Annotated in this window: 101 protein-coding genes and 9 pseudogenes (2 of these 110 cut by a window edge); 48 read left to right on the forward strand and 62 right to left on the reverse strand. The window is 71.3% G+C overall.

Translation table 11 applies throughout. The features are described from left to right. The 3 genes from PV419_RS25935 to PV419_RS25945 all read left to right on the forward strand — a co-directional run. On the forward strand, window positions 1-3,403 hold the 3' portion of the coding sequence (locus PV419_RS25935; RefSeq protein WP_319692715.1) for an FtsK/SpoIIIE domain-containing protein. It extends 932 nt beyond the left edge of the window; only the last 3,403 of its 4,335 coding nucleotides appear in the window; the start codon falls outside the window, past its left edge; its stop codon occupies window positions 3,401-3,403. A gap of 313 nt (window positions 3,404-3,716) precedes the next feature. Beyond that, window positions 3,717-4,292, forward strand: coding sequence for a hypothetical protein (locus PV419_RS25940; protein ID WP_319692717.1), 576 nt, complete (start codon window positions 3,717-3,719; stop codon window positions 4,290-4,292). Window positions 4,293-4,613: 321 nt separating this feature from the next. Then, complete coding sequence (locus tag PV419_RS25945) at window positions 4,614-6,311, forward strand: protein kinase domain-containing protein (RefSeq protein WP_319692719.1); 1,698 nt, start codon at window positions 4,614-4,616, stop codon at window positions 6,309-6,311. A gap of 86 nt (window positions 6,312-6,397) precedes the next feature. Here the strand turns inward: PV419_RS25945 and PV419_RS25950 are convergent, their stop codons facing one another. Together PV419_RS25950 and PV419_RS25955 are read right to left on the reverse strand one after the other, a co-directional pair. After that, window positions 6,398-7,330 (reverse strand): helix-turn-helix domain-containing protein, encoded by a 933-nt coding sequence (locus PV419_RS25950; protein ID WP_319692721.1) that lies wholly within the window; start codon window positions 7,328-7,330, stop codon window positions 6,398-6,400. 288 nt (window positions 7,331-7,618) lie between these two features. After that, complete coding sequence (locus PV419_RS25955) at window positions 7,619-8,623, reverse strand: helix-turn-helix domain-containing protein (protein ID WP_319692722.1); 1,005 nt, start codon at window positions 8,621-8,623, stop codon at window positions 7,619-7,621. A 252-nt stretch (window positions 8,624-8,875) separates the two neighbouring features. Between PV419_RS25955 and PV419_RS25960 the strand changes: the two genes are divergently transcribed. After that, complete coding sequence (locus PV419_RS25960) at window positions 8,876-13,657, forward strand: putative T7SS-secreted protein (protein ID WP_319692723.1); 4,782 nt, start codon at window positions 8,876-8,878, stop codon at window positions 13,655-13,657. 19 nt (window positions 13,658-13,676) lie between these two features. Next, window positions 13,677-14,099: a hypothetical protein gene (locus PV419_RS25965; protein WP_319692724.1), complete on the forward strand. Its 423-nt coding sequence runs from the start codon at window positions 13,677-13,679 to the stop codon at window positions 14,097-14,099. Window positions 14,100-14,129: 30 nt separating this feature from the next. Here PV419_RS25965 and dacB read toward each other — a convergent pair whose 3' ends face one another. The 4 genes from dacB to PV419_RS25985 all read right to left on the reverse strand — a co-directional run bounded on the left by dacB (window position 14,130) and on the right by PV419_RS25985 (window position 16,738). Then, window positions 14,130-15,719: a D-alanyl-D-alanine carboxypeptidase/D-alanyl-D-alanine-endopeptidase gene (dacB, locus tag PV419_RS25970; protein ID WP_319692725.1), complete on the reverse strand. Its 1,590-nt coding sequence runs from the start codon at window positions 15,717-15,719 to the stop codon at window positions 14,130-14,132. 127 nt (window positions 15,720-15,846) lie between these two features. Continuing rightward, a complete protein-coding gene (locus PV419_RS25975) occupies window positions 15,847-16,230 on the reverse strand; it encodes a SagB family peptide dehydrogenase (protein ID WP_319692727.1) in 384 nt (127 codons plus the stop codon). Next, on the reverse strand, window positions 16,185-16,385 hold the full coding sequence (locus PV419_RS25980; RefSeq protein ID WP_319692728.1) for a hypothetical protein: 201 nt from the start codon (window positions 16,383-16,385) through the stop codon (window positions 16,185-16,187). The genes PV419_RS25975 and PV419_RS25980 overlap by 46 nt, the downstream gene beginning before the upstream one ends. Before the next feature lie 11 nt (window positions 16,386-16,396). Further along, the gene (locus PV419_RS25985; protein ID WP_319692730.1) at window positions 16,397-16,738 is read right to left on the reverse strand and encodes a hypothetical protein; all 342 of its coding nucleotides are present in this window, start codon (window positions 16,736-16,738) and stop codon (window positions 16,397-16,399) included. Between the two features lie 385 nt (window positions 16,739-17,123). Between PV419_RS25985 and PV419_RS25990 the strand changes: the two genes are divergently transcribed. Next, window positions 17,124-17,309: a hypothetical protein gene (locus PV419_RS25990; protein WP_319692732.1), complete on the forward strand. Its 186-nt coding sequence runs from the start codon at window positions 17,124-17,126 to the stop codon at window positions 17,307-17,309. 15 nt (window positions 17,310-17,324) lie between these two features. Here the strand turns inward: PV419_RS25990 and PV419_RS25995 are convergent, their stop codons facing one another. Both PV419_RS25995 and PV419_RS26000 read right to left on the reverse strand, forming a co-directional pair. Beyond that, on the reverse strand, window positions 17,325-18,548 hold the full coding sequence (locus tag PV419_RS25995) for a cytochrome P450 (protein ID WP_319692734.1): 1,224 nt from the start codon (window positions 18,546-18,548) through the stop codon (window positions 17,325-17,327). Between the two features lie 67 nt (window positions 18,549-18,615). Continuing rightward, complete coding sequence (locus PV419_RS26000) at window positions 18,616-19,509, reverse strand: MBL fold metallo-hydrolase (RefSeq protein ID WP_319692736.1); 894 nt, start codon at window positions 19,507-19,509, stop codon at window positions 18,616-18,618. Window positions 19,510-19,611: 102 nt separating this feature from the next. Here PV419_RS26000 and PV419_RS26005 point away from each other — a divergent pair, with 102 nt between their 5' ends. Further along, window positions 19,612-20,475, forward strand: a complete 864-nt coding sequence (locus tag PV419_RS26005; RefSeq protein ID WP_319692738.1) for a LysR family transcriptional regulator — start codon at window positions 19,612-19,614, stop codon at window positions 20,473-20,475. Between the two features lie 21 nt (window positions 20,476-20,496). Here PV419_RS26005 and PV419_RS26010 read toward each other — a convergent pair whose 3' ends face one another. The 5 genes from PV419_RS26010 to PV419_RS26030 all read right to left on the reverse strand — a co-directional run bounded on the left by PV419_RS26010 (window position 20,497) and on the right by PV419_RS26030 (window position 25,462). After that, a complete protein-coding gene (locus PV419_RS26010; protein WP_319692739.1) occupies window positions 20,497-21,225 on the reverse strand; it encodes a GntR family transcriptional regulator in 729 nt (242 codons plus the stop codon). A gap of 49 nt (window positions 21,226-21,274) precedes the next feature. Next, entirely contained in the window at window positions 21,275-22,291 is a 1,017-nt protein-coding gene (locus PV419_RS26015) for a C-terminal binding protein (RefSeq protein ID WP_319692741.1), read from the reverse strand. Window positions 22,292-22,299: 8 nt separating this feature from the next. After that, the gene (locus tag PV419_RS26020) at window positions 22,300-23,160 is read right to left on the reverse strand and encodes an isocitrate lyase/PEP mutase family protein (protein ID WP_319692742.1); all 861 of its coding nucleotides are present in this window, start codon (window positions 23,158-23,160) and stop codon (window positions 22,300-22,302) included. A 34-nt stretch (window positions 23,161-23,194) separates the two neighbouring features. Continuing rightward, entirely contained in the window at window positions 23,195-24,562 is a 1,368-nt protein-coding gene (locus PV419_RS26025; RefSeq protein ID WP_319692743.1) for an MFS transporter, read from the reverse strand. A gap of 90 nt (window positions 24,563-24,652) precedes the next feature. Next, complete coding sequence (locus PV419_RS26030; RefSeq protein WP_319692745.1) at window positions 24,653-25,462, reverse strand: SDR family NAD(P)-dependent oxidoreductase; 810 nt, start codon at window positions 25,460-25,462, stop codon at window positions 24,653-24,655. 297 nt (window positions 25,463-25,759) lie between these two features. On the opposite strand from PV419_RS26030, the gene PV419_RS26035 reads away from it, so the two are divergent. After that, complete coding sequence (locus PV419_RS26035; protein WP_319692747.1) at window positions 25,760-26,137, forward strand: DUF2255 family protein; 378 nt, start codon at window positions 25,760-25,762, stop codon at window positions 26,135-26,137. A gap of 391 nt (window positions 26,138-26,528) precedes the next feature. Here the strand turns inward: PV419_RS26035 and PV419_RS26040 are convergent, their stop codons facing one another. The 3 genes from PV419_RS26040 to PV419_RS26050 all read right to left on the reverse strand — a co-directional run bounded on the left by PV419_RS26040 (window position 26,529) and on the right by PV419_RS26050 (window position 29,915). Further along, window positions 26,529-27,584, reverse strand: a complete 1,056-nt coding sequence (locus tag PV419_RS26040; protein WP_319692748.1) for a LacI family DNA-binding transcriptional regulator — start codon at window positions 27,582-27,584, stop codon at window positions 26,529-26,531. Window positions 27,585-27,643: 59 nt separating this feature from the next. Continuing rightward, window positions 27,644-28,387, reverse strand: coding sequence for an IS3 family transposase (locus PV419_RS26045; protein WP_319692750.1), 744 nt, complete (start codon window positions 28,385-28,387; stop codon window positions 27,644-27,646). 511 nt (window positions 28,388-28,898) lie between these two features. Next, a complete protein-coding gene (locus PV419_RS26050; protein WP_319692751.1) occupies window positions 28,899-29,915 on the reverse strand; it encodes a DNA-directed RNA polymerase subunit alpha in 1,017 nt (338 codons plus the stop codon). Between the two features lie 218 nt (window positions 29,916-30,133). Between PV419_RS26050 and PV419_RS26055 the strand changes: the two genes are divergently transcribed. Together PV419_RS26055 and PV419_RS26060 are read left to right on the forward strand one after the other, a co-directional pair. Beyond that, window positions 30,134-30,355, forward strand: a complete 222-nt coding sequence (locus PV419_RS26055) for a hypothetical protein (protein WP_319692753.1) — start codon at window positions 30,134-30,136, stop codon at window positions 30,353-30,355. Between the two features lie 689 nt (window positions 30,356-31,044). Beyond that, window positions 31,045-31,191 (forward strand): annotated as a pseudogene (locus tag PV419_RS26060) (SAM-dependent methyltransferase); the annotation flags it as partial. 35 nt (window positions 31,192-31,226) lie between these two features. On the opposite strand, the gene PV419_RS26065 reads toward PV419_RS26060, so the two are convergent. The 3 genes from PV419_RS26065 to PV419_RS26075 all read right to left on the reverse strand — a co-directional run bounded on the left by PV419_RS26065 (window position 31,227) and on the right by PV419_RS26075 (window position 34,599). Continuing rightward, window positions 31,227-32,711, reverse strand: coding sequence for a DEAD/DEAH box helicase (locus tag PV419_RS26065; protein ID WP_319692754.1), 1,485 nt, complete (start codon window positions 32,709-32,711; stop codon window positions 31,227-31,229). 170 nt (window positions 32,712-32,881) lie between these two features. After that, window positions 32,882-33,085, reverse strand: coding sequence for a cold-shock protein (locus PV419_RS26070; RefSeq protein ID WP_311699250.1), 204 nt, complete (start codon window positions 33,083-33,085; stop codon window positions 32,882-32,884). A 1,286-nt stretch (window positions 33,086-34,371) separates the two neighbouring features. Beyond that, window positions 34,372-34,599, reverse strand: a complete 228-nt coding sequence (locus tag PV419_RS26075; RefSeq protein WP_319692756.1) for a metal ABC transporter solute-binding protein, Zn/Mn family — start codon at window positions 34,597-34,599, stop codon at window positions 34,372-34,374. A 190-nt stretch (window positions 34,600-34,789) separates the two neighbouring features. On the opposite strand from PV419_RS26075, the gene PV419_RS26080 reads away from it, so the two are divergent. Further along, window positions 34,790-35,779 carry an ATP-binding protein gene (locus tag PV419_RS26080; protein ID WP_319692757.1) on the forward strand — a complete coding sequence of 330 codons (990 nt, stop codon included), beginning with the start codon at window positions 34,790-34,792 and terminating at the stop codon, window positions 35,777-35,779. 49 nt (window positions 35,780-35,828) lie between these two features. After that, on the forward strand, window positions 35,829-36,221 hold the full coding sequence (locus PV419_RS26085) for an SCO5389 family protein (RefSeq protein ID WP_319692759.1): 393 nt from the start codon (window positions 35,829-35,831) through the stop codon (window positions 36,219-36,221). A gap of 77 nt (window positions 36,222-36,298) precedes the next feature. Here the strand turns inward: PV419_RS26085 and PV419_RS26090 are convergent, their stop codons facing one another. Next, window positions 36,299-36,565, reverse strand: a complete 267-nt coding sequence (locus PV419_RS26090; RefSeq protein WP_319692761.1) for a hypothetical protein — start codon at window positions 36,563-36,565, stop codon at window positions 36,299-36,301. A 44-nt stretch (window positions 36,566-36,609) separates the two neighbouring features. On the opposite strand from PV419_RS26090, the gene PV419_RS26095 reads away from it, so the two are divergent. Beyond that, window positions 36,610-36,837 carry a hypothetical protein gene (locus PV419_RS26095; RefSeq protein WP_319692763.1) on the forward strand — a complete coding sequence of 76 codons (228 nt, stop codon included), beginning with the start codon at window positions 36,610-36,612 and terminating at the stop codon, window positions 36,835-36,837. Window positions 36,838-37,171: 334 nt separating this feature from the next. On the opposite strand, the gene PV419_RS26100 is transcribed toward PV419_RS26095, so the two are convergent. Both PV419_RS26100 and PV419_RS26105 read right to left on the reverse strand, forming a co-directional pair. After that, window positions 37,172-37,684 carry a permease gene (locus tag PV419_RS26100; protein WP_415925384.1) on the reverse strand — a complete coding sequence of 171 codons (513 nt, stop codon included), beginning with the start codon at window positions 37,682-37,684 and terminating at the stop codon, window positions 37,172-37,174. A 165-nt stretch (window positions 37,685-37,849) separates the two neighbouring features. Then, a complete protein-coding gene (locus PV419_RS26105) occupies window positions 37,850-38,545 on the reverse strand; it encodes a carbonic anhydrase (protein WP_319692765.1) in 696 nt (231 codons plus the stop codon). Window positions 38,546-38,852: 307 nt separating this feature from the next. On the opposite strand from PV419_RS26105, the pseudogene PV419_RS26110 reads away from it, so the two are divergent. The 4 genes and pseudogenes from PV419_RS26110 to PV419_RS26125 all read left to right on the forward strand — a co-directional run. After that, window positions 38,853-39,202 (forward strand): annotated as a pseudogene (locus PV419_RS26110) (IS701 family transposase); the annotation flags it as partial. 84 nt (window positions 39,203-39,286) lie between these two features. Continuing rightward, the gene (locus tag PV419_RS26115; RefSeq protein ID WP_319692767.1) at window positions 39,287-39,616 is read left to right on the forward strand and encodes an NIPSNAP family protein; all 330 of its coding nucleotides are present in this window, start codon (window positions 39,287-39,289) and stop codon (window positions 39,614-39,616) included. 79 nt (window positions 39,617-39,695) lie between these two features. Beyond that, window positions 39,696-40,193 carry a YbaK/EbsC family protein gene (locus PV419_RS26120; protein WP_319692768.1) on the forward strand — a complete coding sequence of 166 codons (498 nt, stop codon included), beginning with the start codon at window positions 39,696-39,698 and terminating at the stop codon, window positions 40,191-40,193. After that, window positions 40,190-40,621, forward strand: coding sequence for a GNAT family N-acetyltransferase (locus tag PV419_RS26125; protein WP_319692770.1), 432 nt, complete (start codon window positions 40,190-40,192; stop codon window positions 40,619-40,621). The genes PV419_RS26120 and PV419_RS26125 overlap by 4 nt, the downstream gene beginning before the upstream one ends. A gap of 638 nt (window positions 40,622-41,259) precedes the next feature. Here the strand turns inward: PV419_RS26125 and PV419_RS26130 are convergent. After that, the gene (locus tag PV419_RS26130) at window positions 41,260-41,682 is read right to left on the reverse strand and encodes a YjbQ family protein (protein WP_319692772.1); all 423 of its coding nucleotides are present in this window, start codon (window positions 41,680-41,682) and stop codon (window positions 41,260-41,262) included. Window positions 41,683-41,783: 101 nt separating this feature from the next. Between PV419_RS26130 and PV419_RS53370 the strand changes: the two genes are divergently transcribed. From PV419_RS53370 to PV419_RS26145, 4 genes are all read left to right on the forward strand, one after another. Next, complete coding sequence (locus PV419_RS53370; protein ID WP_415925387.1) at window positions 41,784-41,867, forward strand: putative leader peptide; 84 nt, start codon at window positions 41,784-41,786, stop codon at window positions 41,865-41,867. Between the two features lie 155 nt (window positions 41,868-42,022). Then, a complete protein-coding gene (locus PV419_RS26135; protein ID WP_319692774.1) occupies window positions 42,023-42,832 on the forward strand; it encodes an ABC transporter permease in 810 nt (269 codons plus the stop codon). After that, window positions 42,805-43,629, forward strand: coding sequence for an ABC transporter ATP-binding protein (locus PV419_RS26140; RefSeq protein WP_319692775.1), 825 nt, complete (start codon window positions 42,805-42,807; stop codon window positions 43,627-43,629). The genes PV419_RS26135 and PV419_RS26140 overlap by 28 nt, the downstream gene beginning before the upstream one ends. A gap of 68 nt (window positions 43,630-43,697) precedes the next feature. Then, the gene (locus tag PV419_RS26145) at window positions 43,698-44,732 is read left to right on the forward strand and encodes an ABC transporter substrate-binding protein (RefSeq protein ID WP_319692777.1); all 1,035 of its coding nucleotides are present in this window, start codon (window positions 43,698-43,700) and stop codon (window positions 44,730-44,732) included. 69 nt (window positions 44,733-44,801) lie between these two features. Here the strand turns inward: PV419_RS26145 and PV419_RS26150 are convergent, their stop codons facing one another. From PV419_RS26150 to PV419_RS26160, 4 genes and pseudogenes are all read right to left on the reverse strand, one after another. Further along, window positions 44,802-45,440, reverse strand: coding sequence for a hypothetical protein (locus tag PV419_RS26150; RefSeq protein ID WP_319692779.1), 639 nt, complete (start codon window positions 45,438-45,440; stop codon window positions 44,802-44,804). 118 nt (window positions 45,441-45,558) lie between these two features. Next, window positions 45,559-45,636: pseudogene (locus PV419_RS53375) on the reverse strand (DNA-binding response regulator); the annotation flags it as partial. A 7-nt stretch (window positions 45,637-45,643) separates the two neighbouring features. Further along, window positions 45,644-46,219 carry a hypothetical protein gene (locus PV419_RS26155; protein ID WP_319692782.1) on the reverse strand — a complete coding sequence of 192 codons (576 nt, stop codon included), beginning with the start codon at window positions 46,217-46,219 and terminating at the stop codon, window positions 45,644-45,646. An 89-nt stretch (window positions 46,220-46,308) separates the two neighbouring features. Beyond that, the gene (locus PV419_RS26160; RefSeq protein WP_319692784.1) at window positions 46,309-47,247 is read right to left on the reverse strand and encodes a hypothetical protein; all 939 of its coding nucleotides are present in this window, start codon (window positions 47,245-47,247) and stop codon (window positions 46,309-46,311) included. 84 nt (window positions 47,248-47,331) lie between these two features. Here PV419_RS26160 and PV419_RS26165 point away from each other — a divergent pair, with 84 nt between their 5' ends. Next, the gene (locus tag PV419_RS26165; protein WP_319693260.1) at window positions 47,332-48,465 is read left to right on the forward strand and encodes an NAD(P)-binding domain-containing protein; all 1,134 of its coding nucleotides are present in this window, start codon (window positions 47,332-47,334) and stop codon (window positions 48,463-48,465) included. Between the two features lie 22 nt (window positions 48,466-48,487). Here the strand turns inward: PV419_RS26165 and PV419_RS26170 are convergent, their stop codons facing one another. The 8 genes from PV419_RS26170 to PV419_RS26205 all read right to left on the reverse strand — a co-directional run bounded on the left by PV419_RS26170 (window position 48,488) and on the right by PV419_RS26205 (window position 57,368). Beyond that, window positions 48,488-49,519 (reverse strand): LacI family DNA-binding transcriptional regulator, encoded by a 1,032-nt coding sequence (locus PV419_RS26170; RefSeq protein WP_319692790.1) that lies wholly within the window; start codon window positions 49,517-49,519, stop codon window positions 48,488-48,490. 311 nt (window positions 49,520-49,830) lie between these two features. Further along, window positions 49,831-50,853 carry a LacI family DNA-binding transcriptional regulator gene (locus tag PV419_RS26175; RefSeq protein WP_319692794.1) on the reverse strand — a complete coding sequence of 341 codons (1,023 nt, stop codon included), beginning with the start codon at window positions 50,851-50,853 and terminating at the stop codon, window positions 49,831-49,833. Next, window positions 50,853-52,277, reverse strand: a complete 1,425-nt coding sequence (locus tag PV419_RS26180; RefSeq protein ID WP_319692799.1) for an L-fucose/L-arabinose isomerase family protein — start codon at window positions 52,275-52,277, stop codon at window positions 50,853-50,855. Before PV419_RS26180 ends, PV419_RS26175 begins: the two co-directional genes overlap by 1 nt. A gap of 78 nt (window positions 52,278-52,355) precedes the next feature. Then, window positions 52,356-52,676, reverse strand: coding sequence for an L-rhamnose mutarotase (locus PV419_RS26185; protein ID WP_319692805.1), 321 nt, complete (start codon window positions 52,674-52,676; stop codon window positions 52,356-52,358). 12 nt (window positions 52,677-52,688) lie between these two features. After that, window positions 52,689-53,780 carry a rhamnose ABC transporter substrate-binding protein gene (rhaS, locus tag PV419_RS26190; RefSeq protein WP_319692815.1) on the reverse strand — a complete coding sequence of 364 codons (1,092 nt, stop codon included), beginning with the start codon at window positions 53,778-53,780 and terminating at the stop codon, window positions 52,689-52,691. Window positions 53,781-53,821: 41 nt separating this feature from the next. Next, the gene (locus tag PV419_RS26195) at window positions 53,822-54,811 is read right to left on the reverse strand and encodes an ABC transporter permease (protein ID WP_319692822.1); all 990 of its coding nucleotides are present in this window, start codon (window positions 54,809-54,811) and stop codon (window positions 53,822-53,824) included. After that, window positions 54,808-55,842 (reverse strand): ABC transporter permease, encoded by a 1,035-nt coding sequence (locus PV419_RS26200; RefSeq protein ID WP_319692826.1) that lies wholly within the window; start codon window positions 55,840-55,842, stop codon window positions 54,808-54,810. Before PV419_RS26200 ends, PV419_RS26195 begins: the two co-directional genes overlap by 4 nt. Further along, on the reverse strand, window positions 55,839-57,368 hold the full coding sequence (locus tag PV419_RS26205) for a sugar ABC transporter ATP-binding protein (protein ID WP_319692835.1): 1,530 nt from the start codon (window positions 57,366-57,368) through the stop codon (window positions 55,839-55,841). Before PV419_RS26205 ends, PV419_RS26200 begins: the two co-directional genes overlap by 4 nt. A 312-nt stretch (window positions 57,369-57,680) precedes the next feature. Here PV419_RS26205 and rhaI point away from each other — a divergent pair, with 312 nt between their 5' ends. Further along, window positions 57,681-58,841, forward strand: a complete 1,161-nt coding sequence (rhaI, locus tag PV419_RS26210) for an L-rhamnose isomerase (protein WP_319692839.1) — start codon at window positions 57,681-57,683, stop codon at window positions 58,839-58,841. Window positions 58,842-59,368: 527 nt separating this feature from the next. Here rhaI and PV419_RS26215 read toward each other — a convergent pair. Continuing rightward, complete coding sequence (locus PV419_RS26215; RefSeq protein ID WP_319692844.1) at window positions 59,369-60,550, reverse strand: RNA-guided endonuclease TnpB family protein; 1,182 nt, start codon at window positions 60,548-60,550, stop codon at window positions 59,369-59,371. A gap of 98 nt (window positions 60,551-60,648) precedes the next feature. Between PV419_RS26215 and PV419_RS26220 the strand changes: the two genes are divergently transcribed. From PV419_RS26220 to PV419_RS26250, 7 genes are all read left to right on the forward strand, one after another. Beyond that, entirely contained in the window at window positions 60,649-62,694 is a 2,046-nt protein-coding gene (locus tag PV419_RS26220; RefSeq protein ID WP_319692849.1) for a bifunctional aldolase/short-chain dehydrogenase, read from the forward strand. Window positions 62,695-62,778: 84 nt separating this feature from the next. Further along, window positions 62,779-64,308 (forward strand): rhamnulokinase family protein, encoded by a 1,530-nt coding sequence (locus PV419_RS26225; RefSeq protein ID WP_319692858.1) that lies wholly within the window; start codon window positions 62,779-62,781, stop codon window positions 64,306-64,308. Beyond that, window positions 64,299-65,051 carry a (Fe-S)-binding protein gene (locus tag PV419_RS26230; RefSeq protein WP_319692862.1) on the forward strand — a complete coding sequence of 251 codons (753 nt, stop codon included), beginning with the start codon at window positions 64,299-64,301 and terminating at the stop codon, window positions 65,049-65,051. Before PV419_RS26225 ends, PV419_RS26230 begins: the two co-directional genes overlap by 10 nt. After that, window positions 65,048-66,598, forward strand: a complete 1,551-nt coding sequence (locus PV419_RS26235; protein WP_319692867.1) for a lactate utilization protein B — start codon at window positions 65,048-65,050, stop codon at window positions 66,596-66,598. The genes PV419_RS26230 and PV419_RS26235 overlap by 4 nt, the downstream gene beginning before the upstream one ends. Further along, window positions 66,595-67,248: a lactate utilization protein C gene (locus PV419_RS26240; RefSeq protein ID WP_319692872.1), complete on the forward strand. Its 654-nt coding sequence runs from the start codon at window positions 66,595-66,597 to the stop codon at window positions 67,246-67,248. The genes PV419_RS26235 and PV419_RS26240 overlap by 4 nt, the downstream gene beginning before the upstream one ends. A 133-nt stretch (window positions 67,249-67,381) precedes the next feature. Next, window positions 67,382-67,573, forward strand: a complete 192-nt coding sequence (locus PV419_RS26245; protein WP_319692875.1) for a hypothetical protein — start codon at window positions 67,382-67,384, stop codon at window positions 67,571-67,573. Window positions 67,574-67,750: 177 nt separating this feature from the next. Next, the gene (locus tag PV419_RS26250; RefSeq protein ID WP_319692881.1) at window positions 67,751-69,358 is read left to right on the forward strand and encodes a penicillin-binding transpeptidase domain-containing protein; all 1,608 of its coding nucleotides are present in this window, start codon (window positions 67,751-67,753) and stop codon (window positions 69,356-69,358) included. 42 nt (window positions 69,359-69,400) lie between these two features. Here the strand turns inward: PV419_RS26250 and PV419_RS26255 are convergent, their stop codons facing one another. After that, window positions 69,401-69,649, reverse strand: coding sequence for a hypothetical protein (locus tag PV419_RS26255; RefSeq protein ID WP_319692888.1), 249 nt, complete (start codon window positions 69,647-69,649; stop codon window positions 69,401-69,403). Window positions 69,650-69,889: 240 nt separating this feature from the next. Here PV419_RS26255 and PV419_RS26260 point away from each other — a divergent pair, with 240 nt between their 5' ends. Then, complete coding sequence (locus PV419_RS26260) at window positions 69,890-71,128, forward strand: ROK family transcriptional regulator (RefSeq protein WP_319692893.1); 1,239 nt, start codon at window positions 69,890-69,892, stop codon at window positions 71,126-71,128. Window positions 71,129-71,343: 215 nt separating this feature from the next. Further along, window positions 71,344-74,265, forward strand: a complete 2,922-nt coding sequence (locus tag PV419_RS26265) for a glycoside hydrolase family 2 TIM barrel-domain containing protein (protein WP_319692897.1) — start codon at window positions 71,344-71,346, stop codon at window positions 74,263-74,265. Window positions 74,266-74,393: 128 nt separating this feature from the next. Here the strand turns inward: PV419_RS26265 and PV419_RS26270 are convergent, their stop codons facing one another. From PV419_RS26270 to PV419_RS26290, 5 genes are all read right to left on the reverse strand, one after another. Continuing rightward, complete coding sequence (locus tag PV419_RS26270; RefSeq protein ID WP_319692906.1) at window positions 74,394-74,849, reverse strand: peroxiredoxin; 456 nt, start codon at window positions 74,847-74,849, stop codon at window positions 74,394-74,396. 28 nt (window positions 74,850-74,877) lie between these two features. Further along, the gene (locus tag PV419_RS26275; protein ID WP_319692910.1) at window positions 74,878-77,100 is read right to left on the reverse strand and encodes a hypothetical protein; all 2,223 of its coding nucleotides are present in this window, start codon (window positions 77,098-77,100) and stop codon (window positions 74,878-74,880) included. 57 nt (window positions 77,101-77,157) lie between these two features. Then, entirely contained in the window at window positions 77,158-77,988 is an 831-nt protein-coding gene (locus PV419_RS26280; RefSeq protein WP_319692914.1) for a MerR family transcriptional regulator, read from the reverse strand. 148 nt (window positions 77,989-78,136) lie between these two features. After that, entirely contained in the window at window positions 78,137-78,982 is an 846-nt protein-coding gene (locus tag PV419_RS26285) for a glycoside hydrolase family 16 protein (RefSeq protein ID WP_319692917.1), read from the reverse strand. A 214-nt stretch (window positions 78,983-79,196) separates the two neighbouring features. Further along, a complete protein-coding gene (locus PV419_RS26290; protein WP_319692923.1) occupies window positions 79,197-79,613 on the reverse strand; it encodes an ankyrin repeat domain-containing protein in 417 nt (138 codons plus the stop codon). Between the two features lie 223 nt (window positions 79,614-79,836). Here PV419_RS26290 and PV419_RS26295 point away from each other — a divergent pair, with 223 nt between their 5' ends. Both PV419_RS26295 and PV419_RS26300 read left to right on the forward strand, forming a co-directional pair. Continuing rightward, complete coding sequence (locus tag PV419_RS26295; RefSeq protein WP_319692928.1) at window positions 79,837-80,031, forward strand: hypothetical protein; 195 nt, start codon at window positions 79,837-79,839, stop codon at window positions 80,029-80,031. A 1-nt stretch (window position 80,032) separates the two neighbouring features. Continuing rightward, window positions 80,033-81,775, forward strand: coding sequence for a hypothetical protein (locus PV419_RS26300; RefSeq protein WP_319692929.1), 1,743 nt, complete (start codon window positions 80,033-80,035; stop codon window positions 81,773-81,775). Window positions 81,776-82,069: 294 nt separating this feature from the next. On the opposite strand, the gene PV419_RS26305 is transcribed toward PV419_RS26300, so the two are convergent. Then, on the reverse strand, window positions 82,070-83,590 hold the full coding sequence (locus tag PV419_RS26305; RefSeq protein WP_319692933.1) for a PLP-dependent aminotransferase family protein: 1,521 nt from the start codon (window positions 83,588-83,590) through the stop codon (window positions 82,070-82,072). A 249-nt stretch (window positions 83,591-83,839) separates the two neighbouring features. On the opposite strand from PV419_RS26305, the gene PV419_RS26310 reads away from it, so the two are divergent. Both PV419_RS26310 and PV419_RS26315 read left to right on the forward strand, forming a co-directional pair. Next, on the forward strand, window positions 83,840-84,463 hold the full coding sequence (locus PV419_RS26310; RefSeq protein ID WP_319693266.1) for a hypothetical protein: 624 nt from the start codon (window positions 83,840-83,842) through the stop codon (window positions 84,461-84,463). Between the two features lie 316 nt (window positions 84,464-84,779). Next, on the forward strand, window positions 84,780-85,154 hold the full coding sequence (locus tag PV419_RS26315) for an RNA polymerase-binding protein RbpA (RefSeq protein ID WP_065966324.1): 375 nt from the start codon (window positions 84,780-84,782) through the stop codon (window positions 85,152-85,154). 110 nt (window positions 85,155-85,264) lie between these two features. Here PV419_RS26315 and fxsA read toward each other — a convergent pair whose 3' ends face one another. Then, window positions 85,265-85,822: an FxsA family membrane protein gene (gene fxsA, locus PV419_RS26320; RefSeq protein ID WP_319693268.1), complete on the reverse strand. Its 558-nt coding sequence runs from the start codon at window positions 85,820-85,822 to the stop codon at window positions 85,265-85,267. A 188-nt stretch (window positions 85,823-86,010) separates the two neighbouring features. Here fxsA and PV419_RS26325 point away from each other — a divergent pair, with 188 nt between their 5' ends. The 6 genes and pseudogenes from PV419_RS26325 (at window position 86,011) to PV419_RS26350 (ending at window position 89,928) form a co-directional block, all read left to right on the forward strand. Continuing rightward, window positions 86,011-86,175 carry a hypothetical protein gene (locus PV419_RS26325; protein WP_319692942.1) on the forward strand — a complete coding sequence of 55 codons (165 nt, stop codon included), beginning with the start codon at window positions 86,011-86,013 and terminating at the stop codon, window positions 86,173-86,175. Then, on the forward strand, window positions 86,172-86,606 hold the full coding sequence (locus tag PV419_RS26330) for a monovalent cation/H+ antiporter complex subunit F (RefSeq protein ID WP_319692945.1): 435 nt from the start codon (window positions 86,172-86,174) through the stop codon (window positions 86,604-86,606). Before PV419_RS26325 ends, PV419_RS26330 begins: the two co-directional genes overlap by 4 nt. Next, window positions 86,603-86,953: a DUF4040 domain-containing protein gene (locus tag PV419_RS26335; RefSeq protein ID WP_319692949.1), complete on the forward strand. Its 351-nt coding sequence runs from the start codon at window positions 86,603-86,605 to the stop codon at window positions 86,951-86,953. The genes PV419_RS26330 and PV419_RS26335 overlap by 4 nt, the downstream gene beginning before the upstream one ends. After that, entirely contained in the window at window positions 86,950-87,750 is an 801-nt protein-coding gene (locus tag PV419_RS26340) for an MnhB domain-containing protein (RefSeq protein ID WP_319692955.1), read from the forward strand. The genes PV419_RS26335 and PV419_RS26340 overlap by 4 nt, the downstream gene beginning before the upstream one ends. Then, a complete protein-coding gene (locus PV419_RS26345) occupies window positions 87,747-88,091 on the forward strand; it encodes a sodium:proton antiporter (protein ID WP_319692961.1) in 345 nt (114 codons plus the stop codon). Before PV419_RS26340 ends, PV419_RS26345 begins: the two co-directional genes overlap by 4 nt. A gap of 6 nt (window positions 88,092-88,097) precedes the next feature. After that, a pseudogene (locus PV419_RS26350) lies at window positions 88,098-89,928 on the forward strand (complex I subunit 5 family protein). 42 nt (window positions 89,929-89,970) lie between these two features. Here PV419_RS26350 and PV419_RS26355 read toward each other — a convergent pair. The 4 genes from PV419_RS26355 to PV419_RS26370 form a co-directional block, all read right to left on the reverse strand. Continuing rightward, the gene (locus tag PV419_RS26355) at window positions 89,971-90,744 is read right to left on the reverse strand and encodes a polyprenol monophosphomannose synthase (RefSeq protein ID WP_319693269.1); all 774 of its coding nucleotides are present in this window, start codon (window positions 90,742-90,744) and stop codon (window positions 89,971-89,973) included. Window positions 90,745-90,928: 184 nt separating this feature from the next. Then, window positions 90,929-92,773 (reverse strand): apolipoprotein N-acyltransferase, encoded by a 1,845-nt coding sequence (gene lnt, locus PV419_RS26360; RefSeq protein WP_415925385.1) that lies wholly within the window; start codon window positions 92,771-92,773, stop codon window positions 90,929-90,931. Between the two features lie 569 nt (window positions 92,774-93,342). After that, window positions 93,343-94,995, reverse strand: a complete 1,653-nt coding sequence (locus tag PV419_RS26365) for an amidohydrolase (RefSeq protein ID WP_319692965.1) — start codon at window positions 94,993-94,995, stop codon at window positions 93,343-93,345. 152 nt (window positions 94,996-95,147) lie between these two features. Beyond that, window positions 95,148-95,588: an Lrp/AsnC family transcriptional regulator gene (locus PV419_RS26370; protein WP_319692968.1), complete on the reverse strand. Its 441-nt coding sequence runs from the start codon at window positions 95,586-95,588 to the stop codon at window positions 95,148-95,150. 251 nt (window positions 95,589-95,839) lie between these two features. On the opposite strand from PV419_RS26370, the gene PV419_RS26375 reads away from it, so the two are divergent. Continuing rightward, a complete protein-coding gene (locus PV419_RS26375; RefSeq protein ID WP_319692973.1) occupies window positions 95,840-96,217 on the forward strand; it encodes a hypothetical protein in 378 nt (125 codons plus the stop codon). A gap of 96 nt (window positions 96,218-96,313) precedes the next feature. On the opposite strand, the gene PV419_RS26380 is transcribed toward PV419_RS26375, so the two are convergent. Next, on the reverse strand, window positions 96,314-97,486 hold the full coding sequence (locus PV419_RS26380) for an acyl-CoA dehydrogenase family protein (RefSeq protein WP_319692984.1): 1,173 nt from the start codon (window positions 97,484-97,486) through the stop codon (window positions 96,314-96,316). Window positions 97,487-97,843: 357 nt separating this feature from the next. On the opposite strand from PV419_RS26380, the gene PV419_RS26385 reads away from it, so the two are divergent. Then, the gene (locus PV419_RS26385) at window positions 97,844-99,112 is read left to right on the forward strand and encodes a glycoside hydrolase family 18 protein (RefSeq protein WP_319692988.1); all 1,269 of its coding nucleotides are present in this window, start codon (window positions 97,844-97,846) and stop codon (window positions 99,110-99,112) included. Between the two features lie 313 nt (window positions 99,113-99,425). Here the strand turns inward: PV419_RS26385 and PV419_RS26390 are convergent, their stop codons facing one another. Then, entirely contained in the window at window positions 99,426-100,031 is a 606-nt protein-coding gene (locus tag PV419_RS26390) for a sigma-70 family RNA polymerase sigma factor (RefSeq protein WP_319692994.1), read from the reverse strand. Window positions 100,032-100,065: 34 nt separating this feature from the next. On the opposite strand from PV419_RS26390, the gene PV419_RS26395 reads away from it, so the two are divergent. Further along, on the forward strand, window positions 100,066-100,242 hold the full coding sequence (locus PV419_RS26395; RefSeq protein ID WP_319692997.1) for a zf-HC2 domain-containing protein: 177 nt from the start codon (window positions 100,066-100,068) through the stop codon (window positions 100,240-100,242). Window positions 100,243-100,371: 129 nt separating this feature from the next. Here PV419_RS26395 and PV419_RS26400 read toward each other — a convergent pair whose 3' ends face one another. After that, a complete protein-coding gene (locus PV419_RS26400) occupies window positions 100,372-101,055 on the reverse strand; it encodes a hypothetical protein (protein ID WP_319693001.1) in 684 nt (227 codons plus the stop codon). A gap of 217 nt (window positions 101,056-101,272) precedes the next feature. Between PV419_RS26400 and PV419_RS26405 the strand changes: the two genes are divergently transcribed. Then, on the forward strand, window positions 101,273-102,583 hold the full coding sequence (locus PV419_RS26405) for a GAF domain-containing protein (protein ID WP_319693005.1): 1,311 nt from the start codon (window positions 101,273-101,275) through the stop codon (window positions 102,581-102,583). Window positions 102,584-102,649: 66 nt separating this feature from the next. Continuing rightward, entirely contained in the window at window positions 102,650-104,173 is a 1,524-nt protein-coding gene (gene adh, locus PV419_RS26410; protein WP_319693010.1) for an aldehyde dehydrogenase, read from the forward strand. A gap of 196 nt (window positions 104,174-104,369) precedes the next feature. Here the strand turns inward: adh and PV419_RS26415 are convergent. The 8 genes and pseudogenes from PV419_RS26415 to PV419_RS26455 form a co-directional block, all read right to left on the reverse strand. Further along, a pseudogene (locus PV419_RS26415) lies at window positions 104,370-104,748 on the reverse strand (radical SAM protein); the annotation flags it as partial. A 49-nt stretch (window positions 104,749-104,797) separates the two neighbouring features. Further along, a complete protein-coding gene (locus PV419_RS26420; RefSeq protein ID WP_319693022.1) occupies window positions 104,798-106,180 on the reverse strand; it encodes an L-serine ammonia-lyase in 1,383 nt (460 codons plus the stop codon). Window positions 106,181-106,246: 66 nt separating this feature from the next. Then, complete coding sequence (gene glyA / locus PV419_RS26425) at window positions 106,247-107,503, reverse strand: serine hydroxymethyltransferase (protein WP_319693030.1); 1,257 nt, start codon at window positions 107,501-107,503, stop codon at window positions 106,247-106,249. Between the two features lie 89 nt (window positions 107,504-107,592). Continuing rightward, a complete protein-coding gene (locus PV419_RS26430) occupies window positions 107,593-107,937 on the reverse strand; it encodes a glycine cleavage system protein H (protein ID WP_319693035.1) in 345 nt (114 codons plus the stop codon). Beyond that, on the reverse strand, window positions 107,934-109,115 hold the full coding sequence (locus PV419_RS26435; protein WP_319693040.1) for an NAD(P)/FAD-dependent oxidoreductase: 1,182 nt from the start codon (window positions 109,113-109,115) through the stop codon (window positions 107,934-107,936). The genes PV419_RS26430 and PV419_RS26435 overlap by 4 nt, the downstream gene beginning before the upstream one ends. A gap of 194 nt (window positions 109,116-109,309) precedes the next feature. Continuing rightward, window positions 109,310-109,756: pseudogene (locus tag PV419_RS26440) on the reverse strand (SpoIIE family protein phosphatase); the annotation flags it as partial. Between the two features lie 104 nt (window positions 109,757-109,860). Beyond that, a pseudogene (locus tag PV419_RS26450) lies at window positions 109,861-110,387 on the reverse strand (SRPBCC family protein). 108 nt (window positions 110,388-110,495) lie between these two features. After that, a pseudogene (locus tag PV419_RS26455) lies at window positions 110,496-110,663 on the reverse strand (S-(hydroxymethyl)mycothiol dehydrogenase); the annotation flags it as partial. On the opposite strand from PV419_RS26455, the pseudogene PV419_RS26460 reads away from it, so the two are divergent. Continuing rightward, window positions 110,663-110,973 (forward strand): annotated as a pseudogene (locus PV419_RS26460) (IclR family transcriptional regulator C-terminal domain-containing protein); the annotation flags it as partial. The pseudogenes PV419_RS26455 and PV419_RS26460 sit on opposite strands and share 1 nt — an antisense overlap. A gap of 62 nt (window positions 110,974-111,035) precedes the next feature. Here the strand turns inward: PV419_RS26460 and folP are convergent. The 3 genes from folP to PV419_RS26475 form a co-directional block, all read right to left on the reverse strand. After that, window positions 111,036-111,863: a dihydropteroate synthase gene (folP, locus tag PV419_RS26465; protein WP_319693273.1), complete on the reverse strand. Its 828-nt coding sequence runs from the start codon at window positions 111,861-111,863 to the stop codon at window positions 111,036-111,038. A gap of 189 nt (window positions 111,864-112,052) precedes the next feature. Then, window positions 112,053-112,655, reverse strand: coding sequence for a sarcosine oxidase subunit gamma (locus PV419_RS26470; protein WP_319693050.1), 603 nt, complete (start codon window positions 112,653-112,655; stop codon window positions 112,053-112,055). Beyond that, a protein-coding gene (locus tag PV419_RS26475; protein ID WP_319693055.1) for a sarcosine oxidase subunit alpha family protein crosses the window boundary here: on the reverse strand, window positions 112,648-114,459 show its 3' portion. It continues 1,449 nt past the right edge of the window; the window shows 1,812 of its 3,261 coding nt (coding positions 1,450-3,261); its start codon lies off the right edge, out of view; the stop codon is at window positions 112,648-112,650. Before PV419_RS26475 ends, PV419_RS26470 begins: the two co-directional genes overlap by 8 nt.

Genomic DNA, 114,459 nt, shown 5'->3' on the forward strand with positions numbered 1-114,459 from the left:
CGACCCCGCGGAGGTGGTCCACCGGGCGACCGCGCCGGGGGTCGCCCTGTGGGAACGGCGCCCCGGTGCTCCCGACTTCCTCAAGACGGTGGTCGGCACCGCCGACCTGTCCTGGAACGCGCCGCTGGAGACCAGTTCCTCGGGGCCGGCGCCGGAGGTGGCGGACATCGTGGGTGCGCGGTGCGTGCTGCCACAGGTGCCGGTCGTGGTCGGGGTGTCGGCCGGGGAGGCGGTGGGCTTCGAGGGGGACCGGCGGGCGGCCCTCGCCATCGCCCGGTCCCTGCTGTGCCAGGCGCTGGTGGGGAGCGGGCCGGCGGATGTGACGCTGGCGGTGTTCGCCGACCCGGAACGGCTCGCCGACTGGGACTGGACGAAGTGGCTGCCGCACGGCGCGGACCCGCAGTCGGGGACGACGCGGCTGGTGGCGGTCGGACCGGAGCAGTCCGACGCGCTGGCCCGCACCCTGCGCGCCGCCGCGCCCAGGCGTACGGAGGGCGACGCCGGACCGGTGCTGCTGGTGGTCGTGGACGGCGCCACCCTGCTGGAGGGCCGGCCCTGCCCGCTGCGGGACCTGCTCGCCGACCGCGCCCTGCGCTGCGGTGCCCTGGTGCTCACCACCCGGCTGCCCGCCCTGTGCACCTCGGTGGTCACCGCCGCGGCGGACGGCCGCGGGCAGGTGCGCGACGTGGCCTCCGACGAGGTCGTGTCGGACGTGCTGCTGAACGGCATGCCGGTCGACCGGGCGCGCGCCACCGCCAGGGCGCTGGCCCGCTTCGAGGACCCGGAGCTGCGGGTCGAGGGCGCGGGGCTGCCGGACCGTATCTCCCTGCTGCCGCTGCTGGACCTGACCGCCGTCTCCGGGGCCGAGGTCGGCCAGCGGTGGAAGACACGGGCCCCGGCCCTGCGGGTGCGGGCCGTGCTCGGGGTCAGCGAGCGGGACCTGTTCACCGTGGACCTCGACGACGACGGGCCGCACGCACTGATCGCCGGGACCACCGGTTCCGGCAAGAGCGAGCTGCTGCGGACCCTCATCGCGAGCATGGCCACCGACGCCGACCCCGAGCACCTGACCTTCGCGCTGGTGGACTACAAGGGCGGTGGCGCGCTGGACGAGTGCGCCGAACTCCCGCACACCGTCGGCCTGGTCACCGACCTCGACGAGCAGCTCGGCGAGCGCGCCCTGCGCTGTCTGGACGCCGAGCTGCGCCACCGCGAACGGCTGCTGCGCGAGGTGAGTCTGAGCCACATCCGTGACTATCAGCGGCTGCGCGACACCGGGAACCGGGACATGGAGCCGATGCCCCGGCTCGCCGTGGTGATCGACGAGTTCGCCACCCTGGTCAAGGCCCTGCCGGACTTCGTCGACTCGCTGGTGAGCATCGCTCAGCGCGGACGCACCCTCGGTGTCCACCTGATCATGGCCACCCAGCGCCCCGCCGGCTCGGTCAACGACGCCATCAAGAACAACGTCAAACTCCGTATAGCACTGCGTCTGGAGAGCACCGGCGACTCGCAGGACGTCATCGACAGTCCGGCATCGGCCGGGATCGGCACCCGCCAGTGGGGACGCGCCTACTACCGGCTCAGCGCGCGCGAGGTACTGCCGGTGCAGACCGCGCTGTCCACCGGGGTCACCCCACAGGCGGCGGTGACCGCCCCGGTGACGATCGCACCGTTCATCCTGGGCATGCCGGTCCTGACGGCGGCCACCGACAGCACGGAGGGCGAGACCGATCTCCGACGGCTGGTCACGGCCGCGCGCCAGGCCGCCGACCTGTCCGGATTCGCCGCGCCCCGGCGGCCGTGGCCCGATCCGCTGCCCGAAGTCCTGCACCGCGCGGACCTCCCCACGGTCGCCGAACAGGGCCTGCACACCGAGGCCACCGGCCTGCCCTCGTGGGCGCTCGCCGACGACCCAGACCGGCAGCGGCAGTACGCGGTCGGCTGGGACCCGGCCGCCGGAAACATCGTGATCTACGGGGGCGGCGGCGCGGGCACCTCCACCGCCCTGGCCGCACTCGCCCTGGCCGTCGCCGGCTCCTGCCCGCCCGACCGGCACCACCTCTTCGCCCTCGACCTCGGCGCGGGCGACCTGGCCCCGCTGGCCGCGCTCCCGCACACCGGCGCCCACATCGGCTCCGGCGAGCGCGAACGGCAGATCCGGCTGATCAAGCTGTTGCGCCGGGAGCTCGACGAGCGCAAGGCCCGCGGGCCGGCCGGCTTCCCGGACTGGCTGGTGCTGCTGGACAACCTCGGCGCCCTGCTCTCGGACTTCGACAAGGACGTGGCGGGGATGAACCTGATCGACGAACTCGCCCGCGTCTACGCCGACGGCCCCGCGGTCGGCATCAGGTTCGCGATCAGCGCCGACCGCTCCGGCGCCGTGCCGTCGGCCTGGTCCGCCCTGACCCAGACCAAGCTGCTGCTGCGGCTGGCCGACCCCGGCGAGTACGGATACTTCGACGTGCCGCGCAACGCGGTCCCCACGTATGTGCCGGGCCGGGCGATCGTGGCCGCCACCCGGCAGGTGATCCAGATCGGCTGGCCGGGCGAGGACCTGGCAGCGGCCGTCGCGGAGACCGCCGCCCGGTGGACCGGCGCCCAGCGAACCGCCCCGGAGGTCGGGCTGCTGCCCACCGACGTCCCCGCCACCGCCCTCGCCACGCCGCCCCAGACCGCCACGGACCCCTGGTGGCTCCCCGTCGGCCTGGACTCCGACGCCCTCGGCTGCGCCGGACTGCGGCTGTACGAACGCGAACACGCCCTGGTCTCCGGGCCCCAGCGGTCCGGCCGCAGCACGGCCCTGTGCACCATCGCCCGTCTCGTGACGTCCTCCGCCGACGCCCCGACCACGGTCATCGGCTTCGCCCCGCGCCGCTCCCCGCTGCGGGACCTGCCCGGCCTGACCTCCCTGGTCACCACGTACGACGACCTCGAACCCACGCTCACGGCCCTGCCCCTCGACCGGCCCGTGCTGCTCCTGGCCGACGACGCCGACACGGTGGAGGACGAGCGCGGCTTTCTCGAACAGTGGCTGTCCTTCCCCGCCACCGGCCACCACCTGATCGCCGCCGCCCGCGCCGACACCCTGCGCCGCTCCTACGGCCACTGGACCCAACGCGCCCGCGACAGCCGCTGCGGCATCCTCCTGTGCCCCGACCACGACCTCGACGGCGACCTGCTGGGCACCGAACTGCCCCGCCACGACCGGATGGCGCCGCTGCCGGGGCGGGGCTACCTGGTGGTGGACGGCGTGGCGGCGGGGGTGCAGGTTGCCAACGACGCATGGTCATTGGCATATGACGCATCGCGCGGAGTACACATGGACTGTGCGCTCCAGGTCAATGACACGGGGAAGGCCACGGCCGGAGAATTCTCGCGTGAGCCGCACAGGGGGAACTGACTGATGCCACCGAAGTACGATTTCGCCGCCGCCGACCAGCTCAGTCAGCAGCTGTCCCAGCTCGTGCAGAAGATGGACTGGTTCATTTGGCTACGCGAAAGCCAGTCCGAAGCTCTATTGGGTGGTCCGGACAGTGACAACTGGCGAGGAGCGAAGCGAGACCGCTTCGTCACCGACTACATGCGCCAGCAGATTGCGCTCATGGGACTCAGGGACGCGGCATTCAGGCTCCAGTCGCAGGTGAACAACGCGACCGAGGCAGCGCACGCCGCCGAGAAGGCCGAGAAGAACAAGCATTACGTGCAGAAGCGACATGACCAAAGTCTCCGCGGTTCCGGAGTACCTCTTCAGGTATTCCGATGCGTGTACCAAAGGCGCCGAGCAGCTCCAGACCTGGGTGCGCAATGTTCTGGCGCCCGCGCTCACGGCATATCAGAACGGCGGCGGATTCTGCCAGCCCATTGACGGGGACATCGCCAAGCAGGTGGCGGCCGTGTACTACACCGACCGGGACGTGCGGACGGTCGGCCAGGCGTTCCTGCAGGCCGGAGGTGTTCTCGCACGGGGGCAAAACCAGCCGATTTTTTTCAACAACGGGGCCATAGACAAGGTCTTCAAGCAGCTAGCGAAAGAGGCCGCACACCAGGGACAGATCAACGCGGGAGCCGCACTCGCCCACGGTCTGCCGACGGCCATGAACGCCGGCGAACGCCAACGGGGCCGACGTGAACTCGCCAAGCACGCCGACGACGGCAATCCCGAAGTCGACTCGCAGACCCTCGCGAAAGTCCTTGAGAATCCGCTGGAATACTACGCAAGCAAGCCGAATTCCAAGGAACGAACGCTCCCCACCATTGAAGACCTCATGAACGAATTCTCTGGCAGATGACAAGATCTCAGTCGACGGCGCCGCACACGTCTCAAGCACCAAATTCCTCAACGTCATTCACGGCGGCTTCCAGGAGTCCATCACCCACCTCTCCGCCGCTGGGAATGTCCTGAGCGACCCTAGCCACTGGAGCGGCCCGTACGCCTCCCAGTTCCGTTCCGCCTGGAGCAGTGCCCAGACGGATCTGAACAAGATCAGGCAGTCCCTGGACGTTTTCCAGAGGAAGTTCGACACCATCCTGAAGAACATCTCCGAGGCGGGCGGCGGCCACCGCTGACCATAGCCCGGGGCCTCATCGCAGGAACTCCATAAGGAAACCGCATGTCTGAGAGGGACCCGGTCCACCCCTGGACCGGAGAGCTGAGCAGCACCGACCTCGAACGCCTCGGCGCGGAACCGCTGCGGCGGTCGGACCCGGTCGCGATCGGGCCCTACCGGGTACTCGCGCGCCTGGGCGGCGGGGGGATGGGCCGGCTCTACCTCGGGCGGGAAGCCGGCGTGGAGGCGGAGAGCGCGGCCTCGTACGGGGCCGGGGCGCTGGTGGCCGTCAAGGTCATCCGGCCGGAGCACGCCGAGGACGCGAGGTTCCGGCGCCGCTTCGAGCGCGAGGTCGAGGTCGTACGGCGGGTCCACGGGAAGTACACCGCGGGGCTGCTCGCTTCGGGCTTCGACGAGGAGGACCGGCTGTGGATGGCGACCGCGTACGTCCCGGGGCCGAGCCTCGACGACGCGGTGCGCCGCTTCGGCCCGCTCCCCGCACCGGTCGTGTGGCGGCTGGCGGGCGAGATCGGGGAGGCGCTCGCCACGCTCGCCGCCGCCGGGATCGTCCACCGCGATCTCAAGCCGTCCAATGTCCTGCTGGGCGCCGACGGGGCGCGGGTCATCGACTTCGGGGTCGCCCACACCACTGACGCCAGCGTGCTCACCATGACGGGTCAGCATGTGGGCACCCCGGCGTTCATGTCCCCCGAGCAGGCCGACGGCCGGGAGGCGGGCACCGCCTCGGACATCTTCTCGCTCGGCTCGGTGCTGGCACACGCGGCGACCGGCAGAACGCCGTTCGGCGAGGGTTCGACGGCCGATGTCATCCACCGCGTGGTCTACTCGCCGCCGAGTGCGGATGTGCTCGCCAAGGTGACGGAGTCCGATCCGGCCCTGGCGGAGCTGATCGGCCGGTGTCTGGACAAGAGCGCGGAGGCGCGGCCGAGCCCGCAGGAGGTCGTCGATACGGCGCGGCAGCACGCACCGGCCCGGGACTGGCCGGCGCCGCTCGCGGAGCTGATCGGGGCCCGCTCCGGATGGAGCGGGCTCGCCGCCGCGGTGTCACCCATGGATCAGCTGACGATCCTCCGCCGCGGCGCGCCTGAGCGTACGCTCAGGCCGGCACCGCCCAAGAGCCGCCGTCGCCTGGTTCTGGCCGCCGCCGCGGCGGTCGCCGCGGTGGCCGTCGGGGTGGTGGCCTTCGTCGTACCGGGGATGGGCTCGTCGGACGACGGCAAGAAGCAGGTCGCCGCGACGGCCACGAAGTCCGCACACCACCCGCGGGCTTCGAAGTCGCCTACGGCGAAGCACTCGCCGAAGCCGTCGCCGAGCGCGACATCCGCCCCCACGAGCCCTCCGGGCGGTGGCGGCGGCAACGGCGGTGGCGGTGATGGTGGTGGCGGTGGATCCGAACAGACCCAGCCCCCTGCCCATCAGAATGATCCGCCCAAGACCACCCCTGCCACTTCGGCCCCTCCCCAGCAGACGCAGTCTCCGCCCAAGACCTCGGCGCCGAAGCCGTGGAAGTCCTGCAACTATTACTCCGGCACCGCGCTCACCCAGCAGGGCAGCAGGGGAGCTGCCGTACGCCAGGTGCAGTGCATCCTCAAGGCCCGCAAGTACGACATCGGGCCCCACGGCATCGACGGGAAGTTCGGCCCCGACACGAAGGCAGCGGTCATAGCCTTCCAGAAGGATCACAACCTTTATGTCGACGGCCAAGTGGGAGAGGACACCTGGCCGGCGCTCCGCGCCTGAGGGCAAACGCAGCACAGAAGCCGCACACACGCCATGGCCGAGCCGGCGGGCCCCCGCCGGCTCGGCCACAGCACCTCCGGAAACTGCTACCGGAAGCCCACGGGCACACCCGCGCGCCTGCGGTATTCACCGGGTGTGATCCCGTACTCCTTCTTGAAGGCCCGGTTGAACACCGCCGCGTCCTGGAAGCCCCACCGCGCCCGGATCACCGTCATGCTCTGCCCCGCCAGGCCGTGGTTGGCCAGATCGGCCCGGCAGCGCTCCAGCCGCCGCTCCCGGACGAAGCCGCCCACCGTCTGCTCGTCCTGCCGGAACAAGTGGTGCAGATAGCGGACCGAGATGTGGTGCGCCGCCGCGATCGTCGTCGGCGACAGGTCGGGATCGCCGAGGTTGCGGTCGATGTACGTCTTGGTCTCCCCCAGGAGCGCCACCTGCCGCGGCAGTCGCGCCGCATCGTCCTGTACGTCGGTCACGCTGCTGAGAAACGCCACCGCCAGGTCGACCGCGGCGCGCCCCACCCAGGTCGCCTGCGGGATCTCCACCGCCCCGGCAGGACCGGCCAGCCCCTCCAGGAACCGCGCGAGGAGGGCCGCCGGGCCCGCGTCCGAGGGCACCGGCCGCGCCACCATGCCGCGCAGCGCGTGGTGCGGCAGCGACAGCGCGTTTCCCGGCAGATGCAGGACCATCGCCCGGGGCGGTCTCGCCCGGTCGGCCGCCGCCGCGTCGAACGGCTCCCAGGGGTCCCACAGCACCAGTTGACCAGGGTCCAGGCGGGTGGCGCCGGGCCCCCGGCCCAGCATCAGCGGCCCGTCGGCCACCAGGGCCAGCCGCCACGCCCGCGGCGCGCCGCTGCGGGCGGGCCTGCCGGTGTGCGGCGGGCTCGGTGCGGCCGGCGGAGACAGCGCGGGAAAGCGCAGCACGGACATCCGCACCGGCCCCAACTCCAGCTCGGCGCGGTGTCCCGGCCGGTCACGGTCGCTTGTCGAGAAGGCAGTCGCCGTCGGCTGCCGTGAGCGCAAGAGCGATTGCAATGTAATGGTGGTACCTTTCCCCTATTTTGTCCCGCCCACTGCGGCGCACTCGGCAGCCCGCCGAGGCACTCGGTCGAGGGGGCCATAGGCACCGGGCCCCGGTGTGCGCCGGGCGACGTGCCGCAGGGGCGGCAGGCGCGGCATGACCACGGCGCACCGAAGGGGCGCGCCGGCACCCTTGCCTGCCCAACGAGTCTGCCGAGGCGGTGCGGGGCATGTCCTTAGCGCTGGGCGCCAGCCGCTTGGCGCTGGACGCCAATTGGGTCGCTCACCCGGCTACCGCTGGGCGGGGACATCTCCCGGCCGAAGGCCGGAAGGCGCCCCCTGGGCGAGGTGCCGGAAGTCCTTCGGCGGCATGCCGTAGGCGGCACGGAAGGCGCGGGTGAAGTCGGCCGGCCGGGGAAATCCCCAGCGGGCGGCGATGGCGTGGATGGGCCGTGTACGCAGCGCCGGATCGGCCAGCTGGCGGCGGGCCTGCTCCAGCCGCTGGTGGCGGATGTAGGCGGAGACCGTGGCGTTCTGGTGGCGGAAGAGCCGGTGCAGGGAGCGGACGGAGATGTGCTGGGCTGCCGCGATCCGCTCGGGAGTCAACTCGGGGTCGGCCAGGTGCTGGTGGATGTAGCCACGGACGCGCATGGCCAGGGCGTGCTGGAAGGTCTCCGGCGGCCCTTGGGTGCCCCGCTGGTGGGCGAGCAGGGCGGTGGCCAGGTCGAGCGCGATGCCGCCCAGCCGCGCGGAATCCGACGGTCCGTAGGGCGTGGTGTCGGTGAGCAGGCCGGTGAGGAACTGGGCGAGCAGGGCGCCCATCCCTGTTCGCCCCGGCAGCCTCATCACGAACTGCCGGCCGGCGAGGCCGCCCGGCAGCGGCAGCAGCGCCCGCGGAATCACCATCTCCGCGGCCGAGACCGTGCCGTCCGCCGCGTCCAGTCGCCCCCGATAGGGGCGCGAGCTGCTCACCAGCACCAGGTCACCGTGCCCGACCAGGATCTCCTGGTCGTCCTGGACGATCCCCATGCGCCCCGACAGGGGTAACGAGAGGTGGTAGATCTCGGGGTCGGACTGCCGGATCAGGGCCGGGGTCCGTACGGAGTCCAGAGGCGGACAGGAGAACACGGAAACCTGGACGGTGCCGAGGTCCAGCACCCGCAGGGTGCCGTGGAAGTCCGCCGCGTGTTCCGTACGGATGTCATGGGGCGAGTGGCTCTCGAACGCCATTTCGCGCCAACTCTCGAACCGCTCCACCGCGGGCAGTTCATCACCGCGGAATAATGTCTCGATCACTCTCCGTACCTCCCCCGTAGGTCCTGATGACCCTGGCCGTCGCGCACTGACAGCTGACGGCCTGGCCCGACTCGTAGTGAGTCTGGTCGGCGAACGAGTTGTTGCGCAGCCCCGAATCGCCGCGCGCAACAATCGTGACCTGGGACGATCGCGCCCCGCACCCCTGGAACCGGACGGGGCGGCACCCTCTTTGAACAGGACGAGTACGCTCATCCGGAATGCCGTGAGGTCCTGGTACGGGGGTAGGGCTGCGTGGGAATTGGGGATTTCGTTCCGGACGGGTTGGAGGACTGGGTCGATGACCGGGTCGAGGATGTCGGTGGGGCCATCGACGTCGCCGGGGACCGGACGGCGGACCGGCTGGATGACTTCGGCTGGGAGAGCGGTGCGGACTGGGTCCGGGACAAGTCCGATTCGGCGGCGAACGCGCTGGGGGCGGATGTCGAGGAGATGCAGCTGGGGGAGAGCGAGGATGCCAAGAAGCTGATCCACGGCAGTCCGTCCAAGCTGCGCTCGACCGCCGGCCATCTCACCGATTTCAAGACGGCGTTCAACAATGTGGGCAAGGGGCTGCAAGGGCTGGGGTCGCGGTCGTTGAAGGGGAAGGCGGCGGATGCCTTCCGGGAGAAGGTGTCGGTCGAGCCGAAGAAGTGGTTCACGGCGGCGGACGCGTGTGAGAAGGCGTCGGGGGCGCTGGAGCGGTTCGCGGGGACGGTGGAGTGGGCGCAGGGTCAGGCGGAGGAGGCGATCCGGCGCTACAAGAAGGGGAAGAAGGCGTCGGACGATGCCCGCTCCGCGCATAACGACAAGGTGAGCGCGTACAACAAGGCGGCGGACGCGTACAACGCGCTGCCCGCCGACAAGCGTGATCCGTCGAGCCTGCCGGACAAGCCGGGTGCGTTCCATGATCCGGGTGCCGCTGATATCAAGGCCGCGCAGGAGTTGTTGGAGGAGGCGCGGCGGCAGCGGCGTGAGGCGCATGGGGTGGCGAAGGCGGCGGTGGAGGCGGCGCGGGACGCCGCGCCGAAGAAGCCGTCGTACGCGCAGCAGGTGGGGGACGGGCTTTTCCAGGGGATGGCACTGGACACCAGCCACTTCCTCGGTGGTGTGGTGAAGGGGACGGCGGGGCTGCTCAACTTCGTCCGGCAGGTGAATCCGCTGGACCTGTACAACATCACCCACCCCGCCGAGTACGTGACGAACCTCAACAACACCGCTGCCGGTCTGGTGCGGCTGTCCAATGACCCGGGTGCGGCGGTCAAGGGCATGTGGGATGCCTTCAAGAAGGACCCTGCCGAGGGGCTGGGCCGGCTGGTGCCGGAGTTGATCGGCACGAAGGGGCTGGGTGGTGCGAAGGCGGCCGTCACGGCCGCCGAGCGGCTGCCCGCCGCCGTGGCCAAGGCCGAGCGACCCGCTCTGCAGACGCTGAGCGAGGACGGCGCGGCGCCGCACGCCACGCCGGATATGGCGAAAACCGCCGATGGTACGGATCCGGTGGACTTGGCTTCGGGGCGGATGTATCTGCCGCAGCGGGATGTGGTGTTGCCGGGGGCGTTGCCGCTGGTGTTCGTGCGGCGGGCGGAGTCGGGGTATCGGGCGGGGCGGTGGTTCGGGCCGACGTGGTCGAGCACGGCCGATCAGCGGCTGGAGATCGGTGCGCGGGGTGTGGTGTTCGTCGCCGAGGACGGGCTGCTGCTGTCGTATCCGCACCCGGCGCCGGGCGTGCCGACGCTGCCCGAGCTGGGGCCGAGGTGGCCGCTGGAACGCACGCCAGAAGGCGACTACACACTCACCGACCCGGACACCGGCCGCACCTGGCACTTCACCGGCCCGCAGGGCGGGGGCGACGGCGAGGCCCTGCCTGCGGAGATCAGCGACCGCAACGGCCACCGCCTGACCTTCGAATACGACGCGCACGGCACCCCGACCGCCATCGTCCACAGCGGCGGCTACCACCTCAAACTCACCACCAGCGACGGCCGCATCACCGCCCTCCATCTCGCGGGCGCCGCACCCGACGGCAGCGACCAGGAACTCGTCCGCTACGCCTACACCGACGGCAACCTCACCGAGGTCCAAAAGGCCGACGTGTCCGGTCCGCCGCTGCGGTTCGAGTACGACACGGAGCGCCGGATCATCGTGTGGATCGACACCAACGACCGCCGCTACGACTACGTCTACGACCACAGCGACCGGGTCATCGCCGAGGGCGGCACCGAGGGCCACATCTCGGTGCGCATCGACTACGGCCCCACGGACGAGCGGACCGGTCACCGGGTCACCACCGTCACTACGCCCGAGGGCCACTCCACCCGCTACCTGGTCAACGACCGCTGCCAGGTCATCGCCGTCACAGACGCCATCGGCAACACGGTCCGCACCCGACGGAACCGCTACGGCCGCGCCCTGTCCCGCACCGACGCCCTGGGCCGGATCACCAGCTTCGGCTACGACCCGGCCGGCCGGCTGACCTCCGTGGCCACCCCCGACGGACATCAGCGGACCGCCGCCTACAGCGACCTGGGCCTGCCGGTGGAGGTCACCCACCCGGACGGGGCCACCTGGCGTTACGGGTACGACGACCGGGGCAACCGGACCACGGTCACCGACCCGTTGGGCAACACCACCCGCTACGCCTACGACGACCACGGCCATCTGGCCTCGGTCACCAACCCGCTCGGCGACACCACCCGCGTACGCTGCGACCCGGCCGGTCTCCCCGTCGAGATCACCGACCCCCTCGGCAGGGCCACCACCTACCACCGCGACGCCTTCGGCCGCCCCACCACCATCACCGACCCCCTCGGCGCCACCACCCAGATGGAGTGGACCGTCAGCGGCAAGCTGCTTCGGCGCACCGCCCCGGACGGCACCGAGCAGACCTGGACCTACGACGGCGAGGGCAATCTCACCGCTCACAAGGACGCGAGCGGCGGCCTCACTCGTTACGAGTACACCCACTTCGACCTGCTGGCCGCCCAGACCGGCCCCGACGGAACCCGCCATGAGTTCACACACGACACCCAGCTGCGCCTCACCGGAGTCACCAACGCCCAGAAGCTGACCTGGACCTACAGCTACGACCCGGTCGGCCGGCTGCTCGCCGAACGGGACTTCGACGGCCGTACCCTCACCTACGCGTATGACGCGACGGGCCGACTGGTCTTGCGCACCAACCCGCTGGGCCAGACGGTCTCCCTCGAACATGACGTCTGCGGCCGGGTCGTGCGCAAGGACGCCGACGGCCAGGTCACCACCTTCTCCTACGACTCGGCGGGTCGGCTGACGGAGGCCGTCGGCCCCGAGGTGTCGGCGGTGTTCGGCCGGGACCGGATGGGCCGGGTGACGACCGAAATGGTCGACGGCCATGTGCTGACCCATGCCTATGACGCCCTGGGCCGCCCCGTGCGCCGTACCACCCCCTCCGGCGCCAAGTCCACCTTCGCCTACGACGCGGCGGGACGCCGCACCTCGCTGACCACCTGCGGCCACACCCTGGACTTCACGTATGACGCGGTGGGCCGGGAAACAGCTCGCGGACTTGGGCGTACCGCCTCACTCGCGCAGATCTGGGACCCGGCCGGACGGCTGTCCGAGCAGACCCTCACCGGTCCGGAAGGCGACATCGCCCAGCACCGCGCCTACACCTACCGCGCCGACGGTCATCTGATCGGCATCGACGACCAGTTGCGCGGGCCCCGCGCCTTCGATCTGGACGCGGCGGGCCGGGTCACCGCCGTCAGGGCCCAGGGATGGACGGAGACCTATGCCTATGACGAGGCGGGCAACCAGACCCACGCCACCTGGCCGGACAGACACACCGACGCCGACACCACCGGCGCCCGCGCTTATACCGGCACCCGCCTCACCCGCGCCGGACGCGTCCGCTACGAACACGACGCCGCCGGCCGCCTCACGCTCCGCCAGAAGGCTCACCTGTCCAAGAGGCCCGATACCTGGCGTTACACGTGGAACGCCGAAAACCACCTCACCACCCTCACCACCCCCGACGGTACGGTCTGGCGCTACCTCTACGACCCCCTGGGCCGCCGCACCGCCAAACAACGCCTCGCCGACGACGGCGAAACGGTGGTGGAACGAGTCGACTTCACCTGGAGCGGCCACACCCTCGTCGAACAGACCACCAGCGCACCGGACCTCCCTGATCCGGTGACCCTGACCTGGCATCACGACGGTGCGCGGCCGGTGGCACAGACCGAGCGCATCACCGAGGCCACCAGCCAGCGCGAGATCGACCGCCGGTTCTTCGCCATCGTCACCGACGTCGTCGGCACCCCGACCGAACTCGTCGACGAGAGCGGCGGCATCGCTTGGCGGACCCGTACCACCCTCTGGGGCACCACAACGTGGGGCCGCAGCAGCACCACGTACACCCCGCTGCGCTTCCCCGGCCAGTACTACGACCCCGAAAGCGGGCTCCACTACAACCACCACCGCTACTACGACCCCGAAACCGCCCGCTACACCACCCCCGACCCTCTCGGCCTCACCCCCGCCCCCAACCCCGCCGCCTACGTCCCCAACCCCCACCTCTATATCGACCCCCTGGGGCTTTCCCCCTGCACCATCCCCAGAGGCGACGAAACCCGTAGCCCGAATTCCGGCGGCTGGGCCGAACCGAATTCCGCGGATGACGTGGGCGAGTTCGCGCAGGACTTCAACGTGTTCGGCCGCCCGGACAACGAAAGGGTGTTCGCCGGTCATGGCGGTATTCGAGCGGGCGACACCAGCATGGTCACAGTGCCCGAGGGTACGAGTGTCGCCACATACCGCGAGCCCGGGCGCGGCATGGACATCTCCAACGAGCTGGGCAGCATGATCGAGGAAGGCAACCCCACCCCGACCAGGGTCTACAGGCCGGGAGAGCAGATGCCGGACTATTCGCTGTTCCCGCCGGGACGTTGGGGTACCTCCCCCTCGAGCACGGTCGTCAGCGAGGAGACCCGCCTTTCCCAGCTGCTTGAGCCGAACATGGGCCGGGTACACTGGGCCGCTTGCCGCTCGATCATCTGAGAACCAGGAGTCCACTGCGGTGACCCACTACACGGACCTGTCCCCCTACGCATACACAGAAGGATCGATCCCCGATGGAATCGTGGCGGTCAGCGTCGGGTGGCTGGAGCCGGGCGAGGAATTCCCCCGCGGCACGGTTCCGGAGGAATTCGTCCGGTCACTCGCGCTGCTGTGCCGGGACGACCGCCATATGGTGATGCGTGGGTGGCACCGCTGCGGACTTCCGCATCCGGGCGGAGCGGACGAGTACCCGGTGGTCATTCAGGTCGGCGAGGACCGGGTATCCCTCGGCAGTGCCGAGGTGCGGGTGGTGGGCCGTGACGGCAGGTGGCTGGTCGCACCCAATCTCGTTTACCACTACGTCACCGCGCACTCCTACCTCCCGCCGACCGCGTTCATCGAGGCGGTCACGGCCCGGAGGACGGCCGCGCCGCCGGCATGACCCGGCAGCGCGGCCGCGTTCCGGAACGGCTCAGCAGCGCCGGGGCTTGATCCAGGAGCACTCCAGGTCCGCGGCCCCGGCCGCCCGCTTCGGTACGGCACTCGGTCGGACAACCGTCGTCCGATCCGCCCCGGACTTCGCGAGCGTCACCACGATCGCGTCCTCCAGGCTCTTCACGGACGAGGCGAGGTAGTTGTTGAGGACCACGCTGTAGACCAGTTCCCTGCCGTCCGCGTCGGTGACATACCCGGAGAGCGCGGAGGCGCCGGTCAGCGAGCCGGTCTTGCCGCGCGCGTTGCCCGCCGCCGGGGTGCCGCACATCCGGGAGCGCAGGGTGCCGCCCACCAGCCGGTCCGGGGCGCAGGCCACCGGCAGCGAGGCGTACCAGTCGGCGTACCAGGGTTCATCGCGCACCGACAGCAGCAGCTCGCTGAGGCGCCCGGCCGCGATGTTGTCCATCCGGGACAACCCGGAGCCGTCGACCTGGCGCACCGCGCCGGTGTCCACACCCTGCTTCTTCAGCCAGTCGGAGATGGCGGCGAGGCCCGCGCTCCAGGTGCCGCGGCCCGCCGTCTCGTAGCCGATGGTCTTGGTGAGCACCTCGGCGTGGATGTTGTTGGACAGCTTCATGAACGGGACGAGCAGCTGCTTGAGCGGCATCGACTGGTGCGAGGCGAGCCGGCGCGCGTTGGGCGGGGTGGCCCGGCCGAGGCGGGTGGCGCCGGCGACGTGGACGCCTTGGCGGGCCAGCGCGTCGGCGAACACCGAGGTGGCGTAGCCGGTGGGCTCCCAGACGCTGACCCACTCCTTGGCCGGCCCGCTTCCTGCGGGGAGGGCGCCGCTGACGGTGATGGTGTTGGAGCCGTGCTGCCGCTCGACGGAAAGGGTGGAGCCGCTGCCGGTGGCGGCGGTGGTGGCGCGGTTGTCGATCCTGACGTAGCGCGTCTTCGGTGTGAGCGTGACCTTCGGCCTCTCCCCCGGCGCCGCGCCGGGGGCGGCCTCGACGATGACGCTGCCCGCGTCGTAGTCGGTGTCGGGAGCGAGGGTCAAGGGGGAGATCTGGGCCGCGTAGTAGGAGGACTCGTCGTCGGCGGCCCAGGAGCGGCCGACGCGCTGGGTGTCGAACCGGGTGTCGTCGGCGATCAGCCGCCCGGTGACCCGGGTGATCCCCGACTCGGCGAGCCGTGCGGCGAGCCGTTCGTAGTCCGCGGCGAGCATCGTCGGGTCGCCGGTGCCCCGGAGGTACAGATCACCCCGCAGCACCCGCCCCTGGCGGCTGCCGTCGGTGAGCACGTCGGTGCGGTAGGTGTAGTCGGGGCCGAGCAGCCCCATGGCGGCGGCCGATGTGAACAGCTTGGTGTTGGAGGCGGGCATCAGCCGGTCGTCGGGCTTGTGCTGGTAGAGGACAGCGCCGGAGTCGGCGTCGGCGACCACCACCCCCGCCGCGCCGCCCTCCAGCAGCGGGTCGGCGAGGATGGTGTCGAGGGCGTCGCCGAGGCCGGTGCGGGAGGTGTCCGCACCGGCCGGCGAACTCCAGCTGAGGGTGGCGACGAGACCGATGACGAGGGGCCAGATCCAGGCGCGCGTACGGCGGTTCAGGTGATCCGCAGGTCTACTCATGCCACCGGAGGATCCCGTACGGCGGCCCGCCGCGACAGAGCGCGGACGCGGATCCGCCGGGCCGCGGGCCCGCGCACGACCCGGACCTGAGCCCGGCCACCATCGCGGTCGGACACCACATCTCCGTCTAGCCGATCGTGGTCGGCGCGCTGCCGAGCAGAAAGGCGCCCACCGGGATCTCGGTGTGCGCGGCGAGGCCGAAGGCGCGTACCGGGGTCTCGCTGTCTCCGCCGCCCACGGCGCAGCCCGACAGGCCCATCGCGGTGGCGACGAGGGAAAGGGTCTGGAGCAGGACGCCAGTGTTCTTGAGGGTCAGGGCGTAGGAGTGCGCGGCGTACTTCCACGACAGCCGCTTGATGCGTGACACCAGAGTCAGGTGCACATCCGGAAGGGGCGCGCCGCCGGTGGCGGCAAAGGCCTCGCGCAGCAGGCCGTCGGCGGCCCCGGGGGCGCCGGGCAGGGCGGTCAGGGCGTGGCCCAGGGGGTCGTAGTGGTACAGGCCCCGGTCCACCCGTGGCAGCGGTGGACGGCGGCGTACAGCTCCAGTTCGTAGGCGGACCCGGCGCTCGGGTAGGGGCGGCTGGTGACCGCGTAGGGACGGTCGTCTTCGGGGCGGGCGTCCAGCACCTTGCGCACGCGGGCGGCCCGGTACAGCAACTCCCCCAATTCATCTTCAGTCAGCGTTGTTCGCCATATGCGCGCCGGGAGGCCCGCGATTCGAGTACGTCGGTGAAGGTGCGGTCCTCGCGGGCCGCCCGGTCCGGGTCCGGGTGGCGGAGGGGGATCGTACGTCCCGTGGGAGGCGGGGTGGTGGGCTGAGCCGGTGGTTCGGTGTCGCGCCACGGCGCCAGGCCAGCAGCCTCAGGAAGTGTTCGTGGTCTCGTTCGCCGGTCGTGGGCGGGCACGGCCGCGGCCCGGGTGAGCCAGGCGCGGCGGCGCAGCACCACTCGCCCGGCCTCGATCCGGGGCAGGCGCACCACACCCCGGTCCGGCACGTCGTCGGCGAACGGCCCAGGCAACAGGGGTGTCCGGTGCGGAAGAGCGTGTGGGGGTCGCCGAAGAGGCGCAGCAGGGTCGGCAGCGGCGGTGGCAGCAGCAGCGGGCTCATCAGGCCGAGGTGGACGGGGACCAGATCGGCGTCGCACCGTGGTGAGCGGAGTGCGGGCAGCCCGGCGGCCCGGTCGAGGTGCACGGTCACCTCTCCGAGCGGGATGCGCCCGGGGCCGCTGCGGCTGACGCGGGTGAACGGGTGGTCGAAGGCGTGGGGCAGGGTGGGCTGCCGGAGGTTGGTGTTCGAGGCGTACGGGCCCCCGATGGCACGGGGCCACTGGTGGCACGGGCCCGCATCCGGTCCAGACGGCCCTGCCAGTGGCCGTGGCCGACGGTGACGGAGTTGAGCACGGCATGCGGCCGTCCGTCCGGCCCGGGCAGCGGCTGGATGTAGTAGGCCAGGCTGAGTGGCGGGCGGGGCACGGTGAGGTCGGCGGGCGGTTCACCCTCGGACAAGGCGCCAAGGACGGTGGCGCGGTGGCCGGCCAGGCGCTTGAGTGCGGGCAGCGGGCTGTCCCACAGGAGCGTGTCGTGGCCTGAACCCCTCGCTCGGCCTTACCAGGTGACGGGCAGTTCGTGGACGCCGTAGATGAAGCCGTCGTGTTTGAACGGGATGTCGTCCACGGCGGCGGCGAGCCGCAGGGTGGGGATGCGCCGGTAGAGGGTGCCGTAGACGACCTGGAGCTCCATCCGGGCCAGCGGCTGTCCCAGGCAGTGGTGGACCCCGGCGCCGAAGGCCACGTGGCGCCGGGCGTCGCGGCCGATGTCCAGCCGGTCGGGGTCCGGGAAGACGATGGCGTCGCGGTTGCCGAGATCGCCGGCCATGATCACGCCCTCGCCGGCCCGGATGACCTGGCCGGCGATCTCGATGTCCGCCAGGGCCACCCGGCGGCGCCCGTTGTGCGCGATGGTGAGGTAGCGCAGCAGCTCTTCGGCCGTGGAGGCGATCAGCTTGGGGTCGTCACTCGCGCGAAGGCGGGCGAGCTGCTCGGGGTGCCGGAGCAGGGTGAAGGTGCCGAGGGCGATCATGTTCGCGGTGGTCTCGTGGCCGCCGAGCAGGAGGAGCACGCCCATCAGGGCGGCGTCCTCCCGGGACAGCTCTCCTGCCCTGACCCGTGTGGCCAGGGCGGACAGCAGGTCGTTTCCGGTGGAGTCCAGCTTCTTGCCCACGAGTTCGTCCAGATACCGGAAGAGGTTCTGGTGGGCCTCTTGTCGCTGATCGGCCGTGACCGCCCGGCTGATCAGGGTCTTGCTGTTGGTCTGGAAGAACTCGTGGTCCTCGTACGGCACGTCCAGCAGACCGCAGATCACCAGGGAGGGCACCGGCAGCGCGAAGGCCTCGACCAGATCGACGGGGGTCGGGCCGGCCAGCAGATCGTCGATGAAGCCGTCCACGATGTCCTGTACGAGCGGGCGCATCGCCTCGATCCGTTTGACGGTGAAGGCTCCGCTGACCATCCGCCGCAGCCGGGCGTGTTCGGGGTCGTCCATCGTCACAAAGCTGAGCGAGCCGCCCCTTCTCTCGGTCGCGTGCGGGAAGCCGGGGCTGCTCGGATCGGCGCTCAGCCGCGGGTCGGTGGACAGCGCCTTGTGTTCGGCGTGGCGTGTCACCAGCCACGGCGTGCTGCCGTCCCACAGCCGCGCCCTCATCAGCGGGCCGTCGTGCTGGAGGGCGCGCAGCCGCTCCGCAGGGTCGAGGGGACAGCGGGGCGGCCGGGCCATGGGGAACTCGGGGAGGTCGGCCGAGGGGGCGTGGGCCGTGTTCACCGGAGTGGACATGTGCCTGCCGCGCCCGTCGCGCTGACCGGCGTGCGCGGCGGGCTGCCGCGCACGCCGGGCGTCTGCGTCAGACGGCGTGTTCGGCGCACAGGCAGCCGACGCCCTTCTCGATCCACTCCTGCCCCGCCCACTCCGGGTGCCGCTCGATCATCACCGCCCTGACCTCCTCGATGATCGTCTCCTCGCTCATGGCCGAGTCCCGGCGCACCCACGTCTCCTCGCGCAGCGACTGGAGGTAGTCGCGGACATCGGCCAGCAGTTGCGGGCCGCCGACGTCGCCGTGGCCGGGGACCACCACCCGCGGGTCCTCGGCGGCCAGGTGCCGCATCACCTCGATCCAGCGGGTGCCGGACACATCGGTGTCGTGCGGCGGAAACCAGGGGAAGATCGCGAACTGTCCGGCCTCCGCCAGGTCGCCGGTGAACATCACCCCCGCGTCGGGGACCGTGACCACCTGGTCGCCCTTGCTGTGTGCCCGTCCGGTGGCCCTCAGCCGCACCACCCGGCCGCCCAGGTCGAGGTCGCAGGAGGTGTCGTAGACGACGTCCGGAGCCGCCAGTTCGACGCCTTCCAGCTGCCGGGCGACCGGCTCGCCGAGCCCCTTGAACATCTCGAGGTAACCGGGCCCCTTGGTGGCCAGGTCCTCCGCCTGCGCCTTGTTGAGCAGGAACGTCGCCTCCCCGGCGAACGCCTGCGCGCCGAAGGCGTGCTCAGGGTGGAAGTGTGTGGTCGTCAGGTAGAGCTTGCGGCCGCCCGCGTAATCGGCCGCGAACTTCAGCACGGTGTCGGCGTTGCCCGGGCCCATTCCGGTCTCGACGACCAGCACGGAGTGCGTGCCACCGATGACTCCGACGTTGGGCACCAGTTGTACGCCCCGGTTCGGAATCACCACCAGATCACGCGCGAGTTCCCGCGTCCCCTCGGTATGCACCACGGGCTCGGGCAGCGTGTATTCGGTCATGACACGGGCTCCTTTCGGGTCCGTCCCAGTCCAGCGCGGGACACTCGAGCGGTCCAACACCCATTCCGCACGCCCGATACCGGGCGGGTATCGTTGCGGGTGATGGACCTCCGCTCGCTCCGCTACTTCGTGGCCGTCGCCGAGGAACGCCACTTCGGGCGCGCCGCGAGCCGTCTGCACATGACCCAGCCGCCCCTGAGCCGGGCCGTCAAGCAGTTGGAGAGCGAGCTCGGCACGCCCCTGTTGCACCGCTCCGCCACGGGAGTCACGCTCACCGCCGCCGGAAGCGCGCTGTACGACGAGGCGCGTACGCTGCTGGACCGGGCCGAGCAGGCACGCGCCCGGGTCGCCGCCGCGGCAGGTGCCGCCATCATGACCATCGGCACGCTCGCCGACAGCGCCGAGCAGGCCGGTCACCGCCTCGTCGCGGCCTTCCGCGGGCGTCACCCCGATGTCCATGTCGGCATCCGGGAAGCCGACTTCACCGACCCGACCACGGGACTGCGGGCCGGTCTCGTCGATGTCGCCCTCACCCGGACACCGTTCGACGACACCGGAATCAGCACCCATGTGCTGCGCTCCGACCCGGTCGGGGTGGTCCTGCGCGCCGAGGACCCGCTCGCCGGCCGTGCCAGTGTGCGCCTGTGTGATCTCGCCGATCGCCGGTGGTTCCGGCTGCCCGAGGGCACCGATCCCCTCTGGTGCGCCTACTGGACCGGCGCCACGTCCACCGGTGAGCACCGGGACGGTCCCGTGGTGCGCACCGCCCACGAGTGTCTGCAGGCCGTTCTCTGGAACGGCACGGTCGGGCTGATGCCCCTCGGGCATACGCTGCCCGAGGGGCTCACCACCGTTCCGCTGGCCGATATGCCGCCCAGCCGCCTCGTCGTCGCCTGGAAAACCGGCGACGCCGATCCGCTGGTCCGCTCGTTCATCCACATCGCCGCGGCAGGCGGATCGGCCTGAGTTCCTGCCCGCCGCAGGACATCAGGTGGACAGGCCGAGCTTGCGGCGCAGGCCCTCCGCCTTGGACTCGGTGTCGCGGGCGGCGCGCGTGCGCAGGGCCTTGAGGTAGTTCTCGCGGGTCCGCATGATGTGCGACTTGAGGATCTCTTCGAGCTCATCCGTCCGGCCGGCGGCGAAAATCTCGATGATCTGCTGGTGTTCCTCGAAGGAGCGCGCCGGTTCGGTCGCGGCGAGGAAGGTGAGGTGGACCCGGAGGGCCGAGACGCGGGCCAGGCTCATCTGATAGGCGTCGCTCAGATAGCGGTTGCCGCACTGGGCGAAGAACGCCTCGTGGAAGGCCGTATCGGCGGTGTTGTAGGCCTTGGTGTTGTTGCCCGCCCGGGCCTCGGCCATGGCGGCGACGGCCGTGCGCATGGTGGCGAGGGCGGCGTCCGGGTTGCGCTCGAGGGCCAGCTGGGCGGCGCGGATCTCCAGCATGGTGCGGTACTCGCACAGCTCGAAGATCTCGTCCTCGGTGGGCTGGAAGACATAGGTGCCCGACTTCGGCACGATCTCGACCAGCCCCTGGAGCTGCAGCATGCGCAGCGCCTCGCGGACCGGGGTGCGGCTCACTCCGAGGGCGGAGGCGAGGCCGTCCTCGGAGAGAGCCTCGCCCAGGTCGAAGTCGCCGTCCACGATCGCCGCGCGCAGACGCCGTGCCACGTCGGAGGCCAGCGACGAGGACCGTCTGCCGCTCGTCGTGTGTGCCATGCCCCTCCCAGCGATCAACTGCCACTCCGTCCGGCGGATATCCCAAACGCTACCGTATCGCCGGATCCGGCCCGGCCAGTGGCGAGACGGGGTGGACACCGTGGTTGACCAGATACGTGGGCAGCCGCCCCTGGGCGACCTCCACCACGTTGCGGGCCGTCTTCGTACGGATCTCGATCTCGGAGTCCTCCGAGTACCAGGCGGTGTGCGGGGAGAGGACCACGTTCTCGCACCGCGCGAGCGGGCTGTCGGGCCCGATGGGTTCGTGTGCGAACACGTCCAGGCCGGCGCCCGCGATGCGTCCGGTCCGCAGCGCCTCGATGAGCGCGGCCTCGTCCACCACCGGTCCGCGTGCCGTGTTGACCAGGCAGGCGGTGGGCTTCATGGCGGCGAACCGCGCGCTCCCGATCAGCCCCTCGGTCTCCGCGGTGAGCGGAGCGTGTACGGACAGCACATCGGACGCGCGGCAGAGGGTGTCGAGGTCCACGAGCCGGACGCCGAGCGCCGCCGCCCGGGAGGGGTCGGCGAACGGGTCGTGGGCGAGGACCGTCATCCCGAAGCCGGCCATCTTCTCGGCGAGCAGCCGCGGGATGCGGCCGAACCCGACCAGCCCCAGCGTGCGCCCGCGCAGCCGCCGCAGCGGCGCCGCGGCCGTGTAGTCCCAGGTGCCGCGGCGGATCGCGGCGTCGTAGCGGTGCAGCCCCCGGGCGAGGGTGAGGATCAGCGCGGCGGCGTGGTCGGACACCTCCTCCAGGGAGCCGTCCGGCACGTTGGCGACGGCGATGCCCGCCTCGGTCGCCGCCGGGACGTCGATGGTGTTGAGCCCGATGCCGTAGCGGGAGATCACCCGGCAGCGGGCGAGGCTCCGGATCACCTTGGCCGTGACGGGGGCGTACTGGTTGATCAGGGCGTCGGCGTCGGCGCAGAGTTCGATCAGCTCGTCCTCGCTACCGGCCTGTGCCGGTACGAGGGTGAGTCCCGCCGCTTCCAGGACCTGCCGCTCGGGCTCCAGGTCGGCGAATTCGTAGTCGGTCACGACCACGGTGAACGTGGCGGCCTTGGGCATGGCGGCTCTCAGCTCCCGAAGCGCTGGTCGAGTTCCTGGTGGAAGCCGAGGTCGACGAGGTCGCAGAATTCGGCGTAGGTGTGCTGGGCCGGGCCGCCCGCGGGGGTCCCGGCCGCCCGCAGGTGGTCCAGGGCGTCGGCGACCGCGCGGGTGGCGGTGAACAGCGCCGTGACCGCGTAGAACACCATCGAGAAGCCCATGTCGGCCAGGTCGGTGGCGGTCAGCCGGGTCGTCTCGTTGCCGTCCACGATGGAGACGACCTTGGGGCCTTCGATGGCCTTGGCGACCGCCTCCGCCTCCTCGATCCGCTTGATGCCGTCGACGAACACCAGGTCGGCACCGGCGTCCTGGTAGCGGCGGGCGCGGCGTACCGCCTCCTCGATCCCGGCGGCGGGCAGCGCGTCGGTGCGTCCGATGACGAGCAGGTCGTCCGCGCCCCGGGCCTCGACGGCGCAGGCGAGCCGCGTGGCGCTCTCGTCCACCGGCATCAGCCGGATGCCGCTCATCTGGCCGCACCGCTTCGGCGCCACCTGGTCCTCCAGGTGGATCGCCGCCACCCCGGCCTGGAGGTACTCCCGCACCGTGCGGTGGATGTTGGACGGGCCGCCGTATCCGGTGTCCGCGTCCGCGATGACCGGAATGGCCACCGCACGGGTCATGTTGCGGGCGTGTTCGGTCATCTCGGTCTGGCTGAGCAGCCCGATGTCGGGCGTGCCCAGTCGGCTGGCCGTGGCCCCGAAACCCGTCATATAGACGGCCGGGAACCCGGCGGCCTGGACGAGGCGGGCGGTGATGGAGTCGGGCGCGCCCGGGGCCAGGACGATGCCGGGGCCGTCCAGGAGGGACGCGAGCGATGTGGCGGCTGACAACGGTCGGCTCCTTGTCGGGTGGGGTCGGGGTGCGTCAGCGGGCGGCGGCGGGTGCGTCCGCCGTCGGCGCCGGGTCGGTCTCGGCGCCCGGCTGCCGGGCCGGGCTGCGCCACAGGAGGATCAGCACGGTCGACAGGACCAGGGACACGACGGGGATCAGCAGGCCCGCGGTGACGGTGGAGCCGTCGGTCTCCTTGCCGACGATGTACGGGCCGACGAACCCGCCGAGGTTGCCGATGGAGTTGATGGTGGCGATGCCGACCGCGGCATGGGTCCTGGAGAGGCTGTCGGTGGTCAGTGACCAGAACGGCGGGAGCCAGGCGAAGGCCCCGACCCCGGTCACCGCGAGCGCGACCACCGCGGGACCGGGGTGGTCGCGCAGCGCGATCACCCCGGCGAGGCCCACCGCCGCGAGGGCGAGCGGCACCGCGACCAGGTACTTGCGCTCGCGGGACCGCTTCGACAGCTGGGCGGTGACCAGCAGCCCGATGGCTGCGCAGATGTAGGGGATGACCGCGATGAAGCCGATGTTCGTGGCCGAGTAGTCGGGGTTGATCTGCTTGATGATCAGCGGCAGGAAGAGGTTGAACCCGTAGGTGCCGACGGCGAGCGCGAGATGGGTCACGGCCAGGTGCAGCACACGGCGGTTCTTCAGGGCGGCGAGCTGGGCCCGTACGCCCTCGTCGTGGCCGGTGCCCTGCTCGGCCTCCAGGGAGGAGTGCAGCCAGTCGCGGTGGGCGGGGTCGAGCCAGCGCGCGGTCGCCGGGGAGTTGGGGAGGAAGACGAAGGTCACGACCGCCATCAGGATCGCCGGTACGCCGGTCAGGATGAACAGCCAGCGCCAGCCCGGCAGGCCCAACCAGCCGGTGTGGTCCAGGATCAGGCCGCCGAGGAGCCCGCCGCAGATGAACGAGATCGGCTGGGCCAGCACCAGCCAGCCGAGCGCCACGGACCGGTCGCCGGAGCGGAACCACATGGTCAGGTAGACGATGATGCCGGGGAAGAAACCGGCTTCCGCGACGCCGAGCAGAAAGCGCATCACGTACAGCATCTGCACGTTGGTGGTGAACCCGGTGATGACCGTGATGATCCCCCAGGTCGCCATGATGCGGGCGAGCCAGGCGCGGGCGCCGAAGCGGCGCAGCAGCAGGTTGCTCGGCACCTCGAAGAAGAAGTACGCGATGAAGAAGATCGAGGCGGCGAAGCCGTACGCCGCGGCCTTGATGCCCAGGTCCTCGCCCATGCCCAGCTGGGCGAAGCCGACGTTGGTGCGGTCGATGTACGCGATGACGTAGCCGACCGCGATGAGCGGCAGGATGCGCCAGGAGATGTGCGAGACGGCTGCCCGCTCCCCGGCCTCGTCCAGCGTCGTGGTGGGGGGCCCGCTTGGTGCGTGTGTCATGTGCTTCCTCGATCTGGCGGGGATGAGGGGTTCTGGCGGGGGTGGGGGTTCTGGCCGGGTGGGGGGTCCTGGCCGGTTGGGGAGGGCGGCTCAGTTCATGATCAGTCCGCCGTCGATGTTGACGGACTGCCCGGTCATGTAGTCGGAGTCCGGTGAGCAGAGGTAGAGGGCGAGGCCCGCGACGTCGTCCGGCGTCTGCGGTCGGCCCATCGGGACGACGGCGGTGCGCCGCTTCCACGCCTCCCCCGCGCTCCAGCCCTCGGCGGCGGCCCACTCCTGGTCGATCTGGCGCCACATGTCGGTCTCGACCAGCCCGGGGCAGATGGCGTTGACGGTGATGTCCGGGGCCAGCGCGTAGGCCGCGGTCTGGGTGAGGCTGATGACCGACGCCTTGCTGGCGCGGTAATGGGGGGTGAGCGGTGCCATCGGGCCTGCGCCGTACCGTCCGGCGATCGACGACATCGTGATGATCTTCCCACGGGGGCGGGCGGCGGCCAGGGGCTCCTGGGCGCGCATCCGGGCCGCGGCGGCCTGCATGGTCAGGAACGCGCCCTTGACGTTGACGGCGAAGGTGGCGTCCCAATCCTCCTCGGTGATCTCCAGGAAGGGCTTGACCTGCACGATGCCCGCGTTGCAGACCATGACGTCGAGCCGCCCGAGGCCGTCGGCGGTGCGCTGGACCATCTCGGCGCAGTCGGCGGCGCGTGTCACATCGCCCCGTACCGCTAGCGCCGGGCGGCCGAGAGCGGCCACCTCGGCGCGTACCGCCTCCGCGCGGGAGGCATCGCGGTCGATGACGGCCAGGTGTGCGCCCACCGAGGCGAGCCGCAGGGCGATCGACCGTCCGATGCCGCGCCCGGCACCGGTGACCGCGATACAGAGACCGCTGAGGTCTGCCACTCTCTCGTCCCCTTCGTCGATGCGCCCGGCCGCGTCAGCCAGGCCGTTCGAGCTGGGACACTAGAGAACGGAGTTCTTGGATACAAGTCTTGTGTACTAGATATCCTCGCGAGCCGCGCGGGCATAGCGGCGCCCGCCGCCGACCCGCGGCGCACGCGGCCCGCTGGCGATCCCCCGGCCACCGCGGTATTGCTGGAGAGTGTCCCCGCACACCGCTCCGGCGTGGCCGGCGGCGTGTTCCACACCAGCCGCCGTCCACATCACTCGCATGACTCGGATCGCGAAGGAGACGAGCCGATGACGACATGGACGAGCGACGAGCTCAGCAGAATCGAAGCGGCGGACGAACTGGAGATGGCGCCGCTCGCACGCGACGGCACGCCGCGCACACCGGTGCCGATCTGGGTGGTCCGCGACGGCGACGACCTCTACGTCCGCTCCTATCGAGGCAGCGACGGCTCCTGGTACCGCGCCGCCCGGGCCAGCCACGCGGGCCACATCACCTCCGGCGGCGTCGACAAGGACGTCACTCTCGTCGAGGCACCCGACCCCGGCGTCAACGACCGCGTCGACGCCGCGTACCGCTCCAAGTACAGCCGCTACAGCGGAACGTACGTCAGGCCCATAGTCGCCGACACGGCGCGCGCCACGACGCTCAAGCTCCTGCCGCGCTGAACGAACCCCGCTGTACCGGAAGAGCCTGAACACGTCCCCGCGGGAAACCCGCTCGCCCTTAGCGGGTACTTCTGGAGCGCCGATCCTCGCGGGTGCGAATCCCGCCGCCAGACCTCATGGCCGGCGTGGCCGAGCGGGCGAAGGTGACATGTGCCTCCGCACGCAGGCCGCTCGGTCGGGGCCCTCCAAGCCGTCGCGCTGCGGCTCACGCCCCAGGTGCCGCCCGATGGGCTCAAGGCGGACTGCACGGACGTCGTCGTGCTGGATGTCGAGGCCGTGGGCTCCCAGGGGCGCCCACCGATCAGGCGCGGGTGGACTTCACCCTCAGCAGCCCGGGACGGCTGCTCGGCGGCTACAACCCCGGCAAGACCGCCCCGCCACGTGACGGCCGTCAGCGGACGTGCTCCGATGGGGGTGCGGCGACGCTTTCTCGTACGACGATGTGGGTGCCGAGCAAGTGGTGGGCGCCTGCGGCGCGTTCCAGGTCGCGCAGGGCGATGCGCACGGCGGCGCGGCCGAGTTCCTCGGCGGGGGTGCGGACCGTGGTGAGCGGGGGGCTGAAGTCCTCGGCAAGAGGGATGTCGTTGTAACCGACGACGGAGATGTCGTCGGGGACGCGCAGGCCCGCATCGGCGATGGCGCGCAGGGCCCCGGCGGCGACCATGTCGTCCCCGGCGAACACGGCGGTGAACTCGTGCGTGTCTTTGAGGAGTTCCGTCATCGCGCGGTGTCCGGCGGCGCGGCCCAGGCCGCAGTCGACCACGTGCGCCGCCTCGGGCGGCAGGCCGTGCTGGGCGAGGGCGGCCCGGTAACCGGCGACGCGTGCGTCCAGAGCCGTGTTGCCGGGCAAACCGCCGAGGAAGACGATGCCGCGGTGGCCCGCGGAGAGCAGATGTCCGGTGATGGCGTGGGCCCCGGCCTCGTTGTCGAACTCGACGACGAGCGCGGGGATGTCCGGGTCGGGCGCGGGCCGTCCGCACAGCACCAGCCGGGCGCCGGAGGAGTCAAGGGCCTGCGCGTAGTGGGCGACGCGCTCGCGGTAGGCGTCGTCCTCGACGACCCCGCCCACCAGGATCACCAGCCGGGCGCCCTCCTCCCGCATGAGCTGTACGAACTCCAGCTCGCGCTGCGGATCGCCGCCCGTGGTGCCCACCAGGCACAGCCAGCCGCGCGCGGCCGCCTCCGCCTCCACGCCCTCGGCCACCTGCGCGTAGAAGGGGCTGGTGACCTGGCGCAGCACGACCGCGACCATCTTGCGGCCGCCGCCGACCAGGGCGCGGGCGTGGGCGTTGGCGACGTAGTCCAGGGCCCGCGCAGCGCGGATGACCCGGGTGCGGGTCGCCGGCGGGACCGGGTAGTTCCCGCTCAGCACGCGCGAGACCGTGGCCACGGACACACCCGCCCGCTCCGCCACCTCGCGGATCGTGACCCGCCCCTTTGCCGCCATCCCGCTCCCCGCTCTCTTCGCCCCGTACGTGTCCGCGACCATTGCTTCGCCCAGCCTCATCAGCCCCGGAAGCTGAGCTGCACCTGACGGTCGGGGTTGTCCGTGTTGGTGTCCGCCAACCTCCGCAAAGACAACCCCAGGCTAACCAGATCGCGACGCGCACCCAGCGCCGGTGCCGTGGTCATCCCATGCCGGGATGACCGCGGCGACTGGAGCGCCTGTGAGGTGGGCAGCAAGTCGGCCGCGGCTGGTCCGTCGCGCTGGCAGCCCGGCACCCTTTCCGGACACCCGATCAGGAGTCGTAGCGCTCGGTTACCACAATCGTCGTCCCCGCGAGCGCCGTTCCCACCGGCGTCTCGGCCCAAGTCCCGGTCGACCAGGTCCGGCGGGCGGGGCGCCAACGGTTCGGGCACCGTGGTACGGCGCCGCTGGCCCCGGATGACGCCTTCCAGGCCCAGCTCGCGCATCAGCCGCTCCACCGTGCCGCGGGCCACCGCCACACCCTTGCACCGCAGAGCCCGGGAGATCCGGCGGAGCCCGTAGGTACCGCCCGATTCCGTGTGGATCTCCTCGATCAGCGGCATGAGCTGCTCGTCCTGCAGCCGGCGGGCCGACTTCGGCCGCTTCTTGCGGGCGCAGTAAGCAGACTCGGACAGTTCCAGCACCCGGCAGGTGAATCCGATCCCGAGGCCCTTGTCCCGAAGGTGAGAGCGTTTCAGTGAGGCCTCGACTTCGCCAGCCAGTTCATCCGCAACCGTTCGAATCCCCGGCGGCAGGGGGCCACCCTGCTGCGCCTTCGCCACGAAGGAACGGCTCACGCGGCCCTGACCTGAGCCGGGCACGTTTCCTCGCTTGGCGCGGCCCGAGATCACTCCGACAGTCACGGCTGTCGCGGAACTACCCGAGGAACGACAGTCAGACCTGACGATTGGTGTTGCTCGTGTTTGTATCCGCCAAACTCCGTTAAGGCAACCCTCAGCGTAGAGGCGCACTTGCCCGGCGAGAGAGCCACTGACCACCCGGGCGGGCGAGACACGGCCCACGGCTTCTTCGTTCGGGACGAAGAGGTCGTGGGTTCAAATCCCGCCACTCCCGACAGTGCAGTACCAGGTCAGGGGCCTGATCCAGTGAGTGGATCAGGCCCCTGAGTGGTTCCTGGAGATCGTTTGGGGCCGCCTTCGCCATCCTGATCAGGCTCGGACGGCTGGGGCATCTGTATCTCCGCCGGTGGGCCCTCGGGGAGCCGGGTGCGGTCGGCCGGTGCTCATCGCTGGCTCCTCCGCCTCCTGGCTCCCCCACGATCTGGCGCGGTGTTCAGTACTGCTCGGTCTCCATGAAACCCGTGCTCCCGTTATCGTCCGCGTCGAAGGCAGCGGCGGTCGGGTCGAATCCGGGCGGGCTGTCCTTGAGGGCCAGGCCCAGGCCGGCCAGCTTCGCTTTGACCTCGTCGATCGACTTCGCACCGAAGTTACGGATGTCGAGGAGATCCGCCTCTGAGCGCGCCAGGAGCTCACCCACCGAGTGGACGCCCTCACGCTTGAGGCAGTTGTAGGAGCGGACGGTGAGCTCCAGCTCCTCGATGGGCAGCGCGAGGTCGGCGGCCAGGGCGGCGTCCGTCGGGGACGGGCCCATGTCGATGCCCTCGGCGTCGATGTTCAGCTCACGGGCCAGACCGAACAGCTCGACCAGGGTCTTACCGGCAGACGCCATGGCGTCACGCGGACGCATGGCCTGCTTGGTCTCCACGTGGACGATCAGCTTGTCGAAGTCGGTGCGCTGCTCGACACGGGTGGCCTCGACCTTGTACGTGACCTTGAGCACCGGCGAGTAGATGGAGTCGACCGGGATCCGGCCGATCTCCTGGCCCACCTGCTTGTTCTGGACGGCGGAGACGTAACCGCGGCCGCGCTCGACCGTCAGCTCCATCTCCAGCTTCCCCTTGCCGTTCAGCGCGGCCAGGACCAGGTCGGGGTTGTGCACCTCGACACCGGCCGGGGGCGCGATGTCGGCGGCGGTGACGAGACCCGGGCCTTGCTTGCGCAGGTACATCACGACCGGCTCGTCGTGCTCGGAGGAGACGACCAGCTGCTTGATGTTGAGGATCAGGTCGGTGACGTCCTCCTTGACGCCCGGCACGGTGGTGAACTCGTGCAGGACCCCGTCGATCCGGATGCTGGTGACAGCAGCGCCGGGGATCGACGACAGGAGGGTACGGCGGAGGGAGTTGCCGAGGGTGTAGCCGAAGCCCGGCTCCAGCGGCTCGATCACGAACCGGGAGCGGAACTCGTCGACGACCTCTTCGGTCAGTGACGGACGCTGAGCAATCAGCACGAGGTATTGCCTCCAGTGTTTGGCGCCCGCTATGTGACGCCGTAGACACCACGAAGGGTACGGGTGGATCGGTCTCCTACGAGGCCGAACCGCCCGACCCCGTCCGTCTGCCGACCGGTCGGCAGACTCAGCGCAGGGTGGAGTGGAGTCCAGCGTTCAACTACTCTTGCCCCTGAGAGTCAACCATCAACGCAGTCAGTAGGCGCACACTGGGGGCAATGACAAAGCCTGCTGCACCGAAGCGTCATTTGCCTACCAGCCCCTTCAAGGCCCCGGTCACGCCCGCCCCCAAGCACTTCGCCGTGGGCGACCAGGTCACACACGACGTGTACGGCCTCGGCCGGGTGATCAGCATCGAGGATGGAATCGCGGCGCTCGTGGATTTCGGCTCGACGCAAATGCGGATCTTGAGCCCGTACGCCAAGATGACCAAGCTGTAGGACCGCTGTGCCCGGTCACGGCACCACCAGGCCCCCTCAGGGACCTGTAACGAAAGGGAGACCTCTCATCGATCCGACGTCGCTGTTCTCCGCCCTGGAAGGGCAAACCCGCTGTTCCACTGCAGCATCGCCGCCTCCGACGACTCACCCCTTCCAAGCCCCGGACTTCGGGGAAGACGAAACTTTCCTGCTCGAGGAGGTACAGGGGCCCGCCTCGAACACGCGTGCGGCGCGAGCAAAGGCGGCTTAGCTCACACGCTCGCGATGGTTTCGAGGGCTGGCCGGGGGCCGTCTCCGGTGCTGCGGTGAGGAGCGCAGCCGTCTCGATTCCCGTCTCGTTCAGCGACGGTCAACGGCGTTCAGCCGGGACCGTGTGCCGGACCCTTCCCGTAGGCAAGCCGCCCACGAACGCAGGTCAACGCCCCTGCACACAGCCCAGCACCCCACATCAACACAGGTGAAAAGCGTGTTGCTCCTGGGCCGTCCCCTGGCCGTCCAAGGCCAGCCGACGCCAACCAACAACGCACGAAGCCCACGGCATCTGAGCAGTTCAGAGCCGTGGGCTTCTTAAGTCCCGCTGGTCAGCCGGACCGGTGATCAGGGGACCGGCCAGCCAGGCCGCACTGAGCAGGCCGTAGCCGCCGAACGCAGGCGTCCACGACTGCCGTCCCCGGCGACCCGCTGCCTGCCGCCACCGGTACGCGTGGCCGGCGGACCTCGACCCGATGGCACGGATCGCGGGGCTCAAGCTGGAACGGCGCGTCGCGGACTGGGACGGGGCGCCGTTCACCCAGGACTCCGCGAAGCACATCTCCGTGTGGCGCAAGCCGGCCTGAGTCATCACACAGCGTACGAGGAGACTGTTGCCGGCCTATGCGCCACGACGGACCCGGGCAGCCTTGCGGGCCTCGGCCATCTGGCGGGCCTCAGCAGACCGGCGAGACTCGCCACCGCCGCCGGCCCGCCCCGGGCGGGTGCCGAGACCGCGGAAAGGGGCACCGCCACGCTTCGGGCGCTCCGCGACCGGCCCGCTGCCGGCAACGGGGACACCGGAGGGAGCCTGGGCGCCGGTGATGCGGCTCAGCTCAGCCTCGCCGGAGCGGACCTGCGTGATCTGCGGCCTGATGCCTGCATCGGACATGAGACGGGCCATGTCCCGGCGCTGGCCGGGCAGGACCAGCGTGACGACACTGCCGGACTCGCCGGCGCGGGCAGTTCGGCCACCGCGGTGCAGGTAGTCCTTGTGGTCGTTGGGCGGGTCGACGTTGACGACGAGGTCGAGGTCGTCGACGTGGATGCCCCGAGCCGCGACGTTGGTGGCCACCAGCGCCGTGACGTCACCGGTCTTGAACTGTGCCAGGGTGCGGGTGCGCTGCGGCTGCGACTTGCCACCGTGCAGCGCCGCGGCCTTTACGCCGCTGCTCAGCAGGTGCTTGGTGAACTGGTCGACAGCGTGCTTGGTGTCCAGGAACATGATCACGCGCCCGTCGCGGGCAGCGATTTCGGTGGCGGTGGCGTACTTGTCGGCGCCGTGCACCTGCAGCAAGTGATGCTCCATCGTGGTGACCGCGCCCGCCGACGGGTCGACCGAATGGACGACCGGGTCATGGAGGTAACGACGGACCAGGAGATCGATGTTGCGGTCCAGCGTGGCCGAGAACAGCATGCGCTGGCCGTCGGGACGTACCTGGTCCAGCAGTTCGCTGACCTGCGGCATGAAACCCATGTCCGCCATCTGGTCGGCCTCGTCCAGGACGGTGATGTTCACCCGGTCCAGGCGGCAGTCTTTGCGCTCGATGAGATCCGCGAGGCGGCCAGGAGTCGCGACGACCACCTCGGCCCCTGCACGCAGTGCGCCGGCCTGCCTGCCGATCGACATGCCGCCGACCACAGTGGCCAGCCGCAGCTTCAGCGACCGGGCGTACGGGGTGAGCACATCGGTGACCTGCTGGGCCAGCTCGCGCGTGGGGACGAGGATCAGGGCAAGCGGCTTCCGCGCCTCGGCACGCTGCCCGCTCGTGCGCACGAGGAGCGCCAGGCCGAAGGCGAGCGTCTTGCCCGATCCGGTGCGCCCGCGGCCCAGGACATCGCGCCCTGCGAGGGAGTTCGGCAACGTGGCAGCCTGGATCGGGAACGGCTCGTTCACGCCGAGACTGGTGAGCATCTTCAGCAACTCGACTGGCATGCCCAGTTCACGGAAGGTTGCGGCCGCGGGCAGGGCCGGGGTGACGGTGACCGGCAGCGCGAACTCCCCCTGTGGCGCGGAGGGACGGCGCCCGGTGTCGCCTGGACTGGCGCCGGGGCGCCGCTGACCCTGTGGGCGGAAGCGGTCATTCGTGCGAGCTGAACGGCTCATGGAGAACCTTCCTCGACAGGGCGCGCATCGAGGAATTCCCGACAGAACGAGCCGGATGAATTGCAAGAACGAGCCGAATGTGAGCCTAAAAGAATTCCACCGGAATACAAAAACAGATATCTGGGACCCCACCGCAAGACGGGGCCCCAGATATCTCATACACTTCGACGTCAGGCGGGAGTGATGTTCTCCGCCTGCGGACCCTTCTGGCCCTGCGTGATGTCGAAGTTCACCTTCTGGCCTTCCTGGAGCTCACGGTAGCCCTGGGTGGCGATGTTCGAGTAGTGGGCGAAGACGTCCGGGCCGCCGCCGTCCTGCTCGATGAAGCCGAAACCCTTTTCCGCGTTGAACCACTTTACGGTGCCAGTAGCCATTTCATATCCCCTTGGGGCAGTGCCCGCGGGCCCACACCGTGTGAACCCCTGCGTTGCCACAATGAACCCCGTCCGGATAAGCACCGGAGATACAAAAATGCCCGACGACATACGGCCGCCCAGGCACTTGAAGTTTCGGGAACCACAACTGCAACTGCCAGTGAGTTTAGCACGATACGCACATCTGCACTGAGTTTCACCCGTGATGCAAGGGCTCGGCCTCACGAGGGCACCGGATCAGCACATCAGCCGGCGCCAACTCGAATACACGGTGAACTTTCAGATTAGGCAAGGCGCGACCAAGGAGAACTCGCCCACTCCAGCGAGGAGCACCTGGCCTCCACGACCCTTTCGTCAGCCGAGGAAAGTCAATCGTGCCTCTCGGCTCGGATCACCTCGATACTACGCTCTGCACGGGCTGGTCGCGGCACACGCCGACGCGAACGGACTGACAGCCCCGGTCGCCCAGGCTCTGCTGCGCCGCGCAGAAGTGGCGCTGGCGGCCGTATCCTTCGCGCATCATCCACAGGCCCAGGCCGAGATACCCGGCGAGGATGGGCGCGTACGCAACTCATGGGGATTCTGGGGACCATACGCCGGATCCGAGGTCTCGCTCGGCATCCTCGATCCCGACCCCATGCCGACACCCGGGCCGCGGTTCGACAAGACGGCTGTGCGTGACGGGCTGGGCGAGCTGCTCGAACTGGCGGCCGAGGACACCCTGCATGTGGACGACCTCGCCCCTCTCGGCGACCAACTGTGCGTGTGTCGGCGGCGGCCATCCCGACGGGGCGTGGCCGGCAAATCTGATGTGCGAGCCTGGCGCATCAGCCGAAGCAGGCTCCCGCTCGGCAACGCGACGGCAGACGATTCAACTGCTGGCCCGTGTGGTCGCCACACAACCTGTCGTCTACTTCACCCGCGATGTCGGTCATGTTCTCGCCTTTCGGCGACTTCCTGACTACCGATGCCGTTACTTCGTGTCCGCGGCCCCGCCGAGGGCCTTCTGGATGCCCTCCAACTGGCGGACCCGATCGCGTCGAGAAAGGACTCGGGGGTGAGCATCTTCAAGCCGAGGCCCTGCGCGAGCGGGGTGATGATGGACTCGGACGCACCGATCGGCGTCCCCGCGTACGTGGACTTGATGCCGGACACCAGCCTCGATCTTCTTGTAGTCGGCGTCGATCTTGTCGATCACCTTGCGGACGTCGACCGGGTCGTACCAGCGGTGGGGGTTGCCGCCCGGCTTGACGCCGACCAGGTCACCGATCTTCAGCTCGGTTCGGTCACTGCCCGGATTGGCCGACAGCAGCTTGTCCGCCGCCGCCCAGGCGTGCGTCGTAACGGATGCCGTTGACGATCGTGTACCGGGCGGTGGCGACGGCCCGGCCGTCGGCGGCGGTCGGCTCGTGGTCGTGGGGGTCGGCGGCGGGGTTGTCGATGACGCTCTCGACGTGCACGTGCCTGCCGCCCAGTTGCTGGGCGATACCGCCCCAGAAATTCTCCGCCGCCACGACCTGGATCCCCCAGAGTGTCCACTGATGAGAACTATTGCCAGAACTTGACCCTCGCGCCATCAAGCGAACAGCGCCGCTCGGCCCCCATCCCCCCTGCGGCGACCGCAACTTGACAGGAATGTCACATCCAGGCAAGTGTTCGTGATCGAACATGACATTCACATTCACCTGGAGGTGATGCGCGGCCATGCGCACCGCGTTCGTCGGCAAGGGCGGGAGCGGCAAGACCACGCTTTCCGGCCTCTTCGCCCGGCATCTGGCCCGCTCGGGCGCCCCCGTCGTCGCCATCGACGCCGACATCAACCAGCATCTGGGCGCCGCCCTGGGGCTGGGCGAGGACGAGCTGCGCGAGGTCGTCCCGCTCAGCACACACCTCACCGAGATCAAGGAGTATCTGCGCGGCGACAACCCCCGTATCGCCTCCGTCGACGCCATGGTCAAGACCACCCCGCCGGGGAGCGGCTCCCGGCTGCTGCGCCTGCTCGACACCGATCCGGTGCACGCCCGCCACGTCCGGGACATCGCCGGAGTCGGGCTGATGACCACCGGCGTGTTCACCGAGGCGGACCTCGGCGTGGCGTGCTATCACTCCAAGCTCGGCGCCGTCGAGCTGTATCTGAACCATCTGGTGGACGACCCCGGGGAGTACGTCGTCGTCGACATGACCGCCGGGGCCGACTCCTTTGCCTCCGGGCTCTTCACCCGCTTCGACATGACCTTCCTGGTCGCCGAGCCCACCCGCAAGGGCGTATCCGTCTACCGCCAGTACAAGGACCACGCCGCCGAGTTCGGCGTGCCCCTCGCCGTGGTCGGCAACAAGGTGACCAGCGAGGACGACCGGCTGTTTCTCAAGGAGCACATCGGCGAGGACCTGCTGGCCTGCTTCGGCCACTCCGGCTGGGTCCGCTCCCGCGAACAGGGCCGCCACACCGGTGACCTCGAGCCCGAACACCGCCTGGCGCTCGAAGAACTGCGGACCGCCGTGGACTCCCGCACCAAGGACTGGGAGACCTTCCAGCGACAGGCGATCGAGTTCCATCTGCGCAACGCCCATGCCTGGGCGAACCACTCCACCGGCCAGGACCTGAGCACCCAGGTCGACCCGGACTTCCGGCACGGGCGGGCCGCACTGCCCGCGAACTTTGAGCCGAGGGCCGACGCCGCGGCCGTCGGCTGAACACCACCGCCTCATCACCCGTAACCGACCGATTGGACACCGCCCCGCCATGTCGCTCAACGTCGCACCGGAACTCCTCGCCCAGGCCGAACAGGGCGAGATCAGTGAGCAGGACTTCGTCGCCACCGTCCGCGAATCGCTGCCGTACGCCTACCACCTCATCGCCGGTCTGGCGGACAGGCTCCGCGAAGGTGACGCCGAGTTCGCCGACAACCAGACCCCTCCCCCGTCGGAGGCCGAACGCGGGCAGTTGCTGCGCGCGCTGGCCAGCAATGCCATCCGCGGCAGCCTGGAACGTCACTTCGGCGTCACGCTGGCCTTCATGAACTGCCACCGGGTGGCCGTCTTCCGGCCCGGCACCGAAGCAGGCGCGACCTACGGCAAGTTCACCTCCACCCGCTCCCAGATCCTCAACCAGTCGCCTGAGTTCCGCGACTGCTGACTTCCCGCGCTCACCCCGCCGAACACGAAGCCCCAGGCCGGAGCAGGCGGCCTGGGGTCGGCGTAGGGGGCCAGGCCTCAGCGACCGGCCCCGGTGGCCACCACATCGTTGTAGGGATCCTTGGGCGCGGGGACGCGCCGGACCGCGGTGGCATCCAGGGCCGGACTCGCGTCGTCCGTGCCGACCTTCCCCATGGGGTGCCAGGTCCCGGTGACCGTCACCCAGGCGCCGGCGGGCAGCGCCTCGGCGCCATGCACCCGCACCTTGCGCACCTGGGCGTCGGCGGCGCAGCAGCTGATGACGAGGCGGCTGACGTACCAGGTGCCACGGCGTCCGGGGGTCACGAATCCGGTGAGCCGGGACGGTGCGGCCCCTCAGCGTGCCGCTGGTGTCCCAGACCGCACGGGAGCTGAAGTCGTTCAGCGACATCGCGACAACTCCCCTGCCGGGCAGCTCGGGGAAGAGGCTCTCGCCGGAGGCGGAGGCATGCGGAGCCTTCGGGGCCTTGGCGTCGTCACGGGAGGCGGTGTACGAGCCGAGGGCGGGCGGCGCCAGAAACAGGATGGTCAGGGCCGGTACATACAGCAGCCAGGCGATCCGCGGCCCCTCGGAGTGATCGTGGCCGTGGTCGTGACCCTGACCGTGGTGCGCGCGGGCGGTCGAAGGGGAAGCCGTCGCGGACGGCTCCGACCGCGCCGAGCACGACCAGCAGGACACCCGAAGCGATGAGGGCGGGCCGCAGACCGGCGCTCACATAGCGCAGATACAAGTCGGTCAGCAGGGAGATGTGCAGCAGACCGACGCCGAGGAACAACAGCAGCAACACCTGGACATTGTGCTGCACAGCAGCCACCACCCCACCAGTGCGCTGCACAGCACCGCCGTGACCCGGGTAGCCGACGAGAAGCGCAGCGCGAAAGCTCGCCCGAAGGTGCCGGACTGCAGGGCGATCAGAGGCGCAGCCACTCCTCCCGCCCCAGCCGGAGCCACAGGCAGCCCATGACGACGGATGTCAGCAGCGATGCGACGAGACGGGCCGCGACCATCTGGGGGTTGTCGGGGAAGGCCACATACGTCGCCATCAGCACGATCGGATTGATGGCGGGCGCCGACAACAGGAAGGCCAGCGCCGCCGCCGGGGTCACCCCACGCCGCATCAAACTGCCGGCCACCGGCACCGAAGCGCATTCACAGCCCGGCAGCACCGCCCCGGCGGCGCCCGCCACGGGTACGGCGAGTGCCGGGTTGCGCGGAAGCACCCGGGTGAAGACCCAGGCCGGCACGAACGCGCTGATCGCGGTCGACACCAGGGTGCCGAGCAACAAAAACGGTATTCCTTGGACGACGATCGCGGTGAACACCGTCCGCCAGGCCGCCACCGCACGGTGGTCGAGCCCCGCCGTGATCTCCGGCCCCAGCACGATGGCGACACCGCCGAGCACCACCACCGGAGCGCCCGCCACCAGCGAGAGTGAGGTGATATGCGCGGCCGACCGCAGCCCGCCGACGCCGTCGGGCCGGTCGGGGCCCCGCAGGGTGACGGTAAGCCGGGCAGTGCCGACAGCGGACTGCCCATTGTTCCCGCTCCGCCCGGAACCAAGCAGCGCCTGACGGCCTCTGATGTCTCATCAGGTCCAGCTGACCTCGCCGGTGTCGAGGGAGAAGTAGGCACCCGCGATGGTGAGGGACTTGTTGGCGACCTTGGGCTTGAGTATGGGGTCGGCATTGAGTGCGGCAACGGTGAGCTTGGTCTGCTGCCGTACCGTGGCGTCGATCAGGGCCGTCCGGTCCGCCTTGGGGCTGGCGGCCTTGGCGGCCTCGTAGGCGGGCTTGGTGGCCGCGATGATCTTGTCGATGTTGGCCGTCGGCATCTTGTTGTCCTCCAGCGCGTTGACCGTGGCGGTCACGGCGCCGCAGTGCTGGTGGCCCATCACCACGATGAGCGGAGTGTTCTCGGCGAACGGCCCGTACTCGACACTGCCCTCGATAAGGCTGTCGTAGTCCTGGGCGGCGACCCGGATCTCGAAGAGGTCGCCGAGCCCGCGGTCGAAGACAATAACCGGGGATATGCGGGAATCGACGCAGCAGAACACCACGGCGGCCGGGTCCTGGCCGGCGGCCACCGCCTTGATGCGGGCGGCGTCCTGGTTCGGGTGCTGCATCGTTCCGGACACGAACCGCTTGTTGCCCTCCTTGAGGAGGGTGAGCGGGTCACCCGCGGGCCGAAGACTCGTGCTGTCGTGGGCGGCGGACTTGGCCGTGGCCTGCGCCTTGGGCGCGGCGTTGGCGGAGCAGGCCGCCAGCGCCGACCCGGCGAGGGTCACGCCGACGCCCGCGCCGACCTGACGAAGGACATTTCTCCGAGAAACCGTCGACTCGTTCATTTCTCATGCCCTGCCTTCTGAGAACCGGCGCGCGGCCGATTTCTCCCAGTGCTGATTGAGTGATACGCGGGCCGCTACAGAGCATAACAAGTGATGATCTTCGACTCTGCTGCTTAATTCGGGATTTGGGCTGTGAGTTGGGTTCCAGTGGGCGTCGGGGCGGATGATGTTGACGGCGTGGCGGAGATGGCGTGCTGGAGGCGGACCTTGGGCAGGCGCGGTAGTGGGCCCGGCGGAGGCCGGTGGGGTGGCCGGCCGCAGATGGACGGTCGAGGAGACCTTCCAGTCCGGCAAGGGCCCGGCCGGACTGGACGGGCACCAGGTCAGACGCTGAACGTCCTGGCACCGATGGGTCACCCTCGCGATGCTCGCCCACGCCTTCCTCGCCGCGGCCGCTGCCGCCGAACGCGCTCAGGACCAGCCCCGGACGGCCTGATCCCGCTGACCCGCAACGAGATCCAGCACCTTTTCACGACACTCGTTGTCCGGCCTGTCCTCGACGCGGCGCACCGGCTGCACTGGTCGATCTGGCGCCGTCGCCACCAAGCCCGCGCCCGTGCAAGCCACTACCAGCGCCAGGTGGCCCTCCACCCATGAAGACCGCATCTCGGCCAGTCCGCCGCCGAGGCACGCAACGCTCGATCCGGACCGGGCACCCACCAGACCAGGGAGAATATTCACGTGATCACTTGTCATCTGCGCTACGAGATCGACCCCAGCCAGACTGTCGCGTTCGAGAACTACGTGACGGGGTGGATCCCGATCGTCACCCGCTTCGGCGGCACGCACCACGGCTGCTTCTTGCCGCACGAAGGAGCCAACGACATCGCCTACGCCCTGTTCTCTTTTCCCAGCTTGGCTGCCTACGAGGACTACCGTGCTGCCATCCGGCAGGATCCGGAGGCTCAGCAGCTCTGGCAGTTGAGCACGGAGACCCGCTGCATCCGCCGCTTCGACCGGACTTTCCTCCGCCCGGCAATGCAACCGTCAGGCGGTCTTGAGACCTCATAACCCCGGTTGAGCCGCGTGGCCGACTTCTGCTCCGCAAACAGCGATCAACTCTCGTTCCCTGCACGGTAATCTTGGCGAGGTGACCGTTCCCGTACCCATTGGCCCGCCGGAGGTCCTCGCGGCGCTTGATGCGTCCTTCCGGCTGCATGAGCACCCTGACGTGATCAGCCCCTTGGATGTGTGCGCCGCGTTGGGCGTTCCGCTGGAGCGAACCGTCAAGACCTTGGCGTTCGTCACCCCCGAGGACCGTCTCCTGCTGGCTGCACTGCCTGGCCATGCACGGCTGCAGTACGGCGCCCTCGCCCGCGCAGCCGGGATCCGGCGGGGCGACTTGTCCCCCGCCGACGCCGGGCGGCTGGCGCGGGCAGGGATGCAGCCGGGCGGGGTGTGCCCCGTGTCCGCAGACCCGGCTGCGGTGGTGGTGTTCGACGAGTCCGTCAGAGGCCTGGGACGTGTGCACTGCGGCAGCGGCCGGCCCGACAGCAGCATCGAGATCGAGGCGGCGGAGCTCATGGCCGCCGTCCCGACAGCCGCTACGGCGCCAATCGCTTGCCTCCCGGCGGAGGAGCCGACATGACCATCCGCGACGCCGCACCCTCGGACGCCGATGACGTCTATCATCTGCTGAGCGGATTCGTGACGAGCTACCGGCCCGACCGCACGGTCTTCGACGACGTCACGTTCCCCCGGATCATCGAAACCGCCGCAGACGGCAGAGCCGAGTTCCTGATCGCCGAGCAGGACTCGCGCGTGGTCGGGTACCTCCTCGCGCTACGTATGCCCACCCTTTTCGCAGGCGGAACGATCCTCGAACTGCTGGAACTCACCGTGGACGCGCCCGTGCGTGGCCGCGGTACGGGTACCGCACTGATCCGGGCCGCGCAGGCAAGGGCCCGGGAGGCAAAGGACGTCGAGGTGACCGTGCCGACCCGCAGGGCAGCGGATTTCTATCGCGGTCTCGGGTTCCACGAGACCGCCGCCTATCTCAAGTGGTCCACCACCTGATCGGGAAACCACGGCCGGACCGGACGGGCCTGGAGTACCTAGTTCCGGCAGACTTCGGCCAGTCAGCCGTCCATCGACTGGCTACCGAGCGGTCCAGCAGAGGTCGACCGGCCGTTGAAGCAAGATGGCCCTACCCAAGCTCTACGAGCCGATGCCCCGGTCGAGCAGCGCGTCCTCCGCGCGGGCGTTAGCTCCAGGTGCCTGGAGGACTTCCTCACCTGCCGCATCCCAGGACCGAAGTCCACCTCGGCAGTCTCGCCGCCTGTTCGCCTCCTGCGAGCGCCTCCATCAAGGGGATCTGCTCACCCCGCGGCGAACCTCAGGGCTTCGCGCGATGAGCAGCAGGCCGACACCGAGCACATCAGCGAGGCAGACCAACCTGGCCGTCAGCCGGCACAATCTGCCGCCGAGCCGCACCTGAGCAAGGCGACTGCCCCAGATCGTTTCGGAGAGCGTTTCAGTGAGGCCTCGACTTCGCCAGCCAGTTCATCCGCAACCGTTCGAACCCCCGGCGGCGGGAGCCACCCTGCTGCGCCTTCGCCACGAAGGAACGGCTCACGCGGCCCTGACCTGAGCCGGGCACGTTTCCTCGCTTGGCGCGGCCCGAGATCACTCCGACAGTCACGGCTGTCGCGGAACTACCCGAGGAACGACAGTCGGACCTGACGATCGGTGTTGCTCGTGTTTGTATCGACGAGGCACACGGACTGCCAGGTGCCGAGCGCCATCCGGCCGCCGATGACCGGGAGCGTCGCATGCGGTGGCACGAGCGCGGGGAGCACATGGTCGCGGCCGTGGCCGGGGCTGCCGTGGCGGTGGCGCCAGCGGTCGTCGGCGGGCAGCAGGTCGCGCAGCGCGGCGAGCAGGTCGATGTCGCTGCCCGCGCCCGTCTCCAGGATCGCGATACCGGCGGTCGCATGGGGGACGAAGACATTGAGCAGCCCGTCCCGGCCGTGGCTCACCTCCCTCAGATAGGCCTCGCAGTCGGCCGTGAGGTCGGCGACCGTCTCGGTGGAGCCCGTCGTGATCCGGAGGATGTGGGTGCGAAAGGTCTGGGTCATGGCTCCATCCTCGTACGTCCGCCCGTAAAACCGCCGCAACAAAGGTCCGAGTGGCAAGACACCATTGACCGGATCCGGACGCCCTCGCTACGTTCGAGGACATGTCTACGTCAGCCCTGCTCACCACGCGCGGTCACATCGACCTGCTGCGGGTGGCCTCCGCCGCGTGTCCCGGCGGCCGCTGATCCCCTCACGGCTTCACGCGTAAACACGCCTGCGCCGACACGTCTTACCGCTCACTCCGCTTCTCCCTTCCCCTCACCTTTCCTTTTCGCCTCACCCAGCCCGTGCGCCGCGCCGTATGGGCGGGGGCGAGGCGTACCCCCTTTGTGGAGCCTCCATGTCCCCGGTTCTCGAACCGGTCGTTCCGCTGTCCGCGCGCCGCCGCTCCGTGCCCCGGTGGCTGCGCCGTACGACCGGGCCCCTCGTCCTGCTCGCCGCCTGGCAGGTGTGCAGCGCCACCGGCGTGCTGTCCCCCGACACCCTCGCCTCCCCCGGCACCATCGCCCGTACCGCCTCCGGCCTGATCGGGGACGGCACCCTGCCGCACGCCATGCTGGTGTCGGTGCAGCGGGTGCTGGTCGGGCTGCTGATCGGCGCGGTGGCCGGGGTGTCGCTCGCCCTCGTCTCGGGGCTGTCCCGGCTGGGCGAGGACCTGGTCGACGCGACGGTGCAGATGCTGCGCACCATTCCCTGGGTCGGAATGATCCCCCTGTTCATCATCTGGCTGGGCATCGGCGAGGCACCGAAGATCGCGCTGATCGCGCTCGGTGTGACCTTCCATCTGTACTTGAACGTCTACGCGGGCATCCGGGGGGTCGACGCTCAGCTGATCGAGGCCGGGACCTCGCTCGGGCTCGGCCGCTGGGGGCTGGTCCGCCATGTGGTGCTGCCCGGGGCCCTGCCGGGGGCGATGACCGGGCTGCGGTATTCGCTCGCCACCGCCTGGCTGGCGCTGGTCTTCGGCGAGACGATCAACGCCGACGACGGGATCGGCTTTCTGCTCAACCGGGCACGGGAGTTCTTCCAGACCGATGTGATCGTGGTCTGCCTGATCGTCTACGCCGCGCTCGGCCTGCTCGCCGATTTCATCGTCCGTACTCTTGAGAGGCTGCTGCTGCAATGGCGACCGAGCTTCACGGGCAAATAGGGCCGGTCGAGAGGGATCTGCTCGCCAAGGTCCCCACCGAGATCCCCGCCGATGGCCCTGCCGACGTCCCCGCCGGCCCCGCCGCCGTACGGGTCCACGGGCTGACCCGCGCCTTCGACGGCCGCGCGGTGATCGACCGGCTGGAACTGACCGTACGTCCCGGCGAGTTCGTCGCCCTGCTGGGCCACAGCGGCTGCGGCAAGTCCACCCTGCTGCGCATCCTCGCCGGGCTCGACCGGGAGATCGAGGGTGAGGTGTTGGTGCCGCGCGCCAAGGCGGTCGCTTTCCAGGCGCCGCGCCTGATGCCGTGGAAGCGGGTCTGGCGCAATGTGCTGCTGGGGCTGCCCGGCCGCCCCGGGCGGGCGGTCGCCGAGCGGGCGCTGGCGGAGGTCGGGCTCGACCACCGGTCGAACGCCTGGCCGAAGACGCTGTCCGGCGGCGAGGCCCAGCGCGCCTCGCTCGCCCGCGCGCTGGTGCGCGAGCCCGATCTGCTGCTGCTCGACGAGCCGTTCGGCGCCCTGGACGCGCTCACCCGTATCAAGGCCCAGCAGCTGGTCGGTGAGCTGTGGCAGCGGCGCGGCTGCGCGGTGCTGCTGGTGACACACGACGTCGAGGAGGCGCTGCTGCTCGCCGACCGGGTGCTGGTGATGGACCACGGCGTGATCGCGTACGAGCGGCGGCTCGGCCTGGACCGGCCGCGCGACATCGCCGATCCGCGCTTCGCGGAGCTGCGCACCGAACTCCTGGACCGCCTGGGCGTGGCGGCACCCGCGGCATCGCCCGGCAAGGCCGCATGACACTCCCTCAAGCATCACAGGCCACAACCCGCACCATCCGAACCACCCTCACGAACGGATCTGCCGATATGAGACGGCGCATCGCCCCGGCCCTGCTCCTCCCCCTCGCCCTTCTGCTGGCCGCCTGCACCGCCGCGTCGTCCGCCGACGACTCGGGCGGTGCGGGCTCGTACACCGACGGCAAGGGCGACGTCACCTTGCGGGTCGGCGATCAGAAGGGCAACGACGAGGCGGTGCTGCGCGCCGCCGGCGAGCTGGACGACCTGCCGTACAAGATCCGGTGGTCGACCTTCACCTCCGGTCCGCCGATCCTGGAGGCGGTGAGCGCCAAGGCGGTGGACATCGGCGGCGTGGGCAACACCCCGCCGGTCTTCGCCGCGGCCGCCAACTCCAAGATCAAGGTGGTGGCCGCCAAACACGGCACCTCCGACGGCGAGACGATCCTGGTGAAGAAGGGCTCGCCGCTGAAGAAGGTCGCCGACCTCAAGGGCAAGTCGGTGGCCGTCGCACAGGGCAGCTCGGCGCACTATCAGCTCATCGCCTCCCTCGCGAAGGCCGGACTGTCGATCAAGGACGTCAAGGTCACCTTCCTGCAGCCCGCCGACGCGCTCGCGGCCTTCACCCGCGGCAAGGTGGACGCCTGGGCCATCTGGGACCCGTACACCTCGCAGGCCCTGCGCTCGGCGGACGCCCGCACCCTCACCACCGGCCAGGGCGTGGTCAACGGCCTCAACTTCCAGGTCGCCAACCCCTCCTCGCTCGACGACAAGAAGAAGGCCAAGGCGATCGGCGACTACCTCAAGCGGCTGCGCCGCGCCCAGGACTGGGTCTACAAGCACCCGGACGCGTGGGCCAAGGTCTGGGCGAAGGAGACCGGGCTGCCGTACGAGGTGGCGCTGGACTCGGTGAAGCGGACCAACGGCACCCGGGTGTATGTGGCGGTCGACAAGACCGCCGTGGCCTCGGAACAGAAGATCGCGGACACCTTCGCCGAGCTGAAACTGATCCCGCGCCGCTTCGACTTCGCCGATTACGTCGACACCCGGTTCAACGACGGCCTGCCGCCCTCCACCTCGGCGCCGCGCAGTTACGGAAAAGGCTGAGCCGACAAAATGAGAATTCGGAATTCGCCCGCCAAAGAAAGGCCATAGCTTTATCCGGGAAGAATTCTGTTAACGTGCCGTCATGAAGTCGCAGCCCGTGGCGGAGGGGCGCGCCGATCCCGCTCGGCGTGCCCGTCGCCGTGTCCGTACCGCCGGCCCCGAGGGGCCCGTATTCGTCGATTCCTCGGGCCGCAGGGGCCGCCTGTTGCGGCGGGCCGGCGTGGTCGCGGGAATCACGTTCCTCGGATACGCCACAGTACTCGCGGCGGCCTTCATGGGCGGCACTCCCTTCGCCCCCGAGACGCTGATCCCGGGAAGCTCGACGACTTCCAAGGAAAACGGGCAGTCCAATAAGGGCCGCTCCGGCAAAGGGAATTCGACGTCTTCCACGCCGTCCCGCGAACCGTCGACCTCCACGAGCGGCGCCGCGGTCACCGTGCCCGCGGCCCGGCCGTCGCCCTCCGCCAAGAAATCCACGTCCACGGCGAGCGGGCGGGCCTCCTCCTCGGCCACAGCCACCACGACGACGTCACGCCGCGCCTCCGGGCCGTCCGGCAGGTCCTCGGCCTCGACTTCGGCGTCGTCTTCGGCGTCGTCTTCGTCATCGTCCTCGGCGCCGCCGAAGGCGACCCCCTCCGCGTCCGCCTCGCCCGGCCCCTCCGTCACGGACACCCCCGAGGACAGCGCGACGAGCGAGCCGGAGGCCATCGGCTGACGTTCCGGACCGGGTACGCGCCCGTCCAGCGCGGGCTGCTGCACCCGGCGCGTCTTCGTCCGCCGTCTGCGCTAGCGGCCCATGTCCCCTTTCCTGGTGACCGCTAAAACGGCCTGGGATCACAATCCCCGTCTCGTACGCGGCGATCACGGCTTGGACGCGGTCGCGGAGCCCGAGCCTGGTGAGGATCGGGACCTCAGGCGTGTGCCGTGGCGCCACGGGCCACGCGACGGGCGAACGGCGCCAGCCCGGCGAACAGCAACGCGCCCGCGACCGGCAGCAGATCGGGCCCGGCCGGCAGTATCAGCGCTCCAGTCACGACGGGCGCCGCCCGCCATACCGAAACGGCCCGGACCACCGCGAGCCGGCAGAACACGACGGCCAGGCCGAGAAAGAACAGCACCGGTCCGACCGTGTAGACGACGATGTCCATCCCGGGGACCTTGCTGACGTCGGAGAACATCGCCCGCATGTCGTCGTGGTCGGCGGCCAACGCCCCGATGACGATGTCGACGGAGATCTGGACCACGGTGCAGGCGGTGCCGGCGAGGGCGGCGGCGACCGTCCACGTAGCGAACGCGCCACCGCCTGCCAGCCGTCGCAGGTCCAGGAACACCGGGACGAACAGCAACAACGCGGCGAGGAAGGCCAAGTAACCGGTCATCCAGGCGAGACCGGGGCCGCGCTCGCCGTCCAGACCGTCCAGGATGCGGATGACCGCGTAGACGGTGACCAGGAGCGGGGCGGCAATGAAAGCGAAGGATCTACCCATGCCGACGATCATCATGGCGACGGGTGTTGCCGCACATCGCCGACGTGACCCATCTCCGTTCTCCCCCGGACGGCGGAGCTGGATGCCGGTCAGCCGAGAGCCTTTCGTATGTTGCCCCTCAGCACGTCCAGATCGCCGCGCACCAACGCGTACTCGTGCTTGTTCCGCTCGATGTCGGAGCGCTGACGCTTGTCAAGGGCGGCCCACCACACGCCGAGGGTGTTCTGCTCCCGCTTGCACTCGACGTCGGCGACGGCCGTGGCCACCTCCCGCCGGGTGTGGGGGGTGTTGCCGTCCTCGCCTCGCCGCCACCCCTTGTCGCTGTACGCGGCCATCGGATCCGCGAACCGCTTGCCGCCCTTGTCCACGACGCACGTCGACCAGGTGGCGAAGGCCCGGCGCACCTGCCGGTCCTTCTTCGCCGCCTTCCGCAGATCGGTATCGCGCCCGGTGGGAAAGGTCCACATGCGCCTGGAGTCCGCGACGCCCTTGAGCAGTTGCTCGTTCGCCTTCCCCGAGCACCCCCGCTCGCGGGACTTGCCCCCTCTCGGTATGGCTCCGGTGCTGGACATGCCGTACAGGGCGGCGAACTCCGCTTGGGTCATCGCCCGTCCGGTCGGCTCCAAGGCCTTACGGAGCCTCGGCTCCCAGCCGTAGCCCCACCGCTTGGCATGGTCGAGGTCGAACGCGCCCAACTGTGTCGGCAGGGCTGTGATGACCAACGTCCTTGCCGGGGTGGAAGGGGCCGGAGGCTTGGGGTCGGCGGGGAAGTCGGTGAACCCGAGGCGGATCATGCACCGCTGGGCGAGAAGGCGCTGCGCCTTGCCGAACCGCCTGCTCTCCTCGGTGCTGAGCCGGTAGCGGTCGAGCGGGAGGGCCGGCAGGTCCTTCTCGTCCTTGACCTGCGGCACCCCCTTCAGGCGCGGCGACGAGGGCGCGTCGGAGCCGGCGCCACAGCCCGCCACGGCCACCGCGGCCAGAAGGACGGCAGCCCACCACCGCGCGCGCTTCGATACCTGCGAAACCATCGAACACCCTCCCGAGAGGCCCCACCAAGGGATCGGACCCTACCGTCTCGCCATGGTCGACGAGGAACGCGGACCGGCGGGAAGATCCGGCCGCAGGCCGTAGTTAGTAGAAGCGTGAACGACATAGCTGCGGTGCGCGAGGTGGACGTCGTGGTGATCGGCGCCGGGCAGGCGGGCCTGTCCAGCGCCTACCACCTGCGACGGGCCGGGTACGAGCCGGGGACCGGCTTCGTGGCCCTCGACCACTCCCCCGGCCCCGGTGGCGCGTGGCAGTTCCGCTGGCCGTCGCTGACGTACGGCAAGGTGCACGGGATGTACGACCTGCCGGGCATGCGGCTGGCCGGCGCGGACGACGGGCGGCCGTCGTCCGAGGTCATCACGGAGTACTTCGCACGCTATGAGTCCACCTTCGACCTGCGTATCGCGCGCCCGGTCGATGTCGCGGCGGTGCGCGAGGGCGACGGCGGGCGGCTTCGGGTGGAGAGCTCGGCGGGGGTGTGGTCCACGCGCGCGCTGATCAACGCGACCGGCACCTGGGACCGCCCCTTCTGGCCCCGCTACCCCGGGCAGGCCACGTTCCGGGGGCGGCAACTGCACACCGCCCAGTACCCGGGGCCGGGGGCGTTCACGGGACGGCGGGTGATCGTCGTCGGGGGCGGGGCCTCCGGCGTGCAGCATCTGCTGGAGATCGCCGAGGTGGCTGCGGAGACCACCTGGGTGACGCGCCGGCCGCCCGTCTTCCACTCCGGGCCCTTCGGCGAGGAGCAGGGGCGGGCGGCCGTGGCGATGGTGGAGGAGCGGGTGCGGCGGGGACTGCCGCCGCTCAGCGTGGTGTCCGTGACCGGGCTGCCGATGACCGAGGCGATGCAGCGGGCCCGCGCGAAGGGGGTGCTCGACCGGCAGCCGATGTTCGAGCGGATCACCCCGGACGGGGTGGCCTGGGCGGACGGGCGGGCCGTGGACGCCGACGTCATCCTGTGGGCCACCGGCTTTCGCGCCGCCATCGACCACCTCGCCCCGCTGAAGCTGCGCGAGCCGGGCGGCGGGATCGCCGTCGAGGGGACGCGGGCGCTCCGCGACCCCCGCGTCCACCTGGTCGGCTACGGCCCGTCGGCCAGCACGGTCGGCGCCAACCGGGCCGGGCGGGCCGCCGTACACGAGATCCGCGAGCTGCTCACGGCCCCCGAGCGCGCCACCGCGCCGGCCGCGTCGGTCTAGCCGGCCTCAGCGCTGAGAAGCCCTACGCCCCGCGTCCGGGGCGGCCGGCCAGCGCGAAGGTCGAGTCGCGGACCACGAGCTCCGGCTGCAGGACGATGCACCGGTGCTGGTGTGCGTCGGCGTCCTCGCCGGTCTCCTCGATCAGCAGCTCCGCCGCCGTACGCCCCATCCGGAACGCCGGCTGCCGTACGGACGTGAGCGGCACCGCGGCCGCCGCCGCGAACTCGATGTCGTCGTAGCCCACCAGCGCCACGTCCCCCGGCACCGACACCCCGGCCGCGAAGAGCGCCTGCAACACCCCCAGCGCCAGCAGGTCGTTGGCGCAGAAGACGGCGGTCGGCCGCGGCGACATCCCCAGCAGCCGTGCCCCCGCGTCCCGCCCCGCCGCCACATCCAGCCGCTCGGCCTCGATGTGGACCAGTTCGTCGGGCGACATGTTCTCCTCGACGAGCGCGCTGAGCACGCCCTTGTGCCGGTCCTGGCACTGCGGCAGGTGCATCGGGCCGCTGATGTAGACCAGGGCGCGGTGTCCCTGGGCGAGCAGGTGGCGGCCGGCGAGGGCGCCGCCCTCGACGTCGTCCACGGACACCGAGCAGGCCTCGACGTCCGGCACCTCGCGGTCCACGAAGACGTACGGGATGTCGTGGCGCCGGAAGGTGCGCAGATTGCGCCCGGTCGCGTCGGCCGGGGTCACCAGCACGCCACGTACCCGGTGCTCGGCGAACAGGGAGAGGTAGTCGGCCTCCTCATCGGGGCTCTGCGCGCTGTTGCACACCATCACCCCGAGCCCCGCCTCACGCGCCGCCCGCTCCGCGCCACTGGCCACAGCCACGAAGAACGGATTGGCCATGTCCAGCACCAGCAGCGAAATGATCCGGCTACGGCCCGCCCGCAACTGCCGCGCCGACTCGCTGCGCACATAGCCCAGCCGCTCGATCGCGGCGTGCACCCGGTCGCGGGTGGCCTCGGCGACCATGTCCGGTCGGTTGATCACGTTTGAGACCGTGCCGACGGACACGCCCGCCTGCCGCGCGACGTCCTTGATCCCTACCATGCGTCCCACGACCTTCGACCGCCCGCCTTCCCGCGGCCGGTGGCGGCCGCGGGACCCATGCTATGGCGTCCGGGGCGGGTTCCTCCCGCGCTCCGGGGGCAGGTCCCCCCTGCGGGCGGCTCTCCCCTTACGGGCAGGCCTGGGTGAAGCCGCTCGCGCTCACCCGCAACGCGCCCCCGAGGTGTTGGCGCTGTCGCTCACGCATGAGCCGCTGACGCTCTGGAACATGACGTCGGCGGGGCTGTCGCCGCCGCGCTGCGCCGTGAAGTAGTCGGATTGCAGGCCGGAGCGCCAGGGCGGCCGCGTGGGCGTCAGCGCAACCGCGCCAGGCTCGAGCCGCGGACCACGAGCTCGGGCTGCAGCACGATCCGCTGATGCCGGTGTGCGTCGGCCGCCTCCCCCGTCTCCTCGATCAGCAGCTCCGCCGCCGTACGACCCATCCGGAACGCCGGCTGCCGTACGGACGTCAGCGGCACCGCGGCCGCCGCCGCGAACTCGATGTCGTCGTAGCCCACCAGCGCCACGTCCCCCGGCACCGACACCCCCGCCCCGTACAGCGCCTGCAACACCCCCAGCGCCAGCAGGTCGTTGGCGCAGAAGACGGCGGTGGGCCGCGGCGACATCCCCAGCAGCCGCGCCCCCGCGTCCCGCCCCGCCGCCACATCCAGCCGCTCGACCTCGACATGGCGCAGCGCGTCGTCGTCCAGGCCCGCCTCGCGCAGGGCCCGCACCGCGCCGGTGCGGCGGTCGTGGCACTGGGCCAGTTGCATGGGGCCGCTGACATACGCGATGGAGCGGTGGCCCTGGTCGAGGAGGTGGCGGGCGGCGAGCGCGCCGCCGGTGACATCGTCGACCGAGACCGAGCAGCCCTCCGCGCTGGGCACCACCCGGTCGAGGAAGACGAACGGGATGCCGTGCCGCCGGAACGACTCCAGGTTGCGCCCGGTGATGTCGGCGGGGGTGACCAGGACGCCGCGTACTCGCTGCTCGGAGAAGAGCGCCAGATACTCGGCCTCCTCGTCGGGGCTCTGCGCGCTGTTGCACACCATCACCCCGAGCCCCGCCTCACGCGCCGCCCGCTCCGCGCCACTGGCCACATCCACGAAGAACGGATTGGCCATGTCCAGCACCAGCAGTGAAATGATCCGGCTACGGCCCGCCCGCAACTGCCGCGCCGACTCGCTGCGCACATAGCCCAGCCGCTCGATGGTGGCGAGGACCCGGGCCCGGGTCTCCTCCGACACCGACTCCGGACGGTTGATGACGTTGGAGACCGTGCCGACGGAGACCCCTGCCTGGCGGGCCACCTCCTTGATGCCCACCGGCCGTGCCATCAAGCCGCGACTTCCACAAGTTCCAGGCCGGTGAGGTCGGCCAGGGCGCGCAGCTCGGGCAGCAGCCGGCCGGTGGCGAGCGCCCAGTGGTGGGCGACCCCGCTGGCGCTCCAGGCGTCGGTCCACTCCCCCGGGTCGCAGCCGAAGTCGACACGGGAGGTGGTGTTGCCGATCTCCAGCAGTGGACCGCCGACCACCTCGCCCTCGGAGGCGACGATCTTGTAGCGGCCGTCCCGGGTCTGCCCGAGGCCGACGAGAGTGACCGGGCCGTGCCGTACGTCGAACTCGACGGACACGCCCCAGCCGCGCTTGCCGTGGTAGACACCGAGGCCGCGCAGCAGCGGCTTGCGCTCGCTGATGGCCAGGTGGCCGGGCCCGTCGTGGCCCATCTCCACCACCGCGTCCCGGAAGTTCAGCGCCTGCAGCTCGGTGAAGGAGCCGCCCGCGCCGAACCGGTCGCAGATCAGCATGGCCAGGGAGGTGCGCAGCTCGTACTCGCCGGCCGCCGGGACGCCGCGGGCGGTGAGCAGCGACGAGCCGAGGATCATGCCCGCGCCCAGCTTCTCGTGGATCTCACCGTCCAGGCCCCGGTGGTAGTACGCGAGCGAGTCCAGGTCGAAGTCGGCCACCAGCCGGTCCAGGCCGACGGACACCCGCGCCGCCCAGGCCAGGTCCTCCTCCACGACGGAGTCGGCGAGCTCGAACACCTCACGGGTCTCGGCCAGCTTCGCCGTCACCTCGTCGTCCTTGACCTGCTGGACCCGCACCCGCAGATCGTCGAACTCCAGGACCTCGACATGGCCGCCGAGGTTGCCGGTGACCATGGTGAGGTCGGTGGACACGTCGTACATCCCCGGGTAGAGGTGTCCCATCAGCCCGTGGCGGCCGTGGCGCAGGACGGACCGCACCCCGGCGGCCCGGATCCAGCGGCCGATGCGGTCCCAGGCACGCTGGTCCTCCAGGTATCCGGACACCGAGCGGAAGGGGACGCCGACCCGCTCGAAGGCGTTCGCCATCTCGGGCAGCGGACACGCGCCGCAGTAGGCGAGCCAGGCGCCGGTGTCGAAGGACGCGTGGTCCATGGCCTCGGTGGGCTGGAGGTTGATCAGCAGCACGGGGGCGCCACTGCGCTGGGCGATGGGCACCAGCATGGTGGCGGTCATATAGGTGGTGAGAAAGCCGACGATCAGGTCGCAGTCGGCCGCGCGGAGCTTCTCGGCGGCCGCCGCGCCCTCCTGGGCGTCGGAGATGAAGCCCACGTCGACGACCTCGGCGTCGAACTCCCGCATGCGCTCGGTGACCCGGGCCGCGGAGCGGCGCAGCTGCGGGAGCAGATCGGGGAACTGGGGCCAGTAGGCCCCGAGTCCTCCCGCGACCAGTCCGATCTTCGGCTTGCGCGCGACGGCGGGGAGACGTGCGGTCATGGTGGATCTCTCACGTTCCTTTCCTGGTGCGATCGGAGGGGCGGGCCAGGGTGTTTCCCCGGCCCGCCCCTCCCGGGGTCAGGCGAGGTGGAAGACCTCGGTCAGCGGCTTCATCGCCTCATCGGGCTTCGCGCCGTCCAGCGCCTCGAAGAACTCCGCCATCTCCGCCTGCCACCTGGCATTGACGTCCGTCTCCGCCATGGCCGCCTGGGCCGCCGCGAAGTCCTCCGTCTCCAGGTAGCCGACCAGCAGGCCGTCCTCGCGCAGGAAGAGCGAGTAGTTGTGCCAGCCGGTGGCGGAGAGTGCGTCGAGCATCTCGGGCCAGACGGCCGCGTGGCGCTCGCGGTATTCGTCGAGCCGGTCCTGGCGGACCTTCAGCAGAAAACAGACGCGCTGCATGCCAGGGCCGCCTCAGAAGTCGAAGTCGTCGATGTTGTCCTTGTTGAAGACGGTGGGCGGGCCGAGGATGACCTCGCCGTCCTTGCCGATCGTGTACTCGCCGAGCTTGCCGGCCTTGAACTTCTCCCCCTCCGCGCCGGTGATCTGCCCGGACGCCAGCGCCGCGGCCGCGTAGGAGCCGAGGTAGCCGAGCTTCTTCGGGTCCCACAGGGAGAACTGCTCGACCGTGCCGTCCTTGACGTACTTGCGCATCTGGTTGGGCGTGCCGAGGCCGTTGATGACGACCTTGCCCTTGTACGAGGAGTCGCTGATGTAGCGGGCGGCGGCCGCGATGCCGACCGTGGTGGGCGAGATGATGCCCTTCAGGTTCGGGTAGGCCTTGAGCAGGCCCTGGGTCTCCTGGAAGGACTTCTGGTCGTCGTCGTCCCCGTAGGCCGTCTTGACCAGCTTCATGTTCTTGTACTTGGGCTTCTTCAGCTCGTCCTTCATGAACTCGATCCAGGTGTTCTGGTTGGTCGCGTTCTGGGTGGCCGAGAGAATGGCTATCTCGCCCTTGTAGTTGAGCTGCTTCGCGATGTGCTGGACCTGGCTGCGGCCGATCTCCTCCGAGCTGGCCTGGTTGATGAACAGCTGGCGGCATTCCTTGGCCGTGTCGGAGTCGTACGCGACGACCTTGATGTCCTTCTTCATGGCCTGCTTGAGCGGGCCGCAGACCGCATTGGGGTCGTTGGCGGCGATGAGGATGGCGTCCTGCCGCTGCTGGATGAGGGTGTTGATGTACGACACCTGGGAGGAGGCGCTGGCGTCGGAGGGGCCGACCTCCTTGCCCTTGCCGCCGAACTCCCCGGCGGCCTCGATGCCCGCGTCGTCGACGATCTTCTCGTACGGGTTGTTGATCTGCTTGGGCAGGAAGGCGAGCTTGAGCCCCTTCTTCAGCGGGGCGTCGGGGTTGGCCTTCGCGTCGACGGCCTTGGCGCCGCCGCTGTTGTCGTCGGAGGAGTCCTTCTTGGTGGTGCCGCCGCATCCGGCGAGGGTGACGGCCAGGGCACAGGCCGCGGCGACGGAGGCCGCGGCGCGGCGCCCGGAGGACGTACGGAGGAACATGGGGAGACCTTTCGAGAAATGAGGCGTGGGTCGGCGGCGCGTCAGCCCGAGGGGGTGGCGGCGGCTCTCCGGTGGCGCCATTCGCTGACGGTGGAGATCAGACGGGGGGTGAGGACGGAGGCCACCAGCAGCAGTCCGGTGACGATCACCTGGACCTCGTTGGCCACGTCGTTGAGGGTCAGCAGGTTTTTCAGGATGCCGATGAGCAGCACTCCGGCGACCGCGCCGAAGAGGGTGCCCTTCCCGCCGTCGAAGTCGATGCCGCCGAGCAGGACGGAGGCGATGACCAGCATCTCGAAGCCCTGGCCGTTGTCGGCGCGGGCGCTGCCGTAGCGGAGGGTGAACACCACGCCCGCGAAGCTGGAGACGAGCCCGGTGACGACGAACAGCGCGAGCTTGATGCGCTTGACGCGGATGCCGGCGAAGTACGCGGCGTCCTCCTGGGCGCCGATGGCGAACAGCGACCGGCCCAGGCCCGTGGCGTGGAGCACCACCGCGGCGACGACGGCCAGCACGAGGAACAGCGCCACCGGGTAGGTGATGAAGGTGCCGGGGATGGTGGTGGTGTCCACCGCCCACTTGGCGTAGTTCTCGGGGAAGTCGGTGATGGCGTTGGAGCCGAGCACCACGGAGGCCAGCCCGCGGTAGAGGGCGAGGGTGCCGATGGTGACGGCGAGCGAGGGCAGCCCGACCTTGGTGACCAGCCAGCCGTTGAGCAGGCCGCCGGCCACGCCGACCAGCAGCACCACGGGAACGATCGTCTCGAACGCCCAGCCGGAGTTCCACAGCTGCCCGGTGAGGGCGCTGCTCAGCCCCAGCATCGAGGCCACCGACAGATCCACCTGCCCCGCCACCACCAGCAGCGTCATGGGCAGCGCCATCAGCGCGACCTCGGCGATGTCGTTGAAGGCGAAGGCCAGGTTGTCGTGGCTCGCGAAGCCGTCGGTGGTGCCGAGGCCCGTGACGAAGACCGCCACCAGCAGCACGCCGACCGCGGTGTCCCAGCGCAGCCCGCCGCGCAGCCAACTCATCGGGCGCTCCTCTTCCTCAGCGCACGGGTCATGCGCACATTGACGATCCGGTCCACACTGATCGCCGCCAGCAGCAGGGCGCCGGAGATGGCGTCCTCCCAGAAGGAGTCGACCTTCAGGACGGACAGGGCGCTGCCGATGGTGGTGAGCAGCAGCGCGCCCAGCGCCGCACCCCACACGGTGCCGACGCCGCCGACGATGGCGACACCGCCGACCACGACCGCGCTGACCACGGTCAGCTCCCAGCCGTGCGCGTTGTCCGCGACGACGGTGCCGAAGCGGGCCAGCCACAGCGCGCCCGCGAAGCCGGCGACGGCGCCGGAGAAGACGTACGCGCCCAGCACCCGGCGGCGGATCGGCACCCCGGCCAGCCGGGCGGCCTCCGGGCTGGAGCCGATGGCGTACAGCTCGCGGCCGCTGCGGTAGGTGCGCAGGAAGTACGCGGTCGCGGCGAGCACGGCGAAGGAGATCAGTGGCAGATACGGGATGCCCAGCACGCTGCCGCTGCCGAGGTCCAGCACGGGCTGCGGCACATCCGCGGCGTTGATCTGCTCGCCCTCGGCCCACCAGTAGTCGATGCCCTGGATGATGTAGAGCATCCCAAGGGTCACCACCAGCGCCGGCACCTTGCCGAAGCTGACGAGTGCGCCGCTGACCAGGCCGCAGGCCGCGCCGACCGCGATGCCGAGCAGGGCCACCAGCAGCGAGCTGTGGTCCGTGCCGGAGACGAACTTGCCGCAGGCGAAGGCGGAGAGCCCCACCACGGAGCCCACCGACAGGTCGATGTTGCGGGTGACCACGACCACGGACTGCCCTACGGCGAGCAGCACCAGGATCGCCGCGTTGAGCAGCAGGTCCTTGACGCCCTGGTCGTTCAGGAAGCGGGGCTCGGCGATCCAGGTGAAGAGCACCAGGAGCACCAGGGCGCCGGCGATGCTGATCTCGCGGGCCCGGAATACGGTGTCGACCAGCGAGCGCGCGGAGCGGCCCGCCTCGGCCTGGGCCGTGGGCTTTTCGATGGTGGCCGTCATGCCGCAGCCCTTCCCTTGCCGGTACGGCCGGTCGCGGCGGCCATGACGGACTCCTCGGTGGCCTCGGCGCGCGGGATCTCCGCGACCAGGCGGCCCTCGTGCATCACCAGGACCCGGTCGGCCATGCCCAGCACCTCGGGCAGGTCGGAGGAGATCATCAGCACCGCGAGCCCCTCGGCGGCCAGCGACGACAGCAGCCGGTGCACCTCGGCCTTCGTGCCGACGTCGATGCCGCGCGTCGGCTCGTCGACGATGAGCACCGCCGGGTCGGTGGCCAGCCACTTGGCGAGCACGACCTTCTGCTGGTTGCCGCCGGACAACACGCCGACGTGGTCGCTCAGCTTGCCGTACTTGAGCTGCAGCCGGGCGGCCCAGTCGGTGGCCCGGCCGCGCTCCAGGGCCCGCTTGACGAGCCCCTTGCCGCTGATCCGGTCCAGTCCCGTCAGGCCGATGTTCCGCTCGATGGACATCTCCATGACCAGGCCGCGCTGGCGCCGGTCCTCGGGTACGAGCGCGAGCCCGGCGGCCATCGCGGCGGTCGGCGAGCCGGGCCGCAGCTGCTTCCCGGCCACCCGCACCTCGCCCGCGTCCGCCCGGTCGACCCCGAAGACGGCCTGTGCCACCTCGGTGCGGCCCGCGCCGACCAGCCCGGCCAGCGCGACGATCTCGCCCCGGCGCACATCGAAGGACACGTCCCGGAACACGCCCTCGCGGGTCAGCCGCCGCACCGACAGTGCCGTCTCGCCGACCCGCGTGTCCTGCTTGGGATACAGCTCGTCCAGGTCCCGGCCCACCATGCGGCGCACCAGGTCGTCCTCGGTCAGGCCCTCCAGCGGCTCGGAGGCCACCCAACGGCCGTCCCGCAGGGTGGTCACCCGCTGGCAGAGGCGGAAGATCTCCTCCAGCCGGTGCGAGATGAACAGCACGGCCGCGCCCTCGGCGCGCAAGGCCTCGACGACCGAGAAGAGCCGGGCGGTCTCGCTGCCGGTGAGGGCGGCGGTCGGCTCATCCATGATCAGCACCCGGGCGTCGAAGGAGAGCGCCTTGGCGATCTCCACGATCTGCTGGTCGGCGATGGACAGCCCGCGGGCGGGCCGGTCAGGGTCCAGGGCCACCCCGAGCCGCCCCATCAGCGCGGCCGTCGCGCCGCGCACCGCCTTGTGGTCGATCCGGCCGAGCCGCCGCCGGGGCTGGCGGCCCATGAAGATGTTCTCGGCGATCGACAGGTCGGGGAAGAGCGTGGGCTCCTGGTAGATGACGGCGATGCCCACGTCACGGGCGTCGGCGGGGCCGTGGAAGACCACCGGTTCGCCCTCGAGCAGCACCTGCCCGGCGTCGGGGCGGTGCACCCCGGCGAGCGTCTTGATGAGCGTCGACTTGCCGGCGCCGTTCTCGCCGGCGAGGGCGTGCGCCTCGCCCGGGAACAGCTCGAGGGAGACGTCCCGCAAGGCCCGGACAGCACCGAAGGATTTGTTCACCCCCTTGAGGGCGAGGACCGGAACTCCGGTCGAAACAGCCTGGCTCACGGTGTCGGTTTCTCCTTGCTTCCCTGCCAGAGTGGCCTTCCGGCCGAGGGGGAAATGAAATGTTTCAAAGTCGGTGTCGGGAAGCTAGCCCGGCGATTTGCGACCGTCAAGGGGGTATGCGCAGGTAAACCAAGTCGTTGTAGTCGCCTCTTGACGCGCCTACGGCGGTGGACCTACGGTCCAGACGCTTCTGCATTGAATCGTTTTTCCATGTCAGCGACCCCGAGCTCGGGGCCGCACCGCTTCTTGACGCCCGCCACCCACAGGGCTAGCGTCTGTTGAATCGTTTCATAGTTGCCCTCGAGGAGACGCATGTCTGACGTTTCGGCCGTGAAGGCGGCCCTCAAGACCCAGGCCATCGAGACGCCGTCATGGGCGTACGGCAACTCTGGAACCCGCTTCAAGGTCTTCGCCCAGCCCGGTGTCCCACGCACCCCGCAGGAGAAGCTCGACGACGCCGCCCAGGTACACGCCTTCACCGGGGTGGCTCCCACCGTCGCCCTGCACATCCCCTGGGACAAGGTGGACGACTACGCGGGGCTCGCCAAGCACGCGGAGGAGCGCGGGCTGAGGCTCGGCGCGATCAACTCCAACGTCTTCCAGGACGACGACTACAAGCTCGGCTCGGTCACCAACCCCGACCCCGAGATCCGCGGCAAGGCGCTCGCCCACCTCATGGAATGCGTCGACATCATGGACGCGACGGGCTCCCGCGACCTCAAGCTCTGGTTCTCCGACGGCACCAACTACCCCGGCCAGGACGACATCGCCGCCCGCCAGGACCGGCTCGCCGAGGCCCTGCAGGCCGTCTACGAGCGACTGGGCGACGACCAACGGCTGCTGCTGGAGTACAAGTTCTTCGAGCCCGCCTTCTACACCACCGACGTCCCCGACTGGGGCACCGCCTACGCCCACTGCCTCAAGCTCGGCCCCAAGGCCCAGGTCTGCGTGGACACCGGCCACCACGCGCCCGGCACGAACATCGAGTTCATCGTCGCGCTGCTGCTGCGGGAGGGGAAGCTCGGCGCGTTCGACTTCAACTCCCGCTTCTACGCGGACGACGACCTCATGGTGGGCGCGGCGGACCCCTTTCAGCTCTTCCGGATCATGTACGAGGTGGTCCGCGGCGGCGGCCTGGACTCGGGCATCGCGTTCATGCTGGACCAGTGCCACAACATCGAGCCGAAGATCCCGGCGATCATCCGGTCGGTGATGAACGTGCAGGAGGCGACGGCGAAGGCCCTGCTGGTCGACCCGGACGCGCTGGCCGCCGCGCAGACGTCGGGAGACGTCCTCGGCGCCAACGCGGTGCTGATGGACGCCTACAACACCGACGTGCGGCCGCTGCTGGCGGAAGTCCGCGAGGAGCTGGAGATCGACCCCGATCCGATGGCGGCGTACAAGGCCTCCGGATGGGCGGAGAAGATCGTGGCGGATCGGGTGGGCGGAACGCAGGCGGGCTGGGGCGCGTAGCGCCTCCGGCGCGGTGTCGCATCGCCGCCGCGGCTCCGCCGCGCGGCGCGGCGGGTTCCCGGGGCTCCGCCCCAGGGGGCCGGGCTGCTCGGCTACCGCTGAGAGGGCCCAAGGCCGGGCCGGGGCGTGCGACGACGGTGGGGCGGATGCCGACGCCCCGCCCGCCGCGGGCGGGCCCGGGGGCTCCGCCGCCCTGTCGGCCCCGGCAACGGAGTGGATACCCAGGCCCCGCAACGGCTTGGACAGCGGGGCAGCGATCACGCCCCCGGCCGGTTTCCCTGGCCGGAGGCGCACCAGCCGGCCAGCGGACGCGCCCAAGTCGGGGCGAGCCCGCCTGGTGGGGCGGGAACAGCGAGGCCCCGCCTCGCATCGGGCTGCCGCCCCGCGCTCCCGGGAGGGGCGAGGCGGAACCGTGAGGGCCCATTCCCTCCAGGAATGGGCCCGTTCGATGGATTGGCCGACTTCACCAACACAACACACGAAGAGGAAGAACTTGACTTCCTCCCCCTCCTGAAGGAGGGGGATTCCTACAGCTCGCGTCGTAGGGGTTCCTGTTTCATCGCCGACTGCCCGCCCGGAGTGCTCCGTTGAGGTCTTACACCGGCTCCACAGGCCGACACCGCCAGCCCGGCGGCCTTGAGGTTCTTTGCCGCGTTCACATCGCGGTCGTGGGTGATGCCGCAGTCGCACGTCCACGTGCGGACGTTGAGCTGCATCTTGTCCTGCAAAGCCCCGCAGTTCGAGCACAGCCTGGAGGAGGGGAACCAGCGGTCGACCGCGATCACTTCGCGGCCGTACCAGGCTGCCTTGTACTCCAGCATGCTGCGGAACTCGCTCCACGCCGCGTCGGAGATGGCACGGGCGAGTTTGCCGTTCTTCAGCAGGTTCCGAACGGTGAGGTCCTCGATCACGATCGTTTGGTTTTCACGAACGAGCCGAGTGGTGATCTTGTGCAGGTTGTCGCGTCGCCGGTCGGCGATGCGCGCGTGGATACGGGCCACCTTCCGGCGGGCCTTGGCCCGGTTCGCACCGTCTCCCCTGGCCTTACGGGACAGATTCCGCTGTGCCTTGGCGAGACGTGCGCGGTCGCGCCGCTCATGCCGGGGGTTGGTGATCTTCTCGCCGGTGGACAGGGTCAGCAGGTGGTCCAGTCCGGCGTCCACGCCGACAGCGCTCCCATTGTCGGAGAGCGGCCGCACGGACGGGTCCTCGCACAGAAGGGACACGTACCAGCGTCCGGCCGCGTCCTGCGACACCGTCACCGTGGACGGCTGCGCGTCCTTCGGCAGGGGACGGGACCACACGATGTCGAGCGGGTCCGCCATCTTCGCCAGGGTCAGCATGCCGTCACGGAACCGGAAAGCGCTGGTGGTGCACTCGGCAAACTTCCGGGACGTCTTCCGCGGCTTGAACCGCGGGTACTTGGCCCGCTTGGCGAAGAAGTTGGTGAACGCCGTCTGAAGGTGACGCAGGGCCTGCTGGAGCGGGACGGAGGAGACTTCGTTGAGGTACGCGAGTTCCCCGGTCTTCTTCCACGCGGTCAGCATCGCCGACGTGGCGTTGTAGTTGACCCGCTCCTGCCGCAGCGTCCACGCCTCCGTGCGCGCCGCAAGCGCGAGGTTGTAGACCTTCCGCACGCACCCGAACGTGCGCGACAGCTCGGCTGCCTGCGCATCGGTCGGATAGAAGCGGTACTTGAAAGCAGACACCGGTCTGCCCGGGCGGCGAACCGCCTTTCCTTGCCCTGCTCCGCAGGAGTCCGATTCCTCCCCGCTCTGAAGGGCGGGGTTTCCTCAGAGGAGATCCGATGACCGCAGAACTGCGCCTCGAAGCGGCCGCCCTGCTCGAGCGATCACACCGCCTCGGGGCCGACCCCCGGAACACCAACTACGCCGGCGGGAACACCTCCGCCAAGGGCACCGCGACCGACCCCGTCACCGGGCAGGACGTCGAGTTGATGTGGGTCAAGGGCTCCGGAGGAGACCTGGGCACCCTGACCGCGGCCGGTCTCGCCGCGTTGCGGCTGGATCGGTTGCGGGCGCTGACCGAGGTGTATCCGGGGGTTGACCGCGAGGACGAGATGGTTGCCGCGTTCGACTTCTGCCTGCACGGGAAGGGCGGCGCCGCGCCGTCCATCGACACCGCCATGCACGGCCTGGTCAACGCCGCCCATGTCGACCACCTGCACCCCGACTCCGGCATCGCGCTCGCATGCGCCGCCGATGGTGAGGCGCTGACCAAGGAATGTTTCGGCAACCAGGTCGTATGGGTTCCCTGGCGCCGGCCCGGGTTCCAGCTCGGGCTGGACATCGCCGCCATCAAGAAGGCCAACCCCGAGGCGATCGGCTGCATTCTGGGCGGCCACGGCATCACCGCCTGGGGCGACACCTCCGACGAGTGCGAGGCCAACTCGCTCCGTATCATCCGCACTGCCGAGCAGTTCCTCGTCGAGCGCGGCAAGGAGGACCCCTTCGGCCCCGTCGTCCCCGGCTACGAACCTCTCCCCGAGTCCGAACGCCGCGCCCGCGCCGCCGCGCTGGCCCCCGTCCTCCGTGGCCTCGCCTCCACGGACCGCCCCCAGGTGGGCCACTACAACGACGCCGACGCCGTCCTCGACTTCGTCTCCCACGCCGAACACCCGCGTCTCGCCGCGCTCGGCACCTCCTGCCCGGACCACTTCCTCCGTACGAAGGTCCGCCCCCTGGTCCTCGACCTCCCGCCCACGGCCCCCCTCGACGAGACGATCGCCCGCCTCAAGGAGCTGCACGCCGCATACCGGACCGACTACCAGGCGTACTACGAGCGGCACGCCACCCCCGACTCCCCCGCGATGCGTGGCGCCGACCCGGCGATCGTGCTCATCCCGGGTGTCGGGATGTTCAGTTACGGCAAGGACAAGCAGACGGCCCGGGTGGCGGGCGAGTTCTACGTCAACGCGATCAATGTGATGCGCGGCGCCGAGGCCGTATCGGCGTACTCCCCCATCGAGGAGTCGGAGAAGTTCCGCATCGAGTACTGGGCGCTTGAGGAGGCCAAGCTTCAGCGGATGCCGAAGCCCAAGCCGCTGGCGACCCGTATCGCCCTGGTGACCGGCGCCGGTTCGGGCATCGGCAAGGCGATCGCGAGCCGCCTGGTGGCCGAGGGCGCCTGCGTCGTCGTGGCCGACATCAACGCCGAGAACGCCGCGGCCGTGGCCACCGAACTGGGCGGACCCGACAAGGCCGTCCCCGTCACCGTCGACATCACCTCCGAAGAGCAGATCACAGCGGCCTTCCGGGAAACCCTTCTGGCCTTCGGCGGGCTCGACCTCCTGGTCAACAACGCGGGGATCTCCATCTCCAAGCCCCTCCTCGAAACCACCGCCAAGGACTGGGACCTTCAGCACGACATCATGGCGCGCGGCAGCTTCCTCTCCTCCCGCGAGGCGGCCCGGGTCATGATCGACCAGAACATGGGGGGCGACATCATCTACATCGCCTCCAAGAACTCGGTCTTCGCGGGCCCGAACAACATCGCCTACTCCGCCACCAAGGCCGATCAGGCCCATCAAGTGCGCCTGCTCGCCGCCGAGTTGGGTGATCATGGCATCCGTGTCAACGGGGTCAACCCCGACGGAGTGGTGCAGGGCTCGGGAATCTTCGCTGGCGGCTGGGGCGCGCAGCGGGCCGCCACGTACGGCATCCCCGAAGAAGAGCTGGGCAAGTTCTACGCCCAGCGCACCCTGCTCAAGCGCGAGGTCCTGCCCGAACACGTGGCGAACGCGGTCTTCGCGCTCACCGGGGGCGACCTGACGCACACCACCGGTCTACACGTCCCGGTCGACGCCGGGGTCGCGGCGGCCTTCCTGCGCTGACGCGCACGTGAGGGGGTGGGGGTGCCTTCAAGGCCCCGCCCCCGCCTCGTACCCACGCACCGCAACGACACCCCCGAGGACCCCGTGCCACCCACCGAAACGTACTTCGCCGCCGTAGACCTAGGCGCGTCCAGCGGCCGCGTCATGGTCGGCACGGTCGCCCCCGGCGCCCTCACGCTCCAGGAGGTGCACCGCTTCCCCAACCGCCCGGTCCGCGTGGGCGGCACTCTGCACTGGGACATCCTCGCCCTCTACCAGGGCGTCCTGGACGGCCTCCGCGCCGCGGCCGAGGCCGCCCGTGCCGCGAACACCCGCCTGGCCGGCGTCGGCATCGACAGCTGGGCCGTGGACTACGGCCTCCTCGGCGCCGACGGCGCGCTGCTCGGCAACCCCGTCCACTACCGCGACACGCGCACCGACGGCGCGGCCGAGAAGGTCGCGGCGGTGCTCCCGCCCCAGGACCTGTACGCGGCCACCGGCCTCCAGCACCTCCCCTTCAACACCATCTACCAGCTGACCGCCGCCCAGGGCGGCTCGCCCCTGGCCGCCGCACACCGTCTCCTCCTCATCCCGGACCTCATCTCGTACTGGCTGACGGGCGAGGCCGGCACCGAGCTGACCAATGCGTCCACCACCCAGCTGATCGACCCGCGCACCCGCGACTGGTCCCGCGCCGTCGCCGCCGTCGCCGACACCCTCGGCATCGACCTGTCGCTCTTCCCACCCCTGCGCCACCCCGGCGACCCGGCGGGAACGCTACGCCCGGACGTCCTGTCCGCGACCGGCATCGAGGCCCCCATCCCCGTCACCGCCGTGGGCTCGCACGACACCGCCTCGGCCGTCGTCGGCGTCCCCGCCACCACGCCCGACTTCGCGTACATCGCCACCGGCACCTGGTCCCTGGCCGGGCTGGAGCTCGACGCCCCGGTCCTCACCGAGGCGAGCCGGCGCGCCAACTTCACGAACGAACTCGGTGTGGACGGCACGGTCCGGTATCTGCGCAACATCATGGGCCTGTGGATGCTCCAGGAGTGCCTGCGCACCTGGGAAACCGAAGGGACCCCCCAGAACCTGCAAACACTCCTGGACCAGGCGGCCCGGGCCACCCCGCTCCGCTCGGTGGTCGACGCCGGGGCCGCGGAGTTCATCGCCCCGGACCGGATGCCCGACCGGATCGCGGAGGCCTGCCGCCGCACCGGCCAGCCGGCCCCCCGCACCCCAGCCGAAACCGCCCGCTGCGTCCTGGACTCCCTCGCGCTCGCCCACCGCCGCGCGATCCTGGATGCCCAGCGCCTGTCCGGCCGTACGGTCCGCACCGTGCACATCGTCGGGGGCGGCGCGCAGAACGCGCTGCTGTGCCGGCTGACCGCCGACGCCTGCGGGCTGCCGGTGGTCGCGGGCCCGGCGGAGGCGGCCGCGCTCGGCAACATCCTGGTGCAGGCCCGGACCGCGGGGGTGGTCAGCGGCGGCCTGTCCGAGCTGCGTGGGCTGCTTCACAGCACCCAGCCGCTGAGGCAGTATGAGCCTTCGGGTGATCAAGCGGCGTGGTCCCGGGCGGCCGCCCTCGTCGAGGGCGGGCGGGCCGAGGGCCAGGAGGAGGAACCGTGCGCGTAGCGCTCTTCATCACCTGCGTCAACGACACGCTCTATCCCCGCACCGGGCAGGCCGTCGTCACCCTCCTCGAACGGCTGGGGGTCGACGTCGGCTTCCCGCCGGGGCAGAGCTGCTGCGGCCAGGCGCAGTTCAATACCGGCTACCGCCACGAGACCGAGCCCTTGGTACGCCGTTACGCCGACGTGTTCCAGGACTACGACTACGTGGTCACCCCTTCCGGGTCGTGCGCCGCCATGGTGCGCGACAACTATCCGAGGATCGGGGCGAAGGCGGCCGCCGAGGGCCGTGGCCAGGAGCTGACCCAGCTCGCCGCCGCGGCAGTACCCAAGACGTACGAACTCACCGAGTTCATCACCGACGTCCTCAAGGTGACCGATGTCGGGGCGTACTACCCACACACCGTGACCTACCACCCCACCTGCCACGGCCTGCGGATGCTGGGCCTGGGGGACCGGCCGCGCAGACTGCTGTCGGCCGTCAAGGGGCTTGAGCTGGTCGAGCTGCCGGGCGCCGAGGAGTGCTGCGGCTTCGGCGGCACGTTCGCCGTCAAGAACACGGCGGTCTCGGCCGCGATGGGCGCCGACAAGGCGCGCAACATCACCGCGACCGGGGCCGAGGCGGTGTGCACGGTCGACAACTCCTGCCAGATGCACATCGGCGGGACGCTCGCCCGCCAGGGCTCGACGGTCCGCCCGGTCCACATCGCCGAGATCCTGGCGAGCACCGAAGGAGACGTCTGGTGACCGGCACCTACCTGGGCATGCCCGCCTTCCCCGACGCGGCCGCCACCTCGACCAAGAACACACAGCTGCGCGCCAATCTGCGGCACGCCACCCACACCATCCGCGCCAAGCGCGCCACGGCCGTCGCGGAGCTGGACGACTGGGGCGAGCTGCGCGCCGCGGGCGCGGCGATCAAGGACCGTACGCTGCGCCATCTCGACCACTACCTGGAGCGGTTGGAGAGCGCCGTGACGGCGGCGGGCGGCCAGGTGCACTGGGCTGCGGACGCGGACGAGGCGAACCGGATCGTCACCGAGCTGGTCCGGGCCACCGGCGAGCGCGAGGTCGTCAAGGTCAAGTCGATGGCCACGCAGGAGATCGGCCTGAACGACGCGCTCGCCCAGGCGGGCATCCGCGCGTACGAGACCGATCTGGCGGAGCTCATCGTGCAGCTCGGCGACGACCTGCCCTCGCACATCCTGGTGCCCGCGATCCACCGCAACCGCACCGAGATCCGCGACATCTTCACCCGCCAGATGGCCCGCTGGGGCCGCCCCGCGCCGGAGGGGCTGACGGACGCCCCGGCCGATCTGGCGGAGGCGGCCCGGCTGCATCTGCGCGAGAAGTTCCTGAACGCCAAGGTCGGCATCTCGGGTGCCAACTTCATGGTGGCCGAGACCGGCACGCTGGTCGTGGTCGAGTCCGAGGGCAACGGCCGGATGTGCCTGACCCTCCCCGAGACGCTGATCTCCGTCGTGGGCATCGAGAAGGTGGTACCCACGTGGCAGGACCTGGAGGTCTTCCTCCAACTCCTCCCCCGCTCCTCGACGGCGGAGCGGATGAACCCGTACACCTCCACCTGGACCGGCACCACCGACGGCGACGGCCCGCGCACCTTCCACCTGGTCCTCCTCGACAACGGCCGCACGGACACCCTCGCCGACACCGTCGGCCGCCAGGCGCTGCGCTGTATCCGCTGCTCGGCGTGTCTCAATGTGTGCCCGGTGTACGAGCGGGCGGGCGGCCATGCGTACGGGTCGGCGTACCCGGGGCCGATCGGGGCGATCCTCACGCCGCAGCTGCGCGGCACACAGAGCGAGCTGGACGCCTCGCTGCCGTACGCCTCGTCGCTGTGCGGCGCGTGCTACGAGGTGTGCCCGGTCGCCATCGACATCCCGGAGATCCTGGTCCACCTGCGCGAGCGGGTGGTCGAGGGCGGCCCGGCGTCGGTGCGCGGGACCCGGACCGTCATCAAACCGGCCAAGGGGCATGCCGCGGAGCGCGCCGCCATGCGGGCGGCGCGCTGGGCCTTCGACCACCCGGGCGTGCTGCGCGCCGGGCAGCGGCTGGCCTCCCGTACCCGCCGCTTCCACCCGCGCCGGCTGCCGGGGCCGGGGCGGGCGTGGACGGACACCCGGGAGCTGCCGGACGTGCCCGCCGAGTCGTTCCGGGACTGGTGGCGCAGAACACGCGGCGATGAGGGCCCGAGCGAGAGCCACACGCGAAGCAAGGGGAACCCGGGCGACAAGGGGCACAAGGAGAACAAGGGGAAGAGGACGACGACGTGAGCAGCCGAGACCTGGTGCTGGCCCGCGTCCGCCGCGCGCTGGCGGACGTCCCCCGTACGGAGCGCCCGTCCGAGGCCCCCGTGGACCGCGGCTATGCGCGGGCCCACGGAAACCGGACCACATCGCAGACCGTGGATCTGCTCGCGGAGAACCTCGCGGATTACCGGGCGGTCGTCCACCGTACGGACCCGGAGGGGCTCCCGGGCCTGATCGCCTGGTTGCTGGACGGGCGCGGCGCGACCAGCGTGGTGCTGCCGCCCGGTCTGCCCGACGGCTGGCTTTCGGCCGTCGACGCGCAGCGGGTGGAGCGGATCGCGGACACCCCGGAGCTCACCCCGCACGACCTGGACGCGGTCTCCAGCGTCGTGACGGGCTGCGCGGTGGCCGTGGCGGAGACGGGGACCGTCGTGCTGGACGCGGGCCCGGACCAGGGGCGTCGGCGTATCACGCTGGTGCCCGACCACCACATCTGTGTCATCCGGGTGCCCGAGCAGGTCGTGGACTCCGTGCCGCAGGCGCTGGAACGGCTCGCTCCGGGGCGCCCGTTGACGTGGATCTCCGGGCCGTCCGCGACGAGCGACATCGAGCTGGACCGGGTGGAGGGGGTGCACGGACCGCGCACCCTGGAGGTCGTCCTCGTCGAGAGCTGAGGTCACACGGGGGCCGCGGCGGCCGTCCAGGGCCCTGCGCCGGATGCGGTGTTGCTCACATACCCGCGGTAACAGCGCACTTGAACGGTTTGCACCGGTGCCGTTGTCGGTGGGTGCCCGTACTCTAATGCCCATGCGTCCGACTCCTACTCACCACGAACCCGCTTTAATCACCACCTCCACCGACCAGGCGAACGAAGCGATCCGCGTGTTTCTGCGCGCGCGGGCCGGCCGGGCGCTGCTCCCGCAGGAGCGGGTCGAATACGGTCGGTTGCTCACGGTCTACACCAGGGCGCTGCGGGGAGAGGTCGAGCAGGCGGCGTGAGCCGCTGCGGCGCGCCGGGGGGCGTGTCGCGGGTCACGCTCTGCGCGTGTGGCCTGAACTACCCCTTGTGATGGAGTATCACCGTCCATAGGTTGTGAACTCGTTGTGCGCCCTGCCGCTTGACGCGGGGGTGGAGCGGCAGGGCGCCTGCCACATCACGGGGGGAATGGACCACCCATGCGCACAGCGGGAAGAGTCGTGCTCGGTGTGACAGCCGTCGCGGTCGTGGGCGTAGCGGGCCTCGGCGCGTACAACCTGTACACCGGGCTCACCGGAGGCAACGAGGGGCCGGGCCACGACGGCGCGGTGACCGCGTCCGAAGTGCGGGAGACCGCGCACAAGTTCCTGGCCGCCTGGGCCGATCAGAACGATCTGCGGGCCTCGCAGCTCACCAATGACGCCGAGTCCGCCGTGGCCGCGCTGAGCGGCTACCGCAAGGACGGCCATGTGGCAAAGGTGACGCTCAAGGCGGGCCGGCCACAGGGCACCCGGGTGCCGTTCGACGTCACGGCCGACATCTCCTTCGAGGACGCCCGCTCCACCTGGACCTATGCCTCGGAGCTGTCCGTGGTGCGCGGCAGGACCACGGGCAGGCCGCTGGTCGACTGGACGCCCGCCGTGCTGCACCCCAAGCTGACGGCCGAGCGTCCGGCCCTGCGGACGGGGCTCGCCGAGTCGGTGTCGGTCCGGGTGGTCGACCGGGACGGCAAGGAGCTGACGAAGGACCGCTATCCCTCGCTCGGCCCGGTGCTGGCACAACTCCGCACGAGGTACAGCGCCGCCACGGGAGCCGGCAACCGGGTCGAGGTGTGGGCGGCCGGCGCGAGCGACGAGTCCACGACCATGCTCCATGTGGTGGCCAAGGGCAAGCGGGGCACGCTGCACACGACGCTTGACGCGCAGGTGCAGAGCCGCGCCGAAAAGGCGGTGGCGGGGCGTACGGGCGCCTCGGTGGTCGCGCTCAAGCCCAGCACGGGCGAGGTGCTCGCGGTCGCCAACTCCGACCGGGCCGAGTTCAACGCGGCCTTCCAAGGGGCCACCGCGCCCGGCTCGACGTTCAAGATCGTCACCTCCGCGGCGCTGCTGGAGTCCGGCAAGGTCACGCCCGGCCGCGCGGTGCCCTGCCCCAAGACCACCTCGTACCAGCAGGGCATGACCTTCCACAACGTCGAGGACAGCGAGAATCCCGCCGCCACCTTCGCGCAGGACTTCGCCGCCTCCTGCAACACCGCCTTCGTCTCGCTGGCCGGCGATCTGTCCGACGGCGCCGTCGCGGACGAGGCGCGGGCCGTGTTCGGGATCGGGCTCGACTGGCATGTGGGGGTGGAGACCTTCGACGGCTCGGTCCCCACGGGCAGCGGGGACGACAAGGCCGCCGCGCTGATCGGGCAGGGCAGGGTGCAGATGAACCCGCTCACCGTGGCCTCGGTCGCGGCCACGGCCCAGACCGGTGCGTTCCGGCAGCCCGTCATCGTGCCGCGGTCCCTGATCAGCGAGAAGAAGGCGACGGCGGCGCGCGCTTTGAGCCCGGCGGCCGTCCAGCAGCTGAAGGCCATGATGCGGCTCACCGCGACCAGTGGCACGGCGGCGCGCGCGATGTCCGGGCTCACCGGGGACATCGGGGCGAAGACGGGCTCCGCCGAGATCGACGGGCAGCCGACTACGAACGCCTGGTTCACGGCCTACCGCAACGACATGGCAGCCGCCGCCGTGGTGGTCCAGGGCGGCCACGGCGGCGACGCCGCGGGTCCGGTCGTCCGGGATGTGCTCACGGCCCACGGCTGACCCGCCCCGGGACCTCAGCGAGGGGCTGACCGTGAGGGCGGCCTAGTTGTTGATCGGCCAGCGGGTCAGAGATATGTCTTCCCCGCAGTCCTGGGTGTCCGTGGTGCCCCGGCACACCGTCAGCCGGCCGGTGGTGGTCAGCCCATAGGACTTCCGCATGTTGACGGGAGCGACTCCGCCACCGCATTGGGAGGCCTGCTTGGTGTAGGGGGTGACCACCCAGTCGTCGGTCCACCGGACCCAGACCGAGAAGCATTCGGTGCCCGTGTTCCGGAGTTCTCCCTGGACCACGAGATCTGTATGGATGTCGACCCGTTCGGTCCACCGGGTCCCCGACGCGGTGGACGAACCGTGGGTTGCCGACCACGGCACCGGAGCGGCGGCCGAATTCACGGGAGCGGCCGCCGCCGAGTTCGCCGCCGTCGGCCCGCTTCGTACAATGGTTGCGCGAAGGGGTTGTCCAGGTGCGGCGCGCGGCCTAATGTGGCGCGGCGTCATACGGGCCGCACCACCGAGCACGGAGGACCCGGCGTGAAGCGCACGTCCCGCGACATCCGCACCGAGAACCGCTACGACGTGCTGCGCCACATCATCGCCGAATCCCCCGTCTCCCGGCAGCAGCTCGCCGCCGCGACCGGACTGAGCCTGGCCACCGTCGCCACCCTCGTCGGCGAGCTGCTGGACTTCGGCATGCTGGTGGAGGGCGGATACGAGGACTCCGACGGCGGCCGGCCGCGCGGCCTGGTCACCGTCAACGCCTCCGGCGGCGCGCTGATCGGCGTGGACGTGGCCGAGACCTACGTCCACGTGGAGCTGTTCGATCTGGCCCTGACCGTGCTGGCCCGCGCCGACGAGGAGCTGCGCCCCGGCGAGCGGGACGCGGCGCGGGTCGTCGGGCGCATCGCCGCCGCCGTGGCCGGTGTCGTGGAGCGGTCGGCCGTCGCCGCGGACCGGGTGCTGGGTGTCGGGGTCAGCATGCCGGGGCAGGTGGACCGCGAGGGCGGGGTCTCCGTCTACGCCGCCAACTGGAACTGGCACGACGTCCCGCTGCTGGACCTGCTGGCCGAACACCTCCCTTACTCGCTCCACCTCGACAACCCGCTGCGCGCCAGCACCGTAGCCGAGCAGTGGTTCGGCGCGGCGCGCGGCCGCGGTGACGCCATCGTGGTCAACCTGGGCACGGGGGTGGGGGCCGGGTTCGCGCTGGGCGGCACGCTGCACCGGGGGGTGACCAACAGCGCCGGCGAGTGGGGGCACACCACCCTGGTCCTGGACGGGCGGCTGTGCCACTGCGGCAACCACGGCTGTGTGGAGACATACGTGGGCGCCCCCGCGATCATGCTCAGCCTCCGTGAGCTGAGCCCCGACAGCCCCCTGCTGCACCCGGACGACCAGACCGCCACCATCGAGGCGCTCGGCCGGGCGCTGGCCGAGGGCGATCCGGTGGCCACGCAGGTGGTCCGCGAGACCGCCCGCTATCTCGGCGCGGCCCTGGCCGACCTGGTCAATCTGCTCAACCCGGAGGTGATCGTGCTCAGTAGCTGGGTGGCGGCCGCGCTGGGCGAGCCGCTGCTGGCCGAGGTGCGCGAGGCGGTGGCGCGGCGCGCCCTGCGCCGCCCCTTCGCGAGCGTCGAGATCGTGCTGTGCCCGATCCCGTCCAACCCCGTGAGCCTCGGGGCCGCGACCTTCGCCCTGGAGGGCTCGCTCGCGGCCATGAGATCGAAGCATCACCGCGCCCCCGCCGCGAGCGGCCGTGGCGGCAACTCCTGACGGAAGCGGCCACATGACAGCGGCCGCCAGAAGGCGCACGCCCAGCAAGCGCTTGCAACAGACTTCATCCAACCCCTTGCAAAAGTCCTCCGCCGCTCGTTAACGTCCCCTGCTGGCGGCCCAGGCCAAGTGCTTCGGGCCGGCGCGCTCGGGCCGCTGGGGCGCGTGCCGACCGATCGTCGTCCCCCTCCTGCCATCGCCGACCGAGGAGACCGATGAGCACCACCCCCGACACCCCGCTCCCCTACTACGAGGACGTGTCCCCGGGCAGCGGAGGGCTGCCGCCGCGCTCCTGGACCCCCGGGTCCGACGCCGCGCGGCTGGGCCTGGGCGGCGACTGGGCCTTCCGGCTGTCGCCGACCGCCACCGCCGAGGACGAGTCCTTCGCCGGCCCCGACTACGACGCCTCCGGCTGGGACACGGTCGCCGTGCCGGGCCACTGGGTGCTGCAGGGCCACGGCGCGCCCATCTACACCAATGTGCTGTATCCGTTCCCGGTCGACCCGCCGCGGGTGCCCACCGAGAACCCGACCGGCGACCACCGCCGGGTCTTCGACCTGCCCGGGGACTGGCCGGCCGACGGCGGGGCCGTGCTGCGGTTCGAGGGCGTGGAGTCCTGCGCCCGGGTCTGGCTCAACGGGCAGGAACTGGGCGTCTTCAAGGGCAGCCGGCTGCCGCACGAGTTCGCGGTGGGCGAGCTGCTGCGGCCGCGCGGCAATGTGCTGGCCGTGCGCGTCCACCAGTGGTCCTCGGGCAGTTACCTGGAGGACCAGGACCAGTGGTGGCTGCCCGGGATCTTCCGCGAGGTGACCCTGCTGCACCGCCCGGCCGACGCGGTCACCGACTTCTTCGTCCACGCCTCCTACGACCACGCCTCCGGCGAGGGCACGCTGCGGGTCGACGCCGAGCCCGGCGGCCGGGTCACCGTGCCGGAGCTGGGACTGGACCTGGCCACTGGTGAGAGCGCGACCGTGGCCGTCGAGCCGTGGACGGCCGAGACCCCGCGTCTGTACGAGGCCACGCTCGCCACCGGCGGCGAGCGGGTGGCGCTGCGGGTGGGCTTCCGTACGGTCGTCGTCGAGGACGGCGTGATCAAGGTCAACGGCAAGCGGGTGCTGTTCCGCGGGGTCAACCGGCACGAGTTCCACCCCGAGACCGGGCGCGCCGTGGACCTGGAGACCATGCGCCAGGACCTGGTGCTGATGAAGCGGCACAACATCAACGCCGTACGCACCAGCCACTACCCGCCGCACCCCGCCTTCCTGGACCTGTGCGACGAGCTGGGCCTGTGGGTGATCGACGAGTGCGACCTGGAGACCCACGGCTTCGGCGACATCGGCTGGCGCAACAACCCGGTCGACGACGACCGCTGGACCCCGGCCCTGGTGGACCGGGCCCGCCGGATGGTCGAGCGCGACAAGAACCACGCGTCGGTGGTGATCTGGTCGCTGGGCAACGAGTGCGGCACCGGCCGCGGGCTGACGGCCATGGCCGAGTGGATCCGCGAGCGCGACCCCTCGCGCGTGATCCACTACGAGGGCGACATGTCCTGCGCCGACACGGACGTCTACTCGCGGATGTACGCCTCGCACGAGGAGGTCGACCAGATCGGCCGGCGCACCGAGGCCCCCCTGGCGGACGCCGAGCTGGACGCCAAGCGCCGCGCGCTCCCCTTCATCCAGTGCGAGTACGCGCACGCCATGGGCAACGGGCCGGGCGGACTCAGCGATTACCAGCGGTTGTTCGAGGCGCACGAGCGCTGCCAGGGCGGCTTCGTATGGGAGTGGATCGACCACGGCATCGCCAAGCGAACCGCCGAGGGCGAGCTCTTCTACGGGTACGGCGGGGACTTCGGCGAGGAGCTGCACGACGGCAACTTCGTCTGCGACGGCCTGATCTTCCCCGACCGCACCCCCTCCCCCGGCCTGATCGAGTACAAGAAGGTCATCGAGCCGGTCCGGATCGAGGGCGACGGCGCGGCGGGCACGGTCCGGGTCACCAACACCCACGACTTCGCCGACCTGTCTCATCTGGCGTTCTCCTGGGTCTACGAGGCCGAGGGCGTGGAGGTCGGCGGCGGCGAGCTGGCGGTCCCGCCGCTGGCCCCGGGCGAGTCCGCCGACCTCAAGCTCCCCGACCGGCCCGCGACGGGCGCCGACGGCGAGGCGCTGTGGACCGTACGGGCACGGCTCGCGGCCGACACCGCGTGGGCGCAGGCGGGCCACGAGGTGGCCTGGGGCCAGTTCCCGGCCGCCGCCCCGGCCGCCTCGCCCGCCACAACAGCCACTGTCGCGCCGCGCCGCGAGGACGGCGCGATCGTGCTGGGCCCGGGCGGCTTCGACCCGGCCACCGGCGCTCTGGTCTCCCTCGGGGGCCTCGCGGTCACCGGCCCCCGGCTCGACGTGTGGCGCGCGCCCACCGACAACGACAACGGCGCGTCCTGGCAGTCCGACGAGCGCTACGGACTGATGTGGCGCCGGCTCGGCCTGCACCGCCTCCACCACCGCGTCGACGCGGTGGAGGTGGCGGACGACGCCCTGACCGTCCGCACCCGCGTCGCCCCCGCGGCCACCGACGTCGGCCTGGAGGCCGTCTACCGCTGGACCGCCGACACCGACGCCCCGGACCGGCTGCGCCTGACCGTCTCCGTCACCCCCCGCGGCGAGTGGACCTGCCCGCTGCCGCGCCTGGGCGTGCGGCTCGGCGTCCCCGCGTCGCTGGGCCGGGCCGAGTGGTTCGGCGGCGGCCCCGGCGAGGCGTACCCGGACACCCATGCCGCCTCCCGGATCGGCCGGTGGACGCTGTCGGTCGACGACATGCAGACGCCGTACGTCAGGCCGCAGGAGAACGGGGCCCGCGCGGACGTCAGGTGGGCGCGGCTGACCGGCGAGGACGGGGCCGGGATCGCGGTGGAGGGCGCGCCGCCGTTCTGGTTCACGGCACGGCGGTGGACCACGGAGCAGCTGGACGCGGCCGAGCACACGCCGGAACTGTCCCCGTCGGCGGACACGGTGTGGGTGAACCTCGACCACGGGCAGCAGGGCATCGGCAGCCAGTCGTGCGGGCCCGGGGCGCTTCCCCAGTACCGCCTCGACGCCGGCCCCGCCGAGTTCACCTTCACCTTCTCGCGCGTCTAGAAGGGGGTTGGTGGTGGATTCGAGCCGGCGCCACGCCGCACCACGGCCTGGCGCCGGCTTGTCGTCTTGGTCATGACCGCACGCCCCCTGAAGCCCTGCGCGCCTCGCTGCGCCGTCGTACGTCCCGGCTATGCCGCCCTGCTCCGCAGCGCGTCGAGCGCCTTGTCCGCGTGCTCGCTCATCCGGAACTCGCTCTTGACGATCGCCAGCACCCGCCGGTCGGTGTCGATCACAAAGGTGACCCGCTTGGTGGGGACGGCGGAGATGCCGCGCTTGACCTTGAACCGGGTCCGTACGGTCCCCTCCGGGTCGGACAGCAGCGGATAGCCGAAGGAGTGTGTGCGGGCGAACTCCGCCTGCTTGTCCACCGAGTCCGCGCTCACCCCGACCGGCTGGGCGCCGAGCGCCTTGAACTCCCCCGCGATGTCCCGGAAGTGACAAGCCTCCTTCGTGCAGCCGGGCGTGAGGGCCGCGGGGTAGAAGAAGAGCACCACAGGGCCGTTTTCGAGCAGCCCGCTCAGCGTGCGGGCGGTGCCGTTCTCATCCGGCAGTTCGAAGTCCTCGACGACATCACCGATATTCATGGAGCGAGGCTACTCGGCGGCCGAAAACCTACTCGCCCAGGGCGGCCCGCAGGGCTGCCGTGCGGCGCTGGTCGGTGCGGATCCGCTGCAGGTCGTACTGGCGCAGGGGCGGGCGGCGTTGGGCGGTCAGCGACTCGCGCAGCCGGTCCGCGGCGGACGGGGAAAGGCTGCCGCCGCCGAGGTCGCGCAGCAGGTCGAGCGCCGTCTCGGAATGACCGGTGCAGTCGACGGTCAGGAGCAGCGCCTCGGTCAGCTCCTCGCGGTCGACCACCCCCTCGGCCGCCACCGCGCCGGGGGCGGCCAGCAGGGCGCGCGCGGCGGGCAGGAAGGTCGACAGGGACTCCAGCAGCGGCGCGATCCGCTCGGCCAGGGGCGCGGCGCCCGCGCCCAGCCGGGCGGCCACGCGGACCGCCGAGGCCCGGATCACGGGGTACTGGCTCTCCAGGCCCTGGGCCAGGACCGGGATCAGCTCGTCCGCCGCCGGCTCGCCGACGATCGCCCGGACGGCGGACGCGGCCGACAGACAGTCCTCCAGGCCCCACCCGTCACCGGGGACCAGCAGCTCGCGCAGGCGGGGCAGCAGCGGCTCGGCGGCCGGGCCGAGCCGCCCGGCCCGGCCCACCGCGGCGCGCTGGCTGTAGAGGATGTCGTCGAGGCCGGGGCGGATCGCCTCGACCAGCTGCGCGGTGTCGCCGGTGAGCCGGTGCAGGGCCTCGGCGGTGGGCATGCGGTCGTAGACGGAGGCGCCCTCGGCGGCGGCGCGCAGCCGGTCCGCGGCCTCGGCGGCGGCCTCGGTGCCGGCCGCGACGGCGGCCACCGCGCCGGGGGCGTCCTGCCGCTCCTTGGTCAGCAGGGAGTACAGCTCCGGCAGTGCGGGTGCCGCCTGCGGTCCCCAGGAGGCCAGCAGCTTGCACAGGTATCGGGGTGCGCTGTAGTTCCGGCGGTCCGGATGGCGGATCAGGTCGCGGGCGGCGTCGAGGAGCCGGGGGTCGAAGGGCACCGACGGCTTGTCGTGGCGACTCCAGGGCGAGGTGCCGACGGCGGTCTCCAGGGCCTCCTTGCGGCGCGGCAGATCGCGGGCGAGCAGCGGTACGGCCCTGGGGTCGCCGAGGTCGAGGAGGGCTCCGAGGGCGTTGTCGGCCACTTCCTCGGCGTCCTCGGCGTCGAACTTGTCCTCCGCCTCGGCGACCCTCTCGCCCGAGGCATGGATCAGCAGCGCGTCGGCGGCGGGCCCGCCCTCGTCCCCGAGGCGCCGCAGCTGGCCGACGGCCCGCCCGGCCACGACCAGGTCCTGATGTGTCACCAGGGACGCCAGGCGCGGGGCCAGCAGTGCGGGGGCGGCGCGGAACTCCGCGCACAGCGGCTCGATGGCGCCCATCGCCCGGCGGCCGCGCAGGCCGTCGCCGGGGCCCTCGGCGGCCAGGACCGCGTCCAGCAGGCGGAGGGCCGCCGGGAGCTCCCCGCGGTCGGCGAGCAACTGGAGGAGGAGCTCGAAGGACTCATCGTCGGGGTCGGTGTCCTTCCAGTCGCCGGAGTCCACGTCGAACCACCGCTCGACCGGCTCGGTGTCGCCGCCCTGCAGGGCCCAGGCGGTGGCGGCGGCCTCCAGCTCGTCCGTCCAGGAGGCCCCGTCACGCACCAGGTTGAGGGCGGCCACGAGCCGGATCTCGGGGTCCCGTTCGGGGCCCAGTTCGCTCGCGCTGAGCTCCGCCGCGACGTCGGGGCTGGCGATACGGCAGGCCGACAGCAGGGCGGAGCGCAGCGCGGGGTCCGGCTCCTCCGCCCAGCGGGCCCGTATCGCCTCGGCGGTCTCGCGGGACCGGCCGGACAGCAGGACGATACGGATCAGCCAGCGCCTGATGTCCTCGTCGTCGTGCGAGAGCAGCGGCAGCAGCAGCGGCACCTGCGCGGCGACGGCGGCGGTGAGTTCGTCCTGGTCCTTGCGGGGCTGGTCCTCGCCGTTCGCGACGCTGTGCAGGAGCTCCAGCAGTGTCTCCTGATGGATCCCGGCCGCGCAGACCCGGGCCAGGTACGGGACGACCTGCGCGGTCGCGGGGTAGGCGGGGACGCGGGCGCGCAACGCCGCCCAGAAGGACGAGAGCGCCTCGTCGACGGCCTCGTCGTCCGCCGAGGCCAGGGCGCGCAGCGTCCCGGCCGGGTCGGCGGCGGTGCCCCGGGCGTAGCCGATGGGGGGCCAGGCTTCGTCATCCAGGCCGGTGAGGATGGCTTCCGGGTCGTGCTGTGCCGTCATGGCGGCGATCTTGTCATGTCCGGCGGCCCGTCCGGAGACGGGCCGCCGGACACGGGCTCATCGGGCGTCGACGATGGGGTCCTGGAGCTCGGTCACCCACTTGGTGCGGTCCTCGGGGCAGTCCAGGGAGATTTCGCGGGGGTATCCCGTCGAGCGGTAGCCGTTGGTGTCGATCCAACGGGCCAGCGCCTGGGAGGTGGCCAGTATCTCCCCCTCCATGGGGCCGCGGTGCACGATGGTGGCGGCGCGCTCGACGCCGGGCAGATGGACGATCTGGAAGCCGTGGTCGGCGCCGACGTCCGCGGCCACCGGCAGCGCGGCGTGCACGGTGATCGCCCCGCCGCCCTCCGGGGCGTCCTCGTAATAGGCGAGCCCGGGGCCGGTGGGGGTCACCCCCGCGGCGTCCACCAGGCCGCACAGCTGCCCGAACAAGGGGCCGATGACGGGCCCGATGTCCTGCGGCTCGAAGCTCGCCGCGGTGGCGGTCAGCTCGGCCAGGCGGAGCGGCGGCAGACTCTTGATCACAATGTCCTCGGTGGGCATGCGTCCCTCGTTCTCGATGGTGCGGAGCCTCGCCTCGACCTGGGCCAGCCGGGCCGCCGCTTCCGCCACGGCCGATTCCAGCTCCGCTCGGCGCAGCCGCAGCATCCCGCGCAGCTCCTCGGTGCCGATGTGGTCGTCGAGGAGCGCCTTGACCTGTTGCAGGCTGAAGCCCAGGTCCTTGAGCGCGATGACGCGGTTGAGCCGTGCGAGCTGACCGGCTTCGTAGAAGCGGTAGCCGCTGGTCGGGTCGGTGTGGACGGGGCGCAGCAGCCCGATGGCGTCGTAGTGGCGCAGCATGCGGACCGACACCCGTCCGTGCTTGGCGAACTCTCCAATGGTGAACATGACGCCTTCCAGTGCAGGGCCTCACACAGTGAGAGGGTCAAGCGTACGGAGGCGAAAGTTCCGCGCGGGAGGATCCGTCGGCCCTCGGTCGGACAGGCGCCGGCGCCCGGCCGGGGCCGGGCGCCGATGTCACCGCGTCACCGCGTCGTCAGTTGCCGCCGGTGACCCTGACGTAGTCGACCACCAGCTGCTGCGGGAAGGTGGTCGAGCCGTCCGGGTCGCCGGGCCAGGAGCCGCCGACGGCGAGGTTGAGAATGACGTAGAAGCCGTGGTCGAACACCCAGCGGTTGCCGTTCAGATCGGCCGGGGTGCGGGTCTGGTAGACGTTGCCGTCCACGGACCAGGTGATCTTGTCGGGTGACCAGTCGACCGCGAAGGTGTGGAAGCCGTCGGCGAACTTCTGCCCGTTCGGCAGGGTGTAGCCGGCGCCTATGCCGCCCGAGCCAAAGTAGCCGGGGCCGTGGAGGGTTCCGTGCACGGTGCTGGGCTCGTGGCCGACGTTCTCCATGACGTCGATCTCGCCGCAGTTGGGCCATCCGGCGCTGCCGATGTCGTTGCCGAGCATCCAGAAGGCGGGCCACATGCCCTGCCCCCGGGGCACCTTGACCCGGGCCTCCACATGTCCGTACGCGGTGGTGAAGGTGCGCGCGGTGGAGAGCCGGGCCGAGGTGTACTCGCACCGGCCGTACCAGCAGTCGTAGTTGGCCGGGTTCTCCTTGCGGGCGGTGATGACCAGGTTGCCCTGGCCGTCGAGCGCCGCGTTCTTGGTGCCGTCCGTGTAGTACTGGCGCTCGTGGTTGTTGACGTTGTCGCCGGTCTCGTAGCCCCATTTGGAGCCGTCGACGGCGCCGCCCGCCGGGCCGTCGAAGTTGTCGGTGAAGGTGGCGGCAACGGGCGACGGGGCGGCGTCGGCGGCCGGGGCCGGCCAGGGGGCGGCGGCGAGGGCGGCCGCCGCGAGCAGGCCGGTCATGGCGATGCGCAGGGTTTTCCTCATCAAGCGATGGCCTTCCTGTGTGGGGGAACGGGCGCACGGGACAGCCCGTAGGGAAGGGGCGCGAAGGGTGCGCGATGAGGACATCATGCCGAGCCTTGTTCAAGACATGTCAATAGTCTGGACCATTCGCGTCAAAGAAGTTGAGGCGTTACGCCGTCGACACCTCCGACGGCGGACAGAAGTCGAACGGGCGACAGCCGCCCGGGCCGTCAGCTCATTCCGTCACACCGAACAGCGCGAGCAGATCCCGCCGCCCGAACATGCGCGCCGTCTCGACGGCCGAGGGCGAGCCCGCCCGCGGGTCGGCGCCACCGGCCAGCAGCACCCGCAGCACCTCCTCCTCACCCTTGAACGTGGCGCCGGCGATGGGTGTCTGGCCGCGTTCACCGAGGCGGTTGGGGTCGGCCCCGCGGTGCAGCAGGGCGGCGACGGCCGCGGCGTGCCCGTGGTAGGCCGCGAGCATGAGGAGCGAGTCCCCTTTGTCATTGGTGAGGTTGGCCGGGACGCCCGCGTCCACGTAGGCGGCGAGCGTATCGGTGTCCCCGTGCCGGGCCAGATCGAAGACCTTGGCGGCGAGCTGCAGCACCTCCGGGTCGTGGGCCGGCTCGGCCTCGCGGTTCTGGTCACTCATGGCGTCTCGCCTCCGACTTCGCGGGGGTACCTCCCAGCGGTGACTGGGGGGCCGTGGGCGCTGGTATCGCCCACTCTGTGTACGCGATCCGCCGGCCCGCCGACCGCGTCCGTACCGGTGAATACACCGATAATCCACCCATTTGCACCTTTTGCCGAGTAGGTACCTGGCGTGACCCTGGAAGGACTCATGGTGACCGTCCCCCACCAGCCAGGAGACCGTGATGATCCTGTCCATTTCCGGCGTCGTACTGCTCGGTGTCGTCGTCTTCGTGTTCTTCCGCAAGGACGGCCTCAAGGCGTCGCACGCCATCATCTGCGCCCTTTTCGGCTTCTATCTCGCGAGCACCGCGATCGCTCCGAGCATCAGGGCCGGTGGCACCAGCCTGGCCAACCTACTGGGCGGGATCAAGTTCTGACGTGCGCCGACGACCGCTCCCCCATGTCCTCGGCGGCGCCGGCCCGCTCGCCCGCGCCCGCGCGTTCGCCCGCGGCGGAAAGCTCGCCCGCGGCGGAAAGCCGGCCCGCGTCCGCGGCTTCGCCCGCGCCGCCGGCGACGGCGCCGCCGATGTGCTGCATCCGCTGATCGCGCTCTGCCGCGGGCTGCGCGCCCTGGCCGCCGGCGGGCGGCGCAGATGGGCGCAGACGCCGAAGGAGCGCCGCGGGCCGGCGCTCTTCCTGATGGCCACCTGTGTCCTGGGCATCGCCCTCCTGCCGTACGGCCCGACGCTGTCCGCCGTGAGCCTCATGGGTGCCGCGTTCTGGGCCGGGCGGAAGGGCCCCGTGAAGGACCCGGGGCCCGGCGAGGCCGGCCGGGAACGCCTACGGATCCTGTACGAGGCCCTGGTGCCGTACTTCTCCGCCCCCGAGGACCCGAGCCCGCTGTACGCGCACGGCGGGGAGTGGTCGCACGCCTTCGACTCCTTCGAGTTCGACGAGAACGGGCGGCTGACCCGGCTGAAGCTGCGCTACCCCGCGTACTTCACCGACGGCGACACGGAGTCCCGCGCCCGCGTCGAACGGCTGCTGTACGTCAAGTCCGGGCGCGGCCGGGAGTACTTCTTCGCGTGGGACGAGGAGGCCAACCACCTGACGCTGACGGTGCTGCCCGCCCTGTCCACCGCGATCGGCGCGCAGCGCTTCGTGACCACGCCCGGCGAGACCGTGCTCGGCTTCACCGACGCCTCCTCGGTGCAGCGCACGCTGCCCGTCACCGAGGCGGCCGACGACCCGGCGGAGGAGGCACGGCGGGACGCCCCGCCGGTGGTGTGGCGCACCGGACCGCGGTCGACGGAGCCGCATCTGCTGGCGCTCGGCCCGCCCGCGAGCGGCACCACGACCCTGCTGCGGTCCATCGCGCTGCAGGCGCTGTGCCACGGTCAGGTGCTGGTGGTGGACGGCAGCGGCACCGGCGAGTACGCGTTCCTGGGCGGCCGGACCGGGGTGCTGGGCGTCGAGTACGGGCTCGCCGGGACGCTGGCGACGCTGGAGTGGGCGGCACACGAGACGGAGCGGCGGCTGATCGCGGCGAACCGGGCCCGCCAGACCGGCCACCCGCCGCCGCGGGACATCCTCCGCCCGCTGTGGCTCGTCCTCGACCGGCCGACGGTGCTCAGCCAGCTCGCCGCGGCCGAGGGCCGCCGCGACCCGCAGGAGCTGCTGCAGGTGCCGCTGCGGCACGGGCGGGCGGCCCAGGTGCGGGTGGTGGTGGCCGACCACCTCGACGCCGCGGACGCGCTCAGCGAGGTCGTACGGTCCCACACCCGGGCCCGGGTGGTGCTGGGGCCCGCCTCAGACGAACAGATCCGGGCCGTACTCGGCGTCCCGCCGCACACCACGCCGACGCCCGAGGTACCCCCGGGCCGGGGCTACGTACGGCTCGGCGCCGGCCCGGTGCACCGACTGCAGGTGCCCGCCACCCCTGACCCGTACGACGAGGCGACGGGCGAGGCGCAGCGGCAGGCGGTACTCGGGCTGCTCCCGGAACCGGAACTGCCGCGGGAGCCGGCCGCGGCCCCGAGCCCGGCCGAGGCCGCGGGACGGGTCGAGGCCGCGGGACGGGTCGAGGCCGCGGGACGGGTCGAGGCCGCGGGACGGGTCGAGGCCGCGGGACGGGTCGACATGGTGAAGGCCGGACCCGCGGGGCGCCCCGCGGACGGCTAGTGCCGCGTCAGCCAGGGTTGCCCGGTAGCGAGGCGTCCTGGTGCTCCCCCAGCTACCGCTGGGCGGTGCCCCCCGATCGCAAGGCGGCCGGAAGCCCTCGGATGGGGTATCCCCTGCTCGAGCGAAGCCGAGAGCTTGGGGAAGGGCCTACTCGGGTTTTCGGCCAACGCGGCACGGGGGCACCGCCCAGCGGTAGCTGGGAGGGGGCACCGCCCAGCGGTAGCTGGGGGAGCGTGCCGGGGCGGCGAGCGGGGCAACCCCTTGGCTGATGCGGCACCAACAGCCGCTGTCGGTTCAGGCCACGTAGCTGCGCGGGACCTGGGCCTCGACCGCGGCGCCGGTCGCGACCAGGTCCGCCGCGGCGGCGAGGCGGGTGGCGGCCTTCTCGGCGACCGCGCCGCCGACGGTGAACGGAAGCCGTACGTACCCCTCGAAGGCGCCGTCGACCCCGAAGCGGGGGCCGGAGGGGACCCGCACGCCGAGCCGCTCGCCCGTCTCCGCGATCCGTGACCCGGACAGGCCGCCGGTGCGGGCCCAGAGGGTGAGCCCGCCGTGCGGCACGGCGAACTCCCAGTCGGGGAGGTGGCGGCGGACGGCGGCGACGAGCGCGTCGCGGTTCTCCCGCGCCTGCGCGCGGCGCAGCTCGGTCGCCTCGTCCCAGCCGCCGGTGGCCAGCAGCCAGCCCACGGCGAGCTGTTCGACGACCGGGGTGCCCATGTCGGCGTAGGCGCGGGCCGCGACCAGGCTGCGGATGACGTCGGGGGCGGCGCGCACCCAGCCGATGCGCAGCCCGGCCCAGAAGGACTTGCTCGCCGAGCCGACGGTGACAACCGTGCTGCCCCCGGGGTCGAGCGCGGCGACCGGCCGGGGCAGCTCCACCTCGTCGTCCAGGTGCAGTTCGGCCATGGTCTCGTCGACGACGAGCACGGTCCCGGCCGAGCGCGCCGCGTCGACGAGCTGTCTGCGCTGCTCGTCGGTGGCGAGCGAGCCGATGGGGTTGTGGAAGTCGGCGACGACATAGGCCATGCGCGGCGCGGCGTCGCGCAGCGTCTGCCGCCAGGCCGGCAGGTCCCAGCCCGCGAGTCCGGGGGCCATGGCCACGGGGGCCAGCCGGGTGCCGACCTCCCGCAGGAGCTGGAGGATGTTCGCGTACGAGGGCGACTCGACGGCGACCCGCTCGCCGTGGCGGACGAACAGCCGGCAGATGGCGGCCACGGCGCCCATGGCGCCGGTGGTCACCATGATCTGCTCGGGCATGGTCGGTATGCCGCGGGCGGTGTAGCGGTCGGCGAGGGCCTGGCGCAGCGCGGGCAGCCCGGCGGGGTAGTCGCCGTGGGTGTGGGCGTACGGCGGCAGCTCTTCCAGGGCGCCGCGCATGGCGCGGGTCAGCCAGGGCTCGGGCGCGGGCAGCGCCGCACAACCCAGGTCGATCACGGAGCGCGCGACCTCGGGCGGCAGCGGGTCGAGCCCCCGGGTGGGCAGCGGACTGCCGGCGGGCATCGCGGTCCAGCTGCCGGACCCGCGCCGCGACTCCAGGAAGCCCTCCTGGCGCAGCGCCTCATAGGCGGCGGCCACGGTGGTCCGGCTCACCCCCAGGGCCGCCGCGAGCTCGCGCTCGGCGGGCAGCCGCGCCGCGACCGGGACCCGGCCTTCGAGGACGAGCAGGCGTACGCGATCGGCGAGGGAACGGTACGCGGGCACGCGCCGGCCGCCCGTCACCGAGACGACCGCCGCGGCCTCGGCGTCACGCGTGTGCTCGGGCCCGAGCAGGCGAGCCAACTGGGGTGCTCCCACCGCGGATGTCCACGGACTCATCGTCTGCGGTCCACCTTTCCGGAATTGGCCATGGAACTGGACTGGTCTCCGGCTACAGAGTGACATGCCACAGTCCACCGCCTCCACCGGCCAGGCCACTTCAGCCCCTGGGAGCCTTCTTTGTCCGTGCCACCCGTACCGCCCGCGCCATCCGTGCCGTCCGCGCCATCCGCGTCGCCGCCCGAGCCCGAGCCCCCGTCATCCCCCTCACCGTCGTCCCCGTCCCCCGGCTCCCGGCTCACGCGTCGCCTGGCCCACCTCTACGCCGGGCTGGTGCTGTACGGCGTGAGCATGGCACTCCAGCTGCGCGCCGGACTCGGACTCGACCCCTGGGACGTCTTCCACCAGGGCATCGCCGGACACACCTCGCTGTCCTTCGGCACCGTGACCATGATGGTCGGCGCCGCCGTACTGCTGCTGTGGATCCCGCTGCGGCAGCGCCCCGGGCTGGGCACGGTGTCCAATGTGGTGGTGATCGGCCTGGTGGTGGACGTCACACTCTGGCTGATTCCAGAGCTTCACGCCCTGGCACTGAGGATTCCTCTGCTGGTGTTCTCGGTGGTCCTCAACGGCGTGGCGACCGGCCTCTACATCTCGGCGCGGTTCGGGCCCGGCCCGCGGGACGGACTGATGACGGGATGGCACCGGCACACCGGGCGCTCGGTGCGGCTGGTGAGGACCGCGATCGAGGTGACGGTACTGGCGGTGGGATTCGTGCTGGGCGGGTCCGTGGGGGTCGGCACGGTGCTGTACGCGCTGTCCATCGGGCCGCTCGCGCAGTACTTCCTGCGCTTCTTCGCGCTCCCCTCGCCCGCCGGCGAGCGCTCGCCGGTCGTCGCGCAGGGCAACCCGAGGGCACAGATGACGACATAACAATGCAGACAACAGAGACACCGCAGACAACACGGACACCAATTCGTGACCGGATTTAGCCCTCGCGGGTGTGGAGGGGTAGTGTACGCCCTCGGCCTACCAGGCGGACCGTTACTGCGCGCTAAAGCACCAGAAACGCTGGGTGACATCTGCTGCCAGATGTGACAAACCGGGCGCCTGTGGGTAGAACAACGGGGCGGCACGACGGGCGACGCATGTCCCATCTACGGGAATCTTCACCGCCGACCGGACGTTGACCGGATGACGACGACAGCGACACCTGTCCTGTGGGCGACAAGCCCGGGAGGCACGATTCATGAGTGAGCGAGCTCTCCGCGGCACGCGACTCGTGGTGACCAGCTACGAGACCGACCGCGGCATCGATCTGGCCCCGCGCCAGGCGGTGGAGTACGCATGCCAGAACGGACATCGATTTGAGATGCCGTTCTCGGTAGAGGCGGAGATCCCGCCGGAGTGGGAGTGCAAGGCCTGTGGCGCCGTGGCACTCCTGGTGGACGGCGACGGTCCTGAGGAGAAGAAGGGCAAGCCCGCGCGCACGCACTGGGACATGCTCATGGAGCGGCGTACCCGCGAGGAGCTTGAGGAGGTGCTGGCCGAGCGGCTGGCCGTGCTGCGCTCCGGCGCCATGAACATCGCTGTGCATCCGCGCGACACCCGTAAGTCTGCCTGATCACACAGCAGCACTGACAGCGACAACATCAAGGGCCGGGGCCACTGCCGAGCAGTGGCCCCGGCCCTTGTCGACCCTGCGTAACGGGACCGGAGTGGAACGGGAACGCGTCAGTCCCTGTGCGCCGAGTGCGGGTCCTCGTCGTCCCGTATCACCTCGCCCTGGATGACCTTGCCGTCGGGGCGGCGCACCTGGTCCTGGCCGTAGCCCGGCCCGAAGCCGCCACCCATCGGCCCGGGGACATGTCCGACCCGGCGCCTGAGCATCGCCTCCGCGCGGCCGCGCAGCAGCGCACGTGTGGGCGGGAACAGACACACCAGCGCGGCCACGTCCGAGATGAGGCCGGGCATCATCAGCAGCAGCCCGCCGAGCATCGTGAAGCTGCTGCCCCTCCCCGCCGCCGGCTCCTGCGGCGCGGCGCCCGGCTGCATGGATCGGGAGAGGTTCTGCCAGGCCCGGCGGCCGGCGCGCTTGATCACGGCCGCGCCGACCACCACACCGGCGAGCAGCAGAAGGAAGACCGTGAACCCGCCGGCGGCCTCCGCCACCACGGTCAGCAGCCAGATCTCGAGCACCAGCCAGGCCGCGATACCCAGCGGCAGAAAAGTGCGGGCGCGCGAGCGCTTCGGGCGGCGGGTCGGGTCGGTCTGCTGCGATGGGCCGGTCATCATGCTCCAAGTGTGCCCGGACCGGCGGTGCGGCCGAGCCCCGGGGCCGAAGATCTGCGGGAATCGGCCGCGGACATCCGGGTACTCGGCAGCGCCCACGGTCGACCGTCGACAGGCTGAGGCGATCCGGCGGGGAACCGAGCCGCGAAAGAAGGGGCGAACCGAGCCCTCGAGAGGGAGGTGCCGGGATGGCCGGTGTGCTGGAGGTTCTCGCCTGGTGGGCGGCGCTGACCGCGCTGTGGATCGTACTGATCTCCACCGTGGACCTCCTGGAGGTCGCGGTGGGCGCGGGCGTCGGGCTGCTGGCCGCCGTCGCCGCGCGGGCCGCCCGGCGCGCGGCGGCCCGGCCGTGAGCGCGGCCGACGGCTGGCTGCTGGCCGGACTGGTGCCGCTGCTGGGGCTGGTGCCGGTGCTGTGGCGGATCGCCTGCGGAGAGCCGCGCGACCGGCTGATCGCCCAGAATCTGGCCTGTCTGCTGGCCGCCCTGGCGCTGCTGCTGACGGCCCAGGGCTTCGGCCGTCCCGCGTATGTGGACGTGGCGCTCGTCCTGGCCGTGCTCGGACCCACCGGAACGCTCATCTACGCCCGCTTCCTCGGGGTGCTGCCCGGTTCGCCGGTGGTGCGGTGGACCGCCCTGGCGGGCGCCCCGGCCGTCGTGCTTCCGCTGTGCGTGGCGACCGGACCCGGCCGGGCGGCGGTGAAGCTGCTGCTGATCGGGGCGCTGCTGATCGCAGGCAGCCTGGTCACGAGCGCGGGGAGCCGGAGCGAGGGCGGACGGGCATGACCGACGCGCTCACCGATGTGCTGATCGCGGTGGCACTGCTGCTGGTGGCGGCCGCCGCCACGGCCGCCGTACTCAACCGCGACCCCGCCCGGCAGTCACTGGTCCTCTCATTCCTCGGGCTGGCGCTGACCCTGCTCTTCACATTCCTCCAGGCGCCGGACGTCGCCCTGTCGCAACTGGCGGTCGGCTCCGCGGTGACCCCCCTGATGATCCTGCTGACCGTGCGCAAGGTGCGGCGGCGCCCCGGCGACAGCCGCTCGGGAGGCGGCTCGGGAGACGGGTCAGGAGACGGGGCATCGGCGGGCGGGCCTCGGGGCGCGGACCGGGACGGGCGGCCGCGGCGATGAGTCGGCGCGGCAGGCTGTGGCTCTTCCTCGCCGGAGCGGCCGTCGTCGCGGCGCTGTTCACCGCCGCCTGCTTCGACCTGCCGTCCTTCGGCGGCGATCGCCATCCCTACGGAGACAGGGCGGTCCGCGCCGCCTTGCGCCACCACACCTCCAACGCCATCGCCTCGGTCAACTTCGACCAGCGCGCCCTGGACACCCTGGGCGAGGAGACGATCCTCTTCTCCGCGGTGCTCGGCGCCGTCGTGCTGCTCCGCCAGACCGCCGACGAGCGCCGCTGCGCCCCCGCCCCCGCCGCGAGCCGCCCGCGCGTCCGCCGGTTCGCCCTGCTGATGCTCCCCGTCGCGCTGGTCGTCGGGCTGTATGTGGTCGCCCATGGACAGCTCAGCCCCGGCGGCGGCTTCCAGGGCGGCGTGGCCACCGCCACCGCGCTGCACCTGCTGTACCTCGCCGCCGACTACCGGGCGCTGGAGCGCGTCCGGCCGCTCGGCCCGTACGAGGTCGGGGAGGCCGTCGGCGAGGCGACGTACCTGATCACGGGGGTCGCGGCGGTCCTCGCCGGGGCGGCGTTCCTGGCCAACGTCCTCCCGTACGGCACCTTCGCCACCCTGTCCTCGGGCGGAACCGTCCCCTTGCTGAACGCCGCCGTCGGCATGGAGGTCGCCTGCGGGGTGGTTGTGCTGCTCGCCCAGTTCCTGGACCAGGCGGCGGAGATCGAGGGGGCCGAGGACAGCGGATCCGACGGCAACGGGCCCGAAGGCAACGGACCCCAAGGGGCGAGCGGAAGGGAGCGGGCGTGACGGTGCTGCCGTACCTGGTCGCGGGATGGATCTTCCTGGTGGGTGTGTACGGGCTGGTGACCAGCCGGAACCTCATCCACGCGGTGGGATGTCTGTCAGTGGCCCAGTCCTCCACCTATGTGCTGCTGCTCGGCGTCGGCTACCGGCGGGGCGGTACCGCGCCGGTCTTCTCCGACGTGCCGGCCGACCGCCGCGTCGTCGACCCCGTGGTCCAGGCCCTCGCCCTCACCGACATCGTGGTCGGGGCGACCGTGACCGCCTTGCTGCTCGCGCTCGTCGTCCAGCTCCGCAAACGCCACGGGACCGTCGACCCCGACAGCCTGTCGGATCTGCGGGGGTGACGGCCGGTGGACGCAGCGGGACTGCTGCCGTGGGTGCTCGCCGTGCCGCTGCTCGGCGCGGCCGTGCTGGTGGCGGGCGGGCGGCGACTGCCCCGGATCGCGGCCGACGCCTTGGGCTGCGCTTTCGCGGCCGCCACGGCGGCGACGGCGCTCCTGGTGCTGGCCGGGGTCTCCGGGACGGCCGGGGCCACGCCGTACGCGGTGGAGTGGGTGGGCGGCTGGCGGCCGGTGGGGGGCGAGGGCGTGGGCATCGTGCTCGTCGGCGATCCGCTGGGCGCGGGGCTCGCTTCGTTGGTGTCCGTGCTCGTCGTCGCCGTGCTCATCTACTCCTGGCGCTACTTCGAGGAGCCGCCCCGCCGTCACAGCGGCGCCTTCCCCGCGCTGATCCTGATCTTCCAGGCGGGCATGTGCGGATTCGCGCTCACCGGCGACCTGTTCAACGCGTTCGTCTTCTTCGAGCTGATGGGAGTCGTCGCGTACGCGCTGACCGGCTACCGAGTGGAAGAGACCCGGCCGCTCCACGGCGCGCTGACCTTCGGCATCGTGAACTCCCTCGGCGGGTACTGCCTGCTGCTGGGCATCACCTTGCTGTACGCCCGCACCGGCGAGCTGGGGCTCGCCCAGATCGGCCGGGCGCTCGACGGGCGGGCTCCGGACGGGCTGGTCCTCGCCGCGTTCGTGCTGGTGGCGACGGGGCTGCTGGTGAAGGCCGCCGCCGTGCCCTTCCACTTCTGGCTGCCCGACGCGCACGCGGTCGCCCCGACCCCCGTGTGCATGCTGCTGTCCGGGGTGATGGTGGAGCTCGGGGTCTACGGGGTCGCGCGGGTGTACTGGACCGTCTTCGCGGGGCCGGGCGGCGTTCCGCACCCGGACCTGACCCGCTCGCTGCTGGTCATCGGCGCCGCCACGGCGCTCCTCGGCGCGCTCATGTGCTGGCGGCAGCGGCACCTCAAGCGGCTGCTCGCGTTCTCCACCGTGGCCCACACCGGGCTGTTCCTGACCGGTGTGGCCGTGTTGTCCCCGGAAGGCCTCTCGGGCACGGCGCTGTATGTCCTGGGGCACGCGGGCGTGAAGGCGGCCCTGTTCGCCTGCGCGGGCGTCCTCCTCGACCGGTACGCCTCCGTCGACGAGCACGAACTCTACGGCAGGGCGAGGGAACTGCCGGTGGTGGGCGTCCTGTTCACCGTGGGCGGGCTCGCGCTCAGCGGCCTGCCCCCGTTCGGCACCGGGCTCGGCAAGGCCCTCGCGGAAGAGGCGGCGGGCCGCACGGCCGGGTGGCTGCCCGCCCTGTTCGTCCTGGTCTCCGCGGTGACCGGCGGCGCGGTGCTGCGGGTGGCGCTGCGGGTCTTCACCGGGGCCGGGCCCCCACCGCGCGGAAAGGAGGACGGGTCCCGGACCAGAGGCGAGGAGCAGCCGGAGACCGGCGGGCGACTCCGGCGCATTCCCGTGCCGATGCTGGCGGTGCCCGCCGCGCTGCTGGCCGGGGCGCTCGCGGTGGGCCTCCTGCCCGCGGTGGCCGCCGCGACCGCCCGGGCGGGGCACCTGTTCACCGACGAGAGGGGCTACCGCGCCGCCGTCCTCGACGGGCGGCCGACGGCCGCCCCCGCCCTGGTGACGCCCGCACTGGCCGACGGCCGGAATCCTGCTCGGGCTGCTCTCCACGGCCCTCGCCGTCGCCCTCGCCGCCCTCACGGTGTGGCGGCCGGTCCGCACCGGAGCGGCCGCGCTGGCGGTCCCGGTGCGGCGGTTGCAGTCCGGCCACATCGGCGACTACGTCGCCTGGCTGGTCGCCGGAATGGCTCTGCTCACCGCCCTGACCGCCATCAATCTCCACTGAGCGGGATGGCCTCCGCTGAGCGGGGTGCCCCGCGACGACCCGCTACGAGGGATCGCGCCCCAGCAGCTTGTTCGCCCGGGAGCTCACGCCCCAGGTGGCGACCCGCCAGAACGCCTCGGTGACGATGTCGCGGCTCATCTTGCTGTCGCCCCGCTCACGTTCGACGAACGTCACCGGGACCTCGATGACGTGGAAGCCCGCCTTGACCGCGCGCCAGGCCATGTCGATCTGGAAGCAGTAGCCCTGGGAGGCGACGGCGTCCATGCCGAGCCCCTCCAAGGTCTCCTTACGGAAGGCGCGGAAGCCGGCCGTCACATCGCGGATCGGCACATCCAGCAGGATCCGGGAGTAGGTGCTGGCGCCGCGCGAGAGGTACTCCCGCCGCTTGGGCCAGTTGACGATGCGGCCACCGGGCACCCAGCGCGAGCCGATCACCAGGTCGGCGCCCTTGAGCGCGGTCAGCAGCCGGGGCAGCTCCTCCGGCTGGTGCGAACCGTCGGCGTCCATCTCGACCAGTACGCCGTAACCGTGCTCGATACCCCAGCGGAACCCGGCGAGGTAGGCGGCGCCCAGGCCCTCCTTGCCCTTGCGGTGCAACACCCGGACGTGGTCGTCCTCGGCCGCGATCTCGTCCGCGACCTTGCCGGTGCCGTCCGGGCTGTTGTCGTCGGCGACGAGCACATGCGCGTCCGGCACGGATTCCCGCACCCGGGCGACGATCGGCTTGATGTTCTCCGCCTCGTTGTAGGTCGGGATGATCACCAGGACCTTGCCGAGCGGACCGTACTTCCGCCGCCCACCGTCACCATCGGCCACGGCGTCGTCCTTCTCGCTTCTCCGCCCGCGAGGCGAATCTGCGGCGTCCGAAGAGTGGCGCGGCTCGTCGGCCTCGCGTGCGTCGCTCACAGCATCATTTTGTTCGCTTCTCCGCCCGCGAGGCGAATCTGCGGCGTCCGAAGAGTGGCGCGGCTCGTCGGCCTCGCGTGCGTCGCTCACGGTTTTACTGCCCTTTCTCGTCCGTACGTCCCCGACGGCCAATCATGATCGCGGCCGCGCAGGAGAGAACGCCCACCATAGCGAGCACCCACTCGGGGATCGCACCGACGCGGTCGGCGACAGTGGTGCCATCGCGCAGCGGGACGCGCGCGGTGAGCACATCTTGCGTGAATTCTTTCGTCCGCTGCTCGACCGTGCCATCGGGCGCGACGACCGCGCTGATGCCGCTGGTCGCCGCGGTGACCACCGCGCGGCCGTGCTCGATGGCCCGCAGCCGGCTCATGGCCAGCTGCTGTTCGGGCTGGCCGGTGCGGCCGTACGTGGCGTTGTTGGTCTGGACGACGATCATGCGGGCGCCCGCGTTGACCGTGTCACGGACGATCCCGTCGTACGCGACCTCGAAGCAGATCACATCGCCCAGCCGGGCCGGGCCGACCTTCAGCACCCCGGTGTGGTCACCGGGGTAGAAGTCGCGCGGGACCCGCTGGAACCGGGTGATGAACTTGGAGAGCTCCGCGCGGAAGGGGACGTACTCGCCGAAGGGCACCGGGTGCTGCTTGGTGTAGGAGGCGCCGGGGCCGGTCTTGGGGTCCCAGACGATGCCCTGGTTCAGCACATAGCCCGGCTTGGTGGGGTGGTCGACCAGGGCACCGACGAGAACGGGCACGTCGATGGCCTTCACGGCCTCGTCGATCCGCGCGTACGCCTCCCGATACTGGAAGGGGTCGAGGTCGGAGGCGTTTTCCGGCCAAATCACCAAGTCGGGCTTTTTGATCCGGCCGGCCTTCACGTCCTTGGCCAGATCGAGCGTGGCGTTGACGTGGTTGTTGAGGATCTTCATGGGGCGGCCCAGGAAGTCCATACCGGGCTTCTGGACGTTGCCCTGGACGATCGCGATGTCCACGGCGTCGTCGGCGGCCGTGGGGATCGGCACGGCGAGCCCGGCCACGGACACGACCGCGGCCACGGCGACCGACCCGCCCGCCGCCAGCGCGGCGCGCGGCCGCGGGGTGCCGCCGCGCATGCCGTACAGGGCCAGGGCCGCGGCGGCCAGCAGCGTGCCCGTCAGGGCGACGGCGAAGCTGACCAGCGGCGCGCCGCCGAGCGCGGCGAGCGGCGTGTAGGGCGACCCGGTGTTGGCGAAGGCCAGCCGGCCCCAGGTGAAGCCGCCGAACGGCACCCGGCCGCGGACCCACTCCTCGGCGATCCACAGGCAGGCCGCCCACAGGGGCCGCAGCCAGGGCACGGGAAGCCGGGAGGTCAGGGCGAGGGCCGCGCCCAGCGGGAGGAAGTAGAGCGCCTGCAGGATCGCGAGGCCCACCGTCGCGTCCCAGCCGACGACATGCAGCCACTTCAGCAGGAGCACGAAGAACGGCAGCGCCATCACGAAGCCGGTCCAGGCGCCCTGGCGGGCCGTGCGGCCGTGGGTGAGCAGGCTCAGGGCCGCCACGGAGACCAGGGACAGCGGCCACAGCCCGTACGGCGGGAAGGCGAGGCCGAGCGCGAGTCCGAATACGGCCGCGATGGCGCTGCGGCGCGCCTCGCGGCGGGCGAGCCGGGCCAGGCGGCGCATCCGGCCGGGGCGGGCTCCTTCGGCGCGGCTGTCCTCCGTGCGGCTCGCTTCAGGGCAGCTCGCTTCGGGGCTGCCCAACGCGGAGGCCGACTCGGGGCGGTCCGGCTCGGAGCGGCCCGGCTCCGGGCGTGCTGCGGCCGGGGACCCGGCGTCGCGCGCCGGGGCGTCGGCGTCGGCCGTGGCGGGCACGGCGGCGGACTCCGGCTGCTCCCCCGGTCGGTCCTCGGCCGCGCCCTGGAGGCCGGCCTCGGCGTTGGTTTCGGTACCCGGATGCACGTGCTGCCTTCCTGCAAGTCGTGCGGTGGTGAGGTGACCGTATAACGCGGTGCTCGAATATGTGTCCCGAGGTCCGGAACGCTCAGACCGACAACCGGGTTCCCAAGCCGTCACGAGGACGCCATGAACGCGCCATGAACGCGCCACGAGGGCGTTGTGAGTGCGCCATGAGTGCGGATCGGGGCCCGGCGCCCTTCGGGCCGGCCTGGGACCCGCTGGCTGCGGGTCGACCGAGAGCCGTTGTCTACTGAGCGTCCGGGCCCCTCCCGGGTCGCACCTGCCGACCCGGCGATCCCTCCCTCGCCCCCGTGCGCTGGACCTGGCTCCCAGCGGCGGCGCGCCGGTCCGGCGCACCACCCCATGGCCCAGCGGCGTTCGACGACTGCGTGGAGATTCCCCGGTCGGACGTCCTGTGGTGGACTCGGCCGAACCTACCGGCCGCCGACCGCACCCTGTCAACACCGGCACGACCTGCGCTGTTTCCTCAAATGAGCAGGTCAGTACGGACTGTGTTCAGCTCCCGCGACAAGCCGCGGGAGCATCGTTCGGCGGTACGGCACGGCCGTGCGTCACTCGTCCGGCCGGAGGTACACGGTCCGCCCGGCGACCACCGTGCGCACGCAGACGGGGAGTTGGCCGCCGGGCGTGAGATCGGGCAGCCCGGGCGTCCCCGAGCGCGGGTCGGTCGACCAATCGGCGACGCGGGTGTCGGGCACCTGTACGACAAGCTCCCCGGTGCGCCAGACCGCGTAGTCGGCGGGCGCGCCGGGCACCAGGACGCCCGCGTCGTCACGCCCGATCGCCCGCCAGCCGCCGCGGGTGTGCGCGGTGAAGGCGGCGCGGGCGGAGACGCGGTGCTCGGGGGTGCGGTGGAAGGCGGCGGCGCGGACGGTGCCCCACGGGTCGAGCGGGGTGACCGGGCTGTCGGAGCCGAGCGCCAGGGGCACGCCGGCGCGCAGCAGCGCGGCGAAGGGGTTGAGGGTGCGGGCCCGCTCCGGGCCGAGCCGCTGCGCGTACATGCCCGTCTCGCCACCCCAGGCGGCGTCGAAGGCGGGCTGGACGGAGGCGGTGAGGCCGAGTTCGGCGAAGGCGGCGATGGTGGCGGGGGTGAGCATCTCGGCATGCTCGACGCGGTGGCGGGCGGCGCGGACGCGGGCGAGGCCGACCTTGTCGGCGGCCGTCCGTACGCCCTCCACGACGGTGGTCACGGCGGCGTCGCCGATGGCGTGGAAGCCGGCCTGGAGCCCGGCCTCGGTGCAGGCGATGACATGGGCGGCGACGGCCGGGGCGTCCAGGTGGGCGGTGCCGGTGTGCGGCGCGTCGGCGTACGACTCGTGCAGATGCGCGGTGTGCGAGCCGAGCGAGCCGTCGACGAAGAGGTCGCCCGCCGCCCCGAGGGCGCCGAGGTCGCGCACCTTGTCCAGGTCGGCGGCGCTCGCGGCGGCCTCGGCCCAGTAGCCGAAGACGCGCGGGCCCGGCTCCTCGGCGGCCAGCCGCAGCAGCCCGGCGAGGTCGTCCTCGGCGGAAATGTCGGGGCCCGCGCACTCGTGGACCGAGCCGATGCCGAGGGAGGCGGCGCGGGCGAGGGCGGCGCGCTGGGCGTCGGCGCGCTGCCGGGCGGTCACGCCCGCGCGGGCGGCGGCGCGCACGGCGTGGTGGGCGGCGCCGGTCAGCGGCGCGGCGGCGCCGTCGACGGCGTGGTCTGCGGCCGGCTCGGGGATGCCCGGGACCAGGTCCAGCAGGGCGGTGGTGACGACGGCGGAGTGCACATCGATGCGGGTGAGGTAGAGCGGGCGGCCGCCGGCGGCCTCGTCGAGCTCGGCGCGTGTGGGGGGCCGCCCCTCGGGCCAGCCGCTGGCGTCCCAGCCGTGGCCGAGGAGGATCCGGTCGTCGGGGTGGGCGCGGGCGTACGCGCGCACGCGGCCGAGCGCGTCCGCGAGCGTGCGGGCGCCCGCGAGGTCGAGGCCGGTGAGGGCGAGGCCGGTGGCGGTGGTGTGCACATGCGCGTCGGTGAACGCGGGGGTGACCAGGGCCCCCTCGAGGTGGACGACCTCGTCCACGCCGTCGGCGAAGCTGTCCGCGGCGCCCTCCGAGCCGACCCAGGCGACGGTGCCCCGCTCGACCACCATGGCGGTGGCGAACGGGTCGGCGGGGCTGTGGACCTCGCCGCCGCGCAGCAGAACGGTGCGGCCTTCGGCCTGGGCGGGTGTGGGGTCGTTCACGGCGGGCTGCCTCGCGGGGTCGGATCGGGCGTGCGGTACGGCCCTCAAGTCTCGCCCCTCGGCGGAGCCGGCCCGCATCAGGGGTGGCGCGGGTCGCGCCCGCACCAGAGGTGGCGCGGGTCGCGGAGCCGGCCCCGCCGGGCGCGGCGCGCTCAGACGCGGGGCGGGCGCGCCTCGTAGGGCGTGGACAGCACGACGGTGGTCCGGGTGGAGACCCCGGCCAGCGAGCGGATCCTGCTGAGCAGGTTCTCCAGCTCCAGCGGCGTGGCGACGCGCACCTTGAGGATGTAGTTCTCGTCGCCCGCCACGCTGTGGCACGCCTCGATCTCGGGCACCTCGGCCAGCCGATCCGCGATGTCGTCGGGCGCGCTGGGGTCGAAGGGTTTGGCGGAGATGAACGCGGTGAGCGGCAGGCCGACGGCCTCCGGGTCCACGACGGCCGCGTAGCCGCGGATGACCCCCCGCTGTTCGAGCCGGCGCACGCGCTGGTGCACCGCCGACGTGGACAGGCCTGTGGCCTTGCCCAGGTCGGTGTAGCTCATCCGCCCGTCCTTGACGAGCAGTTCCACGATCTGTCTGTCCAGCTCCTCCACAGCCGATCACCTTATGTGGTCGGGGGCGGTCCGGCCCAGTCGGCGTCCCCCCGGAAAGCGGTGGGACATACGCCCATGTTCGCAGCATCTGCAGCAGGCATGTGACGAACGCCACATACATTCGCCGGGGTCCCAGGGAGTGCCGCGATTACCCGCGTAGTGCCGCGGGAAATGCTTGCTTTGGTCGAGGCCGACGCGCCTGACCAGGCCGAGGCCGACGCGCCCGGCCAGCCCACCCGAGGGGGAAACTCATGCCCTATTTGGAGCGCCTCGAAGAAGGCGACAACGATCTGGACGAGACCTACGAGATCTTCCGGGTCGTCTGCCCGGACTGCGCTCGTCCAATCGCCCTGCTCGCGGACGAGGACGTGCTGCCGGAGCACGCACTGTGCCCGTCCCCATGGAACCCGTTCGGCCTCACGGTGTGCCCCGGCACGGGGCGGGGGGTGACGGACGCCTCCGCCGCCGACGCGTCGCTGGACGCGTCGGAGCAGGACCCGGCGATGCTGCTGACGCTGCCGGAGACGCTGGACTGGCGGATGCAGCCGTTCTCGCACATCGGCGGCCCCGGATCGCGGCCCGTCCGGATGCCGGGCCTGCGCCGCCGCCCGCGGACGACCCTGGCCTGAGGCCCGCCGCTCAGCGAGGGGGCCCGGCACGCCGCGCCCCCACTGGCGTGAGCTCGTGAGCTTCAGTACGTCACTTCGGCCGTCACCGGCACCACCTCAGCGACTCTCCGGACCCGCGAGATGGCGGGCGATCACGACCCGCTGGATCTGGTTGGTGCCCTCCACGATCTGCAGCATCTTGGCCTCCCGCATATAACGCTCCACCGGGAAGTCCGCGGTGTAGCCATAGCCGCCCAGCAGCTGGACGGCGTCCGTGGTGACCTTCATGGCGGCGTCGGTGCAGAACAGCTTGGCCATCGCCGCCTGCTTGGAGAACGGCCTGCCCGCGTCGCGCAGCCGTGCGGCCGCGAGGTAGAGGGCCCGTCCGGCCTCGATGCGGGTAGCCATGTCGGCGAGCATGAAACGCAGCCCTTGGAAGTCGACCACAGGATGGCCGAATTGCCGCCGCTGCGCGGTGTAGGCGAGCGCCTCGTCCAGCGCCGCCTGGGCGAGACCGGTCGCGCACGCCGCGATGCCGAGGCGGCCCGCGTCGAGGGCCGAGAGGGCGATGGCGAAGCCCTGGCCCTCCTCGCCGACGCGGCGGGCGTCGGACACCCGGACGTCTTCGAGGTGGATCTGCGCGGTGGGCGAGCCCTTCATACCCATCTTGCGCTCGGGCGTGGCCGCGGAGAGCCCGGGGGCGTCGCCGGGGACGAGAAACGCGGTGATGCCCCGGGTGCGGTCGGGCCCGCTGCGCGCCATGACGGTGTAGAAGTCGGCGATGCCGCCGTGGGTGATCCAGGCCTTGGTGCCGGCCAGGGTCCAGCCGTCGCCCTCGCGGGTGGCGCGGGTGGTGAGCCCGGCCGCGTCGGAGCCGGAGGAGGGCTCGGACAGGCAGTACGCGCCCAGCAGCCCGCCGCCCAGCATCGCGGGCAGGTGTTCGGCGATCTGCTCCTTGCTGCCGTAGTGGGCGAGCGCGTGGCAGGCGAGGGTGTGCACGCTGACGCCGAGGCCGACGGTGAGCCGGGCCGCGGCCAGCTCCTCCAGGACCTGGAGATAGACCTCGTACGGCTGCTCGCCGCCGCCGAACTCCTCGGGGTACACCAGCCCCAGCAGCCCGGAGCGGGACAACAGGGCGAACAGGTCGCGCGGGAAGCGCCCGGCGGCCTCCTCTTCGGCGGCGGGCGGCCTGATCTCCCGCTCGATCAGCTCACGGACGAGCGAGATCAGGTCGTGGGCCTCCTCGGTGGGCAGCTCACGCTCCACCGGCTGCGGTCGGTGGTCGGTCATGGCGGCGCTCTCCTCTCCCTCTTCCCTCCCTGTCGGGAGTTGCTGCGGCGGCGCGACGCCGGGGGTGCAGCGGCGGCCGCCGGGGGTGCTGCCGGGCGGTCGGAGATGCTCCCGTCGGGTTGCGAACGGGGCGTGACCTGCGCCGTGGCGGTTGGAGTATGCCCGATCCAGGGCCCTGCGTCACCGATCGGTGGATCTTCAACCGAGTTCCGCGAACGGCGAGCACATTGGTCCAAACCATTGACCTCACTGGTCTAGTCCTTCTACGGTGCTCCCACCACGCCCTACGCGTTCATGTCAAGTCATGGGCAGGTCGTCAGGCAGCACCTTTCCCCTCACCCCCACGGAGGAGAATCCATGCGCAGACCTCGCGGACTTCGCGGACTGCTCGCCGCCCTCGCGGCGCTGTGTACGGCGGTCCTTGCCGCCACGATGCTCGCCGGCCCGGCCGCCGCCGGCGAACCCCACACGAAGGCCGCGAAGGCCGGAACCAAGGCCGCCAAGACCACCAAGGCCGCCGCGGGCAACAAGGTGGTCGGCTACTTCACCGAATGGGGCATCTACCAGCGCAACTACCACGTCAAGAACATCCAGACCTCCGGATCCGCCGCCAAGCTCACCCACATCAACTACGCCTTCGGCAATGTCACCGGCGGCAAGTGCGCCATCGGCGACGCGTACGCCGACTACGACAAGGCGTACGACGCGGCGAGCAGCGTCGACGGCGTCGCCGACACCTGGGACGCGGGCGCGCTGCGCGGCAACTTCAACCAGCTGCGCAAGCTCAAGAAACTGCACCCGAACCTGAAGGTGATCTGGTCCTTCGGCGGCTGGACCTGGTCGTCCGGGTTCGCCGAGGCCGCCAAGAACCCCGCCGCGTTCGCCCAGTCCTGCTACAACCTGGTCGAGGACCCGCGCTGGGCCGATGTCTTCGACGGGATCGACATCGACTGGGAGTACCCCAACGCCTGCGGCAACACCTGTGACTCCAGTGGCAGGGACGCCTTCAAGAACGTGATGTCCGCGCTGCGCGCCAAGTTCGGCAGCGGCAACCTGGTGACGGCCGCCATCACCGCGGACGCCTCCTCCGGCGGCAAGATAGACGCCGCCGACTACGCCGGCGCCGCGCAGTACGTCGACTGGTACAACCCGATGACCTACGACTTCTTCGGGGCCTGGGCGGCCCAGGGCCCGACCGCCCCGCACTCCCCCCTCACCTCCTACAACGGCATCCCGCAGCAGGGCTTCAACACCGACGCCGCCATCTCCAAGCTCAAGGGCCTCGGTGTCCCGGCCTCGAAGCTGCTGCTCGGCATCGGCTTCTACGGGCGCGGCTGGACCGGCGTCAACCAGGCCGCCCCCGGCGGGACGGCGAGCGGCCCGGCCCCCGGCACGTACGAGGCGGGCATCGAGGACTACAAGGTGCTCAAGAACTCCTGCCCGGCGACCGGCAAGGTCGCGGGGACCGCGTACGCACACTGCGGCAGCCAGTGGTGGAGCTACGACACGCCCTCCACCATCGCCGGGAAGATGACCTACAAGCAGCAGCAGGGCCTGGGCGGCACCTTCTTCTGGGAACTCAGCGGCGACACGTCGAACGGTGAACTGATCAAGTCCATCAGCTGACCCCCTCAGCTGACCGCTCCCGATCGGGAGCGCGGGGCGGGGCGGGGCGCCGGCATTCCGGCTCCCCGCCCCGTTGGCCATGGCGCGTGAGGCCGTCCCCCTCAGCCGTTCGCCTCCGCCCTCGGCAACACCCTCATTGCTGATCGGCGATGTGCAGGGCAAGGGGCTGGGCACCTTCGGGGCGGGGGCTGCGAGCTGGACTCGGAGGAGCCCGGTCTGCCGCTCGGCCTCGGCGATCCGACGGGCACCCCGCGCTGCGGCTCCAGGACGACGCGGCGGTGATCGTCCTGGAGCGCGTCCCCGGCTCCTCCGACTAGCGGGAGCCCACCGGCTCGGGTACGCCGACGCGGGCGGAAGCGCCCCGCTCCGCCGTCGCCAGCTGCTCGATCAGCGCCTCGCGGGCGCGGGAGACCCGGGAGCGGACCGTGCCCACCGGACAGCCGACGACGAGCGCCGCCTCGGCGTAGGGCAGCCCGAGCAGCTGGGTGAGGACGAAGGCCTCACGACGGTCGTACGGCAGCAGGGCGAGCAGCTGGGTCAGGGCCACCGCCTCGTCGAAGCCGGTGTCCGGCGCCGCCCGGCGCTGGGCCCGCTCGGCCGCCGCCTGCCAGTCGTCGGTGTCGGCCGGCCGCGGCCTGACCGCGTTGCGGCGCAGCCGGTCCACGACCGCCCGGCGGGCGATCGACAGCAGCCAGGTCCGCGCCGAGGATCTGCCCTCGAAGCGGGGCAGTCCGCGCAGCGCGCGCAGATAGGTCTCCTGGACGAGGTCGTCGGCCGCGTGCGGGTCGTCGCTGAGCCGGTAGACGTACCGCCACACGTCGCGCCGGGTTGCGCGTACGAAGCGGTCCACGGCCTCGGGGTCACCGCCGGCCGCGGCGAGCGCCCAGGAGGTCAGGGTCTCGTCGTCGTGGTCAGGCATCGCGGCCCTCCGCGGCATCGGGGACCATGAGGGGGTGTGCTGTGCTCAGTTCCGGGTCGCCGTGTCGGCCCGTGTCGACGGTGAGGCGCCTCCGCCGGAGGTCCCGGACGCGACGCTCGACGCCCATCTGCTGGAGTGCCCGGAGTGCCGCCGCTGGGGCGAGCGGGCGTGGCGGCTGCGGGAGCTCGCGGCCGGTCTCGACGGACCGTGACCGTGAGAGCGGGAGTACCGGCAACAGGGCCGGGGGGCGGGCAGGTGTCATCGCCTGCGGTCCTTCCTGGAGTCCGGACGGCCCGGCGGGCCGCCCGGTGACGTGGTGGGCCTGGAGGGCCGCCGTCCGTCAGCGGACGGCGGCCTCCGGCGGCGGACCACGGGTGGCGATGACATGGGCGAGCTGCAGCAGCCGCAGCCGCTGAGCGCCGCCGTGGCGCACGGCGCGGACGCGGGGCCGCGCGGGCACGCGCGGGGCGCCGTACAGCAGGGTCAGCAGGGGCGCGAAGAGTCCGACGGCCAGGGCCCGCACCAGCCGGAACGCGGCCTGTTCACCGCCGGAGAGCCACAGCCCGCACACCAGGGCGGCCAGCAGGTGCGCGGACCACATGCCGAGCGCGCCGTCCCTCTGGCCCCCGGGCAGCGGCGCCACGGCCATGACGTCGTGGGCGTGGGCCATGTGGTGGGCATGCTCTGACATCGACATCGACATCGGCATGCGCATCGGCGAAGTACCGGAGGCCGCGGCTGTCCCCGTCCCCGCACCGACGGTGACGATGGTGTCCTGCGCGAGCGTGAACGCGGCGTGGAGCGCGGTCTGCGCGCCCACGGTCGCCGCGACGACCGCCAGCGGCCCGCGCTCGCGCCCCGTCAGGCACCAGGCCACGCCGCCGGTGACCGGCACGGCGGCACCGATCACCCACCACGGGACGGCGGCCCCCGACATCAGGGCGTGCCCGAGCGCCGCGAGCAGCACGCAGACCGCTGCGAACACCGCGGCTCGCAGCGCCCGCAGTACGTGGCCCGCTTCCATGACCCCCACATCGTCGCACCCGTGTCTCCCGGGCGCCGCCAGGGGCGCGGAAGTTGAGCATGTTGCGCGTGGACCCGGTGCCGTCCCGGCTCTTGCGGGGCGGCCCGCGCTCGGGAGAGTGTGAGGAAACAGGGCGGCCGGTGCCGCTCGGCTCTCCCGTGCCGCCCTCGCCGACCTGACCGTCCGTGAGACTCTCCATGACCTCGAGCGAGGATCTGTGGTCAACCCCTGGCTGGCGATGGCGTCGGGCGCGGATCCGGCCGAGCGCGTCCGCACGGTGCGCCGCGCCCATGAGGCGTTCGTGACCGAGGGGGCGGTCTCGCCCGCCGTCCGCCCGGTGGTGGCGGACTCCTGGCGGCGTTCGGCCAGAGTGCGGGTGGGCCAGGAGGGGCTGGCGCCGATCGACCTGGCGGACGCCGAGTTGGAGGCGTATCGCGCGGACCACCCGCTGGCCCGGGTGATGCCGCTGTTCCGCGAGCTGCTGGGCACCATCGCCCACGACGGCGCGCATCTGCTCGCGGTCTGCGACGAGCAGGGCCGCATGCTGTGGGTGGAGGGGCACGCGGGCGTACGGCACGAGGCGGAGCGGATGAACTTCGTGGCGGGGGCTCGCTGGGACGAGCGGCACGCGGGCACCAACGCACCCGGCACCGCGCTCACCGTCGACCACGCCGTGCAGATCTTCGCCGCCGAGCACTACCACCGCGCGGTGCAGCCCTGGACCTGCGCGGCCGCCCCGGTGCACGACCCGCACACCGGACGGCTGTTGGGCGCGGTGGACATCACCGGCGGCGACCATCTGGCGGCCCCGCACAGCCTGGCCCTGGTCCAGGCGACCGCGCGGGCCGCGGAGGCCCAGCTGGCGGCCGAGGCGCCGCGCGCGGCGGGCCCGCGGGTGCGCCTGGCCGCGCTGGGGCGCAACGAGGCGCTGCTGCTGACCGACGGGCGGCGGCTGCGGCTGGGGCCGCGGCACAGCGAGATCATGGTGTTGCTGGCCGCCCATCCGGAGGGCCTGAGCGGCGACCGGCTGGCCCTTGAGCTGTACGGGGAGCAGGCCGGCCGGCGCTCCCCGGTCACCCTGCGCGCGGAGCTGTCGCGGCTGCGCCGCCTGGTGGGGCCGCTGCTGGGCTCGCGCCCCTACCGGCTGGGCGCGCCGGTACGGGCCGATGTGGCGGCCGTGACGGAGGAGTTGGCGGCCGGGAACGCGCATGCGGCGGTGCGCGCGTACGCGGGGCCGCTGCTGCCGCTGTCGGAGGCGCCGGGGGTGTGCCGGATGCGCCAAATCCTGGAGGAGGACATGCGCCGCGCGGTGTTGGCCTGCGGCGACCTGGAGCTGCTGCGGTGGTGGGCGAGGTCGCCGTGGGGCGAGGAGGACCTGGAGGCCGGTGAGGCCCTGCTGGCCGCGCTTCCTGCGCACGCGCCGGGCCGGGCGTCGCTGGCGCCCCGGGTGCGGCGGCTGCGCGCGGCGTACGGGCTGAGCCTCGACGGCCGCCCCGGCGCAACCTCCGTGCAACGTATCGGCCTTTAGTCTCGCCGCCGACGTACACCGCGGCGAAACCTCGCCGCGTACCGACGCACACTGGGAGGGCCGCCCATGCCGCGTTACGCAAACCCGGGATCCGAGGGTTCCGTCGTCAGTTACCAGCCGCGCTACGACCACTGGATCGGCGGCGAGTACGTGCCGCCCAAGCAGGGCGGGTACTTCGAGAACCCGACCCCGATCAACGGGCAGCCGTTCACCGAGATCGCCCGGGGCACCGCCGAGGACGTCGAGCGGGCCCTGGACGCCGCCCACGCGGCGGCCCCCGCCTGGGGCCGCGCCTCGCCCGCCGAGCGCGCCTCGGTGCTGCTGAAGATCGCCGACCGCATGGAGGAGAACCTCGAAGCGCTCGCGGTCGCCGAGAGCTGGGAGAACGGCAAGCCGGTGCGCGAGACGCTGGCCGCCGACATCCCGCTGGCCATCGACCACTTCCGCTACTTCGCGGGGGCGATCCGGGCCCAGGAGGGCAGCCTCTCGCAGCTCGACGAGGACACCGTCGCGTACCACTTCCACGAGCCGCTGGGCGTGGTCGCCCAGATCATCCCGTGGAACTTCCCGATCCTGATGGCCACATGGAAGCTCGCCCCGGCGCTGGCCGCGGGCAACGCGGTGGTCCTGAAGCCCGCCGAGCAGACCCCGGCCTCCATCCACCTGTGGCTGAGCCTGGTCGCCGACCTGCTGCCGCCGGGCGTGCTGAACATCGTCAACGGCTTCGGCGTGGAGGCCGGAAAGCCGCTGGCCTCCAGCGCGCGCGTGGCCAAGGTCGCCTTCACCGGCGAGACCACCACCGGGCGGCTGATCATGCAGTACGCGAGCGAGCACCTGAAGCCGGTGACGCTGGAGCTCGGCGGCAAGAGTCCGAACATCTTCTTCGACGACGTCTCGGCCGCGAGCGACGACTTCCTGGACAAGGCCCTGGAAGGGTTCACCATGTTCGCCCTGAACCAGGGCGAGGTGTGCACCTGTCCCTCACGCGCCCTGGTGCAGCAGGGCCACTACCGGGACTTCATGGCCGCGGCCGTGGCCCGTACGGAGCAGATCACCCAGGGCCATCCGCTGGACACCGACACCATGCTGGGCGCCCAGGCCTCCAACGACCAGCTGGAGAAGATCCTCTCCTACCTGGACATCGGCCGGCAGGAGGGCGCCCGGGTGCTGACCGGGGGCGCCCGCGCGGAGCTGGGCGGCGAGCTGTCGGGCGGCTACTACGTGGAGCCCACGGTCTTCGAGGGCGCCAACCACATGCGGGTCTTCCAGGAGGAGATCTTCGGTCCGGTGGTGGCTGTGGCCCCGTTCGCCGGCTTCGACGACGCGATCAAGATCGCCAACGACACGCTGTACGGGCTGGGCGCCGGCGTGTGGACCCGTGACGGCAGCACCGCGTACCGCGCCGGGCGCGCCATCCAGGCGGGCCGGGTGTGGACCAACTGCTACCACGCCTACCCGGCGCATGCGGCGTTCGGCGGCTACAAGCAGTCGGGGATCGGCCGCGAGACCCACAAGATGATGCTGGATCACTATCAGCAGACGAAGAATCTTCTGGTGTCGTACTCGCCGAAGAAGCTGGGCTTCTTCTAGGCGCAGAAAAAGAGCGCCTGACCCGGGCAGATGCCCGTCAGGCGCCCTTCTCGGCGCACACCTAAGCCGCGAGTCGAAACATCCCCTTACTCCCGATATCACCCACCGGTATCCCAGCCCTGACCAGCCGTTCCGGGGCATTTCCGGGCCAAGCTTCCGCTAAGGCCCTCTCCCAGCCGGCGTCCGGTGGGCGCGGAGCCTTGACCTTCACCGGGGTGAGCCCGGCGGCGCGAGCCGCGGCCAGGCCCTTAAGCACGTCGTGGCGGCGGTCCCGTCGGGTCAGGGCCATGCAGACGGCAGGGCGCGATGCGAGGGCGACGCACCGCTCGACGATCCCGACGAGGCCGGGGCGCAGCAGGGTCTCGCCGCCGGTGAAGCGGACCTCCTCTACGCCGAGCCGGATGACCGCGATCCGGACCAGCCCTACGACCTCGTCGCCCGTGAGCAGGTCGGGCCTGGCCGGCCACCGCAGGCCCTCTTCCGGCATGCAGTACGTACGGCGCAGGTTGCTCCCCCACGTCGGTGAGCGAGACCCGCAGGTCGGTGGCGACGCGACCGTAGATGTCGATGAGCATGGCTGCCGCCCTTTCTCCGGCTTCGTCCCTGTCCGCTCCGTCCGCCTCCTCAGCACTCGATGACGTTCACTGCGAGGCCGCCGCGGGCGGTCTCCTTGTACTTGACCTTCATGTCGGCGCCGGTCTCCTTCATGGTCTTGATGACCTTGTCGAGGGAGACGTGGTGGCGGCCGTCTCCGCGCAGCGCCATCCGGGCGGCGGTGACGGCCTTGACCGCGGCCATGCCGTTGCGTTCGATGCACGGGATCTGGACGAGCCCACCTACGGGATCGCAGGTGAGGCCGAGGTTGTGCTCCATGCCGATCTCGGCGGCGTTCTCGACCTGTCCGGGGCTGCCGCCGAGCACCTCGGCGAGACCACCGGCGGCCATCGAGCAGGCCGAGCCGACCTCGCCCTGGCAGCCGACCTCGGCGCCGGAGATGGAGGCGTTCTCCTTGAAAAGCATGCCGATGGCGCCCGCCGCGAGGAGGAAGCGGACGATGCCGTCCTCGTCGGCGCCCGGCACGAAGCCGAGGAAGTACTGCAGGACGGCGGGAATGATGCCCGCCGCACCGTTCGTCGGGGCGGTGACGACCCGGCCACCCGCCGCGTTTTCCTCGTTCACGGCCATCGCGTAGAGGGTCACCCACTCCATGGCGCGGCCCGCCGGGTCGCCCTCGCTGCGCAGCGCCCGGGCCGCCGCAGCCGCCCGCCGACGGACCTTCAGACCGCCGGGGAGGACGCCCTCGCGGCCCAGCCCCCGTGCGACACATGCCTCCATGACCCGCCAGATCTCCAGCAGGCCCGCACGGATCTCATCCTCGGTGCGCCAGGCCTTCTCGTTCTCCAGCATCAGCGCGGAGATCGACAGGCCGGTCTCCTTCGTGAGGCGCAGCAGTTCGTCGCCGGTGCTGAACGGGTGGGCCGGCACCGTGTCGTCGGGCTTGATCCGGTCCGCGCCGACCGCGTCCTCGTCGATCACGAAGCCGCCGCCCACGGAGTAGTACGTCTTCTCCAACAGCGGCACACCGTCGCCGTCGTACGCGAAGAGGATCATGCCGTTGGCGTGGTACGGCAGTGATCGCCGACGGTGCAGGACCAGCTGGGTCGAGGCGTCGAAGTCGATCTCGTGGGCCGTACCGATCTCGGTTCCGAAGAGGCGGATGCGTCCGGTGGAGCGGATTCGCTCGACGTCCAGGTCGGCCCGTGCGATGTCGACCGTGTGCGGCTGGTTGCCCTCCAGGCCGAGCAGCACCGCCTTGGGGGTGCCGTGACCGTGGCCGGTGGCACCGAGGGAGCCGAACAGCTCCGCCCGCACCGCGGCGGTCTGGGCGAGCACGCCGTCCTGCTTCAGCCGGGCAACGAACATCCCGGCGGCACGCATCGGACCGACGGTGTGCGAACTGGACGGTCCGATGCCAATGGAGAACAGGTCGAAGACGCTGATTGCCACGCCATACTCCGTGCGATTTGGAGGGGCGTGCCGAGGGTGCGGCACGCCCCTGCGGGAGGGTGTCGGTTACAGGCCGGGGTAGAGGGGGTGCTTGTCTGCCAGCGTCTTCACGCGGGACTTCAGCGTCTGGACGTCGTACGACGGCTTCAGCGCCTCGGCGATGACGTCCGCGACCTCGGCGAAGTCCTCGCCGGTGAAGCCGCGGGTGGCCAGGGCGGGCGTGCCGATCCGCAGGCCCGACGTAACCATCGGCGGGCGCGGGTCGTTCGGGACGGCGTTGCGGTTGACCGTGATGCCGACCTCGTGGAGACGGTCCTCGGCCTGTCGGCCGTCCAGCTCCGAGGCGCGCAGGTCGACCAGGATCAGGTGCACGTCCGTACCGCCGGACAGGACGTTGACCCCGGCCTCGCGGGCGTCGTCGGCCGTCAGACGCTCGGCGAGGATGCGCGCACCGTCCACCGTACGCCGCTGGCGCTCCTTGAACTCCTCCGACGCGGCGACCTTGAAGGAGACCGCCTTGGCCGCGATCACGTGCTCCAGGGGACCGCCCTGGAAGCCCGGGAAGACGGAGGAGTTCAGCTTCTTCGCGAACTCCTGCTTGGCGAGGATGATCCCGCCGCGCGGTCCGCCCAGCGTCTTGTGGGTGGTGGAGGTGACCACGTCCGCGTGCTCGATGGGGTTCGGGTGCAGCCCCGCCGCCACCAGCCCGGCGAAGTGCGCCATGTCGACCCACAGATACGCCTCGACCTCGTCGGCGATCCGCCGGAACTCCGCGAAGTCCAGCTGCCGCGGGTACGCCGACCACCCGGCGATGATCACCTTCGGCCGGTGCTCCTTGGCCAGCCGCTCGACCTCGGCCATGTCCACGAGACCGGCGTCGTCCAAGTGGTACGGGACGACCTTGAACTGCTTGCCCGAGAAGTTGATCTTCATGCCGTGGGTGAGGTGACCGCCGTGCGCCAGATCCAGGCCGAGGATGGTGTCGCCGGGTTGAGCGAGGGCGAACAGCGCGGCCTGATTGGCGGAGGCACCGGAGTGGGGCTGCACGTTGGCGTACTCGGCGCCGAACAGCTCCTTGACCCGGTCGATCGCGATCTGCTCGGCGACGTCGACGTGCTCACAGCCACCGTAGTAGCGCCGGCCCGGGTAACCCTCCGCGTACTTGTTCGTCAGGACCGAACCTTGCGCCTCCATGACCGCGACCGGCGCGAAGTTCTCGGAGGCGATCATCTCCAGGGTGGACTGCTGACGCCTCAGCTCCGCCTCGACCGCGGCGGCGATGGCCGGGTCCAGCTCGTGCAGTGCCTGGTTGAACAGGGTCATCGGCGATCTCCTTGGGTGTGGGCGCAGTGGGCGGCGTAGGCATCCGGGGTCAGCGCGCCGGCGATGTTCTCGACTCGCAGCCTGAACAGTCAGCCGTCGGCGTAGGAGGCGGCGTTGACGACACCGGGGTCGTCGGCCAGCGCGGTGTTGACTTCCAGGACCCGGCCCGAGGCGGGGGCGTACTGGCCGCTGACGGCGGTCAGTGACTCGATCCGTCCACAGCTCTCCCCCGCCTCGACCCAGGAGCCGACCACGGGCAGTCGGAGGTGGACGACGCCACTGAGGACCTTCGCCGCGAACGCGGTGATGCCGACGGTGGCGTTGCCCTCGTCCACGACGAGCCACTCGTGGTCCCAGGCGTAACGCAGGTGCCGAGGAATGCTCGTGTCGTTCTCCGCTGCGGGTTCCAGGGAGAGTTGGGGCACGGAGGTCATGACACGACGGCCGCGGCGGCGGGGACGAGGGTACGGCGGAGCCGGTTGAAGAACTTCGGCTGATTGAGGGAGAGGACGGCGACGGGAGTGCCCTCACGCCGGTAGACGGCCGTGAAGGTGCGGCTGTCGACGTCGCCCTCGACGACCTCGGGCTCGGCGCCGGGGGCTACGTACCCGGCGACTTGAATGCGGGACTGGTACTGGTCGGACCAGAAGTACGGCGCGGTGATCGGGGCGGAGGCCGACACACCGGTCAGCAGCGTGCGGGCGGCGGTCTTCGCCTGCTCGGTGGCGTTGCTCCAGTGCTCGATACGGGCGTGCCGCCCGGTGAACGGGTTGGGGCAGCGGGCGACGTCACCGACGGCGACTACGCCCGTGATGCCGGTCGAGCAGCCGGAGTCGCACACCACGCCGTCGTCCACCTGCACTCCGGAGCCGGCCAGCCAGTCTGTGTTGGGCCGCACGCCCACGCCGACCACGACGATGTCGGCAGGCAGCACCCGCCCGTCCGCCAGCCGTACGCCCGTAACCCGGTCCTCACCGATCAGTTCCGCCACACCGGTTCCGCACAGCAGCTGAACCCCGTGATCGCTGTGGAGCGAGGAGACCACGAGCCCCATCTCACGCCCGAGTTGGCGCTCCAGGGGCACGGGGAGCGCCTCGACGACGGTCACGTGGAGCCCGAGCCGGTGCGCGGTGGAGGCCACCTCGGCGCCGATGAACCCGGCACCGATGACGACGACCCGGGGCAGGCCGTCGAGCAGTTCGGCGCGCAGGGCACGGGCGTCGTCCAGGGTACGCAGGGTGTGGACGCCCGCCAGCCCGTCGGTGCCGGGGAGGGTGCGGGGGCTGGCGCCGGTCGCGATGACGACACCTTCGGTGCGCACATGCCGTCCTCCGGCCAGGGCGACGGTGCGGGCTACGGGGTCGAGCCGCACGGCGCACTCGCCGAGCAGCCACTGCACGTCCAGGACCTCGTACTCGTCCGCGTCGCCGAGCGCGAGCCCCTCGACGTCGATGTCCCCCTTGAGGAAGTCCTTGGACAGCGGGGGGCGGTCGTAGGGGGTGTGGCGCTCCTCCCCCACGACGACGATCTCGCCGTCATATCCCTCTGCCCGCAGCGCGCGGACCGCGCTCAGTCCTGCCAGCGACGCTCCGACGACGGTGATGCTCCTCATGCCGGCTCCAGACGGGGAGTTGTCTCGCATAACACAACGACACTCGCTATACGCAACATGTTTTCCGCGCGGTGCGGGCATTGTCAAGGGAGGTGGTGCAAATCAATTTCTAACGATGCTCTTCGTTGCACGATTCGCAACCTACGTGCGAGGGGAAATCCGAGAGTTCACGGTTTTCGCTCCAGATGACCTTGCCCTGTGCCGCCCTCGTCGGTGGTGGCAGCGCGGCGCAGACGCGGGGACGCGGATGGGGCCGCCGCCGTAGCGGATGGCGTTGGTGACCGGTTCGCTGAGGATGAGCTCGGCGGTGAACGCGATCTCGTCCAGGCCCCAGTCCTGGAGCCGGCGGGCGCAGGCGGCACGGAATGGGGCTGAGGGCGGCGGGGTCGGAAGGTACGTCCCAGTCGGCGACCCGGTCCGGGGCGAGCCGTTCGGGGCGGGCCGCCATGAGGACGATGTCGTCGCGGGGCGGTCGGCAGCAGGGCGTCAAGCACCGCCTGGCAGGCCTGTTCCGGGGTCTGACCGGGATGGACCAGGGCCGGTCCCGGGTGGCCGGCCCGGGTGATGGCACAGTGGCCGGAGACCGGGTCGTAGATCGCGAACAGACAGGTGGCCCCGGTGACGGCCGCGTTCTCCCCGTCCCTGGTCTCCACATGCCGCCGCCATGGCTCGCGGACAGCCCGATCGCCCGCCCACCTGCCGGAGGGGCCACAACAGCAGGTGAGCAGGCGGTACTGGGGTGAGGTCAGCGCGTGGGCCGCACCTCGAGCTTGTTCTGCAGCCAGGTGTGGAACTCGCCGATGTGGTGCTCGCTGGGCACCAGCACGCCGCCCTTGGCATACATCCGCGAACTCATCCCGGGCTGCGTACGCTCGCAGGCGTCGAAGTCCTGCTGGTTGACCCGGTGGAACAGCTTCACCGACCGGTCCACGTCCTTGCCGCTCTCCACGACGTGCGGCAGGTACAGCCAGTCGCACTCGACGACCGTACGGTCGGGTGCCATCGGTACATCCGGTGGAAGATCACGTGGTCGGGCACGAGGTTGATGAAGACCTGCGGCCGTACGGTGATCGCGTAGTAGCGGCGGTCCTGGTCGTCAGCGACACCCGGGATGCGGTCCAGGCCCTCGGATCCGTCCACCGTGAACCCCTGGACGTCCTCACCGAACTCCGCGCCGTGACCCACGTAGTACTGGGCGGCGTAGCCGTCCGCGAACTCCGGGAGCACCTCGATGAGTTCGGGGTGGATCGTGGCGCAGTGGTAGCACTCCATGAAGTTCTCGACTCCAGGTCGCCGAGCCGCTCGACGATCGCGCGTCAGGTTCGGTGCGGCGACCACGTCCAGGCCGTAGGTCCAGGCGTGGTAAGGACACTGGAAGGCGCCGCGGCCCACGCCGCCGGTGTTGACCGCGGCGCCGAACCCGGCCATCACCCCGCAGCCGAGCAGACCGGCCGCGGCGGGCGAGGCCGTCGAGTCGACCCTGGTGCACTGGCCAGCGGCGACCAGGGCCTTCTCGGCGAAGGCGCCGATGCCGAGCGCCGGGGCCACTGCTCGGGGCGCTGGAGGCGGGCGGACTCGTCGAGCAGACGGCCGAGCGGGGCAAGTACCGGCTGGGCTTCGGGATCGTACGCCTGGCCGGCGCGGTCACGGGCCGCCTCGACACCACCCAGCAGGGCCGCCCGGCCGGGCGTTCCAGGCCCTGGCAGCCCCGATCCGCTCCCGCGACGGCGATGTCATCGCCGCGCTCAGCGCCTCCGGCCCCGCGTACCGCTTCACCGAGGAACGCATCCACGAGATCGCACCCGTGCTGATCAGTGGCGCGGACGAGATCAGCCACCGGATGGGCTATCTGGGCTGAGGTCCACAGGGGCGCTCGGCCCAGCGGCGTTCGACATCCGCCGCGTTCAGCCTCCGTCGCGTTCAGCTCAGCGGCCACCGTTCCGACGCCGCCGCCTCGACGCCCCAGCGGGCCGTCACACGTACCGCGTCCGCCGTCGACGCGACGTCGTGCACGCGCAGACACCAGACGCCCTGGGCGGCGGCGAGTACGGACACGGCAGTGGTCGCGGCATCGCGCAGCCGCGCGGGGCGGGGCTGCCCCGTCGTACGGTCGGCCAGCAGACTGCCAAGGAAAGACTTGCGCGACGCGCCCACGAGGACGGGGTGCCCCAGGGCCATGACGTCCCCCAGGCGGCCCAGCAGCTCCCAGTTGTGGTCGGGCGTCTTGGCGAAGCCCAGCCCGGGGTCGACGGCCAGGCAGTCGGGCGGTATCCCCGCCTCCAGCGCGGCGTCGATCCTCAGCCGCAGCTCGTCGAGCACATCGGTGACGACGTCGTCGTAGACGGCGTTCGCCTGCATGCCGGCGGAGTGGCCACGCCAGTGCATCAGCACGTACGGCGTGCCGGCCCGGGCCATCAGCGGGAGCATCGCGGGGTCGGCGAGGCCCCCCGAGACGTCGTTGACCAACCGCGCACCCGCGTCCAGCGCGCGTGCGGCGACCTCCGCCCGCATGGTGTCGACGCTCACGATCGCGCCCGCCCCGGAGAGTTCCCGGACGACGGGCAGGACGCGTCGCAGCTCCTCCTCGACCGGCGGGCGCGCCGCGCCGGGGCGGGTCGACTCGCCGCCCACGTCCACGATGTCAGCGCCCTGTTCGAGCAGCGCAAACCCGTGCGTGACAGCGGCGTCGGCCGCGAACGACAGCCCGCCGTCGGAGAACGAGTCCGGCGTCACGTTCACCACGCCCATGACCAGCGTCCGGGCGGGGCGTGGCAGCCCGAGTGGGTCACCGGTGGTGTGGGCGGTGGCGGTGGCGGTGGCGGTCACAGGCGTCCGGCTTTCGATGCGTATGACGAAACGTGCTGTGCAAAGCCCTGTGGGAGCTCCTGAGCGGAGCTTCCACAGGGGCCGACGGGGTGCGGGCCCGTCGGGTTTTCCTCAGAGGTACTCGGTCGCCGCGTCGAGCAGCCAGTCCGCCAGATAGCCGGCGAACGTCGAGCGCACAAGGACCCAGAATCCGGCCCTGGGTTCGCCCCGGGCGACCAGGACGACCTGTGTGCGGCCCAGTGTCGTCTGGGCACAGCGGCCGGAGCCGAAGACCCGCGGATGCAGGTCCAGCGAACAGCCGTGGGCCAGCAGGTCATGGGCGCGCGGGCCCGCGACGAGGAGCGTGGTGCGCTGTGCGGAGACGTCGGTGACGGAGACGGGCTCGTCGCCCGCGGCCTCCCGGATCCGGCTCTCCAGGTCCCGCTCGCTCCCCGGCGGTCCCACCAGCAGCCACTCGTCCGGGCCGAGCCACAGCGCGGTCAACTCCCCCGCGCGCACGACGGTGTTCGGCTGGAGTGGCAGCTGGAGGTCCAGCGCGAGCCCGACGGCTGCCGCCGCCGCTCCCTTGGCGTCCAGGCGCACGTTGAGCTGGGTCAGGAAGGGGAGTTCGGCCAGCCTGATCGCACCCCCGGACGAGCGGGTCGCGGCGGCCAGGCGGTCCGCGGCCTGCGACAGCGGGCTGCGGAGCGGGACGGTAAGGGCGGTGTCAGCCATCGCGGCGAGCTCCCTCGGGGTCGTAGAGGACAGGACCGGCGACGGTCACCGGCACCAGCTGGTCGCCGACGGGGGCGTACAGCCGCTCGCCGATGCGGTCCCGGCCGCCCTTGATCAGGGCGAGCGCGAACGTCCGGTCGAGTGCGGCGCTGCGATAGCTGGAGGTGACATGGCCGAGCATGGGGACGGGCGGGGCCGGCAGCACACCATCGGCGATCAGGTGGGTGCCCTCCGGGAGGAAGGTGCCCGGGTCCTCGGGGAGCAGGCCGACCAGGTGCTTGCGGTCGGGGCGGGACGTGTCCGCGCGGGCGTAGGACCGCTTGCCGATGAAGTCGGGCTTCTTCTTCGACACCGCCCAGCTCATGCCGAGATCCTGCGGAGTCACCGTGCCGTCGGTGTCCTGTCCGATGATCGGGTAGCCCTTCTCGGCACGCAGGACGTGCATGGTCTCCGTGCCGTACGGGGTGATGCCGTACGGGGCGCCGGCCTCGTACACGGCCTCCCACAGGGCGAGGCCCTGCCACGGTGACACGTTGATCTCGAAGGCGAGTTCGCCGGAGAAGCTGATCCGGCAGACCCGGGCCTCGATGCCCGCAACGGTCGTCTCCCGCCAGGCCATGAACGGGAAGTCGTCGTTGGACACGACGAGTTGGGGCGCGAGGGAGGCGAGGACCTCACGGGACTTCGGACCGACGAGCGCGACCGTGGCCCACTGCTCGGTCACGGAGGTGCAGTGGACCTTCAGCTCGGGCCACTCGGTCTGGTGCCACTCCTCCATCCAGTCGAGTACGGCGGCGGCGTTGCCCGTCGTCGTGGTGACCAGGAAGCGCTCAGCGGCGACGCGGATGACCGTTCCGTCGTCGAAGACCATGCCGTCCGGGCGGCACATGACGCCGTAGCGGATCATGCCGACCTTCAGGGTGCTCATCATGTTGGTGTAGAGCCGGTCGAGGAAGACGGCGGCGTCCGGGCCCTGTACGTCGATCTTGCCGAGGGTGGAGGCGTCCATGAAGCCGACGCTCTCGCGGGTGGCGGCGCACTCGCGCAGTACGGCCGCCTCCATGTCCTCGCCGTCCTGCGGGTAGTACCAGGGGCGCTTCCACTGGCCGACGTTCTCGAACAGGGCGCCGTGCGCGACATGCCACTCGTGGATGGCGGTCGTGCGGACCGGGTCGCTCAGCACACCCCGGTCGCGGCCGGCGAGAGCGGCGAAGGAGACGGGCGTGTACGGCGGGCGGAACGTGGTCGTGCCGAGCGCCGAGATGTCCACGCCGAGCAGTTCGGCGACGACGCCACTGGCCAGGATGCCGGAGGTCTTGCCCTGGTCGTTGGCGGTGCCGGCGGTGGTGTAGCGCTTGGTGTGCTCGACCGAGCGCAGACCGGCGCCGGTCGCGCGGGCCAGGTCGTCGACGGTGACGTCGCGCTGGAGGTCGACGAAGCGGGGACCGTCCGCGGCACCCGGGACGACGTACACGTGCATCGGCGGCGTCGGCCGTGGCTGCGCGGGCACCTCGGGCAGGCGAAGCGCCTCGGGCGGGTAGCCCTCGGCCTCGATGGCGCGGGCACCGGCGGCCGCGCCCTGTGCCAGGACCGTGGCCGGATCGAGGACGCCGCTCGCGCTGCCGGCGACCTCGACGGCCTGACGGCAGGTGTCGGGGACGAAGGAGCCCAGCGTCTCGTCGTGGCGCAGCTTGCCGCCGGACTGGCTGAACAGGTGCGCCACCGGGTTCCAGCCGCCGGAGACCAGCAGCAGGTCGGCGGCGAACTCCCGCTGCCCCGCGGACTCTCCGTACGGTGCGACGGT

The organism is Streptomyces sp. ME19-01-6, assembly GCF_033793745.1.
Lineage (GTDB): Bacteria > Actinomycetota > Actinomycetes > Streptomycetales > Streptomycetaceae > Streptomyces.

Excerpts from the sequence above, each read along its gene's own strand:
- PV419_RS25940 (WP_319692717.1), top strand. The coding sequence starts at position 3,717 with ATGACCAAAGTCTCCGCGGTTCCGGAGTACCTCTTCAGGTATTCCGAT.
- PV419_RS25945 (WP_319692719.1), top strand. The coding sequence starts at position 4,614 with ATGTCTGAGAGGGACCCGGTCCACCCCTGGACCGGAGAGCTGAGCAGC.
- dacB (WP_319692725.1), bottom strand. The coding sequence starts at position 15,719 with ATGAGTAGACCTGCGGATCACCTGAACCGCCGTACGCGCGCCTGGATC.
- PV419_RS25990 (WP_319692732.1), top strand. The coding sequence starts at position 17,124 with ATGCGGCCGTCCGTCCGGCCCGGGCAGCGGCTGGATGTAGTAGGCCAG.
- PV419_RS25995 (WP_319692734.1), bottom strand. The coding sequence starts at position 18,548 with ATGTCCACTCCGGTGAACACGGCCCACGCCCCCTCGGCCGACCTCCCC.
- PV419_RS26000 (WP_319692736.1), bottom strand. The coding sequence starts at position 19,509 with ATGACCGAATACACGCTGCCCGAGCCCGTGGTGCATACCGAGGGGACG.
- PV419_RS26005 (WP_319692738.1), top strand. The coding sequence starts at position 19,612 with ATGGACCTCCGCTCGCTCCGCTACTTCGTGGCCGTCGCCGAGGAACGC.
- PV419_RS26010 (WP_319692739.1), bottom strand. The coding sequence starts at position 21,225 with ATGGCACACACGACGAGCGGCAGACGGTCCTCGTCGCTGGCCTCCGAC.
- PV419_RS26015 (WP_319692741.1), bottom strand. The coding sequence starts at position 22,291 with ATGCCCAAGGCCGCCACGTTCACCGTGGTCGTGACCGACTACGAATTC.
- PV419_RS26025 (WP_319692743.1), bottom strand. The coding sequence starts at position 24,562 with ATGACACACGCACCAAGCGGGCCCCCCACCACGACGCTGGACGAGGCC.
- PV419_RS26035 (WP_319692747.1), top strand. The coding sequence starts at position 25,760 with ATGACGACATGGACGAGCGACGAGCTCAGCAGAATCGAAGCGGCGGAC.
- PV419_RS26040 (WP_319692748.1), bottom strand. The coding sequence starts at position 27,584 with ATGGCGGCAAAGGGGCGGGTCACGATCCGCGAGGTGGCGGAGCGGGCG.
- PV419_RS26055 (WP_319692753.1), top strand. The coding sequence starts at position 30,134 with ATGACAAAGCCTGCTGCACCGAAGCGTCATTTGCCTACCAGCCCCTTC.
- PV419_RS26065 (WP_319692754.1), bottom strand. The coding sequence starts at position 32,711 with ATGAGCCGTTCAGCTCGCACGAATGACCGCTTCCGCCCACAGGGTCAG.
- PV419_RS26070 (WP_311699250.1), bottom strand. The coding sequence starts at position 33,085 with ATGGCTACTGGCACCGTAAAGTGGTTCAACGCGGAAAAGGGTTTCGGC.
- PV419_RS26080 (WP_319692757.1), top strand. The coding sequence starts at position 34,790 with ATGCGCACCGCGTTCGTCGGCAAGGGCGGGAGCGGCAAGACCACGCTT.
- PV419_RS26085 (WP_319692759.1), top strand. The coding sequence starts at position 35,829 with ATGTCGCTCAACGTCGCACCGGAACTCCTCGCCCAGGCCGAACAGGGC.
- PV419_RS26125 (WP_319692770.1), top strand. The coding sequence starts at position 40,190 with ATGACCATCCGCGACGCCGCACCCTCGGACGCCGATGACGTCTATCAT.
- PV419_RS26130 (WP_319692772.1), bottom strand. The coding sequence starts at position 41,682 with ATGACCCAGACCTTTCGCACCCACATCCTCCGGATCACGACGGGCTCC.
- PV419_RS53370 (WP_415925387.1), top strand. The coding sequence starts at position 41,784 with ATGTCTACGTCAGCCCTGCTCACCACGCGCGGTCACATCGACCTGCTG.
- PV419_RS26135 (WP_319692774.1), top strand. The coding sequence starts at position 42,023 with ATGTCCCCGGTTCTCGAACCGGTCGTTCCGCTGTCCGCGCGCCGCCGC.
- PV419_RS26140 (WP_319692775.1), top strand. The coding sequence starts at position 42,805 with ATGGCGACCGAGCTTCACGGGCAAATAGGGCCGGTCGAGAGGGATCTG.
- PV419_RS26145 (WP_319692777.1), top strand. The coding sequence starts at position 43,698 with ATGAGACGGCGCATCGCCCCGGCCCTGCTCCTCCCCCTCGCCCTTCTG.
- PV419_RS26150 (WP_319692779.1), bottom strand. The coding sequence starts at position 45,440 with ATGGCCTCCGGCTCGCTCGTCGCGCTGTCCTCGGGGGTGTCCGTGACG.
- PV419_RS26155 (WP_319692782.1), bottom strand. The coding sequence starts at position 46,219 with ATGGGTAGATCCTTCGCTTTCATTGCCGCCCCGCTCCTGGTCACCGTC.
- PV419_RS26160 (WP_319692784.1), bottom strand. The coding sequence starts at position 47,247 with ATGGTTTCGCAGGTATCGAAGCGCGCGCGGTGGTGGGCTGCCGTCCTT.
- PV419_RS26170 (WP_319692790.1), bottom strand. The coding sequence starts at position 49,519 with ATGGTAGGGATCAAGGACGTCGCGCGGCAGGCGGGCGTGTCCGTCGGC.
- PV419_RS26175 (WP_319692794.1), bottom strand. The coding sequence starts at position 50,853 with ATGGCACGGCCGGTGGGCATCAAGGAGGTGGCCCGCCAGGCAGGGGTC.
- PV419_RS26180 (WP_319692799.1), bottom strand. The coding sequence starts at position 52,277 with ATGACCGCACGTCTCCCCGCCGTCGCGCGCAAGCCGAAGATCGGACTG.
- PV419_RS26185 (WP_319692805.1), bottom strand. The coding sequence starts at position 52,676 with ATGCAGCGCGTCTGTTTTCTGCTGAAGGTCCGCCAGGACCGGCTCGAC.
- rhaS (WP_319692815.1), bottom strand. The coding sequence starts at position 53,780 with ATGTTCCTCCGTACGTCCTCCGGGCGCCGCGCCGCGGCCTCCGTCGCC.
- PV419_RS26195 (WP_319692822.1), bottom strand. The coding sequence starts at position 54,811 with ATGAGTTGGCTGCGCGGCGGGCTGCGCTGGGACACCGCGGTCGGCGTG.
- PV419_RS26200 (WP_319692826.1), bottom strand. The coding sequence starts at position 55,842 with ATGACGGCCACCATCGAAAAGCCCACGGCCCAGGCCGAGGCGGGCCGC.
- rhaI (WP_319692839.1), top strand. The coding sequence starts at position 57,681 with ATGTCTGACGTTTCGGCCGTGAAGGCGGCCCTCAAGACCCAGGCCATC.
- PV419_RS26220 (WP_319692849.1), top strand. The coding sequence starts at position 60,649 with ATGACCGCAGAACTGCGCCTCGAAGCGGCCGCCCTGCTCGAGCGATCA.
- PV419_RS26245 (WP_319692875.1), top strand. The coding sequence starts at position 67,382 with ATGCGTCCGACTCCTACTCACCACGAACCCGCTTTAATCACCACCTCC.
- PV419_RS26250 (WP_319692881.1), top strand. The coding sequence starts at position 67,751 with ATGCGCACAGCGGGAAGAGTCGTGCTCGGTGTGACAGCCGTCGCGGTC.
- PV419_RS26265 (WP_319692897.1), top strand. The coding sequence starts at position 71,344 with ATGAGCACCACCCCCGACACCCCGCTCCCCTACTACGAGGACGTGTCC.
- PV419_RS26270 (WP_319692906.1), bottom strand. The coding sequence starts at position 74,849 with ATGAATATCGGTGATGTCGTCGAGGACTTCGAACTGCCGGATGAGAAC.
- PV419_RS26275 (WP_319692910.1), bottom strand. The coding sequence starts at position 77,100 with ATGACGGCACAGCACGACCCGGAAGCCATCCTCACCGGCCTGGATGAC.
- PV419_RS26280 (WP_319692914.1), bottom strand. The coding sequence starts at position 77,988 with ATGTTCACCATTGGAGAGTTCGCCAAGCACGGACGGGTGTCGGTCCGC.
- PV419_RS26285 (WP_319692917.1), bottom strand. The coding sequence starts at position 78,982 with ATGAGGAAAACCCTGCGCATCGCCATGACCGGCCTGCTCGCGGCGGCC.
- PV419_RS26290 (WP_319692923.1), bottom strand. The coding sequence starts at position 79,613 with ATGAGTGACCAGAACCGCGAGGCCGAGCCGGCCCACGACCCGGAGGTG.
- PV419_RS26295 (WP_319692928.1), top strand. The coding sequence starts at position 79,837 with ATGATCCTGTCCATTTCCGGCGTCGTACTGCTCGGTGTCGTCGTCTTC.
- PV419_RS26305 (WP_319692933.1), bottom strand. The coding sequence starts at position 83,590 with ATGAGTCCGTGGACATCCGCGGTGGGAGCACCCCAGTTGGCTCGCCTG.
- PV419_RS26315 (WP_065966324.1), top strand. The coding sequence starts at position 84,780 with ATGAGTGAGCGAGCTCTCCGCGGCACGCGACTCGTGGTGACCAGCTAC.
- fxsA (WP_319693268.1), bottom strand. The coding sequence starts at position 85,822 with ATGACCGGCCCATCGCAGCAGACCGACCCGACCCGCCGCCCGAAGCGC.
- PV419_RS26325 (WP_319692942.1), top strand. The coding sequence starts at position 86,011 with ATGGCCGGTGTGCTGGAGGTTCTCGCCTGGTGGGCGGCGCTGACCGCG.
- PV419_RS26335 (WP_319692949.1), top strand. The coding sequence starts at position 86,603 with ATGACCGACGCGCTCACCGATGTGCTGATCGCGGTGGCACTGCTGCTG.
- PV419_RS26340 (WP_319692955.1), top strand. The coding sequence starts at position 86,950 with ATGAGTCGGCGCGGCAGGCTGTGGCTCTTCCTCGCCGGAGCGGCCGTC.
- PV419_RS26375 (WP_319692973.1), top strand. The coding sequence starts at position 95,840 with ATGCCCTATTTGGAGCGCCTCGAAGAAGGCGACAACGATCTGGACGAG.
- PV419_RS26380 (WP_319692984.1), bottom strand. The coding sequence starts at position 97,486 with ATGACCGACCACCGACCGCAGCCGGTGGAGCGTGAGCTGCCCACCGAG.
- PV419_RS26385 (WP_319692988.1), top strand. The coding sequence starts at position 97,844 with ATGCGCAGACCTCGCGGACTTCGCGGACTGCTCGCCGCCCTCGCGGCG.
- PV419_RS26390 (WP_319692994.1), bottom strand. The coding sequence starts at position 100,031 with ATGCCTGACCACGACGACGAGACCCTGACCTCCTGGGCGCTCGCCGCG.
- PV419_RS26400 (WP_319693001.1), bottom strand. The coding sequence starts at position 101,055 with ATGGAAGCGGGCCACGTACTGCGGGCGCTGCGAGCCGCGGTGTTCGCA.
- adh (WP_319693010.1), top strand. The coding sequence starts at position 102,650 with ATGCCGCGTTACGCAAACCCGGGATCCGAGGGTTCCGTCGTCAGTTAC.
- glyA (WP_319693030.1), bottom strand. The coding sequence starts at position 107,503 with ATGACCCTGTTCAACCAGGCACTGCACGAGCTGGACCCGGCCATCGCC.
- PV419_RS26430 (WP_319693035.1), bottom strand. The coding sequence starts at position 107,937 with ATGACCTCCGTGCCCCAACTCTCCCTGGAACCCGCAGCGGAGAACGAC.
- PV419_RS26435 (WP_319693040.1), bottom strand. The coding sequence starts at position 109,115 with ATGAGGAGCATCACCGTCGTCGGAGCGTCGCTGGCAGGACTGAGCGCG.
- folP (WP_319693273.1), bottom strand. The coding sequence starts at position 111,863 with ATGGGCGTGGTGAACGTGACGCCGGACTCGTTCTCCGACGGCGGGCTG.
- PV419_RS26470 (WP_319693050.1), bottom strand. The coding sequence starts at position 112,655 with ATGGCTGACACCGCCCTTACCGTCCCGCTCCGCAGCCCGCTGTCGCAG.